Annotated in this window: 116 protein-coding genes, 1 tRNA gene and 1 pseudogene (2 of these 118 running past the window's edge); 54 read left to right on the forward strand and 64 right to left on the reverse strand. The window is 74.5% G+C overall.

Annotation, left to right across the window (positions count from 1 at the left end; translation table 11 throughout):
• The 8 genes from ACGBYP_RS11875 to ACGBYP_RS11910 all read right to left on the reverse strand — a co-directional run.
• On the reverse strand, positions 1-291 hold the start of the coding sequence (locus tag ACGBYP_RS11875; protein ID WP_411584268.1) for an HD domain-containing protein. It extends 759 nt beyond the left edge of the window; the window shows 291 of its 1,050 coding nt (coding positions 1-291); its start codon is at positions 289-291; its stop codon lies off the left edge, out of view.
• Entirely contained in the window at positions 288-1,553 is a 1,266-nt protein-coding gene (gene mshC, locus ACGBYP_RS11880; protein WP_411584270.1) for a cysteine--1-D-myo-inosityl 2-amino-2-deoxy-alpha-D-glucopyranoside ligase, read from the reverse strand. The genes ACGBYP_RS11875 and mshC overlap by 4 nt, the downstream gene beginning before the upstream one ends.
• 71 nt (positions 1,554-1,624) lie before the next feature.
• Positions 1,625-2,011 (reverse strand): VOC family protein, encoded by a 387-nt coding sequence (locus ACGBYP_RS11885; RefSeq protein WP_411584272.1) that lies wholly within the window; start codon positions 2,009-2,011, stop codon positions 1,625-1,627.
• Between the two features lie 4 nt (positions 2,012-2,015).
• A complete protein-coding gene (locus ACGBYP_RS11890; protein ID WP_411584274.1) occupies positions 2,016-2,174 on the reverse strand; it encodes a hypothetical protein in 159 nt (52 codons plus the stop codon).
• A gap of 146 nt (positions 2,175-2,320) precedes the next feature.
• The gene (locus ACGBYP_RS11895) at positions 2,321-3,199 is read right to left on the reverse strand and encodes an SCO1664 family protein (protein WP_411584276.1); all 879 of its coding nucleotides are present in this window, start codon (positions 3,197-3,199) and stop codon (positions 2,321-2,323) included.
• A gap of 25 nt (positions 3,200-3,224) precedes the next feature.
• Positions 3,225-3,776, reverse strand: a complete 552-nt coding sequence (locus tag ACGBYP_RS11900; protein WP_411584278.1) for a DUF3090 family protein — start codon at positions 3,774-3,776, stop codon at positions 3,225-3,227.
• Between the two features lie 10 nt (positions 3,777-3,786).
• Complete coding sequence (locus ACGBYP_RS11905) at positions 3,787-4,485, reverse strand: histidine phosphatase family protein (protein WP_411584280.1); 699 nt, start codon at positions 4,483-4,485, stop codon at positions 3,787-3,789.
• A gap of 135 nt (positions 4,486-4,620) precedes the next feature.
• Positions 4,621-5,448, reverse strand: coding sequence for an undecaprenyl-diphosphate phosphatase (locus ACGBYP_RS11910; protein ID WP_411584282.1), 828 nt, complete (start codon positions 5,446-5,448; stop codon positions 4,621-4,623).
• 163 nt (positions 5,449-5,611) lie between these two features.
• Here ACGBYP_RS11910 and ACGBYP_RS11915 point away from each other — a divergent pair, with 163 nt between their 5' ends.
• From ACGBYP_RS11915 to ACGBYP_RS11925, 3 genes are read left to right on the forward strand one after another with little or no spacing between them, the layout of a single operon-like run.
• The gene (locus ACGBYP_RS11915) at positions 5,612-6,595 is read left to right on the forward strand and encodes an aldo/keto reductase (RefSeq protein ID WP_411584284.1); all 984 of its coding nucleotides are present in this window, start codon (positions 5,612-5,614) and stop codon (positions 6,593-6,595) included.
• Positions 6,592-8,538 carry an AAA family ATPase gene (locus tag ACGBYP_RS11920; RefSeq protein ID WP_411584286.1) on the forward strand — a complete coding sequence of 649 codons (1,947 nt, stop codon included), beginning with the start codon at positions 6,592-6,594 and terminating at the stop codon, positions 8,536-8,538. Before ACGBYP_RS11915 ends, ACGBYP_RS11920 begins: the two co-directional genes overlap by 4 nt.
• 57 nt (positions 8,539-8,595) lie before the next feature.
• A complete protein-coding gene (locus ACGBYP_RS11925) occupies positions 8,596-8,862 on the forward strand; it encodes a GlsB/YeaQ/YmgE family stress response membrane protein (protein ID WP_411584288.1) in 267 nt (88 codons plus the stop codon).
• Positions 8,863-8,910: 48 nt separating this feature from the next.
• Here ACGBYP_RS11925 and ACGBYP_RS11930 read toward each other — a convergent pair whose 3' ends face one another.
• Positions 8,911-9,684: a DUF2470 domain-containing protein gene (locus tag ACGBYP_RS11930; RefSeq protein WP_411584290.1), complete on the reverse strand. Its 774-nt coding sequence runs from the start codon at positions 9,682-9,684 to the stop codon at positions 8,911-8,913.
• Positions 9,685-9,751: 67 nt separating this feature from the next.
• Here ACGBYP_RS11930 and rpsD point away from each other — a divergent pair, with 67 nt between their 5' ends.
• Complete coding sequence (gene rpsD, locus ACGBYP_RS11935; RefSeq protein WP_411584292.1) at positions 9,752-10,357, forward strand: 30S ribosomal protein S4; 606 nt, start codon at positions 9,752-9,754, stop codon at positions 10,355-10,357.
• A gap of 84 nt (positions 10,358-10,441) precedes the next feature.
• Here rpsD and ACGBYP_RS11940 read toward each other — a convergent pair whose 3' ends face one another.
• Complete coding sequence (locus tag ACGBYP_RS11940) at positions 10,442-10,696, reverse strand: hypothetical protein (protein WP_411584294.1); 255 nt, start codon at positions 10,694-10,696, stop codon at positions 10,442-10,444.
• Positions 10,697-10,847: 151 nt separating this feature from the next.
• Here ACGBYP_RS11940 and ACGBYP_RS11945 point away from each other — a divergent pair, with 151 nt between their 5' ends.
• The gene (locus ACGBYP_RS11945; protein WP_411584296.1) at positions 10,848-11,051 is read left to right on the forward strand and encodes a DUF5703 family protein; all 204 of its coding nucleotides are present in this window, start codon (positions 10,848-10,850) and stop codon (positions 11,049-11,051) included.
• 111 nt (positions 11,052-11,162) lie between these two features.
• On the forward strand, positions 11,163-12,245 hold the full coding sequence (locus tag ACGBYP_RS11950) for a PP2C family protein-serine/threonine phosphatase (RefSeq protein WP_411584298.1): 1,083 nt from the start codon (positions 11,163-11,165) through the stop codon (positions 12,243-12,245).
• Between the two features lie 4 nt (positions 12,246-12,249).
• On the opposite strand, the gene ACGBYP_RS11955 is transcribed toward ACGBYP_RS11950, so the two are convergent.
• Positions 12,250-13,578, reverse strand: a complete 1,329-nt coding sequence (locus ACGBYP_RS11955) for a M20/M25/M40 family metallo-hydrolase (protein ID WP_411584300.1) — start codon at positions 13,576-13,578, stop codon at positions 12,250-12,252.
• Positions 13,579-13,665: 87 nt separating this feature from the next.
• Here ACGBYP_RS11955 and ACGBYP_RS11960 point away from each other — a divergent pair.
• A tRNA-Leu gene (locus ACGBYP_RS11960) sits at positions 13,666-13,753 on the forward strand.
• 93 nt (positions 13,754-13,846) lie between these two features.
• Here ACGBYP_RS11960 and ACGBYP_RS11965 read toward each other — a convergent pair.
• The 3 genes from ACGBYP_RS11965 to ACGBYP_RS11975 are packed head-to-tail and all read right to left on the reverse strand — an operon-like array spanning position 13,847 to position 15,821.
• Positions 13,847-14,125 (reverse strand): hypothetical protein, encoded by a 279-nt coding sequence (locus ACGBYP_RS11965; RefSeq protein WP_411584302.1) that lies wholly within the window; start codon positions 14,123-14,125, stop codon positions 13,847-13,849.
• A 2-nt stretch (positions 14,126-14,127) separates the two neighbouring features.
• On the reverse strand, positions 14,128-15,330 hold the full coding sequence (locus tag ACGBYP_RS11970; RefSeq protein ID WP_411584304.1) for a tyrosine-type recombinase/integrase: 1,203 nt from the start codon (positions 15,328-15,330) through the stop codon (positions 14,128-14,130).
• A complete protein-coding gene (locus ACGBYP_RS11975; RefSeq protein ID WP_411584306.1) occupies positions 15,327-15,821 on the reverse strand; it encodes a helix-turn-helix domain-containing protein in 495 nt (164 codons plus the stop codon). Before ACGBYP_RS11975 ends, ACGBYP_RS11970 begins: the two co-directional genes overlap by 4 nt.
• Before the next feature lie 91 nt (positions 15,822-15,912).
• On the opposite strand from ACGBYP_RS11975, the gene ACGBYP_RS11980 reads away from it, so the two are divergent.
• The 6 genes from ACGBYP_RS11980 (at position 15,913) to ACGBYP_RS12005 (ending at position 18,553) form a co-directional block, all read left to right on the forward strand.
• The gene (locus tag ACGBYP_RS11980) at positions 15,913-16,104 is read left to right on the forward strand and encodes a helix-turn-helix domain-containing protein (RefSeq protein WP_411584308.1); all 192 of its coding nucleotides are present in this window, start codon (positions 15,913-15,915) and stop codon (positions 16,102-16,104) included.
• On the forward strand, positions 16,101-16,343 hold the full coding sequence (locus ACGBYP_RS11985) for a helix-turn-helix domain-containing protein (protein ID WP_411584310.1): 243 nt from the start codon (positions 16,101-16,103) through the stop codon (positions 16,341-16,343). The genes ACGBYP_RS11980 and ACGBYP_RS11985 overlap by 4 nt, the downstream gene beginning before the upstream one ends.
• 75 nt (positions 16,344-16,418) lie before the next feature.
• The gene (locus ACGBYP_RS11990) at positions 16,419-16,751 is read left to right on the forward strand and encodes a hypothetical protein (protein ID WP_411584312.1); all 333 of its coding nucleotides are present in this window, start codon (positions 16,419-16,421) and stop codon (positions 16,749-16,751) included.
• On the forward strand, positions 16,748-16,996 hold the full coding sequence (locus tag ACGBYP_RS11995) for a hypothetical protein (protein WP_411584314.1): 249 nt from the start codon (positions 16,748-16,750) through the stop codon (positions 16,994-16,996). Before ACGBYP_RS11990 ends, ACGBYP_RS11995 begins: the two co-directional genes overlap by 4 nt.
• Positions 16,993-18,015, forward strand: coding sequence for an AAA family ATPase (locus tag ACGBYP_RS12000; protein ID WP_411584316.1), 1,023 nt, complete (start codon positions 16,993-16,995; stop codon positions 18,013-18,015). Before ACGBYP_RS11995 ends, ACGBYP_RS12000 begins: the two co-directional genes overlap by 4 nt.
• A gap of 370 nt (positions 18,016-18,385) precedes the next feature.
• Entirely contained in the window at positions 18,386-18,553 is a 168-nt protein-coding gene (locus ACGBYP_RS12005) for a hypothetical protein (RefSeq protein ID WP_411584318.1), read from the forward strand.
• A 184-nt stretch (positions 18,554-18,737) separates the two neighbouring features.
• Here ACGBYP_RS12005 and ACGBYP_RS12010 read toward each other — a convergent pair whose 3' ends face one another.
• On the reverse strand, positions 18,738-19,010 hold the full coding sequence (locus ACGBYP_RS12010; protein ID WP_411584320.1) for a hypothetical protein: 273 nt from the start codon (positions 19,008-19,010) through the stop codon (positions 18,738-18,740).
• Between the two features lie 137 nt (positions 19,011-19,147).
• Here ACGBYP_RS12010 and ACGBYP_RS12015 point away from each other — a divergent pair, with 137 nt between their 5' ends.
• Both ACGBYP_RS12015 and ACGBYP_RS12020 read left to right on the forward strand, forming a co-directional pair.
• Positions 19,148-19,543 (forward strand): hypothetical protein, encoded by a 396-nt coding sequence (locus ACGBYP_RS12015; protein ID WP_411584322.1) that lies wholly within the window; start codon positions 19,148-19,150, stop codon positions 19,541-19,543.
• Position 19,544: 1 nt separating this feature from the next.
• Entirely contained in the window at positions 19,545-20,927 is a 1,383-nt protein-coding gene (locus ACGBYP_RS12020; protein ID WP_411585226.1) for a terminase large subunit domain-containing protein, read from the forward strand.
• A gap of 11 nt (positions 20,928-20,938) precedes the next feature.
• On the opposite strand, the gene ACGBYP_RS12025 is transcribed toward ACGBYP_RS12020, so the two are convergent.
• Positions 20,939-21,217 (reverse strand): hypothetical protein, encoded by a 279-nt coding sequence (locus tag ACGBYP_RS12025; protein WP_411584323.1) that lies wholly within the window; start codon positions 21,215-21,217, stop codon positions 20,939-20,941.
• A 74-nt stretch (positions 21,218-21,291) separates the two neighbouring features.
• Here ACGBYP_RS12025 and ACGBYP_RS12030 point away from each other — a divergent pair, with 74 nt between their 5' ends.
• From ACGBYP_RS12030 to ACGBYP_RS12055, 6 genes are all read left to right on the forward strand, one after another.
• The gene (locus tag ACGBYP_RS12030; RefSeq protein ID WP_411584325.1) at positions 21,292-21,756 is read left to right on the forward strand and encodes a helix-turn-helix domain-containing protein; all 465 of its coding nucleotides are present in this window, start codon (positions 21,292-21,294) and stop codon (positions 21,754-21,756) included.
• Positions 21,756-22,514 (forward strand): hypothetical protein, encoded by a 759-nt coding sequence (locus tag ACGBYP_RS12035; RefSeq protein ID WP_411584327.1) that lies wholly within the window; start codon positions 21,756-21,758, stop codon positions 22,512-22,514. The genes ACGBYP_RS12030 and ACGBYP_RS12035 overlap by 1 nt, the downstream gene beginning before the upstream one ends.
• Before the next feature lie 20 nt (positions 22,515-22,534).
• Positions 22,535-23,110 carry a hypothetical protein gene (locus ACGBYP_RS12040; RefSeq protein WP_411584329.1) on the forward strand — a complete coding sequence of 192 codons (576 nt, stop codon included), beginning with the start codon at positions 22,535-22,537 and terminating at the stop codon, positions 23,108-23,110.
• Between the two features lie 151 nt (positions 23,111-23,261).
• Positions 23,262-23,456: a hypothetical protein gene (locus ACGBYP_RS12045; protein WP_411584331.1), complete on the forward strand. Its 195-nt coding sequence runs from the start codon at positions 23,262-23,264 to the stop codon at positions 23,454-23,456.
• A gap of 63 nt (positions 23,457-23,519) precedes the next feature.
• Positions 23,520-27,797 carry a phage tail tape measure protein gene (locus tag ACGBYP_RS12050; protein ID WP_411584333.1) on the forward strand — a complete coding sequence of 1,426 codons (4,278 nt, stop codon included), beginning with the start codon at positions 23,520-23,522 and terminating at the stop codon, positions 27,795-27,797.
• A gap of 99 nt (positions 27,798-27,896) precedes the next feature.
• Complete coding sequence (locus ACGBYP_RS12055; protein ID WP_411584335.1) at positions 27,897-28,229, forward strand: hypothetical protein; 333 nt, start codon at positions 27,897-27,899, stop codon at positions 28,227-28,229.
• Positions 28,230-28,342: 113 nt separating this feature from the next.
• Here ACGBYP_RS12055 and ACGBYP_RS12060 read toward each other — a convergent pair whose 3' ends face one another.
• The gene (locus ACGBYP_RS12060) at positions 28,343-28,531 is read right to left on the reverse strand and encodes a hypothetical protein (RefSeq protein WP_411584336.1); all 189 of its coding nucleotides are present in this window, start codon (positions 28,529-28,531) and stop codon (positions 28,343-28,345) included.
• 204 nt (positions 28,532-28,735) lie between these two features.
• Between ACGBYP_RS12060 and ACGBYP_RS12065 the strand changes: the two genes are divergently transcribed.
• Positions 28,736-28,984, forward strand: coding sequence for a helix-turn-helix domain-containing protein (locus ACGBYP_RS12065; RefSeq protein ID WP_411584338.1), 249 nt, complete (start codon positions 28,736-28,738; stop codon positions 28,982-28,984).
• Here the strand turns inward: ACGBYP_RS12065 and ACGBYP_RS12070 are convergent.
• The 9 genes from ACGBYP_RS12070 to ACGBYP_RS12110 all read right to left on the reverse strand — a co-directional run bounded on the left by ACGBYP_RS12070 (position 28,965) and on the right by ACGBYP_RS12110 (position 32,971).
• A complete protein-coding gene (locus tag ACGBYP_RS12070; protein WP_411584340.1) occupies positions 28,965-29,219 on the reverse strand; it encodes a hypothetical protein in 255 nt (84 codons plus the stop codon). The genes ACGBYP_RS12065 and ACGBYP_RS12070 overlap by 20 nt on opposite strands.
• Before the next feature lie 58 nt (positions 29,220-29,277).
• Positions 29,278-29,862: a hypothetical protein gene (locus ACGBYP_RS12075; RefSeq protein WP_411584342.1), complete on the reverse strand. Its 585-nt coding sequence runs from the start codon at positions 29,860-29,862 to the stop codon at positions 29,278-29,280.
• Between the two features lie 226 nt (positions 29,863-30,088).
• Complete coding sequence (locus ACGBYP_RS12080; RefSeq protein ID WP_411584344.1) at positions 30,089-30,403, reverse strand: helix-turn-helix domain-containing protein; 315 nt, start codon at positions 30,401-30,403, stop codon at positions 30,089-30,091.
• Positions 30,400-30,663 carry a hypothetical protein gene (locus ACGBYP_RS12085; protein ID WP_411584345.1) on the reverse strand — a complete coding sequence of 88 codons (264 nt, stop codon included), beginning with the start codon at positions 30,661-30,663 and terminating at the stop codon, positions 30,400-30,402. Before ACGBYP_RS12085 ends, ACGBYP_RS12080 begins: the two co-directional genes overlap by 4 nt.
• The gene (locus ACGBYP_RS12090) at positions 30,660-30,974 is read right to left on the reverse strand and encodes a hypothetical protein (RefSeq protein WP_411584347.1); all 315 of its coding nucleotides are present in this window, start codon (positions 30,972-30,974) and stop codon (positions 30,660-30,662) included. Before ACGBYP_RS12090 ends, ACGBYP_RS12085 begins: the two co-directional genes overlap by 4 nt.
• Before the next feature lie 72 nt (positions 30,975-31,046).
• Entirely contained in the window at positions 31,047-31,442 is a 396-nt protein-coding gene (locus tag ACGBYP_RS12095) for a helix-turn-helix domain-containing protein (RefSeq protein ID WP_411584349.1), read from the reverse strand.
• Entirely contained in the window at positions 31,439-31,645 is a 207-nt protein-coding gene (locus ACGBYP_RS12100) for a helix-turn-helix domain-containing protein (RefSeq protein ID WP_411584350.1), read from the reverse strand. The genes ACGBYP_RS12095 and ACGBYP_RS12100 overlap by 4 nt, the downstream gene beginning before the upstream one ends.
• 324 nt (positions 31,646-31,969) lie before the next feature.
• Positions 31,970-32,452: a nitroreductase/quinone reductase family protein gene (locus ACGBYP_RS12105; RefSeq protein ID WP_411584352.1), complete on the reverse strand. Its 483-nt coding sequence runs from the start codon at positions 32,450-32,452 to the stop codon at positions 31,970-31,972.
• Positions 32,453-32,500: 48 nt separating this feature from the next.
• The gene (locus ACGBYP_RS12110) at positions 32,501-32,971 is read right to left on the reverse strand and encodes a CoA-binding protein (protein WP_411584354.1); all 471 of its coding nucleotides are present in this window, start codon (positions 32,969-32,971) and stop codon (positions 32,501-32,503) included.
• Between the two features lie 1,186 nt (positions 32,972-34,157).
• Here ACGBYP_RS12110 and ACGBYP_RS12115 point away from each other — a divergent pair.
• The 3 genes from ACGBYP_RS12115 to ACGBYP_RS12125 are packed head-to-tail and all read left to right on the forward strand — an operon-like array spanning position 34,158 to position 35,951.
• Positions 34,158-34,769, forward strand: a complete 612-nt coding sequence (locus ACGBYP_RS12115; protein ID WP_411584356.1) for an HdeD family acid-resistance protein — start codon at positions 34,158-34,160, stop codon at positions 34,767-34,769.
• A 58-nt stretch (positions 34,770-34,827) separates the two neighbouring features.
• Positions 34,828-35,508: a hypothetical protein gene (locus tag ACGBYP_RS12120; RefSeq protein WP_411584358.1), complete on the forward strand. Its 681-nt coding sequence runs from the start codon at positions 34,828-34,830 to the stop codon at positions 35,506-35,508.
• Positions 35,505-35,951, forward strand: a complete 447-nt coding sequence (locus tag ACGBYP_RS12125; protein WP_411584360.1) for an RDD family protein — start codon at positions 35,505-35,507, stop codon at positions 35,949-35,951. Before ACGBYP_RS12120 ends, ACGBYP_RS12125 begins: the two co-directional genes overlap by 4 nt.
• A gap of 62 nt (positions 35,952-36,013) precedes the next feature.
• Here ACGBYP_RS12125 and ACGBYP_RS12130 read toward each other — a convergent pair whose 3' ends face one another.
• Positions 36,014-36,451 (reverse strand): hypothetical protein, encoded by a 438-nt coding sequence (locus ACGBYP_RS12130; RefSeq protein WP_411584362.1) that lies wholly within the window; start codon positions 36,449-36,451, stop codon positions 36,014-36,016.
• 267 nt (positions 36,452-36,718) lie between these two features.
• Here ACGBYP_RS12130 and ACGBYP_RS12135 point away from each other — a divergent pair, with 267 nt between their 5' ends.
• The 3 genes from ACGBYP_RS12135 to ACGBYP_RS12145 all read left to right on the forward strand — a co-directional run bounded on the left by ACGBYP_RS12135 (position 36,719) and on the right by ACGBYP_RS12145 (position 39,206).
• Positions 36,719-36,865, forward strand: a complete 147-nt coding sequence (locus ACGBYP_RS12135) for a LapA family protein (protein ID WP_411584363.1) — start codon at positions 36,719-36,721, stop codon at positions 36,863-36,865.
• A gap of 168 nt (positions 36,866-37,033) precedes the next feature.
• Complete coding sequence (locus tag ACGBYP_RS12140) at positions 37,034-37,507, forward strand: hypothetical protein (protein ID WP_411584364.1); 474 nt, start codon at positions 37,034-37,036, stop codon at positions 37,505-37,507.
• Between the two features lie 10 nt (positions 37,508-37,517).
• Complete coding sequence (locus tag ACGBYP_RS12145) at positions 37,518-39,206, forward strand: SulP family inorganic anion transporter (RefSeq protein ID WP_411584366.1); 1,689 nt, start codon at positions 37,518-37,520, stop codon at positions 39,204-39,206.
• Positions 39,207-39,246: 40 nt separating this feature from the next.
• On the opposite strand, the gene ACGBYP_RS12150 is transcribed toward ACGBYP_RS12145, so the two are convergent.
• Together ACGBYP_RS12150 and ACGBYP_RS12155 are read right to left on the reverse strand one after the other, a co-directional pair.
• Entirely contained in the window at positions 39,247-39,966 is a 720-nt protein-coding gene (locus ACGBYP_RS12150) for a hypothetical protein (protein ID WP_411584368.1), read from the reverse strand.
• A 40-nt stretch (positions 39,967-40,006) separates the two neighbouring features.
• Positions 40,007-41,968, reverse strand: coding sequence for an alkyl/aryl-sulfatase (locus ACGBYP_RS12155; RefSeq protein WP_411584369.1), 1,962 nt, complete (start codon positions 41,966-41,968; stop codon positions 40,007-40,009).
• A gap of 208 nt (positions 41,969-42,176) precedes the next feature.
• Between ACGBYP_RS12155 and ACGBYP_RS12160 the strand changes: the two genes are divergently transcribed.
• Positions 42,177-42,410, forward strand: coding sequence for a hypothetical protein (locus ACGBYP_RS12160; RefSeq protein ID WP_411584371.1), 234 nt, complete (start codon positions 42,177-42,179; stop codon positions 42,408-42,410).
• Positions 42,407-42,943: a hypothetical protein gene (locus ACGBYP_RS12165; protein WP_411584373.1), complete on the forward strand. Its 537-nt coding sequence runs from the start codon at positions 42,407-42,409 to the stop codon at positions 42,941-42,943. The genes ACGBYP_RS12160 and ACGBYP_RS12165 overlap by 4 nt, the downstream gene beginning before the upstream one ends.
• A 59-nt stretch (positions 42,944-43,002) precedes the next feature.
• On the opposite strand, the gene ACGBYP_RS12170 is transcribed toward ACGBYP_RS12165, so the two are convergent.
• Positions 43,003-43,503 carry a DUF1269 domain-containing protein gene (locus ACGBYP_RS12170; RefSeq protein ID WP_411584375.1) on the reverse strand — a complete coding sequence of 167 codons (501 nt, stop codon included), beginning with the start codon at positions 43,501-43,503 and terminating at the stop codon, positions 43,003-43,005.
• A 310-nt stretch (positions 43,504-43,813) separates the two neighbouring features.
• Here ACGBYP_RS12170 and ACGBYP_RS12175 point away from each other — a divergent pair, with 310 nt between their 5' ends.
• The gene (locus ACGBYP_RS12175; protein WP_411584377.1) at positions 43,814-46,501 is read left to right on the forward strand and encodes a LuxR C-terminal-related transcriptional regulator; all 2,688 of its coding nucleotides are present in this window, start codon (positions 43,814-43,816) and stop codon (positions 46,499-46,501) included.
• A gap of 162 nt (positions 46,502-46,663) precedes the next feature.
• Here ACGBYP_RS12175 and ACGBYP_RS12180 read toward each other — a convergent pair whose 3' ends face one another.
• Positions 46,664-47,278, reverse strand: a complete 615-nt coding sequence (locus tag ACGBYP_RS12180) for a TetR/AcrR family transcriptional regulator (RefSeq protein WP_411584378.1) — start codon at positions 47,276-47,278, stop codon at positions 46,664-46,666.
• A 206-nt stretch (positions 47,279-47,484) separates the two neighbouring features.
• On the opposite strand from ACGBYP_RS12180, the gene ACGBYP_RS12185 reads away from it, so the two are divergent.
• Positions 47,485-48,270, forward strand: coding sequence for a lysostaphin resistance A-like protein (locus tag ACGBYP_RS12185; RefSeq protein WP_411584380.1), 786 nt, complete (start codon positions 47,485-47,487; stop codon positions 48,268-48,270).
• A gap of 223 nt (positions 48,271-48,493) precedes the next feature.
• Positions 48,494-49,309, forward strand: coding sequence for a potassium channel family protein (locus ACGBYP_RS12190; protein ID WP_411584382.1), 816 nt, complete (start codon positions 48,494-48,496; stop codon positions 49,307-49,309).
• Positions 49,310-49,343: 34 nt separating this feature from the next.
• On the opposite strand, the gene ACGBYP_RS12195 is transcribed toward ACGBYP_RS12190, so the two are convergent.
• Positions 49,344-50,126, reverse strand: coding sequence for a hypothetical protein (locus ACGBYP_RS12195; protein WP_411584384.1), 783 nt, complete (start codon positions 50,124-50,126; stop codon positions 49,344-49,346).
• A gap of 289 nt (positions 50,127-50,415) precedes the next feature.
• Here ACGBYP_RS12195 and ACGBYP_RS12200 point away from each other — a divergent pair, with 289 nt between their 5' ends.
• Positions 50,416-52,653 (forward strand): ATP-binding protein, encoded by a 2,238-nt coding sequence (locus tag ACGBYP_RS12200; RefSeq protein WP_411584386.1) that lies wholly within the window; start codon positions 50,416-50,418, stop codon positions 52,651-52,653.
• Here the strand turns inward: ACGBYP_RS12200 and ACGBYP_RS12205 are convergent.
• Positions 52,634-53,293: a hemerythrin domain-containing protein gene (locus ACGBYP_RS12205; protein ID WP_411584388.1), complete on the reverse strand. Its 660-nt coding sequence runs from the start codon at positions 53,291-53,293 to the stop codon at positions 52,634-52,636. The genes ACGBYP_RS12200 and ACGBYP_RS12205 overlap by 20 nt on opposite strands.
• 678 nt (positions 53,294-53,971) lie before the next feature.
• On the opposite strand from ACGBYP_RS12205, the gene ACGBYP_RS12210 reads away from it, so the two are divergent.
• Positions 53,972-54,196, forward strand: a complete 225-nt coding sequence (locus ACGBYP_RS12210) for a hypothetical protein (protein WP_411584390.1) — start codon at positions 53,972-53,974, stop codon at positions 54,194-54,196.
• A 95-nt stretch (positions 54,197-54,291) separates the two neighbouring features.
• On the opposite strand, the gene ACGBYP_RS12215 is transcribed toward ACGBYP_RS12210, so the two are convergent.
• The 4 genes from ACGBYP_RS12215 to ACGBYP_RS12230 form a co-directional block, all read right to left on the reverse strand.
• Positions 54,292-55,269, reverse strand: coding sequence for a pyridoxamine 5'-phosphate oxidase family protein (locus ACGBYP_RS12215; RefSeq protein WP_411584392.1), 978 nt, complete (start codon positions 55,267-55,269; stop codon positions 54,292-54,294).
• Positions 55,266-56,666, reverse strand: coding sequence for an FAD-binding oxidoreductase (locus tag ACGBYP_RS12220; RefSeq protein ID WP_411584393.1), 1,401 nt, complete (start codon positions 56,664-56,666; stop codon positions 55,266-55,268). The genes ACGBYP_RS12215 and ACGBYP_RS12220 overlap by 4 nt, the downstream gene beginning before the upstream one ends.
• Before the next feature lie 117 nt (positions 56,667-56,783).
• Positions 56,784-60,248: a BTAD domain-containing putative transcriptional regulator gene (locus ACGBYP_RS12225; RefSeq protein ID WP_411584395.1), complete on the reverse strand. Its 3,465-nt coding sequence runs from the start codon at positions 60,246-60,248 to the stop codon at positions 56,784-56,786.
• A 146-nt stretch (positions 60,249-60,394) separates the two neighbouring features.
• Positions 60,395-61,036: a hypothetical protein gene (locus ACGBYP_RS12230; RefSeq protein WP_411584397.1), complete on the reverse strand. Its 642-nt coding sequence runs from the start codon at positions 61,034-61,036 to the stop codon at positions 60,395-60,397.
• A 280-nt stretch (positions 61,037-61,316) separates the two neighbouring features.
• Here ACGBYP_RS12230 and ACGBYP_RS12235 point away from each other — a divergent pair, with 280 nt between their 5' ends.
• The 3 genes from ACGBYP_RS12235 to ACGBYP_RS12245 all read left to right on the forward strand — a co-directional run bounded on the left by ACGBYP_RS12235 (position 61,317) and on the right by ACGBYP_RS12245 (position 64,445).
• Positions 61,317-63,446, forward strand: coding sequence for an MMPL family transporter (locus ACGBYP_RS12235; RefSeq protein WP_411584399.1), 2,130 nt, complete (start codon positions 61,317-61,319; stop codon positions 63,444-63,446).
• A 176-nt stretch (positions 63,447-63,622) separates the two neighbouring features.
• Positions 63,623-63,979 (forward strand): hypothetical protein, encoded by a 357-nt coding sequence (locus ACGBYP_RS12240; RefSeq protein ID WP_411584401.1) that lies wholly within the window; start codon positions 63,623-63,625, stop codon positions 63,977-63,979.
• Between the two features lie 31 nt (positions 63,980-64,010).
• Positions 64,011-64,445 (forward strand): hypothetical protein, encoded by a 435-nt coding sequence (locus ACGBYP_RS12245; RefSeq protein ID WP_411584403.1) that lies wholly within the window; start codon positions 64,011-64,013, stop codon positions 64,443-64,445.
• Between the two features lie 49 nt (positions 64,446-64,494).
• Here the strand turns inward: ACGBYP_RS12245 and ACGBYP_RS12250 are convergent, their stop codons facing one another.
• The 8 genes from ACGBYP_RS12250 to ACGBYP_RS12285 form a co-directional block, all read right to left on the reverse strand.
• Positions 64,495-65,889 carry a signal peptidase I gene (locus ACGBYP_RS12250; RefSeq protein ID WP_411584405.1) on the reverse strand — a complete coding sequence of 465 codons (1,395 nt, stop codon included), beginning with the start codon at positions 65,887-65,889 and terminating at the stop codon, positions 64,495-64,497.
• Between the two features lie 26 nt (positions 65,890-65,915).
• On the reverse strand, positions 65,916-66,503 hold the full coding sequence (locus ACGBYP_RS12255) for a hypothetical protein (protein ID WP_411584407.1): 588 nt from the start codon (positions 66,501-66,503) through the stop codon (positions 65,916-65,918).
• 152 nt (positions 66,504-66,655) lie between these two features.
• Positions 66,656-67,243 carry a TetR/AcrR family transcriptional regulator gene (locus ACGBYP_RS12260; RefSeq protein WP_411584409.1) on the reverse strand — a complete coding sequence of 196 codons (588 nt, stop codon included), beginning with the start codon at positions 67,241-67,243 and terminating at the stop codon, positions 66,656-66,658.
• A 53-nt stretch (positions 67,244-67,296) separates the two neighbouring features.
• Positions 67,297-67,734 (reverse strand): hypothetical protein, encoded by a 438-nt coding sequence (locus tag ACGBYP_RS12265; protein ID WP_411584411.1) that lies wholly within the window; start codon positions 67,732-67,734, stop codon positions 67,297-67,299.
• Between the two features lie 230 nt (positions 67,735-67,964).
• Entirely contained in the window at positions 67,965-68,438 is a 474-nt protein-coding gene (locus ACGBYP_RS12270; protein ID WP_411584412.1) for a universal stress protein, read from the reverse strand.
• A gap of 2 nt (positions 68,439-68,440) precedes the next feature.
• Positions 68,441-69,859: an APC family permease gene (locus ACGBYP_RS12275; protein WP_411584414.1), complete on the reverse strand. Its 1,419-nt coding sequence runs from the start codon at positions 69,857-69,859 to the stop codon at positions 68,441-68,443.
• 101 nt (positions 69,860-69,960) lie between these two features.
• Positions 69,961-70,764, reverse strand: coding sequence for an SDR family NAD(P)-dependent oxidoreductase (locus tag ACGBYP_RS12280; protein WP_411584416.1), 804 nt, complete (start codon positions 70,762-70,764; stop codon positions 69,961-69,963).
• A 61-nt stretch (positions 70,765-70,825) separates the two neighbouring features.
• Positions 70,826-71,701, reverse strand: coding sequence for an alpha/beta fold hydrolase (locus tag ACGBYP_RS12285; protein WP_411584418.1), 876 nt, complete (start codon positions 71,699-71,701; stop codon positions 70,826-70,828).
• A gap of 44 nt (positions 71,702-71,745) precedes the next feature.
• Between ACGBYP_RS12285 and ACGBYP_RS12290 the strand changes: the two genes are divergently transcribed.
• The gene (locus tag ACGBYP_RS12290; RefSeq protein WP_411584420.1) at positions 71,746-73,638 is read left to right on the forward strand and encodes a BTAD domain-containing putative transcriptional regulator; all 1,893 of its coding nucleotides are present in this window, start codon (positions 71,746-71,748) and stop codon (positions 73,636-73,638) included.
• A gap of 15 nt (positions 73,639-73,653) precedes the next feature.
• On the opposite strand, the gene ACGBYP_RS12295 is transcribed toward ACGBYP_RS12290, so the two are convergent.
• Both ACGBYP_RS12295 and ACGBYP_RS12300 read right to left on the reverse strand, forming a co-directional pair.
• The gene (locus tag ACGBYP_RS12295; protein ID WP_411584422.1) at positions 73,654-75,987 is read right to left on the reverse strand and encodes a glycoside hydrolase family 65 protein; all 2,334 of its coding nucleotides are present in this window, start codon (positions 75,985-75,987) and stop codon (positions 73,654-73,656) included.
• Between the two features lie 107 nt (positions 75,988-76,094).
• Positions 76,095-78,071, reverse strand: coding sequence for a serine aminopeptidase domain-containing protein (locus ACGBYP_RS12300; protein WP_411584424.1), 1,977 nt, complete (start codon positions 78,069-78,071; stop codon positions 76,095-76,097).
• A 93-nt stretch (positions 78,072-78,164) separates the two neighbouring features.
• Here ACGBYP_RS12300 and ACGBYP_RS12305 point away from each other — a divergent pair, with 93 nt between their 5' ends.
• The 4 genes from ACGBYP_RS12305 to ACGBYP_RS12320 all read left to right on the forward strand — a co-directional run bounded on the left by ACGBYP_RS12305 (position 78,165) and on the right by ACGBYP_RS12320 (position 82,368).
• A complete protein-coding gene (locus ACGBYP_RS12305; RefSeq protein WP_411584425.1) occupies positions 78,165-79,040 on the forward strand; it encodes an ATP-grasp domain-containing protein in 876 nt (291 codons plus the stop codon).
• Positions 79,037-80,392 (forward strand): circularly permuted type 2 ATP-grasp protein, encoded by a 1,356-nt coding sequence (locus tag ACGBYP_RS12310; protein ID WP_411584427.1) that lies wholly within the window; start codon positions 79,037-79,039, stop codon positions 80,390-80,392. The genes ACGBYP_RS12305 and ACGBYP_RS12310 overlap by 4 nt, the downstream gene beginning before the upstream one ends.
• Positions 80,393-80,427: 35 nt before the next feature.
• On the forward strand, positions 80,428-80,826 hold the full coding sequence (locus tag ACGBYP_RS12315) for a hypothetical protein (RefSeq protein ID WP_411584429.1): 399 nt from the start codon (positions 80,428-80,430) through the stop codon (positions 80,824-80,826).
• Positions 80,827-81,000: 174 nt separating this feature from the next.
• A complete protein-coding gene (locus ACGBYP_RS12320; protein ID WP_411585227.1) occupies positions 81,001-82,368 on the forward strand; it encodes a sugar porter family MFS transporter in 1,368 nt (455 codons plus the stop codon).
• 69 nt (positions 82,369-82,437) lie between these two features.
• On the opposite strand, the gene ACGBYP_RS12325 is transcribed toward ACGBYP_RS12320, so the two are convergent.
• Positions 82,438-83,970: an APC family permease gene (locus ACGBYP_RS12325; protein ID WP_411584431.1), complete on the reverse strand. Its 1,533-nt coding sequence runs from the start codon at positions 83,968-83,970 to the stop codon at positions 82,438-82,440.
• A gap of 198 nt (positions 83,971-84,168) precedes the next feature.
• On the opposite strand from ACGBYP_RS12325, the gene ACGBYP_RS12330 reads away from it, so the two are divergent.
• Both ACGBYP_RS12330 and ACGBYP_RS12335 read left to right on the forward strand, forming a co-directional pair.
• Positions 84,169-84,915, forward strand: a complete 747-nt coding sequence (locus tag ACGBYP_RS12330; RefSeq protein ID WP_411584433.1) for a CDP-alcohol phosphatidyltransferase family protein — start codon at positions 84,169-84,171, stop codon at positions 84,913-84,915.
• A gap of 302 nt (positions 84,916-85,217) precedes the next feature.
• On the forward strand, positions 85,218-85,865 hold the full coding sequence (locus ACGBYP_RS12335) for a hypothetical protein (RefSeq protein WP_411584435.1): 648 nt from the start codon (positions 85,218-85,220) through the stop codon (positions 85,863-85,865).
• Positions 85,866-85,940: 75 nt separating this feature from the next.
• Here the strand turns inward: ACGBYP_RS12335 and ACGBYP_RS12340 are convergent, their stop codons facing one another.
• The gene (locus ACGBYP_RS12340) at positions 85,941-86,981 is read right to left on the reverse strand and encodes a site-specific integrase (RefSeq protein ID WP_411584437.1); all 1,041 of its coding nucleotides are present in this window, start codon (positions 86,979-86,981) and stop codon (positions 85,941-85,943) included.
• 117 nt (positions 86,982-87,098) lie between these two features.
• Between ACGBYP_RS12340 and ACGBYP_RS12345 the strand changes: the two genes are divergently transcribed.
• Positions 87,099-88,319 carry a hypothetical protein gene (locus ACGBYP_RS12345; protein ID WP_411584439.1) on the forward strand — a complete coding sequence of 407 codons (1,221 nt, stop codon included), beginning with the start codon at positions 87,099-87,101 and terminating at the stop codon, positions 88,317-88,319.
• Here ACGBYP_RS12345 and ACGBYP_RS12350 read toward each other — a convergent pair.
• A complete protein-coding gene (locus ACGBYP_RS12350) occupies positions 88,280-89,524 on the reverse strand; it encodes a saccharopine dehydrogenase family protein (protein ID WP_411584441.1) in 1,245 nt (414 codons plus the stop codon). The genes ACGBYP_RS12345 and ACGBYP_RS12350 overlap by 40 nt on opposite strands.
• A 136-nt stretch (positions 89,525-89,660) precedes the next feature.
• Between ACGBYP_RS12350 and ACGBYP_RS12355 the strand changes: the two genes are divergently transcribed.
• Positions 89,661-90,278, forward strand: a complete 618-nt coding sequence (locus tag ACGBYP_RS12355; protein ID WP_411584443.1) for a class I SAM-dependent methyltransferase — start codon at positions 89,661-89,663, stop codon at positions 90,276-90,278.
• An 18-nt stretch (positions 90,279-90,296) separates the two neighbouring features.
• On the opposite strand, the gene ACGBYP_RS12360 is transcribed toward ACGBYP_RS12355, so the two are convergent.
• The 14 genes and pseudogenes from ACGBYP_RS12360 to ACGBYP_RS12425 form a co-directional block, all read right to left on the reverse strand.
• Positions 90,297-91,118 carry a sulfite exporter TauE/SafE family protein gene (locus ACGBYP_RS12360; protein ID WP_411584445.1) on the reverse strand — a complete coding sequence of 274 codons (822 nt, stop codon included), beginning with the start codon at positions 91,116-91,118 and terminating at the stop codon, positions 90,297-90,299.
• Positions 91,119-91,150: 32 nt separating this feature from the next.
• Positions 91,151-92,065 carry a hypothetical protein gene (locus ACGBYP_RS12365; protein WP_411584447.1) on the reverse strand — a complete coding sequence of 305 codons (915 nt, stop codon included), beginning with the start codon at positions 92,063-92,065 and terminating at the stop codon, positions 91,151-91,153.
• Between the two features lie 175 nt (positions 92,066-92,240).
• A complete protein-coding gene (locus ACGBYP_RS12370) occupies positions 92,241-94,373 on the reverse strand; it encodes a DEAD/DEAH box helicase (RefSeq protein WP_411584449.1) in 2,133 nt (710 codons plus the stop codon).
• 332 nt (positions 94,374-94,705) lie between these two features.
• Positions 94,706-95,386, reverse strand: coding sequence for a FadR/GntR family transcriptional regulator (locus ACGBYP_RS12375; RefSeq protein WP_411584451.1), 681 nt, complete (start codon positions 95,384-95,386; stop codon positions 94,706-94,708).
• Positions 95,387-95,389: 3 nt separating this feature from the next.
• Entirely contained in the window at positions 95,390-96,598 is a 1,209-nt protein-coding gene (locus ACGBYP_RS12380; protein ID WP_411584453.1) for an MFS transporter, read from the reverse strand.
• A gap of 96 nt (positions 96,599-96,694) precedes the next feature.
• Positions 96,695-97,525: an oxidoreductase gene (locus ACGBYP_RS12385; RefSeq protein ID WP_411584454.1), complete on the reverse strand. Its 831-nt coding sequence runs from the start codon at positions 97,523-97,525 to the stop codon at positions 96,695-96,697.
• 126 nt (positions 97,526-97,651) lie between these two features.
• Positions 97,652-97,864 (reverse strand): hypothetical protein, encoded by a 213-nt coding sequence (locus ACGBYP_RS12390; RefSeq protein WP_411585234.1) that lies wholly within the window; start codon positions 97,862-97,864, stop codon positions 97,652-97,654.
• Between the two features lie 263 nt (positions 97,865-98,127).
• A pseudogene (locus ACGBYP_RS12395) lies at positions 98,128-98,517 on the reverse strand (nuclear transport factor 2 family protein); the annotation flags it as partial.
• A complete protein-coding gene (locus tag ACGBYP_RS12400) occupies positions 98,504-99,265 on the reverse strand; it encodes an IclR family transcriptional regulator (protein WP_411584455.1) in 762 nt (253 codons plus the stop codon). The gene ACGBYP_RS12400 and the pseudogene ACGBYP_RS12395, both read right to left, overlap by 14 nt.
• Before the next feature lie 61 nt (positions 99,266-99,326).
• A complete protein-coding gene (locus ACGBYP_RS12405) occupies positions 99,327-100,403 on the reverse strand; it encodes an extracellular solute-binding protein (RefSeq protein ID WP_411584457.1) in 1,077 nt (358 codons plus the stop codon).
• Positions 100,404-100,680: 277 nt separating this feature from the next.
• Entirely contained in the window at positions 100,681-101,817 is a 1,137-nt protein-coding gene (locus tag ACGBYP_RS12410) for an ABC transporter ATP-binding protein (protein ID WP_411584459.1), read from the reverse strand.
• On the reverse strand, positions 101,817-102,695 hold the full coding sequence (locus ACGBYP_RS12415; protein WP_411584461.1) for an ABC transporter permease: 879 nt from the start codon (positions 102,693-102,695) through the stop codon (positions 101,817-101,819). Before ACGBYP_RS12415 ends, ACGBYP_RS12410 begins: the two co-directional genes overlap by 1 nt.
• On the reverse strand, positions 102,692-103,558 hold the full coding sequence (locus tag ACGBYP_RS12420) for an ABC transporter permease (protein ID WP_411584463.1): 867 nt from the start codon (positions 103,556-103,558) through the stop codon (positions 102,692-102,694). Before ACGBYP_RS12420 ends, ACGBYP_RS12415 begins: the two co-directional genes overlap by 4 nt.
• Positions 103,559-103,576: 18 nt before the next feature.
• Entirely contained in the window at positions 103,577-104,371 is a 795-nt protein-coding gene (locus tag ACGBYP_RS12425; RefSeq protein WP_411584465.1) for an IclR family transcriptional regulator, read from the reverse strand.
• 182 nt (positions 104,372-104,553) lie between these two features.
• On the opposite strand from ACGBYP_RS12425, the gene ACGBYP_RS12430 reads away from it, so the two are divergent.
• The 7 genes in view from ACGBYP_RS12430 to ACGBYP_RS12460 are tightly spaced (each overlapping or abutting the next) and all read left to right on the forward strand, a layout consistent with a single transcriptional unit that may run on beyond the window.
• On the forward strand, positions 104,554-105,477 hold the full coding sequence (locus ACGBYP_RS12430) for a DUF6282 family protein (protein ID WP_411584467.1): 924 nt from the start codon (positions 104,554-104,556) through the stop codon (positions 105,475-105,477).
• The gene (locus ACGBYP_RS12435; protein ID WP_411584469.1) at positions 105,474-106,427 is read left to right on the forward strand and encodes a 3-keto-5-aminohexanoate cleavage protein; all 954 of its coding nucleotides are present in this window, start codon (positions 105,474-105,476) and stop codon (positions 106,425-106,427) included. Before ACGBYP_RS12430 ends, ACGBYP_RS12435 begins: the two co-directional genes overlap by 4 nt.
• A complete protein-coding gene (locus tag ACGBYP_RS12440; RefSeq protein WP_411584471.1) occupies positions 106,424-107,335 on the forward strand; it encodes a hypothetical protein in 912 nt (303 codons plus the stop codon). The genes ACGBYP_RS12435 and ACGBYP_RS12440 overlap by 4 nt, the downstream gene beginning before the upstream one ends.
• Positions 107,332-108,132: an HpcH/HpaI aldolase family protein gene (locus ACGBYP_RS12445; protein WP_411584473.1), complete on the forward strand. Its 801-nt coding sequence runs from the start codon at positions 107,332-107,334 to the stop codon at positions 108,130-108,132. Before ACGBYP_RS12440 ends, ACGBYP_RS12445 begins: the two co-directional genes overlap by 4 nt.
• Positions 108,129-108,884, forward strand: coding sequence for an SDR family NAD(P)-dependent oxidoreductase (locus tag ACGBYP_RS12450; protein ID WP_411584475.1), 756 nt, complete (start codon positions 108,129-108,131; stop codon positions 108,882-108,884). Before ACGBYP_RS12445 ends, ACGBYP_RS12450 begins: the two co-directional genes overlap by 4 nt.
• The gene (locus ACGBYP_RS12455) at positions 108,877-110,115 is read left to right on the forward strand and encodes an iron-containing alcohol dehydrogenase (RefSeq protein WP_411584477.1); all 1,239 of its coding nucleotides are present in this window, start codon (positions 108,877-108,879) and stop codon (positions 110,113-110,115) included. Before ACGBYP_RS12450 ends, ACGBYP_RS12455 begins: the two co-directional genes overlap by 8 nt.
• On the forward strand, positions 110,112-111,152 hold the 5' portion of the coding sequence (locus ACGBYP_RS12460) for an NAD-dependent succinate-semialdehyde dehydrogenase (protein ID WP_411584479.1). It continues 438 nt past the right edge of the window; 1,041 of the gene's 1,479 nt are visible here — the first part of the coding sequence; it begins with the start codon at positions 110,112-110,114; the stop codon falls past the right edge of the window. Before ACGBYP_RS12455 ends, ACGBYP_RS12460 begins: the two co-directional genes overlap by 4 nt.

Here is a 111,152-nt window from a genome sequence, read left to right on the forward strand (position 1 = left end):
CAGCGACCGGGCCACCTGGGTGACCTGCAGCGTGTGGGTGAGGCGGGTGACGAAGTGGTCGCCGTCGGGATTGAGGAACACCTGCGTCTTGTGCTTGAGCCGGCGGAAGGCCTTGGCGTGCAGGATCCGGTCCCGGTCCCGCTCGTAGGCGGTGCGCAGCTCGTCCTCCGGCTCCGGCCGGGCGCGCCCGCGGGTGTGCACCGACCGGGCCGCGCCCGGCGCCAGCAGCTCCTCGGCGGCCTCGCGGGCACGCCGATCGGCCAGCCGGAACGGGGACGCGGGCGTGCTCATGCCGAGAGCACGACCCCGAGGAGGGCGTCGACCAGGTCGCCGACGACCGTGGGTGACTGCTCGTCCCAGTCGTCGGGCACGTCGGTCGACCCGGCGCCGGCCAGGGTGGCCTGCGCCCAGGCGTCGACGGCGGCGATGGCACCGGGGGTGTCCAGGTCGTCGGCCAGCCGCTCGCGCACCGTGATCAGCACCGGCCCGGCCGGGGCGCCCAGCGGCAGGGCCACCGCCCGCTGCCAGGCCGACAGCCGCTTCTCCGCGGCGGTGAGCAGATCGAGGGTCCAGGCGCGGTCGGTGCGGTAGTGCCCGGACAGCAGCGCGAGCCGGATCGCCATCGGGTCCACGCCCTCACCGCGCAGCCGGGAGACGAACACCAGGTTGCCCCGGCTCTTGCTCATCTTCTCGCCGTCCAGGCCGATCATCGCCGCGTGCACGTAGGCCCGGGCGAAGGGCTTGGTGGCCGTGAGCGCCTCGGCGTGGACGGCGGAGTACTCGTGGTGCGGGAAGACCAGGTCGCTGCCACCGCCCTGGACGTCGAAGCCCATGCCGATGGTGTCCAGCGCGATCGCCGCGCACTCGATGTGCCAGCCGGGGCGGCCGGCGACGCCGCGCGGGCCGGGCCAGGACGGCTCGCCCTCGCGGGCCCCGCGCCACAGCAGCGGGTCCAGCCGGTTGCGCTTGCCCGGCCGGTCGGGGTCGCCGCCCCGCTCGGCCGACAGCCGCAGCATGGTGGGCTCGTCGTACCCGGACTCGCTGCCGAATCCCGGCGCCTGCGCGACGTCGTGGTAGAGGTCGCCGGTGCCGTCGTCGAGGGAGTAGGCCAGCCCGGCGTCCCACAGCTCCTCGACCTTGACCACGATCTGCGGGATCGCCTCGACCGCGCCGACGTAGTCGTCGGGCGGGAGGACGCGCAGGGCGGTCATGTCCTCGCGGAACAGCGCGGTCTCGCGCATCCCCAGCACGATCCAGTCCTCGCCGTCGCGGTCGGCCCGCTCGAACAGCGGGTCGTCGACGTCGGTGACGTTCTGCACGTAGTGGACCGCGTGCCGGGCGTCGCGCCAGATCCGGTTCACCAGGTCGAAGGCCAGGTAGGTGGCGGCGTGCCCGAGGTGGGTGGCGTCGTAGGGGGTGATCCCGCAGACGTACATCCGCGCGGTGCGGCCGGGGGTGACCTCGACGACCTCACCGCGGGCGGTGTCGTACAGCCGCAGGGCCGGGCCGGAGCCGGGCAGCATCGGGATCAGTGGGGCGGGCCAGGAGTGCACGTGGCGAGCGTAGAACCGCTGTCCGACACCTCCGCACGGCACCCGGTCGCATCGGCCCAGGTCGGGCGTGCTCAGGGCCAGCGGGTGGCGTACCTGTCGAACTGCTCACCGGTCTGCACGCCGACCACGCAGAACAGCAGGCCCGAGGGGTCCTTCATCTGCCAGAAGCCGCCCATGTCGGCCATCCGCAGGGCACCGAGCGCCTCCAGCCGGGCGACCTCGGCGTGCACGTCGTCGGTCTCGATGTCGACGTGCCAGCGCGGTGCGGTGCCCGGGCCGGTGCGTTGGACCTCCAGGTGGAAGCCGTCGGCGAAGGAGCCCAGCGAGGACCACACGTCGTCGCCGGGCTCGCGCTCGACCGGGTGGCCGGTGGCCGCCGACCAGAAGTGCTGGCCGCGGTCGTGCAGCTCCGGCGGGAGGTCGATGAGCAGGACGGCGAGGCGGCTGCGGTGCGGCACCGGCTCACCCAACCAGCGCGACCCCGCCGGGGGCAACGGCCGGCTGTCCCTCGATGCCCGGCCCCCGCTCCAGGTCGCCCTCCCGCACGGCCACCCAGAGCACGACCGCGATCAGCACGGCCAGGAGCAGCAGCCCGATCAGGACGGCGGGAGGACGGCGCACCGGGTCACCGTGGCACCCCGGGGACCGCCGGGCAACGACGTCCGCACCGGGCGACCCGATGTCCGGGCTCACCGTGCCTGCTCCTGGCTCACCGCCGGAGGTGAGCCAGGAGCAGGCACGATCAGGTCACCTGATCCCGGCGGACCTCAGAAGGGCGGCCAGGGCAGGGCGGGCCAGTCGCCGCTGGGCTGCGGGTGCAGCTGCGTGCGCAGCAGGTCCTCGACCCGCTGCTGCGTGCGCCGGACCTCGCGCCGGGTGAGGTGCTCGTGCAGCTGCTCCCCCAGGTCCCCGCGCAGCTGCTCGGCCAGCCGCTCCAGCACGGCCAGGTGCTCCAGCAGCAGCGGCTTGCCCGCCCAGCGCCACAGCAGCGTGCGCAGCTTGGGGTCGACGGAGAAGCAGATGCCGTGGTCGACGCCGTACACGTGCCCGTCGCGCATCGGGATGATGTGGCCGCCCTTGCGGTCGGCGTTGTTGACCACCGCGTCGAACACCGCCATCCGGCGCAGCCCCGGGTCGTCGGCGCGCACGAACTCGGCCAGGTCGACGGCCGGGTCGGCGTCCATCCACAGCTGCACCATGCCGGTGCCGTAGGGGCCCTCGCGCAGCACGGTGGGCGGGACGACCGCCCACCCGGTCGCCTCCGACACCAGGTGCGCGCCGATCTCGCGACCGGCCAGGGTGCCGTCGGGGAAGTCCCACAGCGGCCGCTCGCCGGCCACCGGCTTGTAGACGCACGTCGCGCCCAGGGTGGCGGTGCGGATGGCGGCGATGAGCGTGACGTTGCTGGCGTCCAGCAGCCGGCCCTCGAGGTCGAGCTCGCCGTCGCGCAGCAGGGTGGCCACCTCCTCCGGCCCGTCGGGGGCCCGGCGGTCGCCGTGGTCGAAGGTGGTCAGGTCCAGCTCGACGACGTCGCCGTCGTCGTCGTACTCGTCCTCGTCGTACTCGGCGACGGGCTCGTCCTCGGCCAACGGGTCCTCCAGCCGGTCGTCGCGTGGGCCGGAGCCCGGGTCGGGTGGGCCCGTCACCGAGCCGCCGGCTGCCGGCCGCGGGTCAGCGGCGGTAGCCGTTCTGCCGCGGGCACACGTGCCCGGCGGGGTCGAGCGGGAGCGAGCACAGCGGGCAGGACGGGCGGCCGGCGGAGATGACCCGCCGGGCGCGCGCGACGAAGGCGCGGGCGGCGGCCGGGGTGATGGTGACCCGCAGCGCGTCGGGGCCCTCGTCGCTGTCGGAGAGGATCACGTCCTCCTCGATCGGCTCCTCGCCGGCGGCGACGGCCTCGACGACGACGGCCGCGGCCTCGCCGTCCCAGGCCAGGCCCATGGCGGCGACCCGGAACTCCTCGTCGACGGGGGCGGTGAGCGGATCGAGGTCGTCGACGTCGGCGTCGGGCGGGACGACGACGGAGGCGCGGGTGGCCACCTCGTCGAGCAGCTCGCTCATCCGGTCGGCCAGCACCTGCACCTGCGACTTCTCCAGCGCCACGCTGATCGTGCGGCCGGCCTCGTCGGAGGCCTGCAGGTAGAAGGTGCGGTCGCCGGGCTGGCCCACCGTGCCGGCGACGAACCGGGTGGGACGGTCGAAGGTGAAGACCTGACGAGGCACGGGTGTCAGGTTACGCGGCGCCGGAGCCCGCGCCGCCGCCGACGACCGCGTCGGAGGACTTCCGCCGCCCGCGCTTCCTCTTCGGCGGGATCAGCGCCGCGACGTCGCCCCCGGTGTCGTTGACCCGGACGACGAAGGGGCGGGTGTCGGTGTAGGTGACCACCGAGATCGAGGCGGGGTCGACGACGATGCGCTGGAAGGAGTCCAGGTGCATGCCGAACGCGTCGGCCAGCACCGCCTTGATCACGTCACCGTGGCTGCAGGCGACCCACACGGCGTCCGGCCCCAGCGTGGCGTTCCACTCGCGGACGGCGGCCACCGCGCGCGCCTGGGTCTGCGCCAGCCCCTCCCCCTCGGGGCCGGGGAACACCGCCGCGGAGGGGTGCTGCTGCACGACCTTCCACAGCGGCTCCTTGGCCAGCTCCTTGATCGGCCGGCCGGTCCAGTCGCCGTAGCGGGCCTCGCCGAGCCGGTCGTCGGTCCGCAGCTCCAGCTCGCGGCCGGCGACGACCGCGCCGGCGGTCTGCCGGCAGCGCTCCAGCGGGCTGCTCACCACCGCCGCCAGCGGTACCGACGACAGCCGCTGGGCGACGGCGGCCACCTGCCCCTGCCCGGTCTCGTCGAGCTGGACGCCGGGGGTCCACCCGGCCAGGACGCCGGCGGTGTTGGCCGTCGTCCGGCCGTGCCTGAGCAGGATGACGGTGGTCACGAACCGACCCTATGCTCCGGCCCCCTCAGGCCCCGTCCAGAGGCTCGTCCCGAGCTCGCGAGGGATGAGGGGGACGGGGTCCTTCCACCGCCGAGAGCGTGCGAGTGGTGGGGCGAGGAGGTCCTTCGGCCTCCCTCAGGCGCCGGAGTCGGGGTCGAGGACGCCGGCGCCGACCAGCACGAGGATGAGCAGGCCCAGCGCGACGCGGTAGACGACGAAGGGGGTGAAGCTGCCCTTGTTCAGGTAGCGCAGCAGCCAGGCGATGACGACGTAGCCCACGGCGAACGAGATGACGGTGGCCAGCAGGGTCGGGCCCCACTCGATGCCGCCGTCGAGGGACTGCTGCACCTGGTAGAGCCCCGAGCCCAGGACGGCGGGGATGGCCAGCAGGAACGAGTAGCGCGCCGCCGCGGCCCGGGAGTAGCCGAGGAACCGGCCGGCGGTGATGGTGCCGCCGGAGCGGGAGACACCGGGGATGAGCGCCAGCGCCTGGGCGAACCCGTAGACGAGACCGTGCCGGGGCGTGAGGTCGGGCAGCTCGAGCTTGCCGCTGCTCATCCGGTCGGCGGCGTAGAGGATCAGCGAGAACAGCACCAGCGCGATCGCGACGATGCGCAGGTCGCGGAACGTGGTCTCGATCTGGTCCTGCAGCAGCAGCCCGAGCACGATGATCGGGATGCTGCCGATGATGATCAGCCAGCCCATCCGGGCGTCGGCGTCGCGGGGCCGGTCGCGGTGCAGCAGCGAGCCCACCCACGACTTGATGATCCGGGCGATGTCCTCGCGGAAGTAGATGAGCACCGCGACCTCGGTGCCGATCTGGATGATCGCGGTGAACGCCGCGCCCGGGTCGTCCCAGCCGAACAGGTCACCGACGATGCGCAGGTGGGCGCTGGAGCTGACCGGGATGAACTCGGTGAGCCCCTGCACCAGACCGAGGAACGCCGCCTCGAACCACCCCACCGGTCAGCCCAGCCGGGCGAGGTCGGGGGCGGACGGGAGGACGGCGAGACGGCATGGCACGGCAGGCACCCTAGGGGTTGCGGCTGTCAGCACCGCGCACGCCGCCCCGGGGACACGCGTCGGCGGGCGGTCCCGTCGGTGGACGACGGTAGGTTGACCGGTCGTGGAACAGCGGGCGCTCGGGCGCAGCGGGCTCGTGGTCTCCCGGCTCGGTCTGGGCACCATGACCTGGGGCCGTGACACCGACGAGGACGAGGCCGCGATGCAGCTCACCGCCTTCGTCGACGCCGGCGGGACGCTGGTCGACACCGCCGACGTGTACGCCGACGGCGAGAGCGAGCGCACCCTCGGGCGGCTGCTGGCCGACGTCGTCCCGCGCTCCGACGTGCTGGTCGCCACCAAGGCCGCCGGGCGCACCGGCCCGGGGCCGATGGGCCGAGGCGCGTCCCGCGGGCACCTGCTCGCCGCGCTCGACGCCTCGCTGGAGCGCCTGGGCCTGGACCACGTCGACCTGTGGCAGCTGCACGCCTGGGACGACGCGACCCCGCTGGAGGAGACGCTGGCCGCCTGCGACCTCGCGGTGTCCTCGGGCCGGGCCCGCTACATCGGGGTGAGCAACTTCTCCGGCTGGCAGACCGCGCAGGCCGCGACCTGGCAGCGCGCCTGGCCCGGTCGCACCCCGGTGGTGAGCACCCAGGTCGAGTACTCGCTGCTGCAGCGCGGCATCGAGCGCGAGGTCGCCCCGGCCGCGGAGGCGCTGGGGCTGGGCGTCCTGCCGTGGTCGCCGCTGGGCCGCGGGCTGCTGACCGGCAAGTACCGGCACGCCACCCCCGAGGACTCCCGGGCGGCGTCCCCGCAGTGGCAGGGCTTCCTCTCCCGGCTGCACTCCCCCACCGCTGACCGCGTGGTGGAGGCGGTGGTGACCGCCGCCGACGGGCTGGGCACCAGCCCGCTGGGGGTGGCCCTGGCCTGGCTGCGCGACCGGCCCGGCGTCGTCGCCCCGATCGTGGGCGCCCGCACCGCCGCGCAGCTGCAGGAGACACTGGACGCCGACGGCGTGCGGCTGCCGCCGGCCATCGTCACCGCGCTGGACGACGTCTCGGCGCCGCACTTCTCCTATCCCGACCAGCGGCCGGATCCCTCATGAGCACCCCCTCCCCGACCGGCGACCCGGTCTTCGCCGCCTTCTGCGCCGCCGGCCTGTGGCCCGGCCTGGGCAAGCGCGCCGCGGCCGAGCTGCCCGCCGCCGGCATCACCAGCCCCGACGACGTCTCGGCCGACACGCTGCTCAAGCTGCCCCGGGTGGGCCGGCAGCGCGCCGAGCGGCTGTTCAGCTCCTTCCTGGCCGCCGGCCCCACCTACGAGGTGGTGGAGCTGCTCGTCGGCGCCGGCCTCAACGCCCGGCTGGCGGTGAGCTCCGCCGACACCCTGGGCCCGGACGCCGCCCGCCGGCTGCGCGACGACCCGTGGGCGCTGCTGAGCCTCAACGGCGTCACGCTCGCCGACGCCGACCGGCTGGCGATCACCGTGCTGTCCGGCGCCGACCGGCAGGACTCCCGCCGCGGCCGCGCGATCGTCTCCCTGACCCTGCGCACCGCCACCCGCGACGGGCACACGGTGCTGCCGGCCGACCTGGTGGTGGCCGCGCTGCAGGCCGAGGGCATCGCCGACCCGGCCGCCGCGGTGCTCGCCGCCGTCGAGTCCGGCGAGGTGCTCGATCACGAGCCGCCGTTCGTCGAGCCCGACGAGGACGACGACGAGTTCCCCGAGCCGGACCCGTCGCTGCGCACGTTGTCGCTGGCCCGGTTCGGGATGGCCGAGGAGGCCGTGGCCGAGAACGTGCACCGGCTGGCGGCCACGAGCCGGCGGATCGCGGACCCCGCGTCGGTGCGCTCGGTGGCCAAGGGGCTGGACCCGGCGCAGCAGGCCGCGGTCGCCCAGGTGCTGGGCGCGGGCATCTCGCTGCTCACCGGCGGGCCGGGCACCGGCAAGAGCCGCACGGTCGCCTCGCTGGTGAAGCTGCTGGAGGCCAAGGGCACCGAGGTGGCGCTGGCCGCCCCGACCGGCCGGGCGGCCAAGCGGCTCGAGGAGCTCACCGACCACCCGGCGGTCACCGTGCACCGGCTGCTCGGCGCCCAGGGCATGACCGGCGGGTTCGCCCGCAACGAGGAGTGGCCGCTGGACGCCGACGTGGTGGTGGTCGACGAGGCCTCGATGCTCGACGTCGAGCTCACCGCGGCGCTGCTGGAGGCCTGCCCCGACGGCACGCACCTGCTGCTGGTCGGTGACCCGGCGCAGCTGCCCTCGATCGGCCCCGGCCACGTGCTCGGCGACCTGATCGACTCCGGTGCGGTGCCGGTCACCGAGCTGACCACGCTGCACCGGCAGGCCGCCGGTGGCGCGATCGCCCGGCTGGCCACCGGCGTCCGCGGCGGGGAGCTGGTGCAGGTCGAGTCCCCCGACCGCGAGGTCGTCATCGTGCCGGCCACCGGCAGTGCGGAGGCGGCCCGGCGGGTGGTGCAGCTGGTCACCGACTCCATCCCGCGCGCGCTGGGCATCGACCCGGCCACGGTGCAGGTGGTCACCCCGGTGCACCGCGGGCCGGCCGGCACGATCGAGCTGAACAAGGCGCTCAAGGCCGCGCTGAACCCCGGCGACGGCACCGTCTTCGGCTTCGACGTCGGCGACCGGGTGGTGGCCACGGCCAACCACCTGGACCTGGAGCCCATCGGGTTCGCCAACGGTGAGGTGGGCGTGGTCACCGGCACCGGCGACGGCTCGCTGAACGTCGACTTCAGCTCCGGCCCGGTCACGGTCAACGGCTCGGCGCTGTCGGACCTGCGGCACGGCTGGGCCATCACGGTCCACCGGGCGCAGGGCTCGGAGTGGCCGGGCGTGGTCGTCGTCCTGCCCCCGGAGGCCGGCGGGATGCTGTCGCGGCCGCTGGTCTACACCGCGCTCACCCGGGCGCAGAAGCACCTGTCGATCGTGCACGCCAGCGGTGCCGCGCTGGCCCGCGCCGTCCGCGAGGTCGACGTCCGGCCGCGGCGCACGCGGCTGGCGACGCTGCTGGCGGAGATGGCCGAGTGACCACCCGATCAGGTGACCGGCGTTTGACCCGTTGATCTTGAGGGAACCATCGCTGCCATGGGCATCATCGGCTTCCTCGTCTTCGGTCTCGTCGTCGGCGCGCTCGCGCGTCTGATCAAGCCCGGCAAGCAGAACCTCAGCATCCTGGCCACCCTGCTGCTGGGTGTCGTCGGCTCGCTGATCGGTGGCTTCGTCGCCAAGTTCTTCGGCACCGGCGGCTACTTCGAGCTGAACATCCTCGGCGCCATCGTGGCGATCGTCGCCGCTGTCCTGCTGATCGGCGTCGCCGAGGGCATGAGCAGCGGCCGCCGCTCGGTGCGCTGACGCACCCCGTCCCCCGCTCCACCCCTGCCCGGGGCGCCGACCTGCTGGTCAGCGTCCCGGGCAGGCGCGTTCCGCGGCGCAGAGCAGCCGCTGCACGGCCACACCCAGGTCCTCGGGACCGGTGACCGGCGCCGGGAACGGCACCCGCACGTCGCGGTGGTGCCCGGCCGGCTGCTCGAAGCGCAGCCGGAAGCCGAACCGGTCGAGCCCCAGCGGGCGCACGGTTCCGCCGCCGGCCCACTCCGCCGGCACCCGCGAGGCCAGCAGGGCCAGCTGCTCGGGGTGCGACGCGTCGAGGTGCTGCAGCATGTCCGCCTCCACCGCCGCGAGCGGGTCGGGGACGGCGGCCAGGTAGTCGTCGGGGTCGACCTCGGTGACCGCGCCGCACTCCCCCAGCACCACCTCCGCCAGGTCCAGCGACAGCAGCGTCGCGGTCGAGCCCACGTCGAGCAGCGCACCGACCGGGGCGACGTCGGCGAAGGCCAGCAGCGCCTCCTGCTGGTCGGCCGGCTCGACCGGGGTCAGCCAGCCCGACAGCCACACCTGCGCGCGGACAGCGTCGTGCAGCGGCACCGGCGCGTGGTCGGTGACCATCAGCAGCGCCGCCAGGTCGCCGTCTGCCGAGGCGCGCACGGCGGTGCACACCTCCCCGTCGGTCGGGACGACGAGCAGCACCTGCCCGTGGGCGGTGATGGTGTGCGCGAGCACCCGGCTGCCGTCGATGCCGGCGGCACAGACGGCGGCGGCCGGGCGGCCGGCGACGGTGCGGGCGCGCTCGGCAGCGCTCGGCCGCAGGGCGGCGGGGCGGATCGATCGTGTCATGCGGCACTCCGGGCTCGGGCCGACTCGTCATCGGGGTAAGGTGAGCCTAACCGAACACGGAGGTCCTGTGAACAGCTCCCGCCCCAAGGTCCGCCGCAGCCGCGCGCTGGGCATCCCGCTCACCCCCAAGGACGTGCGCTACTTCGAGCGCCGCCCCTACCCGCCGGGTGAGCACGGCCGCAAGCGCCGCGTCGCGAGCGACTACTCCACCCGCCTGAAGGAGAAGCAGCGGCTGCGCGCGCAGTACGACATCAGCGAGACGCAGCTGCGCTCGGCCTTCGACCGCGCCAGGCGCAGCGGTGGCAAGACCGGCGAGGAGCTGATCACCCACCAGCTGGAGGCCCGCCTGGACGCCACCGTGCTGCGGGCCGGCTTCGCCCGCACCATCTACCAGGCGCGGCAGGTCGTCAGCCACCAGCACGTGCTGGTCAACGGCGCGCGCGTCGACCGGCCCAGCTACCAGGTGCAGCCCTACGACGTCGTCGAGATCGCCGAGAAGAGCAAGACCAAGCCGCCGTTCCAGGTCGCGGCCTCCGGCGCGCACGCCGCTGCCCCGGGTTACCTGGAGGTGCAGCTGTCGCAGCTGCGCTGCACGGTGCTCCGCCGGCCGCGCCGCGACGAGGTCCCGGTCATCTGCGACGAGCAGCTGGTCGTGGAGCACTACTCCCGCTGACCCGCTGCACCGCCCCGGCCCGTGCGCCCGCAGGCGCACGGGCCGGGGCGTGCCACGGGCAGCTCCCCCGGCCGCCGACGGGGCTCAGCCGCGGAACTCGTCCTCGTCGCCGCCGGCGTCGGCCTGCTGCTCGAGCACGTCGTACTGGTCGGCCTCGGCGTCCCCGCTGCGCACGCCGCTGGTGCCACCCGGGGTGGCGGTCAGCTGCTGCTCGATGCCGTCGGCCTCCGGGACGTCGTCGGCCGGCGGCGCGGCCTCGGCGGCCAGCTCCGGACTGCCCGGGACGGCGTCCTGCAGCTGCTCCTGGCGGTCGGCGTCGGTGGCTTCCGGATCGGTCACGGTGGTCTCCTGGCTGCTCGGTGGGCCCGGCCCGCTGCCGGCGCCCTCGCCGTCCTCCCCTGCCCGGACGGCCGTCGGACGACACCCGGGGCGGCGACCGGGTGGTGAGCACCACGTGACCGGCGGGCGTCCGGCAGGCACAATCGGGCGGGTGTCATCACCCGGCGAGTACGAGTACGCCCCGCTGCGCCTGCCGGCCGGGATCTCCCGGTCGGCCGCGGCCCAGCTGATGAGCATGCAGTCCGACACCGGTGGCTGGGAACTCGCCCGCCTCCAGGCGTTCGCCGACGGCTCGCGCAAGGTGGTCATGCGGCGGCGGATGCGGCTGTCGTACCTGCCCCGCCCGATGATCTGATCCGCTCGCCCTCACGCGCGCTGCCGGGCGCCCACCCGCCCCGGCGATAGGCTGCCGTCCCTCGCCGCTGCCGCCTGGCCGGCCGAGTCGGACGAGAGGTGGGGGCTCGGCGTGGACCGGCGGGTCAGCAGACGGCACCTGCTGCCTTTGGGCGTCCTGGCCTTCTGCGTCGTCCTGGACGTGATCAGCGGACCGGGCCAGGTCGTGATCGGCCTGCTGGCCATGGCCCCGCTGGTCGCGGCGATCCTGATGGGCCGGGCGTCCACCATCGCCTACGGCCTGGCCGCGGTGGCCCTGGCGGTCCTGCTGGGCGTCTACGGCGACCAGTACACCGCAGAGACCGCCTTCGCCCAGTCGCTGCGCATCCTGGGCGTGGTCGTCAGCGGCGTCCTGGCCGTGTTCGCCTGCACGCTGCGGCTGCGGCGGGAGGAGGCCCTGGCCCGGCTCAACACCGAGGCGGCCACCTCGCGCGCCGCCGTCCAGCTCGCGGCCAGCTTGCAGCGCAGCCTGCTCACCGAGCCACCCGTCGTCCCCGGGGTGGAGATGGCCGTGCGCTACCTGCCGGCCATGCAGCACGCGCAGGTGGGCGGCGACTGGTACGACGCGTTCCCGCTGGCCGACGGCACCACGATGCTGGTGATCGGCGACGTGGCCGGGCACGACGTCGCCGCGGCCGCGACCATGGCCCAGGCCCGCGGTGTGCTGCGCGGCATCGCCTCGACCGTCGGCAGTTCCCCTGCCGCGGTGCTGGACGCCATGGACCGCGCCCTGCTGCAACTGCGGGTCGAGACCCTGATGACCGTGACGGCGGCGACCCTGCGCCGCGAGCCGGACGGCGGGTCGACGACCCTGACCTGGTCCAACGCCGGCCACCCCCCGCCGGTGCTGACCGGCGCGGACGGCGCCGTGGCGGTGCTGCGCCGTCCGACCGACCTGCTGCTCGGGATCAGCCCGAAGGTGCCGCGCACCGACCACACGGTGCAGCTGTCCCCCGGCGACACGGTGCTGCTCTACACCGATGGCCTGGTCGAGCGCCGGGGCAGCACGCTGGACGAGGGCACCGCCTGGCTGGTCGAGGCGCTCGCCCCGCTGGCCGGGCGGCCGCTGGAGGAGCTGTGCGACGCCCTGCTGGAGGGGATGGCCGGCGCGGTCCCGGACGACGTCGCGGTGCTCGCCGTCCGGGTGCGCGCCTGAGGCGTCAGACCTGGCGCAGGAACCGGTCCAGCACGCGGATGCCGAAGTGCAGCGAGTCGACGGAGATGCGCTCGTCGATGCCGTGGAACAGCGAGGCGAAGTCCAGCTCGGCGGGCAGCTTGAGCGGGGAGAAGCCGAAGCAGCGCATGCCCAGGGTCTCGAAGCTCTTGGCGTCGGTGCCGCCGCTCATCGTGAACGGGACCGGGCGGGCACCGGCGTCCTCGGCCTTGAGCGCCTCGACCATGAGGTCGACGGTGGGCCCGTCGAAGGTGGTCTCGACCGCCTGGTCGTAGGTGATCCACTCGCGGGTGACGCCCTCGCCGATCAGCTCGTCCAGCTGGGCCTCGAACTGCTCCTCCTGGCCGTAGAGGAACCGGCCGTCGATGGTGGCGCTGGCGGTGCCGGGGATGACGTTGGCCTTGTAGCCGGCGTCGAGCATCGTGGGGTTGGCCGTGTTGCGCAGCGCCGCGCCGATCATCCGGCTGATGCTGCCCAGCCGGGCGAGGGCCTCCTCCGGGGAGTCCGGGTCGATCTCGATGCCGTAGGCGTCGCTGACCGCGTCGAGGAACTCCCGCATCGGCGGGGTGAGCACCGTGGGCAGCCGGGTCGACCCGATCCGGGCGACGGCCTCGGCCAGCCGGGTGACGGCGTTGTCGTCGTGGACGAAGGAGCCGTGCCCGGGCCGGCCGCCGGCGGTGAGCTTCATCCAGGCCAGGCCCTTCTCCGCGGTCTGCACCAGGTACAGGCGCAGGTCGTCGCGGACGGTGATGCTGAAGCCGCCGACCTCGCTGATCGCCTCGGTGCAGCCCTCGAACAGGTCGGCGTGCTCGTCGACCAGGAAGTGGGCACCCTTCTTGCCGCCGGCCTCCTCGTCGGCGACGAAGGCCAGCACGATGTCGCGGTCGGGCTTGACGCCGGTGCGGGCCCAGTCGCGGACGAGCGCGAGGGTCATGGCGTCCATGTCCTTCATGTCGACCGCGCCGCGGCCCCAGACGTAGCCGTCGCGCTCCTCCCCGCCGAAGGGGTGCACGCTCCACTCGCTCGGGTCGGCCGGGACGACGTCGAGGTGACCGTGCACGAGCATGGCCGGGCGGTCGCGGTTCGTGCCCTCGATCCGGGCGACCAGGCTGGCCCGGCCCGGCTCGGACTCGTGGATGACGCTGTCGATGCCGACCTCGTCGAGCTTGGCCGCGACCCACTCCGCTGCCTTGCGCTCCCCCGCGCTGGTGGCGGTGTCCCCGGTGTTGGTGGTGTCGATCCGGATGAGCTCCGACAGCAGCTCGGCGACCTCGGACTGGGCACCGGCGAGCGGGGTGGGGCTGGGCTGCGACATGCCGCCGATCCTGCCACCGGCCCCAGCGCGGAGCCCGGCGGAGCCTCGGTTATGCTCATCCACGGCGCTCTTCGGGGCGCCCACCTTGTCCGGGTGGCGGAATGGCAGACGCGCTAGCTTGAGGTGCTAGTGCCCTTTATCGGGCGTGGGGGTTCAAGTCCCCCCTCGGACACCAGCTGAGCCCCAGGAACCTGCAGGTCAGGAACCTGGGGCGCTGTGATTTCCAGGCCCCGACCAGCCCGGCGATACCGCGCTGATACCTGAGAGGTCACAACGCAGCCTCCGTGTAGGGACCGAGCAGGCGCTCGCGCAGCTCCGCCACGTTCTGGGCGACGGACTCCCATCCTTGGCCGACGCCCTCCTGGTATCGCAGCGGCTCCCACTTCATCCCCAGGCCCTCCAGCGCCTGGAGCTGGGCCAGCAGCTCGTCGCGGTCCTCGCGGCCACGCTGGTCAGCGTGGAAGGTGCGCAGGATGGTCACAAGCCCTTCGAGGTAGTCCAGGGCTGCCTCAAGGTCAGCGGTGCGCACGGTTGCGTCGGCGTTCATGGTCATCCTCCGAGGAGTGCGGCGAAGCGATCGGCGGCCTGGCGTCCCATGCCGGGGTGCACGTGCGCATAGACGGACAGGGTGATCGTCGGACTGGCGTGCCCCAGCCGCTCGCTGACCACCTTGACCGGGACGCCGTCGGCGAGCAGAAGGGTGGCGTGCGTGTGCCTCAAGTCGTGCAGACGGATCGCCGGCAGCTGGTCGGGCCCAAGCGCCTTCCGGGCGTGCGCGACGTAGGCGTTGAACCGACGCGAGAACCGCTCCGGGTGGCGGTGACTGCCGTCCAAGTCCCCGAGCACCAAGGCAGAGTCCCGGACGAGGTCGAGCGCTAGCAGTCCTCTGGTCGCCCGGTAGGCCCGCAGGGCGCTAATCGTTCCCGAGTCGAGATCAATCACCCGCGACCGCCCGGTCTTGGTCGGGCCCTCGATCACCTGCTCCCCTGACCCCTTGGTGTTGACGATCCCGACGCTGCGTCGCACCGCGAGCCGGCCTGCGTCTAGGTCGATGTCACGCCACCGCAGGGCGAGAGCCTCACCGCGACGCATCCCCGTCGCTGCGAGCAGTCGCCAGCCCATGGCGATCTCACGGTCGCGGGCATCAGCCCATCCCAGGAAGCGGCCGAGCTCGGCCGCGGTCCATGCCTGCATCTCAGGCGGCCGCGATTCCTTCGGGCTAGGAGGCGTCGCCCGGTCGGTCGGGTTGACGGTCAGCCTGCCCTCCTTCACCGCGTCGCTCAGCGCCGAACGCAGGATGGTGAAGACGTATCGGGTCGTCCGCGGGGAGAGGCCACCCTTGTTGTCGGCGCGCCCGGACGCCTCCAACTTCCGCATCCACACGTTCACCGAGGCGCCCGTCAGTCGGGACACGACGGTGCTCCCGAGGTAGGGGTTGACGTGCAGCCGAATGTTCTTGGCGTACGACGCGATCGTGGAAGGGCTCAGCCGCAGACCGGCCACCCACTCGGCCAGGTAGGCATCCAGTCGCTGCTTACTGGGCTCGACCCACTGCCCCTTCTCGGCGGAGCTGATCTGCTCTCGGAGCGCTGCGGCGGCCGCCTGGCGGGTCAGGAAGCCGCGCTTCATCGTCTGCTTGCGGGTGCCGTCCGACGTCGTGACCCAGTACTTGATCAAGAACCGTCGGCCGGCCTTCGTGACGTACTCGCTGATGCTGCCCTCCCCGGCCTGCCTGCGGCGGGGCGCGCTCATGACTCAACCTCTTGGTCTCGCTGCCTCTTGAGTCGAGCCAGGACCTTGCGGTCGTCTTCGATCTCCTGCTCAGCCATTGCCGTGCTTTGGATCAGGTGGGCCACGCGGTTCTTCCCCCAACTGATGTGCGCCTCAACCTGCCTGATGCGTTCGTCGAGGCTCCAGACCGGAGGGGAGTCTCCGTAGAGGGCATCCACTTCCACCCGGAAGGCAGCTGCGATTGCCCACAGCTCGACGGCTCGCACGGCACGGGTCCCCTGCTCAATTCGCACGATGGCTTCGTCGCGTAGGTCGACGCCGAGGGTCCTCAGCTCAGTCGCCAGGCGCACTTTGGACCAGCCCAGGTGCTCACGGTGATCGCGGATGGCCCACCGGATCTGTTCCGCGAGCGACTCCGTCGACGACTTGATGCCGGCCAACTCGTCCTCGTCGTAGGGGACGTTCGGGTCTCGCACGGGATGCACAAAGGGTTCCGCCGGTAGTTCCTGCATAAATCGCAGGGTATGCGACTAGCGCAACGCGTGTCAACGCCAGCAGACTCCATGGTGACAGATCCGCAGCTTCTGCGAATGGAGCAACGGCATGACGCCGGAGTACCTGACCACCAACGACTTGGCCGTCCTCACGCGCAGCAACGCAAGCACCGTCCGGAGCTGGCGGTTCCGACGGGTTGGCCCGCCAGGAGTACGCGTCGGCAGGCGCATCCTCTACCGCCGAGCCGACGTGGAGGCCTGGTTCGACGGTCGCCTCGCTCTTGACAGGGAAGCGGCATGAACCTCGACGACCTCTGCAACAGCAAGGCCGCGGCGCTCACCGTCACCGATGTGGCCAGTGTCCTCGGAGTCGACGTCCGAACCGTCAGCCGAGCCTGCGATGAGGGCCAGCTGCCCAGCCTGCGCATCAGCCGACGCCTGCTCATCCCTCGCCTACCGCTGCTCGCCCTCTTGGGCGCCAGCGATGCCGAGACCACCGAGCCGGCCAAGACGCCGCTCAAGTCGGTCGTCGGCCTCTAGCAGGAGCGGTCAGTCCCGGGCCTGGGACCGGCCGCCGCCCACCACCGCCACTCCATCCACCTGGAGCAACTACCCATGAGTGTACTGCCCAGCGACCCCGTCGACCCCCCGGTCGCGGCCGCCACCCGTGATCCCAGCCCTGCCCCCGTCGAGCGACTGAGTCTTCAGCTGCGACGCCGCCGCGCTGGCGCCGCCCGCTGCGAGCCCCTTCCGGACGGCCGTCGAGACCCCTTCGAGCCCGTTCCGGACACCCGCCGGGGATGGAGCGAGCTCGACCGCTGCGCCGCCGCCCTGCTGTACCTGCAGCGCCAGGGGCTGCCCGGCCTGCCGTCGCCCGACGTCGCGCAGGCGCTGGCTCGCTACCCCGAGCGCTACGCGGCGGTCCTCCCCCGGCGGCCCGCCGCATGACCTGGACTCCCACCCTCTTCGAGGAGCCAGCCACCCGCGCCACGGTCTCCATCAAGTGCGGCTCTCGCAGCGCCTGGCTACGCGGGTACGGCCTACGACAGCTCCTCCTGGAGCTCGACTGCGCCTCCATGTGGTGCCCGATCGAGCACTGCCTGACCATCCCCGTCGACCGCGTCGGCGACCTCCTGGCCCTCCTCGAGCACCGGGACCGCCGCGTCGTGGAGCTCACGGCGGTCGACAGGTGACCCTCATCGAGGACCCTTGGACGGCCCCGCCGGCACCATCTACTGACGAGCCCGATGCTGCCGCCCCCGAACGGCTCTACGTCGACGTTGCCGCGCTCCTGGCCGGCGGACTACCCAAGCCCCCCGCGCCGCGGCTGATGCGCCGAGAAGACGGGCACTGCCTCTTCTACGACGGCAAGGTCAACGTCCTCTTCGGCGACCCCGAGTGCGGCAAGACCATGATCGCGATGGCCGCCTGCAGTGAGGCGCTCAACGAGGGCCGGCGGGTCACCATCCTCGACGTCGACCACAACGGCGCCGCCGAGATCGTCAGCCGTCTGATCCTGCTCGGGGCGCACCCGCACCACCTCGCCGACCCCACCCGCTTCCGGCTGCACGAACCTGACGACGCCGAAGAACTCCGGGCGGTCGTCGCCTCCATGCAGCGATGGCGCCCGGCCGTCGCCATCGTCGACAGCCTCGGCGAAGTCATCCCGATGCTCGGCCTGTCGTCCAACTCCCCCGACGACTACAGCACCGCGCACCGCGACGTCCTCACCGCCATGGCTCAAGCCGGCGCGGCCGTCATCGCAATCGACCACATGCCCAAGTCCGAGGACGCCCGTACCCACGGGCAGACGGGCACCGTCGCCAAGCGGCGAGCCGTCAACGGCGCCAACCTCCGCGTCACCCTCACCGACACCTTCGTGCCCGGACAAGGCGGCGCAGCCAGCCTCACCGTCCACAAGGACCGCACGGGTGGGCTGCGCGCGCACTGCCCCAACGTCGGCAAGAACCCGCCTGCGGGCCGCTTCATCCTCACCGCCCACGACGACGGCACCGCCAGCTGGCGCGTCACCTCCCCCGACGCCGCTACCGACGTCCCCACCGGCGGCCGAGCGTCCGTCGATGACATCGCCGAACTCGACTCACTCGACCCCGAACCCACCTCCGTCCGAGACGTCAAGACCCGCCTCGGCTGGGGCTCCGACCGGGCGACCAAGGCCCTCGCAGCATGGAAGGAACAGCGCTCAGCATGAGTACCTCAACAACCCCGGAATCACGGGCAACTGGCAGCGTTCCCCGTTCCCCCTCCTACGTCGGGGGGAACGCGGAACACCGCCCCCATGTCTGTACCTCAGGAACGTTCCTGGCGTTCCCGGAACGACAGGCGATGAGCAGCGACACGACGCGTCACCTGCCCACGGCGGCTGGCTTGGCGATGTGCGGACATGCCGCGCACGTGCACGAGCGGGCCCTGTCGCGCCCGTTCGGAGGCCGCCGGGTATCGCTGCGGGTAGCAATCGCCGCCTGCGCTGTCGCTCAGCAGGCGTCCGTGCAGGTCAGCAAAGTGGTCGGTCCTCGATCAGCGCGGGATGAACAGTCCCCCCTCACCCGGTCGGTGCACGCGTGACCGCCGAGCAGGAGCCGACTCTGGCCCAGGTATGGGCGGCGACAGTTGCCGATGCCCGCCGTCAGCTGGCTGCGGTGGAGCGAGGCAAGATGCGTGCCTCTGGCCGCCAGCTGCGCACCTGGCGCCGGATCATCGCCAACGCCGAGCAGTGGGGGTTGGCGTGAGCGGCGGCTGGCACACGACCGAGCGCCGACAGCGCGAGTGGTGGGAGCAGGCCGTCACCGAGGTGCAGGCCCGCCTGGCACGGATCGACCGCGGCGAGTCCTCGGCGCCGGACCAGATGGTGCGCTGCCTGCGAGTGTTCGCCGGTCTGCCGGCGGTACCCCGATGAGCGCGGCGACGCACGACCTACGCGGGCCCGAACTCCTGCCAGTGGGCGATGTTGAGCGCCTCGTCGATGCTGCCAGCCGGGTTACCCATGCTGTACGGCCCATCCGGCGCCGGCCCCGCGGCCTCGCGGAGCTCCACCATGTACCGCTGGGCTCCTGCGCTTGGGCCGGCGTCCATGACTGTCACCTGGACGGTGCGCTGCCCGCGCTCGACATGGAAGGTCCGCAGCTCGTACCCGTCCTCGGCGCCGGCGGCGCGGAGGACCTGGGCAAGGACGTCGTCGTCAGCCATGCCGGGAGCGTAAGTCGATGACCGGCGAACCGCCCACGGGGCGAGACGAGTGGACTCCCGCCTTCCCGGGCCAGCGCCCCCCGTTCCAGCCCGGGCACGAGCTGTCCACCCGCCACGGTGCCTACTCCCCTCGGAGGGTGGACCCCTTGGCTACCGAACTAGTGGCCCTGGTGGAGGCCGACCCGTCGGTGACGTGGCTGTCTCCCGTGCATCGGCCGGCGCTGTGGGCGTGGGCCCGCGCCGAGGCGCAGGTGCAGCTGCTGACCGAGTACCTCGAGCGGGCCGGCGAGGTGACCGGTGACGGGCTGGGCGACCTGGAGAGCGAGGCCGTGAAGGCGGCGTACCTGCTGCTGCACCGGGCTGAGGCTAGGGCGACGACGCAGCGTGCCCGGCTGGGGCTGGACCCCATGTCCCGGGCCCGTCTGGGCCGCGACGTGGCGTCCGCTGGCGCTGCTGACGCTGTGGCTGAGCTGACCCGACTACGGGAGCAGCACGAGCGTGCGACCGGCGGGCGGGTGATCGACGGTGAGTGAGATGTCCGCGGTACTGGACCCCGGCGCGTTCGCCGAGCAGCTGCTGGGTGAGCCGCTGTGGCCGCACCAGTTGGCGTTCGCCCGGTCCTCCGCCCGCTACCGGGTGGTCTGCGCTGGCCGTCAGGTCGGCAAGTCCCGCGGGCTGGCGGTCATCGCGCTGCACGCGGCAGCGACGCATCGCAACTACAACGTGCTGCTGGTCAGCGCCGGCGAGGTGGCATCCCGGCGGTTGCTCGAGGAGTGCGCCGACCTGGCGACGTCGTCCCCGCTGCTGAAGGGGTCGGTGCTCGACGAGACCAAGGGCGCCCTGGTCCTGTCCAACGGGAGCGTGATCCGGTCGGTGCCGGCGTCCCAGCGGCAGATCCGCGGCGGCAGCATCGACCTCCTCATCGTCGACGAGGCCGGCTTCATCGACCCGGAGGTCTGGCGGGCGGCTGAGCCGTCGATCATCGCCCGGCCCGGGTCGAGGGTGATCCTGGCCAGCACGCCGTGGGGCAAGCCGGACCACTTCTTCCGGCAGCTGTGGCAACGCGGGATGACGTCGCCGGATGAGCGGGTGGAGGCCTGGCACTGGCCGAGCTCGGTCAGTCCGATGGTGGACGCTGACCTGCTGGAACAGATCCGGGGCCAGGAGGCGCCGCACTACTTCGCTCGGGAGTTCCTTGCCGAGTGGACCGACGACGTCGGGGCGTTCTTCACGTCGGTGGAGCTGGCCGAGGCCACGAAGGAGTACGACCTCGTGCCGCCGGAGAGCTACCCGGGCGGCCACGCCAACGTGGTGGGTGGCGTGGACTGGGGCGCCCGGCACGACGCGAACACGCTCGCGGTGATCGGCCGTGCCCCTGCACCAGTCGATGACCGCGGCCGACCTCGCTACCGGGTGCTCTGGCTCGAGGAGCACTTCAGCATGTCCTACGACCGGTGGATCGACCGCCTGGTCGAGGTGGGCTGCCTGTTCCCGTTCGCTGCCCTGGCGGCGGAGACGAACGGGGTGGGCGACTACCCGACGCTGCAGCTGGCACAGCAGCTGGCGCTGCGTGGTCGCCCCTCGGTGGTCCCGGTGCAGACGACGGCGAAGCTGAAGCAGGACGGCTTCGGCCTGGTGCAGCTGCTGATGCAGCAGGACCGGCTTGAGCTGCCGCAACACCCCGCACTTCTGCGGCAGCTGGCGGCGCTGGAGTTCGAGCGCACCGAGTCCGGGCTGATGCGGATTGCGGTGCCGGATCGGGTGGGCCACGACGACCTGGCGATGGCCTTGTGCCTGGCCGTACTGCAGCTGGGCGGCAATGAGTTGCCGCCGGCGCCGACGACGGCGTGGACCGACGACGACGAGGACGACTTCGACGAGTTCATGCGCGAGGTCGGCATCGGCGGCAGCTGGTGAGCGCGCAGACGTTAGATGCCCAGCGAGATGTTCGGGATTTCGCCTATCTCACCAACGCCCTCTTCTGGCACAAGGCGCTTCATCCAGTACCTCGACCGGTTGTCGCTCTCGTCGACACTCACGAGCTCCCAGCCTTCCTCGCCGAGCTGGTCGAAGACGCGCAGCTCCTCCATGCCCTTACCGTCGGGATCGACGGTGCCCAGTTGGTAGTTGGGGGCGTCCGCCACCTTGATCTCAACGCCGGAGTTGGTGACCTCGGAGGTCACGAGCATGTATGCCCACTGAGTCATGGCTGCAGCTTGACGAAGGCGCGCCCTGTCCAGCCGCGTGAACGGGCTCGACACGCCGTGGCGGGTGGTCGCTGATGGACCGCATGGGTCAGTCGGCCGAATTTCCTGCCCGCCGCCCAACTCCGGTGGGCCTGTCCCCGGTCACGGCGTGGGTGTTGGACGTGTATCTGCGGACGCCGATGAAAGCAGACTTCCGCACGTGGGTGTCCGGGCTGCGCCCTAGCCCGATGTTCCCTCCTGAGGCACGCGCGACGGTGCTCAAGGAACTCGACGACCTCGCCTTCACGGGCGGTTGGCACCGGCAGTTCCTCATGTCTGACGTCGGACAGACGGACACGCTGACGTCGGACATCGCGGGATCGTCTGAGCATGACGAAGAGCTATCCACGGCAGAGGCAGCCGCGATGCTGAACGTCCAGTCGCGCACGGTGCTGCGCTGGTTGGAGCAGGGGCTGCTGACCGGCCGTCGGGTGAACCCCCGCTCGGTGCGGGTGTCCCGGGCGTCGGTCGCCGCTTTCCGCGAGACGAGGGCTGCCTGATGACCAGGGACTGGCAGCTGTACGCCCGACAGGTGCAGGCGAGCGAGGCGGCGCAGCGGCAGTTCTGGGCCCCGATTGACGCCAGCATCAAGGCGCGCATCAGTCCTGGCTCTGGGCCTCGGTTCGCCGATGAGCTAGACATCCTGTCCGCGGAGACGTTCGGCCGGATCACCGCCTCCGAGGCGGCGCAGGAACGCGCCAAGCTCGGACAGCGGCTGCAGGAGTCGGCAGGGACGCTTACCGGTGGCCGAGTAATGCTGACCGAGGCAACTGCGGTCAAGCCGACGGCCATGACGGGGCGCCGCATCCGAGTCACCATCGCGACGCCGGGGATGGGCGCAAGTGGGTACTACGCGCCGGCCGTCTTGGAGGCTGCGGCGCGCGAGCGTGTGTTTCCGACGGGCCTGCACATGATGGTCGATCACCCGTCGGCGAGCGAGCAGCGCGACCGGCCAGAAGGGTCCGTGCGTGACCTTGCCGGGGTGCTCGTCACTGACGCACGTTGGACCGGTGGCGCCCTGGTGGCTGAAGCGATGCTGCTGCCCAATCACGCCGATCTCTTGGCGTCTATGGCCGGCGTCATTGGGGTCAGCCTGCGAGCGAGCGGGGACATCGAAATGGGAGAGGTCGGCGGCGAGTACGTCCGCAAGATCACTCGACTCGTCCCGCCCGCTACCTCGGTGGACTTCGTGACGAAGGCCGGCCGTGGTGGGTTCTTCGAGGTGCTCGAGTCGGAGCGACCGCGATGGGGCGGGTGAGCCGGTTCATGAGGTCCCTGATGAAGGCCGAATCCGAGGTCTCCCGCCTGGAGCAGGCAGTGGTCCGCTGGCAGGCCGAGGCGGAGCAGAAGCAGGCCGACTTGGCCGCGCTGGAGGCGTCCGCCGGCGACCGAGTCCTGGCTGATGAGACCGGCACGCTGGCCCGCGCGCTGGCCGTGGACGCGCAGGAGCTGCGATTCCTCATCGACGGCGCCCGTGCGGCTGCTGAGGCGGCGACCCGGCAGCTGCGGACGGCTCGAGCGAACGTGTCCCGGGCGAGAGCCGACGAGGTACGTGACCAGCTGGCCGCCGCGACGCGTAGGGCCGAAGCGCATCAGGCCAAGGTCGACGACCTGCTGCGCCAGCTCAAGGAGCTGGACAACGTCGACTACACGTGGCACGAGCCGTCAGCCGGCCCCGGCGAGCGTCTTGAGTACTCCATCCCCATCCGGAAGGTGCACCGGGTTGAGATCGACGGGCTCGAGCGCCAGTTGGCCCAGCTGGACGCGGATGCCGCAGCTCACGAGCGCGGCGATCAGCCGACCCGTCTCCCCGACAAGGTCGTCTTCGCGGAGCTTCCTTACCGATCCATCTGATCTTGGTGCCGGGGCGTCAAAGCCGCCTGCAGCGGTCTGGCATGGCAGCTGCGGGACCCAAGGTGACAGCAGGACGCCGTTTTCCCTCCTTTCGCGGTGAGGGTCACCTGCGCCCCGGCACCCCTCTCATCTACGTACCGGAAGGACTGGCATGAACCGCTGGGAGTACCGGCACACGTCGGCCTCGTCGCCGCTGCCTGAGCTGAACGCACTCGGCGCGGACGGCTGGGAGGTTGTCGCTCCGATCGAGCTGGTCGAGCAGACGGAGACCAGCCGGACCGAGGAGCACGTCCTGCTCCTCCGCCGCCCCATCCACCCGGCCGCCGCGACGGTGACCGGTGACTGACCGCGTGCAGCACGCGATCGCGACACGACCCGGTCGCCTGCTGCCGGGCCCGGCGGTGAGCTGATGAGCACCAGGGTGCTCGAGACGGTCCTGACGGGCCGCAACCTGCTCAGCCCTGTCCTGGCGCAGGCTGCCCACGACGTCACTGCGTTCAATGCGACCGTCGCTCGGGCCAACGAGTACGCCGCCTCGTCAGCTGCTGCCTCTGCCCGTGCTCAGCAGTCCGCCGCCGGCTTGTCGGCGACCGCCGCGGAGCGCGCCGCCGTCGCCTCCAGCACCGGGTCAGCGCGGCAGGCCGCGGCGGCGGAGAAGATCGCCGCCTCCAACGTCCGGGCCAGCACCTCGGCCACGGCGTCGGCGTCAGCGCAGATGCGCGCTCACACCCAGGCCGCGCAGTCCGCAACCGTGTCCGCGCGCGCCCAGGAGTCCGCGAACCGGGCCCTCAGCGCCGCCAACGGGATGCTGGGCACCTCCCTCACCCCACTCACCGCAAGCCTCGGCCTGGTCGGCGCCGGCCTGGCCTACGCCGGGTACCGCGGTATGGAGTTCGACGCCGCCATGTCGCAGGTGCAGGCCGCCTCCCAGGCCAGCGCCGGCGAACTCGACCAGCTCCGTGACGCAGCGGTCGAGCAGGGCGCCAAGACCAAGTACTCGGCCGAGGAAGCCGCGCAGGGCATCACCGAGATGGCCAAGGCCGGCGTCTCCACAGCCGACGTCCTCAACGGTGGGCTCGCAGGTGCGCTCAACCTAGCCGCCGCCGGGCAGATCGACGTCGCCGAAGCCGCCGAGACCGGGGCCACCGCCCTCAGCGTCTTCCAGCTCAAGGGCGACCAGATGTCCCACGTCGCCGACCTGCTCGCCGCCGGCGCCGGCAAGGCGCAGGGCTCCGTCGGCGACCTGTCCCAGGCGCTCAACCAGTCCGCGCTCGTCGCCTCCCAGACCGGCCTGTCCATCGAGGACACCTCCGGCGCGCTGGCCATGTTCGCCTCCAACGGGCTCATCGGCTCCGACGCCGGCACCAGCTTCAAGACGATGCTGCAGGCCCTCACCCCCAACAGCAAGCAGGCCGCCGAGGCGATGGACGCCATCGGCTTCTCCGCCTACGACGCCCAAGGCAACTTCGTCGGCATGGAGGCCGTCGCCGGCCAGCTCCAGACCGGCCTGGCCGGGCTCACCCAGGAGCAGCGCGACGCGACCCTGGAGACCATCTTCGGATCCGACGCCGTCCGCGCCGCCTCCGTCCTCTACAAGGAGGGCGCCGCCGGGGTCTCCGAGTGGGCGACCAAGGTCGATGACGCCGGCTACGCGCAGAAGCAGGCCGCGCAGCTGTCGGACAACCTCAAGGGCGACCTCGAGCGGCTCGGCGGCGCGTTCGACGCGGCCATGACGAGCATGGGCGGGGCCGCCCAGGAGCCGTTGCGTGAGGTGGTGCAGTTCCTAACCGACGCAGTCGAGGTGGGAGGGGACGTCGTCAGCTTCTTCACCGACCTCCCCACCTCAGCGCAGATCGCGATCGGCGCGTTCGCCGGCTGGCTCGCGGTCGGCGACAAAATCACGGAAAAGTTCAGCGCCCTGCAAGGATCGGGGGACGGGCTGTTCAACACCTTCGTGGGCTCCGTGCAGACCGCGATCATCGAGTCCGACGGGTTCCGCGACTCCATCAACAACATCAGCTCGGCCGGGCGCAGCGCGGCCGTGGGCGGCCTCAGGTCACTGGCCAAGGCAGTCGGCCCTGAGCTCGGCTTCGCCGCCGCCACTTACCTCGTCAGCGAGTTCGTCTCGGGCATCGTGGACAGTGTCAACGCCGGCAAGGACGCCACCCAGCAGATCGAGGACCTCAACGCGGCCATCGCGGCAGCTGAGGGCAACGACGAACGCTTCGAGCTGGTCAACGCCGGCCTGACGGACATGAAGGCTGAGGCCGCCGAGGCTCAGTCGATCATCGACGGCCGGAACAACCAGAACTGGTTCAACAAGAACGTCTGGGTCGGCTTCGACAACGACAGCACGTACACGAACGCCAAGAAGAACATCGAGCTGCTGAACAACGAGATCACCCGGCAGCAGGAGGTCAGTGCCCGCGCCGACGCCTCGGCCAAGACGCTGGGCGAGCGGTACAAGCTGTCCAGCGCAGACGTCCTCAGCTTCGCCGACGCCCACGGCATCGACCTGTCCGGCGCCGTCGACCAGGTGCAGTGGGACTTCCAGCGCCTGCAGTCCGCCCAGGCCGGCGCGAAGGGCACCACCAACGCTTACATCGCCTCCCTGTCTGGCATCACCCCGGTCACCGACACCGCGGTCACCGCCACGCAGCTGCTGGGCGACACCTCGGGCTGGACCGAGGACCAGATCGAATCAGCGACCGACACGATCACCGAGTGGCGGGACACGCTCCAGACCGTCGGTACGTCGTTCGTCGAGCCACTCGAGCTCTACAAGACGCAGCTGGACGACAAGACCGCCAAGGAGCGCGAGGCCGCAGACGCGACGGCTGCGGCCACCGCGGACTCCTCGGACTCATGGGAGGACTACGTCACCAACTCGTCCATCTCGCTGAGCGAGTGGGCGGCTGCACTGAAGCAGCAGACCGCCGACCAGGACGCGTGGCGCGACAACATCGTCAAGATCACCCAGCGTGGAGGGCTCGAGGTGGGCCAGGCCTTCGCTGCGATGGGTGTAGAGGGTGCTGCCCGCACTGCGGAGATGGCGAACGCGACGGACGCGACCTTCAACGAGATGGCGACTGCGCTGGCAGAAGATGCTCGCCGCGGGGGGTCTGACGCGGCAGCCGCACTTGACACAGAGATGCGGGTCATGGACGCCGTCGGCAGGGCCGGCGCGTCAGCCACGGCGCAGAGCATCGCCGACGAGCTGAACATCGGCGTCGGGACGGTCAAGGGCATCGTCAGCAAGTTCGGCGGCACGATCGCCGACGGGGTCAATCCGGTGCTGACTGCTCTCGGCAAGCCGAAGGTCAACTACAGCGGGACCGCCATCCTGGCCAACGGGCGCGTCGCTGGCTACGCCGACGGTGGCCTGATCGCGGGTCCCTACATCGGTGCCACGGCGGACAACGTCCTGATCCGCGCCAATCCGCGTGAGTTCATGCAGCCCGTCGCCTCGGTGGACTACTACGGGCAGGACTTCATGGAGGCCCTGCGCACCCGCAGCATCCCCCGCGAGGAGATTCCTGGCTACGCCAACGGTGGCCTGGTCACCTTCGGCAAGCGCCTGGAGGGGCTGGGTGCCCGCGTCACCGGCCACTCCGCGTTCGGTGGCCGCGAGTACGGCCAGCACGGGGCGACGTCGAAGCACTACACCGACGACGCCCTCGACGTGAACACCCGCCCGGGCACCTCCGCGCTCGAGCAGGCCGAACTCGCCCCGATGATGGCCATGGCCCGCCAGCTAGGCTTCCGCACCATCTTCATGGCCGAGGGGCACTACAACCACGGCCACGTCGACACCGGCGCGGGCGCCAGCATGGGCAGTGGTGGCGCACCGGCGGGCATCAGCCTGCCCAAGCCGCCGTCCACGGCACCGTTCCAGGCCCCGCTGTCCACGACCGCGGACGCGCTCATGCAGCACGCCCACGACGAGGCCACAGCCTGGCTGACCGCCAACACCGTCATGCCCACCGAGGGCGAGGGCGGGGCGTTCACCGGCGGCGGTGGAGTGGAGCAGTGGCGGGGCGCGGTCGTCCAAGCCCTGACCCGCACCGGTCTCCCACTCACCGACGCCAACCGCACCCTGCGCCGCATGAACCAGGAGTCCGGCGGCAACCCGCGGGCGATCAACAACTGGGACGTCAACGCGACCCGCGGCACCCCCTCCAAGGGGCTCATGCAGGTCATCGACCCCACGTTCCGCGCCAACAGGGACCCGGGCCTGTCCGCGGACATCTTCGATCCGCTGGCCAACATCGTCGCCTCGATGAACTACGCAGTCGGCCGTTACGGCAACCTCGCCCGCGCCTACGACCGCGCCGGCGGCTACGCCAACGGCGGCCCCACCCCAGCCCACGAGCCGTTCTGGGTGGGCGAGCAGGGCCCCGAGCTGATGTGGCGGGACCAGCAGCAGTACGTGTCCACCGCCGAGCAGTCCCGGCAGCTCACCGCCAGCCCGGCCTCCCAGCCCGGCTACGGCGCCGCGGGCGGCACGGGCGCCGGTGGACCCGCGGCTGCCCCGCCGGTCAACGTGACTGTCGAGGCTCGCGTCTTCCTCGGAGATCGGGAGATCACAGACATCGTGCGCGTGGAGACCCGCACCGAGGTCGGCAACGCGATCGGCGGACTCCGGTCGGCCATCCAGACCGCCAGCCGCAACCGGACCGGCGCCTGATGGCGCAGGCGATCACCCCCACGGCGGGCGGCTGGTCCACCACACTCAACACAGCGTCGAGATCGGAGAGCCATGATGACTGGGTCCGCTGAGATCAACATGCAGGCCAACCTGTCGCGCCTGACCGGCCGACTGTCGCCAAGCACGCTGGACTACCTGCGCGACCAGGGCGCCGCTGGAGCCGGCCTGATCGCCACCTTGGTCGAGCAGCCGGACGCGAAGCTGGCTGAGTTCGACCGCCTCACTCAGCGCCACTCGAAGCAAGCCACCGACGCGTGGGGCGAGCAGCTGACGCTGGCCGCGCCGGTGCTGCGAGAAGTCCGCCAGAAGGCTGGCCAGGGCGTCGTCGACGAGCTCGCCACGAGGCTGGTCGCGGGCACGACCACCGTCGCCGAGATCGCCGCGCAGTACGGCATCAGGCCGCGACCGTAGCCGAGTGATGCGCAGCCAGCACTGCTGACAACACCGGCCATCGCCACGTCTGAGTCGCGCCTGCTCAACCTCCGAGGAGGCGCGGCTCAGACGTGGATCGAGTTTGGGTCGAACTAGCTGGCGGAGATGTTGTAGCTGCTCCACACCTCAGGTGCATAGCCGGCCACCGTCTCGTAGCGCCCACCCTCAAGCCGGGCCCGCACGCGCAGATGTCCCTCTTCGATCACAGCATCAATACCACGCTCATGCGTGGTCTCGCGGGGTGCCCCATTGGGCGCCTTCCAAACGACCTCGACCGCCATGCGTTGCTCCTCTGATCCACCGCAGCCCGGGTGACTACGGTGCGCCGCGCACCGTAGTAGCGCCCACCGACAAGAACGCCGTCTCAGGCGATCGCCCAGCAGCCCGACAGGAGGCGCGCCGCCCTACGCTGCGGGCTGCCTCCGTCGGGTACCCCCGTGTCCGACGGAGGCCCCCATGTGCTAATCAGCAGCGACCATGACGCGGTGCCCTACCCGCCCCGCCCGCAGCTGCGCCCGCTGCCCGAGTTCGCCGGCACCGCGGTCTCCCGTCCCGACCCGGCGGTGCAGGCCCGGGTCGAGTCGTTCGTCCTCGAGCAGTACGCCGGCGGCCGGTCGCTGCGGGAGATCGCCGAGCTCACCGACCGCTCACACTCCGCGGTGCGCAACATCCTGGACAGGCACGAAGTGCGCCGGCGCGGCTGCGGCGCTGCCGTCACTGCAACGCAGCGATGATTGCGAGCACACCGCCAGCCACCTGAACGACCCCACCCATGACGACGAGCACGGTTGGGCGCCGCTGAGCCTGGATGAAGCGTGGCAACACCTGCGACCGCTGCTGCCCGGGGTAGAGCGGTCCATCGTCGTTGTACTTCTCGTCTGCTGGGTCGATCCCCCAGAGCAGCCACCCACCACCGATCAGGGTGACTACCAACCCGATCAAAGTCAGCACTAGAGCTGCTGTCGCCATGGTCGCATCGGACCATGGCGTGCCCCAGCCCGCCAGCGTCCCTGTGTCGCCTCGCGTGTCAGTCCAGCCCAGTCAGGGTCACCAGGTTCCAGCTCTCGTCGCCGTTGTCGCGTACCGAGCACGTCCAGTCTGTCCGCAGGCTGGCCCCAAAGCTGTTCTCCGCGTCCACGTACCCCTGGACGGTGTACTGGTTGCCGGCTCCAGTTACGACATAGGAGCTGGACGACGGAAAGTCGGCTGAGGAGGGCGACTTGAGCCGGTCTTTCACGAAGTCCTCACACATGATCCCCGCCATGATGTCGTCGCGTCCGCCCCCTGACCCGTCGTCGTCTCCGTCGAACACGGCCACCGAGCAGCCGCCAACGAGCAGCACGAAGACCCCAATGATGATGAGGCCGGCCCGCTTCTCTTGCTTCGACTGTGCCGGAAGAGGCGGCTTCGGCCGCGCCTCGCCACTTTCTAGGAAGTGGAGGCGGTCCTCGACGCGCTGCCGCCACCACGGCAGGCGCGTGTTGTTCGGCTGCTTCTCCATGTGCTCGGTCAGCGTCGTCCGGGCCAGCTCCAGGTCGTAGCGGCTGAGCTCGGCGCCGTTCTTGTCGAAACTCTGCATCAGCTTCTTGACCGTGTCCTGCGGTTCCGCCATGTCCTGCCCCCGTGCTCGTCGTCAATGCGCTCGGAGGTTAGACATCGGTCGGCTCGCCAAGCACGCATCTTGGGTCCCGCGCGAAACGTCTGGGATCACAGGGGCTAGCGGGGCGGGCGACGCATGCATCGTTGCGCGGACCGACCGATAGCTCAGTCTCCCGCCTACATGACCAGTGAGTGGCTCGGCAGCGGCCTGCCCCGCAGTCGCCGGGGCAGGCCGCTGATCAAGCCAGCTCGGCCAACAGCTCGAGGAACCATCCGGGCGGCGCCTGCACCATGTGCCACCCGCGATCGGCGGTGTAGGCGATCGCGGCATCCGCCGGCGGTACGTCGAGCGCCCCCTGGGCTGCCCGTGGAGCATCGGGAACGACGCGCAGGTGCCTCTGTCGAATCGTCACACCAGCACCTTCCAGCAGTCGCCTGACGGTCGTGTGCGCGACGCCCACCCGGGCGGCCACCTGCCGCAGCGACAGCCCGTCCTTGTACAGCTCGCGGACCAGCTGCAGGCGGTCCGCATTGCCAGTCAAGGCCGCGGTCACGACTCGACCTCGTACTGACCCGTGGCGCCGCACAGCATGGCCAGCACCAGCCTCAGACCGCTGCACTCGCCCCGCGCCTCGTCTCCCACCGCCAGGGCCTCCCACCGCTTGGCGTTGGCCTCGGCGCGGCGCAGCTCCTGGTCGACCTGCTCCACGAGGGACCGCAGCGCCCAGGGCTTCAGCCCCTGCGCCGTGTCGACCGGGAACCGGGCCAGGCCAGCGCTGACCGTCTGCTCGGTGACGGGTAGAGCCGCGGTCACGCCGCCACCTCGGGCAGGCCGGCCTCATGATCGGCGATCGCGTTGGAGACTGCGGCGTCGAGGTTCATGACGCCGCGCCAACTCAGGTGCTGGAACAGCTCCTGCAGCGTCTTCATGTCCTCGATGGACAGGTCGACCTGCTTAGCACCCCACTCGAGCACGAACACCGGAGCGGCGTTCTCGTCGCGGCTCAGCCAGCTGCCGCGCAGTTGCTTGCGTCCGCCGTCGACGGCGATGGTGAACAGCCGGCCGATGCGGGCTGCGTTGCGCTGAAGAGTCTGTCGGTGGGTGCCGATAGCGTTCTTCGTCATGGTCCTCAACCTCCTGGGGTTGTGGTCCTAGGGCCCGTCGTCAGCTCCAACTGGCGGCGGGCCCGTCTCATCTCAGCCGGTTGGCGGAGACGTGTCTGTAGGGCCGTCGCCGCGGTCGCGACGGATGCGGGCTTCGATCTCGGCGACCGAAGGGCCGCCGGGCTGGTAGGCGGCGATCGCTGCCTCGTGCGGGTCGCGGGACTCCAGGCGCTCGATCGCATCGACCAGCGCGCGGCCGGCGGCGGCGATGCACTCCTCCTTGGTGCGCCCTCTCTTCCGAGGACGACCCTCCGCTCGAGCCGCGAGGAACTCCTCCAGGTCTTCGCGCCGCACCTTGATCGTGGTCGCGCCGCTCGGGCTCCAGACTTCCCGCGCCGCCAGTGCGCCGGAGTCGATGAGGTCCCATGCGGCAGCGGAGGTCAGGCGTAGGTGGTCTGCTACCTCGTCGATCGTTAGGAGATAGTTCATGCCCGCCGCCGCGGCCGCTCGGTGGTGCGGGCGGCGATGAAATCCTCGACCGCCTTCTCGGTGATGCGGGTGACGGGGCGGGTGCCGGTGACCGAGATGTCCGTGGTGGCCAGCTCGCCGAGCGAGATGAGCTCGTAGACCGAGCTCTTGCCGCAGCGCAGGCGGGCTGCGACCTCGGGGATGGTGAGGAGCGGGGATGTCATGCCGCGATGCTGCGGGCTAGCACCCGTCTGAGGACCGTCTACTGGACCACCCGCGTGGCGTCTACTGCCAGTAGACGCCACGCATCGGTCACTGATACCCGACGTGATACCGCCGCCGACGTACTGGGATGTATCTCGATGTCTCAGGCCAGCCCCTCGGAAACCGCTATCCCGCCAGCTATGGGCGTTTCGGTCCTTTGATGCACCTGGATGCAGCTGTGCCAACGGGAGTTCAAGTCCCCCCTCGGACACCAGCTGGGGCACATCGATCCCGCGTCGGCGTGCTCTCCTCGCAGTTGACCTCGACGGCGACGGAGACGGACCTCACGACCCCAGGCCATCCAGCCCGTCCTGCGGTGCGAGGACGATGACGGCGATCTCGGTCGTGCGTCGTGCCGCGTGGACGTCGTGGCTCGGATCGACGGCGACCCACCGCTGCCACAGCCGGTCGCGCTCCTCCCCCGTCGCCTGCCGGGCGCGCACCGGGCGCGGTCCCTGGTGAGCCAGGCGGACAACGGCGTCCGGGTGTGCCTCGAGGTCGAGCCACCAGGACGGATGCCCCTCCTCGAGACCGTTCATCGCCAGAGTGACGAGATCGGTTCCGTCCTCCAGGTAGCCGACGATCACGCTGCGCTGCCGGCCGGTCCTCCGACCGAGGGTCGTCAGGCGCAGCGCCCCCCAGCCGCGCTTGCTGGCCGGAGTCCACAGGAATCGTCTGACCCGGTACAGGGCGCGGTGCACCCGCCAGGCGGTGTGCACGAACCACGCGGGCGGCATCCTCGGCGATCGGACTGCGGCGTCGCCCACGGCTGGACCACCGACTCCCGTCGTCCTGGGTGTCGGGGATCGACCGCGTCAGATCCGCTTCGGCATGTGCCCGACGCCGAAGAAGTGCATGACCTTGTGCCCGGTGTCGGCTGTGGGGTCGAACATGCAGGGGCAGCCGCCGTCGATGACGGTGACACCGTGCTCGCGGCCGTACCGGGTGGCGGAGTCGGACACGCTGCCGCCGCCGGGGCCGCGATGCATCCACACGCGCGGGATGCCCAGGTCGACCACCTCCCGCATGGTGTCCTCGGCGTGGGCCGGGCTGGTCGCGATGACGACGCCCTCGATGGCGCCGGGCACCGACCTCAGGTCGTGGTAGGCCCTGTCGCCTTCCACCTCGTCGGCGCTCGGGTTGATCGCGAAGGCCGTGTAGCCCCGGTCCTTCAGCCGCTTGTAGACCACGTTGGCGCCGTGGTCCTCGGGTGAGCGGGACACCCCGGTGACGGCGATCCGCTCGTGGGACAGGAACTCGTGCGCGGCCTGCTTGGCGGGGATCACGGTTGGCCTCCCTGAGTCGTCTCCCGGTGGCGTGGCCAGCGTCGCGCCCGGTGAGCAGCGCCGGCCAAGGGCGTCGGACTCCCCTCCGCGGCGTCCTTGGTCCCACCCCACGGGTCCTGGGCGACCACCGCGGCGTGACGCCGGCCACCGTTGGCCGGCCGGAGAAACGGCGCACGAGGCGTCGGTCCGGACGGAACTCGCCACGGCTCTCCGTTGCGCCCGGCACCTCGTCCGCGCCGGATCTCGGGGCAGGAGCCCGTCCTCGGCTCCGGTGCCCCGGCCGGGCACACCCGTCGCATGCACCGTCAGGAGGTGCCCCGGACGGCGCCCTGTCCCCCGGCCGACGTCCTGGCCCGTTCGACGTCCCCGCTCGAGCACGACCAGCATCCGCGCCTGGAAGAACCAGACCACCGGCAGAACGACCCAGGAGAAGACCCGGCGCCCGAGCCATCGCGGGGACATGGCCTGGTACTCGCTGATCACCAGGCGTGTGCGCCCACCGGGCAGTTCGTCGAGGAGGAAGGTCCACAGGCCCTCGGTGTGGGCCCGCGGCCACAGTCGCCCCGGGTCCAGGGCCCGGCCGCGGAGATCGCTCGACGCCCGCAGCGCCAGGAGACGGCCGGGTTCGAGTGCTGCCACCTGCCACGCATCGACGGGGCCTGCAGGCGCGTCCGGTACCGCACGTGGTCGCCGACGGCGGGGTCCTGCCACTCGGGGTGCACCACGCGGGCACTCGGGCGACCGGCGTCGTCGAGGTGGTCCCCGGAGCACCACCCGCCACGATCCCCGCCCAGCTGGACGAGCCACGGCCACACCTGCTCCGGCGGCGCGTCGATCGTGACGGCCATGGTGCCCGATCTCTCCCCACCAGGGACCAGTTCGGCGACCGGACACGGTCGCGCCCCACCGGACGAGACGGGGACGCACCCACCTGCCGTGGACGACGGCGGCCGCCCCGGTCCCGCGACCACACCTCCGAGGGTCATGCGACGAGCGTCGGAGGACGCTCCGGGCACCGGTGGGGCCAACGGCCCGCGTCGTCCGCGGGGCGTCGCGCCGAACGGTCCAGGCCGGCGCGCCGGCCCGGGCCGGGGCTGCGACGGCCTGAACTCATCCGTCGCGGATGACCCCCGTGGGTCCTCGCCGCAGCAGGCTGCACTCGACCGGATCGGCGAGAGGAGCGGACATGACATCGGACCTGAAGCGGGAGCGGGGCACATCGCACCTGGACCGGGACACGGCCACGGAGCTGGAACGACGGCGCACCGGTGTGGACGTGGTGGTGGGCATCCTGATGCTCATCGCCGGCGCCATCCTGCTGGGGAACGTGGTCTTCGCGACCGTCGTCTCCGTGCTGCTGCTCGGCTGGACAGCACTGGTCTCCGGCGTGGTGCTCATCGTGGGGACCCTCCTCCGGCTCCGCTCGGGGGCCTCCTGGACCGTCGCCCTGGGGGGCGTCGTGCTGGCCGTGCTGGGCCTGTTCATCCTCCGCAACCCGGCGATCGGGGCGCTCACGCTGACGCTGCTCGGGGGGTCGATGTTCCTGACCACCGGGCTGGTCCGCGTGTTCGGCGCGTGGGCGGTCCCCGGGGCCCGGGTACCGCTGGTCGTCAGCGGGCTGATCTCCACCGGGCTCGGCCTGTGGGTGCTGCTGAACCTGACCACGGCCACGTTGACCCTGCTGGGCACGCTGCTGGCCCTGCAGACCCTCCTGGAGGGCGCCACCATGCTCGCGGTGGGCCGCCTGCGGCCTGTCGCCGGACCGGTGGCGCCGTCCGGCGCACCCAGCCCCGCCTGAACGCGGGGCAGGTACGGCGATGGAGGGGCGGCCGTCCCCGGTGGCTCAGGTCCCCGTCGTGCGTGGGACGGCCGCACCGTCGCTGGCCCGGGGGCTGCTCGGGTCGACGGTCGGACCGCTCCTGGCCGGGGTCCTCGACCTGGGTCGGCGCGGTCGGGAGGTGCTCGCGGTCCAGGGTCGCACCGTGCGGTCGGCCCTGGACCGGTCCACCGACGACGTCCTCCGGTTCCTCGTGCTGCGGGTCGTCGACGTGCTGGTCAGCACGGTGGACCTGACCGACCTGGTGCGGCAGCACGTCGACCTCGACGCGCTGGCCGCCGAGGTCGACGTCGAGGCACTCGTGCGCCGGGTGGACCTCGCCGCCGTGGTCGCGCGGATCGACCCGGACGAGGTGGTCGCGCGAATCGACCTGGACGCGGTGGTCGCGCGCGTGGACCTGGACGAGGCCGCGACCCGCCTCGACCTCGAGCGGCTGGTGGCACGGGTCGACCCGGACCGGGTCGTCGAGCGGGTCGACCTGGACGCCGCGGTCGCCCGTCTCGACCTGGTCGCCCTCGCCCGGGAGGTCGTCGACGGCATCGACCTGCCCGAGATCATCCGTTCGTCGACGGGGACGCTCGCGACCGACGCCGTCCGGTCGGTCCGGTCGGAGACGAGACGGGCCGACGACGCCGTCGCCGGTCTCGTGGACCGGCTGCTGGGGCGCTCGCCGGTGAGCAGCGCCCCCGTCCTGCCGTGACCAGGTCGCCGACGGACGCCGTCGGGGCCACCGCAGGCGTCGTGACCCGGCTGCTCGCCGCGGTGGTCGACCTCGCCGTCGTCCTCCTCGCCCTGGGTACGCTCGTCCTGGTGGCGGCCGGCGCCCGCTTCCTCTGGTCGCCGGCGTCCTTCCGCTGGCCCGCGCCCCCCTCCGAGCTCTCCCTCCTGATCGGCGTGTCCGGTGCCGTCGGGTACCTGGCCGTCGCATGGAGCGAGACCGGACGCACCTACGGAGGCGCTCTGCTGGGCATCCGGGTGGTGGCCCGCGACGGTGGCCCGCTGAGCCCCGCGCGGGCCGGTCTGCGTGCCGTCCTCTGCCTCGCGTTCCCGGTGGGGCTGCTGTGGGCGGCCGTGAGCGCGTCGAGGTCGTCGGTGCCGGACCTCCTGATCGGCAGCAGCGTCCGGTACGACCGGCGCGGCTGAGCCCTGGGCGGCCGGCTCCCCCACCACCACCGCATCCCGACCGGGCCGGCCCGCGGCGGCGGTCACCGGCGGGCAGCCCGCGCCTCCTCCGGGCCCTCGGCCCGCGAGCGTGGGATCTGCAGCGCACGACGGACGGCGGCACGAGCGACGAGCAGGGTGATGACCAGCGAGGTCACCGGGACGAAGCCCCCCAGGCTCACGCGAGGGCCGAACACGACGTCGACGACCTCCAGGACGACGAACTTGCTCCCGACCAGGACCAGCCACAACAGCCCGGCGGCGGCGATCCGGCCGGCGGGGTCCGACGCGTGCCGCAACCGCCGTTCGACCCGGTGCTCGACGGCGACCACGACCTCGAGGACGACCTTCAGGACGACGGCGGTGAGCACCGACAGCGTGAAGGTCTCACTGAGGACGCTGGGCAGGTGCTCGATGAACAGGTTGAGGACGACGACGTAGACGAAGAGGTCCACCACGGCGGCCGTCAGGCGCGGTCTCATCCAGGGTCCCCTCGGTCGACGGTGCGGGAGCGGGGTCGTCGGCGGGTGATGGGGATCGTCGGTCCGCCAGGCCCCCTCCACCTCATCCCCCGGAGGTGAGGCGGGTGCGTCCTGCGCCGGCTCACCATGGGCGCGGCACAGAGCGTCTGGGCCACCCCGAGGGAGGCGACCGCCATGACCGGCACACCGGCCCGCCCGACCACGAGCGGCGAGACGGCCAGGAAGCCCGTACGACCAGCGTGGGCAGCCGCAGCCGTCCTCGCGGCCATGGCCGTCGTGTTCATCGCACAGAACCGCGACCGGGTGTCGATCCAGCTGTTCACCGCGACCGCCTCGGCACCCGTCTGGCTCCTGCTGACGATCGCGGTGCTGGTGGGCGCGGTCATCGGCGCGCTCCTCCGCACCCGGCGGTGAGCCCCCGCCCGGTCGGTGGTGGCTGCCGGCGCCCGGCACGACCGCCGTCCGGTGCGCCCGGCCGTGACGGGTTCACCCGGTGAGGGGGAGGCACCACACCGGCCGCACGGGCACGGTCGACGAATCGCGGTGGTCGCGCGCCACCCACCCCGATGACGGAGGCCCGCCGTGCTCATCGCCCTGCTCGTCGCCCTCGGCGTCGACCTGATCGTGGTCGTCGCGGTCGGCGCGCTCGTGTCCGGGCGCAGGCGCTGGGTGCGGCGCCGACCCGGTGCCTTCCGCGGCGCCGTCCGGGCCGCCGACGGCCCCGTCGACGGTCTGGGCCCCCGGTGGCGCCGCGGCTACGGACGCTGGGTCCGCGACGTGCTGGTCTGGACCCGAGCCCCCTTCCTGTTCCGTACCGAGGTCCTGCCCGTCGACGGCCTGGACGGGCCGCGCCCGGCGCGCCCGGGGGAGGTCGGGCGGCTCGGTCCCGACCCGCTCGTGCTCACCTTCGGCTCCGGGGGCAGCCACATCGCCGTCGCGGTGCGCGCCGAGGACCGGGAACGGGCGCTCGCACCCTTCCCCGCTGCCGGACCCGCCCCGAGCGTCGTGCCGGCCCCGCGGCCTGCCGTCGGGCACCGCACGTCACCCGACGTCTGAGCGCAGCCTCGTGAGCCGGCCCGGTCTGTCCCGCCGCCGGAGGACGCTGCGGCAGGACACCGTCGCCGGCGTCGTCCTCGGGGTGGAGAGCGTGCCCGACGGGCTGGCCGCCGGGCTCCTCGCCGGCGTGAACCCGCTGGCCGGTCTGTACGCCTACCTGTTCGGCACCGTGGGTGGCGCGCTGTGCACGAGCTCGGCGTTCATGGCGGTGCAGGCCACCGGGGCGATGGCCCTCATCACCGCGGACGTGCCGGCGGTGCACGCGGGCAGCGACCAAGCGGCCGCCCTGTTCACGCTCTCGGTACTCACCGGCGTGGTGATGCTCGCCGCCGGCTTCCTGCGGCTGGGGGCGCTGCTGCGCTTCGTGCCGAACGCGGTCATGGTCGGCTTCATCGGCGCCGTCGGGGTGAACATCGTCCTCGGGCAGCTGGCCGACCTGACCGGCTACCGGGCGGAGGGGGCCAACCGGGTCGTCCGCGCCGTCACCACGGTGCTGCACCCCGGTCAGCTGCACCCGGCCTCCCTGGCCGTGGGGATCGGCACGCTGGTGCTCATCGTGCTGCTGGAGAGGACGAGACTGGGTCCGCTGGGCCTCGTGGTCGCCGTCGTCCTCACCTCGGCCGCCACGGCGGTGGTCGGCTGGCGCAGCGTCGCCACCGTCGGCGACCTGGGCGCCGTACCGCGCTCGCTGCCGACGCCCCAGCTGCCGCTGCCGGGGCTCGTCCCGTCGCTGCTGGTACCGGCGCTGTCCCTGGCCTTCGTGGGGCTGGTGCAGGGGGCCGCCGTCTCGGCCGGCTTCCCGAACCCCGACGGCCGGCACCCCGACGCGTCCCGGGACTTCATCGGGCAGGGTGCCGGCAACGTGCTCGCCGGCGTCTTCCAGGGGATGCCCGTGGGCGGGTCGATGTCGGCCTCGTCGCTGAACCGGGCGGCCGGCGCAAGGTCGCGTCTGGCCCTGCTGATCGCCGGCCTGGTGATGGCGGTGGTGATCCTGGCCTTCGCCGGGCTGGTGGGCCACGTCGCCATGCCCGCGCTCGCTGCCCTGCTCGTCCTGATCGGCCTCCGGACCGTCAAGCCCGCCGAGCTCTCGTCGGTGTGGCGGACCGGTGCGGTGCAGAAGGTGGTGCTGGCGACCACGTTCGTCCTCACGATGGTCGTCCCGTCGCAGTACGCGGTGCTGGTTGGGGTGGGGCTGGCGGTCGTCCTGCACGTGGTGCGCCAGGCCGACCGGGTCACGGTCAGGCGGTGGCGGCTCGACCGGGACGGCGACCTTGTCGAAGGCGACCTGCCGGCCGGTCTGCCGGCGGAGGAGGTGGTGGTCCTGCAGCCGTACGGGAGCCTGTTCTTCGCCGCCGCTCCGGTGCTCGAGGCCTGCCTGCCCGCCCCGACCGGGGACACGCGCCACGCGGTGGTGGTCCTGCGACTGCGCGGGCGCACCGACCTGGGCAGCGGTGTGCTGGACGTGCTTCGCCGTTACGCGCTGACCCTCCGGGCCGCCCGGTCCAAGCTGGTCGTCGTCTCGGCCGGGGCACGCGTCCGGCACCAGCTGCAGGTGGGCGGCGTGACCGACGTGATCGGGGCGGAGAACGTCTACGCCGGCGACGAGCGGGTGGGCGCGGCCCTGCGGCGCGCCTGTGCCGACGCCGAACGCTGGATCGCCGGCCAGGCGGCCGGGGACGACACCGGGGACGACGCCTGACCGTCGCGGTCCATGGCGCCCGGCCCCGGGGCCGACCGGCTCAGCGCAACCCGGCCGCGCGCTGGTGCGTCGTCGACGCCGCGGTGTCCGGACCTCCGGCGGTCCCCTCCGGCTCGCTCCGGAGGATGTCGATGCTGAGCAGCAGCACCCACGCGGGGAACAGCAGCTCCACCCACGGCGTCAGCCCCACGGCCACCAGCAGGACGGCGGCGACGGCGACACCGAGCAGTCCGATCCACCGCGAGGCCACCCGCGTCCGCAGCGCGATCGTCGCGGTGCTCATCGTGAACACCGCGGCCATCCGCATCGCGTAGTCCTGCATCAGGAGGCCGACGACCCGCCGGCCCAGGGCGAGGACGGTCGGTCCCGGCTCCGCCCCCGAGCGCAGGGACTCATCGGCCACCAGCGCCCCGGCGACGGCGGCAGCGGCGAACAGCATCGCCACGAACAGCAGGCCGCTGCCGAGGAAGACCGAGGCGAAGAACCGGTCCTCCCGCTCCCCGATCCGGTCCCGCACCACGCCGATGAACCACAGGAAGGCGATGCCGGCGAACGGCACCAGGGTCAGCGCGACGCCGAGCGCGGTGCGTCGCGGCGACTCGGTCAACCACGACCCCACGGTGGCCGGGTGGTCGGGTGAGGCCAGTGCGATGAGCGTCAGGGCCGTGCCCAGCAGCAGGGAGAAGAGGATGCCCGCCACCGCTGCGGCGCGCGGAGTGCGCAGTCGCGCGCCGGTGAGCGGGTCGCGCACGGCGGGCATCCCGCTGCTCCTCTCGCCGGGCCGGCCGAGGCGGGCCGGCTCAGGGGGTGACGATGGCGAAGTCCGGGTCGGGGGCGTCCAGGGCGGCCGTCAACCGACCCAGTGCCGCCGGGTCGCCCTCGACCGTGATGCCCGCGGCCGCGGCGCCGGCCGGGTCCGCCGCCCCCGCGGCCACGGTGGGCAGCGCCGCGGCCGGGAGGTGCAGGACGGCGTCCGCGTCGGTCTCCTGTGCGGCGGCCGTGTGGCTGAGCACCCCGTTGCGCAGGCTCAGCCGGTACCGGGTGCCCACGTCGGTCAGGTGCACGTCCAGCGTGAGGTGCTCGTCCCAGCACCGCGGGCCGTCGATCCGGATGGCCAGGGCATCGAAGAGCTGCTCGGGGGTGAGCTGCGCCAGCACGTCCGGGGACACCGGGGTCACCGGTGTCCCGAAGCCGCCCGAGCGCAGCTCGGTCGCGCCGGAGAGGTAGGCGCAGCGCCAGGTGCCGTTCTCCGCGCCGTAGCCGAGCTGCTCGTAGGTGTCGGCGAGCAGCTCGCGGGCCGCGTCGTGGTCCGGCTGGGCGAACACGACGTGGTCGAGCACCTCGGCGACCCACCGGAAGTCCCCGGCGTCGAAGGACTCCCGCGCCTTGGCGACGACCGCGTCCGCGCCGCCCATGAACTCCACGTACCGGCGCCCGGCCGCCTCCGGCGGGTGCGGCCACAGGTGGGCGGGGTTGCCGTCGTACCAGCCCATGTAGCGCTGGTAGATCGCCTTCACGTTGTGGCTGACCGAGCCGTAGTAGCCGCGGGCGTGCCAGGCGCCCTCCAGCGCCGGTGGCAGCACGATCGCCTCGGCGATCTCCGCGCCGGTCATCCCCTGGTTGAGCATGCGCACCGTCTGGTCGTGCAGGTAGGCGTAGAGGTCCCGTTGCAGCGCGAGGAACTCCACCGACCGCCGGCGGCCCCAGGTCGGCCAGTGGTGGGAGGCGAACACCAGGTCCAGCTCGTTGCCGAACAGGTCGATGGCCTCGGTGAGGTGGCCCGCCCAGGCGTGCGCGTCGCGCACCTGCGCGCCACGGATCGTGAGGACGTTGTGCAGCACGTGCGTGGCGTTCTCCGCCATGCAGAGCGCGCGCCGCTCCGGGAAGAACACGTGCATCTCGGCCGGGGCCTCGGTCCCCGGCGCCATCTGGAAGACCATGCGGACGCCGTCGACCGTCTCCTCCTGCCCGGTCGTCGTCACGTCGAGGGTCGGCGGGAGGAGGCCGAAGGTGCCGGTCGACGTCGTCTGGCCCAGCCCCGCCCCCACCTGTCCCCGCGGCCCGCGGGGAAGCGCGGCCCCGTACATGTACCCGGCTCGCCGCGCCATCGCCGTCCCGGCGTAGACGTTCTCGCTGATCGCCTCCGTCACGAAGCCCTGCGGGGCGAGGATCGGCACGCGGCCCGCGTCCACGTCCTCCTGCGACACCACGCCGCGGGCGCCGCCGAAGTGGTCGGCGTGGCTGTGCGTGTAGATCACGCCGGTCACGGGCCGGTCCCCCCGGTGCCGCCGGTAGAGCCCGAGCGCGGCCTCGGCGGTCTCGGCGGAGATCAGCGGGTCCAGGACCAGGACGCCGCGGTCCCCTTCGATGAAGGACACGTTCGACAGGTCCAGGCCGCGGACCTGGTAGATCCCGGGCGTCACCTCGAACAGGCCCTGGATCGCGTTGAGTCCCGACTGGCGCCACAGGCTCGGGTTGACCGTCTCGGGGGCGTCTCCGGTCAGGAACCCGTAGGCGTCGTTGTCCCACACCACGCGGTCGCCGGAACGGACGATGCCCGGTTCCAGGGCGCCGAGGAAGCCACGCTTGGCGTCCTCGAGGTCCTGCACGTCGGAGAACGGCAGCGACGCCAGCAACCGGCGGTGCTGCGCGGCCACCGCCGCCGTCGCCGGCCTCGGCTCTGTCGCCGGCGTGCCGTTCGCGGCGCGACGGGGTGCCGGGACGGCATCGGTGGGTGTGTCGGTCCTGAGGGTCTCGGTCATGGCTGCCTGTCCTCCGGTCGTGGGGTCCTCGCGCGTGCGGTCCCCGGTCGGGGCCGATGGGAGCGGTCACCGGCCCCGGAGGACCGACCCGCCCGTGGCAGTGAGGCTCGACCGCCCGGCCGACCGGGACATCACCCGGACGGGATGAGGTGCCGGCGACGGCCTGGCCTCCAGGCTCTGACCGGCGGTGGGAGGAAGGAGGGACCTCATGCGGTCCGACGGAGGATCCCGGGCAGTCGAGGAGGAGAGCTCGCTGCGGCTGGTCGTGCGGGCAGGTGCAGCCATCGTCGTCGTGACGGTGGCCTGCCTGCCCTACGTGGTCGCGGTGGCGACCGAGGCGGCCAGGGCCGCCGGGCAGCGCCTCCGGCATCCGCTGGAGGAGGCCGACGCCCAGCCGGACGTCCGCCTGTCCGTCCTCGACGGGCGGGGACGGCTGCGGTGACAGGGGCGCCGCGGACGGAGCCCCGGCGACCGGACCGGCTGCGCGAGCGGGTCCGGGCCACCCGCAGCGACCCGTCGCTGCGGCGCGAGGCCGACATGACGGCCTTCTACCTCGGCCTGACGCTGCTCGTCGCGCTGAACGTCGCCCCCGACGACGTCCCACCGCCGCTGCCGGAGCTGCTGCTCGTCATCTGGGGGTCGACGGTCGGTCTGGCCGTGGCGCACTGGTTCGCCCTCACCCTGGCCGGTCTCCTCGTGCGGGACGCGAGCCTGCACCGCACGCCCGGGGAGCTGTTGTTCAGCCAGGTCGTCATGGCCGTCGTGCTGGCGTCCGTGGCGTCGGCCGTCGTCGTGCTCTCCCCCGATCCGGCGGAGGTGCCGACCGCCCGCATGTCGGTCGCGGTGTTCATCGGCGCGCTCGTCACGGTCGAGGCACGGACGAGCGGCGAGCCCCTGTGGCGGGCCGTCTCGGTGGGCTGCGCGGCGCTCGGCGTCGCCCTGGCCCTGGCGACCGTCAAGCTGGCGCTCACCTAGCCGGTCGCCGGCCTCACCCGGCGAGGGCGGGGCCGGCGACCGAGCCCGGGTCCGGGACCTCAGCGCACGAGCGCCTCGTCGGTGAAGGCCTCGCGGAGCTGGGTCTCCTGCTCGGCGGACAGGTTGGTGAACAGCAGGTCCGCCTGCTGCCCGGCGAAGGCCTGCTGGACCCGGTCGAGCACCGCGTCCTGCGAGAAGACGAAGAGCGCGGAGGTGCCGGGGGTGATCTCCTCCTTGGCGCGCCGCACGAAGTCGTCGCTGATGCCGACGTCGGTCAGCCTCCCGGCGAGTGCGCCGGCCGCCGCGCCGATGGCGGCCCCCAGCAGCGGGACCAGGAACAGCAGACCGAACAGCATGCCCCAGAAGGCCCCGCCGAGAGCGCCGCTCCCGGTCAGGTCGTGGAGCTGACGGGTCCGGGGCTTCTTCGCGTCGGCCGGCCACGAGACGGTCGCCGCGTCCAGCACGGTGATCAACCGTTGTTGCTCCAGGCTCCGGAGCGTGGCGACGGCGTCCTCGGCGCCGTCGGGCGTGGCGAAGCGCCACACGCTGAGGGTGGACATCGGGCCTCCTTCCGCGAGCGTCGGGCGACGCTCGTCCACCACGACCGTGCCCGGGTCCCCCGGTGGACGCATCGTCCGTCCCGGATGAGGACGACGGGGCGGGGTCCGGGCCCGCGCCAGTCGAGGGCACTCTGACCCCCGCCATCGGGGGGCGGCACGGCCACCCGGTCTCCCTGCGGGCCGATGGTCCCGGTCGCAGGGGCCCTGGGGACCGGGGGGTGGGTGCGGGCCGTCGACCATCCTGGGGTGGCGGGGGACGACGGTGGGCACCGTCGTCGTCCGTCCTCCTGCGGAATGGGTGAAACCGGCGATGAGCACTGCTCCGGACATCGCAGGAGGCGACCGCTCCCGCGGCGGTCCCCTCCTCACGACGAAGACCGCGGCTCCCCGGATCCGCACACCGGTCGTCGACCGGCCCCGCCTGCTGCAGCTGGTCTCCCGCGGCGTCGAGGGCCTGCTGACCGTGGTCAGCGGTGCGGCCGGGTCCGGCAAGACCCTCCTGCTGGCGTCCTGGTGCGCCAGGACCACCCCACCGGGCCCGGTGGCCTGGCTGACGCTCGAGCCGGAGGACGACGTTCCCGGCGAGTTCTGGACCTACGTCCTCGCCAGCCTGCGGCGGGCCGGGGCCGGGCTCCCGGACGACGTCGGCGTGCCCTTCCTGGCAGGCAGCGTCCCGCATGACCTCCTGGCCCGCCTCGCCGACGCCCTGGCCACCGGCGCGACCCCGGTGGTGCTCGTGCTCGACCGGTTCGAGGTCGTGAGGGACCCGCAGGTCCACCGCGGGCTCGACTTCGTCCTCCGTCATGCCGACGGCAACCTGCGGCTGGTCCTCCTCACCCGGGACGACGGGGCGCGATGGCTGCGCGGCTACGAGCTGCGTGGGGAAGTTGCCCGGGTCCGCAACGGCGACCTGGCGTTCACCGGTGCGGAGGCCGGCGACCTCCTCCGGCGACACGGCATCGGACTGCCACCGGAGACCCTGACCGCACTCACGGAGCGGACCCACGGCTGGGCAGCGGGACTGCGGCTCTCCGCGCTGGCCATGCAGCAGCGCCGCGAGCCCGCCGCCCTCGTGGCGGCCCTGCCGGGGGCGGACCCCACGCTGACCGGGTACGTGGTGGCCGAGGTGCTCGAGGCCCAGCCGCCCGACGTGCGTGACTTCCTGCTGAGCACCTGCGTGGTGGACCGGGTGTGCCCGGCCCTGGCCGACGCGTTGACCGGCCGGGCGGGCGGGGAGATGGTCCTGGCCCGCCTGCAGTCGGCGAACGTGCTCACGACCGCGGTGGAGCAGGCCCCCGGGTGGTACGAGTACCACCCCCTGCTGGTCCACGTCCTGAGGGGTGAACTCGGCCGGGAGCGCCCCGGGTCGGTCGAGGAGCTCCACCGGCGGGCGTCGACCTGGTTCGACGGCGCGGGCTGCCTCGTCGAAGCCGTGCAGCACGCGGCGGCGGCGGCGGACTGGCCGTTGGCGGCGGCCCTGCTCGTCCGGCGCCTGGGCATCGGGCGGCTCCTCGCGGGCCGGGAGGCGCCCCAGCTCGACGCTGCGCTGCGCGGGCTCCCGGCGACGGGGGGCGGGGCGATGCTCGCCGCCGTCCGTGCCGCCCGCGCCCTGACGGCGTGCGACCTGGACGTCTGCCGGGAGCAGGTGGGCCTCGCCGAGGACCGCGCACCGGAGGAGGCGGAGTCCGACCGCCCGCTGCTGCTGGCGTCCACCGCGGTCATCCGTGCCCTGCTGGCGCGGATCGACGGTGACCTGCCGGCCGCCGAGGCCGCGCTCGCCTCGGGCGAGGCGCAGCTGTCCCGGACGCGGGAGGCGGGGCAGCACCACGACCTGCTCGCCCTGCTGCTGTCCAGCGTGGCCGCCGTCGCGTTCTGGGCCGGGCGGTTCGACGAGGCCGACCGGGTCCTCCGCCACGGGCTGGTCGTGTCCTCCGGCCCGGAGTGCCGGTACCCGCGGCTGGACGTCCTGGGCCGGCTGGCCGTCCTGGAGGCCCTGCGTGGGCGCCTGGGGCAGGCTGCCGAACTCGGACGCGCGGCGATCACGCTCGCCGACGACCTGCGTCTGCCCCTCGCCCACCGAACGGGGACCGGCGACCTGGCCCTCGCGCTGGTCGCCGTCGAGCAGGGCGACCAGACGGCCGCCCGCCGGCACGTGGACCACGCGTCCCGGAGCGCGGAGGCCCGTCACGACCCCCTCGTCGCCAGCCTGGTGCCCCTGGTCAAGGCGGTCGGGTACGCCGATCACCGGGACGTCCGGCGCGCGCTCTCGTCCCTGGCCACCGTGCCCGCCGTCGTGGGCGGCCGGCCCTTGCCGCCGTGGCTCGCGGACCGGCTCGCGCTGACCTCGGCCCTGGTCCACACCGATCGGCGGGACGCGGCTGCCGCGACCGCCGCACTGGACAGCGTGGGCTCACCGAGCGCCCAGCTGACCGTGCGGCGGGCCGCACTGGCCCTCGCCACCGGCGATCGGGGCCGCACGGCCGCGTTGCTCTCCCCGGTCCTGGCCGGCGACGTGGTCGACGGCGCCGGCAGCCGGATCGAGGCCTGGCTGCTCGCAGCCCAGCTGCACCTGGTCGAGGGCTCCCGGCCGCTCGCACGCGCGGCACTGGACCGGGCCCTGACGCTGGCCAGGCCGGAGGGTCGACGGCGGCTCCTCCTGCGGCCCGGCCCCTCGGGCAGGGGCCTGCTGTCCGCGTTCCCCGACGTCACGGGCGCGCACGCCTGGCTCGGGCTGGCCACCCCGGCCGGGTCCGGCACCCCGGGGCGGACGGAGGGGCCAGGCACCGAACAGCCTCGGATGCCGGTCGAGCACCTGACCGAGCGGGAGGCGACGGTGCTCGCCCGCATGGCCCAGGCCATGTCCGCCGAGGACATCGCCAACGACCTCGTCGTGTCGGTCAATACCGTCAAGACCCACCAGCGCGGCATCTACCGGAAGCTCGCCGTCTCCCGGCGCAACGACGCCGTGCGGCGGGCACGGAGCCTCGGGCTCGTCTGAGCCGACGCTCCTCGTCCGCTCGCACTGGTCCTCGGAGCGCACGTCACGACCACCGAGGTCGCGCACCGCGCGGCTGCGGCGGAGCCGGCGGCGGCGACGGGCTCCGCGAGCAGGTCGGCGCACGTGTGGGTGGACGCCGTCACGGGCTTGGCGCCTGACTCCTCAGGCGTCCGGTTCGTGGTGCGGGCGGGTGACCGACTCGATGTAGTGCTCCATCGCGGCGTCGACGCGGCGCGTGTCCCCCGAGACGGCCAGGTCCATCTGCAGGCCGCGGACCTGGGCGAGGAACCCGGTGGCCGTCCTGCGCGCGTCGCGCCGGGACATCCCGTGGGTCTCGAGAGCCGCCTGGATGGGGCCGAGGAAGTCGGTGACGAGCAGGGTGGCCAGGGAACCGAGACGGCCGGGCTCGCGCACCTCCAGCGCCACCAGCTCGAACAGGAGCACGAACTGCCGGCGCTCGGCCGGTCGGCACAGCTGGCGCCAGGCGGCCCGCATGGCGTCGGCCGGCGAGTCCGGTGCCCGTTCTGCTGCGGAACGGACCAGGTCGTCGAGCAGTGCTCCACGGATGGTGGTGACCACCTCGACCACGAGCTCCTCCTTGGTCCCGAAGTGGCGCAGGAGGGTCCCGTGGGTGACGCCGAGCGCCTTGGCCATGGGACGCAGTGACAGCTCCGTGATGCCGTGGTCGAGGACGTACTCCACCGCGGCGGCGAGGAGCTCAGGACGGCGGTGCTCGAAACGTCTCGCCCGTCCGTCCACCCGGACCTCCGCACTCACCGACTCACCCTAGAAGACCCTCCTGGAGGCGGTCTCCCGCCGATCCGGTACCCCCGACATGTCCTGACCGAGTGGTTTACCAAACCACGTGGTCCGCGTAGTCTGAAACGGGTCGGACCGGTGCCTCGGCCCTCCCGGACGTCGACGTCCCGGCCCGACCCGTCTCCTGACTGCTGACTCGAGTCGACCGTCCTGCGAGGTGCCTCATGCGCGTCGAACCCCGCCCCCTCGTGACCGTCGGCCTCGCGGTCGGCTACGTCGGCATCGTGGCGACCACCTGGGCCGTCGTCGGCCTCGACTACGACTCGGTGGGTGACTCGACCTCGACCGTCCTCCGGGGCATCGTCCTGCCGGTGGCGATCGCGTCGGCCTTCACGGCCGCCGTGACGAGCTACCTGGGGTGGTGGGGACCGGCGATCCGCGAGGAGCTGGGGGCGCCGCGCTGGCTGTGGGTAGTGCCGGTCCTGATGGTGCTGCCGGGGCTGGGTTCCCTGCTCGGAGGTTCCGGTCCGGCGGACCGCGCGCCGGGTTACCTGCTGGCGCTGGGCGCCGGCACGCTGCTGGTCGGGTTCGGCGAGGAGATGCTGACGCGGGGCACCGGTCTCGTCGGTCTGCGCGGTGGGTTCCGTGAGCCGATGGCCTGGTTCGCCAGCTGCCTGCTCTTCGGGCTGGTCCACGCCCTGAACGTCTTCTTCGGCCAGTCGTTGGGGTCCACGGTCCAGCAGATCGCCCTCGCGTTCGTCGCCGGCTCCGTCTTCTACCTCACCCGGCGACTCGCCGGCACGCTGGTCGTCTGCATGGTCCTGCACGCGTGGATCGACTTCACGACCCTCGGGTTCTCCGACGCCGCGCGGGACGCGGAGTCGACCTCCACCGTCCTCGGCCTGACCCAGTACCTCGCGTTCGTCCTCGCGATCGTGGGTGTGGTGATCGTGCTGCGTCGCGGCAGTGGTGAGCGTGAGCGCACGCCGGCCGCCCAGCCGGCCGGCTGAGCCGGAGGACGGCCGCGCCGGTGACCACTCCCACCAGCTCACGGACCAGGGCGCGGACATCAGCGTCCGACCCGCGGTCGCCGTCGGTACGACCGACGCCGTCGTCTGCTCGCTCGGCGCGTCGAGGACCCGGCAGCTCCCGGGCGTCGGGTGCGGCGGGCTCCCCCCGGCGCCTCGTGCGCCGGGGACCCCGGTCCTGCCTCCTCGACCCGCCCCGCCGCTGATGGAGGTCCCGGGCTCGCCCGCGTCCGGCCCGTGGAGACGAGGCCGGGCCGGGGAGCAGGAGAACTCGCGCAGGCGCCGGGTCCGGCCGTTCGACGACGCCTCGCCGGCACTCGACCGGTTCGGCGCGGTGCTGGCGCTGACCGTCGTGTCGATCGTCACGCTGTCCCTGATCGGCGTCGGCCCGGACGGGACCGGCTCCGCCGGCGCTGCGTCCACCGTGGTCGTGACCGTCCTGGTGGGCGCCACGCTGATCCTGGCGCTGCGCGCGTCCGGTCTGGCACGACGCTGGGTCCACGTCGCTGACGGCCTGGTCACCCTCAGCACCCTGGCCGCGATCTCCGCCATCGTCGTCGACGCGCTGACGCCCGGCCGCCTCGAGAGCACCGACGGCGTGGGACCGGTCGTCTGGATGGTCCTGTCCGGACTCACCCCGGCGGCGGTCGTCCGGCGGCTGCTCCGCCACCGGGAGGTGGGACTGCGCACCGTGACGGGAGCGATCGCGGTCTACCTGCTCCTGCCCATCACCTTCTTCTTCCTGTTCCTGGGCGTCGAGGCGACCCAGGGCGACTTCTTCGGCCGCCCCGAGGGGACGACGACGTTCATGTACTTCAGCTTGGCGACGATCACGACCACCGGCTACGGCGACCTGACCCCGGTCACGCCCCTGGGCAGGCTGCTGGCCAGCGCCGAGGCGTTGACCGGCCAGCTGTTCCTGGTCACCTTCGTCGCCCTCCTCGTCGGGCTGTTCGGGCAGCGGTGGCGGGCCGGGCCGACGGCCTCGGGGGGATCCCGCGGCGAAGCGCCGGAGAAGTGAGACGCGGGCCCTCGACGCGCACGTCCCGGCGGTGCTAGCCGGTCCCGCTGCCGCCCCGGTCCGAGCCGGTGTCGGGTCTCCCGCCGACGAGGTCGCGCAGGCGGTCCCACCGCGCCCGGTAACGCTCGCCGAACCGTTCCTGCGCTCGATCGAGCTCGGCGCCGGTGTACCGGCGTCGCGCCCAGACCGAGGTCGGCTTGGCCAACCGGAGGGCGCCGACGGACGCCACGACCGGCACGACCACGCCGATCAGACCGGTGGCGATCTTCCCCTTCCCGATGCACACGGCGGCCGTCGCCAGGTGGAGGAGCACCAGCACCGGGTAGAGCCAGCTCCCGAGCACCTCGCGGTCCGCGGCCGGACCGACCGGCGTCGCCTGGAGCAGCAGGACGAGTCCGAGCACGGCTGCGACCAGGACCGCGTCGATGGACTTCCGTCCGTCCTCACCCCAGTAGACGTCGTCCAGGTGGAACCACAGCGCGAACTCGTCGAGGGCCAGTGCGGCGCCCGCCCCGAACGACGCCGCCAGGACGTCCGTCCACGGCGGTCCGGGGTCGAAGCGGAACTCCAGCAGACCCGTGAGGAGGACCAGCAGGATCCCCCACACCTGGTGGTGGACGTGCACGCCGGCGATGTAGACGTCCCGGAGGCGCCCGGCCTGGGCGGGCCGCTCGCTGGTCGGCGCGGCGTGGCCCTGCCTGGCACGGATCCGTCGTGTGACGCCTCGCGTGACCGCGAAGGCCCCCAGGAAGCCGATCAGGGCCCAGAGCGCAGCCGACCGGCCGGTGTCGACGAGCACTCGCTGGTACCAGTCCACGGCGGCTCTCCCATCTGGAGCGACGGGACGGCCAGTCTGCCAGGGACGGCGCGCACCTGGCCGTGGTCAGGCCGCGGTGCCTCCTCATCCGCAACGGGTCAGGCCGGACACCAGCGCCCCACCTGTGGTGCACCCGACAGGCTGACGTCCCGCTCGGTGGTGCGCGCCGCTCCCCGTCGTGACCTCCCACCGCGGGCGAACCGGCGGCGAGCGGCGCGCGGTGTCCCGCCGAGAGCCCGGGGTGCGCAGCCTCCCCACCCGTCGGCTGCGCGCTGTACCTTCCCGGCCGATGACCGAGGGGCCGGGTGAGTTCGCGGAGCGGCTGCGCCGGTTCCGCGAGCGGGCCGCGCTCACCCAGGAGGAGCTCGCCGAGCGGGCCGCGCTCACCGCCAAGGCGGTCAGCGCGCTGGAGCGGGGCGAGCGCCGCCGTCCGTACCCGCACACCGTCCGCGCGCTGGCCGGGGCCCTGGGCCTGGACGACGCCGAGCGCGACGCGCTCGCGGCCGCCGCGAAGCCCAGGACCGTCGAGCGCCCACCGGTGCCGGCGCCGGCCGTCCCGCTGCTGGGCCGCGACTGCGAGCGCGCCGAGCTGGTGCGGCTGCTGCACGGCGGGCGGCTGATAACGATCACCGGACCGGGCGGGGTCGGCAAGACCAGCCTCGCCCTCGACGTCGCCCGCGCGGTCGGGCGCCCGGCCGCCGTCGTGGAACTGGCACCGGTGACCAGCGCGCGGCTGGTGGTGCCCACGCTGGCCGGCGCCCTGGGCCTGCGTCAGTCGGGCACGCCGCTGCTCGACGCGGTGGTCGCGCACCTCGCCGGCCGGCAGCTGCTGGTCGTCCTGGACAACCTCGAACACCTGCTGGACGCGGCCGGTGACGTGGCGGAGCTGCTCGCCCGGGCCCCGGGCCTGACCGTGCTGGCGACCAGCCGTGCGCCGCTGCGCGTCCGCGCCGAGCACGAGTACCCGCTGCGTCCGCTGCCCCTGCCGGGCAGCGGCCACCCGGACGACGTCGGCCGCTCCCCCGCCGCGCAGGTGTTCCTCGACCGTGCCCGGGCCGCCGGCGGCAGCGTCGTCCTCACGGACGGCACCGCCGCCGACGTCGCCGCCATCTGCCGACGCCTCGACGGGCTGCCCCTCGCGCTCGAGCTGGCGGCCGCCCACTGCCGCTTCCTCGCCCCCGATGCGCTGCTGCACCGGCTCGACCAGGCCGTCAGCTCGCCCCGCAGCCGGGACCTCCCGGAGCGACAGCGCACCATCCGGGCCACGCTCGACTGGAGCCACGACCTGCTCACCTCCACCGAGCAGTTGCTGCTGCGGCGACTGTCGGTCTTCGCCGGCGGGTTCTCCCTGGCCGCGGCCGAGCACCTGCAGCCCGACGCGCTGCCCGCGCTCGAGGGGCTGGTCGAGCAGTCGCTGGTGGTCGCCGATGAGGGCCGGTACCGGATGCTGGAGCCGGTCCGGCAGTACGCCGCCGTGCGGCTGACCGGGGCGGGCGAGACGGCGGTGGTCGCCGACCGGGCGGCGGACTTCTTCCTCGACCTGGCCGCCGGCGCCCGCCCGGGGCTGCAGGACGCCGGCCAGCGGCGCGCGCTCGACCGGCTCGCCGCCGAGCACGGGAACCTCGGGGCCACCTTCGCCCGCCTGCTCCACGCCCGCCGGCACGGCGACGCGGCGGTGCTCGCCGCGCACAGCTGGATCTACTGGGCGCTGCGCGGCTACGCCGTCGAGGGGCTGGGCTGGGTCACCCGGATCCCCGCGGAGGGCCTGGGCGACGTCGAGCGCGCCGCCCGCGGGACCGCGCTCGCCGGGCTGCGCTACGCCACCGGCGACCTCGCCGGCATGGTGGCACCGGCCGACGCAGCTGTCGCGGCCGCCCGCGCGGCCGGGGACGACCCGCTGCTGGCCGAGGCGCTGATGCTGCGGGCGTCCGCGGCGCTGTTCCTCGACGACCCCGCGACCGCCGCACCGCACGTGGACCGGGCGCGCCGGGTCGCGCACGACTCGGGCAACGCCTGGGCCGAGGCGCACGCCACGCAGGTCGAGGGACGGCGGTTGCTGCGCCTCGGTGACCTGACGGCCGCGGCGGCGGTGCTGGCCGACGCCGAGCGGCTCGCCCGGGCCGCCGGCGCCCCGTTCACCGTCGCGACGGCGCTCAACGCCCGGGCCACCCTCGCCAGGCTCAGGGGCGAGGACGATGCGGCGCTCGACCTGCTGATGGAGGTCGTGCAGCTCGCTGCCGAGGTGCCCACGACGTGGAACCTGGCCTACGCGCTGCCCGACCTCGGGGCCCTGGCCGCCGAGCGGGGGCAGCCGGAGCTCGCCGCGGAGCTGTTCGGTGCCGGTGCTGCGGCGGCCGCGCTGACCGTCGCCGTCCCGCCCGATCCGGAGCTGGCCGGCCGCTGGCTCAACGCCGCCCGCGACGCGCTGGGCGAGGCCGCGTTCAGGGCGCTGTGGGAACGCGGCCGTCACCTGCGGCCGGCCGACGTCCCCGATCTCGCCGCCCGGGTCAGCCGCGGACGCGGCTGACGTACCTCCGGTACCGCCACGCGAAGACGGTCCTCAGCAGCAGGCGCACCGGGAGCGGGACGTTGGCGTACATGTCCGCCGCCTCCTCCGGGGTCGCCTCCTCCACGACCATCCAGAACATCAGCGGCAGCTCCGACCTCGCCATCTGCCCGAAGCCGTGCTCGGCGAGCTGGGCCCACTCCTGCTGGCTCACGTGCCGGGCGGCCAGCGGCAGGATGTGCTCCTCCTCGTCGCCGAGGTGCTCCAGGAGAGCGGCGTGCAGGGCCTCGAAGGTGCCCGCCACCTCCTCGGTGACCGCCGGGCGCGCCTCGGCCTCCCAGCGCGGCAGCGTGGCCTGCAGCCGCTCGACGAGCTCGTGCAGGCCCTGGTGCTGGGCCTCCATGCGCTCGATCAGCTCGGCGTCGGGCGGGCAGCGGTCGAGCAGCTTGGGCCAGAGCAGCTCGTCCTCCCCGCTGTGGTGGTAGTGCAGGCCGGTGAGCACACGCCGGCCGTGGTCGGCGAGGACCGCGGCGCGGGCGGTGTCCCCGGCGGCCACGGAGCGGGCGAGGCGGGGCATGAGCCCGAACTCGCGGCGGAACGCGCGGTGCACGGTGACCATGTCCGACACGTCGGTGAGCTGGGTGTTCGCGGTGTGCGTCATGCCCAGGAGCCTGGCGGTCGGCGGACGGACACCCCACCCACAGCGCCCCCACACCGACCCCCACACCTGCGCGTTGTCGTCGCTGCGGTCGGTGGACGACCGCTCGATGTCGGCGCATCGGGTGAGTCGGCACCTCGATCCACCGCGACGGCACGCGGTGGACCCGGGCCGCGAGGGGTGCGGTCGTCCCTCGAGCACCGTGCGCCGGGACCCTCGCGGGTGACCCGCCGACAGCACCCGGCCGTCGGGTCGACCTCCTGGCGGGTGCCCGGCGATCAGGCAGCCGTCGACCCCGTGCTGGCCGCCGACCAGCCGATCCCCTGAGTGCCTGCCGGCGTCGCACTCACCTCGCCGGGCAGGAATCCTCCGGGCCACGCCACACCGACCACACGAGGGCGAGGGTGCTCGTGGTCAGAGCAGCCGTACGGAGCAGGTCCGCCCGCAAGAGGCTGTCGATGATGGCAGAGGACCGGCCGACCCGGTCCAGCCGGTCGTGCATGGGGATCGCCCAGAGCACGGTCGACGCCACGGACACGACTCCGGCGACGCTGACGAGCGCGGCGACAGGCCGGGGCACCCCGGCGGGCCTGGTCCATTGACATCGCCACGGTCTGGGCGTGGCTCGCCCACCGGCCCGAGCTGCTGACCCCCGCGGCCCGGCCCCGGGTGCGCGCCGCGGTGCGCCGCTCGCTGGTCGGTCCGGCCGTCTACGCGGCCAGCACCGCCACCGCGCTGGTCAGCGCCTCGGTGGCCTTCGCCCTCTTCGCGGCGGCCCTGTTCTTCGCCGTCTCCGGACGCCGCGGCTCCGCCGCCGACGACGCGACCGCGGACGACGACGGGGAGGACCGGGCCGGCGGCGGGCTGCGCCGCCCGACGGCGCCCTCCCCGCCGGCCGGCCCGTAGCAGCGCCAGGGTCGACGAGGGCCGGCCGGCGGACCGTCGAGCGGCGACCGCGGACGTGCCCGCCCGGCTGAGCGGGCCTGCTGCCGGGCGGGCGGCTACCGGCCCCCCTCGCCGCCGACGGTGTGGCAGGCGCGCAGCCCGGCCCAGTCGACCTCGGGACGCGGCAGGCCCCGGGCGGCGAGGTAGCGCCCGGCGGTGGCCCGGCACCGGCGCAGGAACGCCACGGCCGTGACCGGGTTCGTGCTCGCGCCCGGCACGTACCGCTCCACGGTCAGCGACCAGCCGGCCTCCTCGCGAGTCAGCCGGCCCACGGCCGAGAAGCTGCGCAGCCTGCCCAGGCGCTCGTCGTGCGCGTGGCACAGGATGCTCGCCGGCCCCTCGCGGAGCAGCTCGTCCGGTCCCGTGCCCAGCAGCAGCGCGCCCGACGAGGTGAGGTCGTGCACCACCACCCGCGTCGAGCGGGGCACCCCGCGCTCGTCGGGCCAGGACAGCACCGCCGACGGGTAGCGGCGCAGCTCCCGGTGCACCTGCCGGGCCGGCGCCGGCGCGCCGGGGCGGTCCGGCAGCGCCATCGGCGGGGACACGGTCCGCGGTGCGGTCTCCCGCACCTCGACCGAGGTCGGGACCACCGTGATCACGAGGCGGAAGTAGTACCAGTCCAGCCAGCGGCGCACCGGTGCCGGCGCGGCGTACATCCGGCTGCCGGGCTGCCGCTCCGCCAGCCGCCGCCACAGCGGGGCGATGGGCTCGGCGTCGGTGATGATCTCCTCGGGACAGCTGGCCGTCCCTTGCACCAGGACCTGCGGCGGTGCGTCCATCCCGCTGCCGGTCGGATCGGAGAACAGCAGGCTCACCCGACCGTCCCGGCGGATGTTGAGCGCCTTCTGCGGCAGGCCGATCGACGTCGTCAGCCACGCGGTGCCCGCCTCGGCGTCCCAGATCGGGACGACGGGCCAGGCCAGCGGCGCGCCGCTGCGGCTGAGGGTGGCCAGCTCGCAGCTGCGGTAGGCGTCGACGACGGCGAGGAGGTCGGCCGGCAGCGGCCCGGCGCCCAGGTGCTGCACGGTGGTCATCGGGCGCTCTCCGCGGTGGACGCGGTCGGCACCTGGTGGTTGGCGTGCAGGACCCCGCGCGGGTCCAGCTCGTCCCGCAGCCGGCGCAGCGTCTCCCACACCTGCGCGGAGTAGCCCACCGACGCGTCGCAGGGCCGCTCCACGAAGTTCAGGTACTGCTGCCCGGTCGCCCAGGGCGCCATCGCCTCCGCCAGCCGCGCGGTCCCGGCGAGCCCGGCGGCGGTCACCTCGGGGTCGATCGGGACGAAGCCGCCGAAGACCACGAAGGCGCCGTCCAGGTGCGTCAGCGCCGCCGTCGGGGAGGGCACCGACAGCTGCCCGCCGAGCTGGCGCAGCTCGGCCACCATCAGCCCGGTGCCGGGAGGGGCCGCGGCCAGGAACGCAGCGCTCCCCTCCGGCGGCAGGTCGCCGACCATCACCGTCTCCGACAGCGCCGGCGTCGGACCCTCGGGGTCCATGTGCAGGTGCGTCAGAGCAGCGGGGGGCAGGTCGGCGAAGGTGTCGAGCTCCGGGCCGAGGGCCCGCAGCGGCGCGAGGACGCCCGCCGCGGTGGCCGGGTCGGCGAGCACCGCCCCGTCGACCATGACGATGTCCCGGCCGCGCAGCGGCGCGGGGACCTCCGGCAGGGGCGGCACGCTGAGGAGCCGGAAGGACGTCGTCACCTCCGGAGGGGCCTCCCGCGCCCAGTCCACCCAGGCCGGCAGGACCTCCGCGGCACGCGTCGCGTCCCAGACCAGCACCCCGGCGTGCGCGGTGGTGAGCTCGAAGGCCTCGATGGTCAGCTCGGTGACCACGCCCAGGTTGCCGCCTCCCCCGCGCAGTGCCCAGAGCAGGTCCGGGCGGTGCTCGGCGTCGACCCGCACCACGGAGCCGTCGGCCAGCACGAGCTCGGCGGCGACGATGGAGTGCGCGGCCAGGCCGCGGGCCCGGGCGTACCACCCCATCCCACCGCCGAGGCAGTAGCCGACGACGCCGACGTCGGGCGAGGAACCGTGCAGCACGGCCAACCCGTGCGCGGCCGCGGCCTCGACCGCCTCCAGCCACAGGGTGCCCGCGCGCACGGTCACCCGCCGGGCGTCCGGGTCCACCACCACCCCGGTCATCGCCGCGGTGCGCAGCAGCACCGTGCCGGAGAGGTCGCCGAGCGGCCCGGCGTTGTGGCCGGTGCCCTGGGGCGCCACGCGGAGGTTGAGCGCACCGGCGGCGCGCAGCACGTCGGCGACCTCGCTGGTGCTGGCCGGATAGGCGACGGCGGCGGGGCGCTGGTCGACGGCGAGGTTCCAAGGCCGGCGGGCGTCGTCGTAGCCGGGGTCACCGGGCAGGTGGACGGCGCCGCCGCACAGGCGGCGCAGCGCCGCCAGGTCGGTAACGGAACGGGGTCGGTCGAGAGTGGTCACGGTCGGTCCTCCAAGGGGGGGGTGGTGCCGCCACCGTGGCCCGGGCCCCTTGCAGCCCACTTGCAGCCCACTTGAGCCGGGTCCGGGAGGGGGTGTGGCCGCCGACCCGGCCCGCGGTCAGCTGCCCGGTACCACGGAGCGGGAGGCGCACCGCCGGGACAGCTCCGCCGACAGCTCGGCCTGCAGGCCGGCCGCCCCGGACAGCCGCGCGGCCCGCTCCGCCGCCTCGAGCAGCGCCACGGCCTCCGCGCGCGGCGCCAGGCGGGCGAGCGCCGCCTGGGCCCGCGCCAGCTCCAGCCGGGACCGGGTGCCGGCCAGCAGGGACACGGACTCGCGCAGCGCCTCCTCCCCACCCGCGCCGCTCACCTCGCCCAGGACCCGCAACGAGCGCCCGAGGACCCGGGGCGCCCCCCACGCCCGGGCCAGCCGCACCTCCTCCTCGGCCGTCTCGACCGCTTCCTGGTGGCGGCCGAGCGCGCCGAGGGCCGCCGCCCGCAGCGACCGCCAAGGTGCCCAGACCGGGTTGTCCCCGGCCGCCAGGAGGGTGGCGTCGCTGTCGAGCCGGTCCAGCGCCTCCCGCGGGCGCCCTTCCGACAGCAACAGCACCACCTCGGCCTCCGCCCACAACCGTGCGCCGTCACCCAGGCGGCTGCGCCAGCCGTGCGCGTCGAAGAACGCCCGGGCGCCGGCGGTGTCGCCACGGTCGAGCCGGACGCCGACGACGAAGGCCTCCCCGTAGCTGATCCCGACCGCCGGCGCCGCCCACCGCTGGCTCTGGTCGATCGCCGTCATCAGGGACGCCTCGGCGGCCGGCAGGTCCCCCGCCCACCACGACGCGTGCCCGTGCCACAGATGGGTGGACAGTGCCGCGAAGAGCGATCCCCGCCGGTGGGCGAAGTCCCGCGCGGTGTCCCAGAACGGCTCGACGTCCTCGCCGACGATGTCGAGGACGAAGGCAGCCACCACCCAGAACAGCCCCGGGTCGTCCGCCAGCAACCGGCCGTCGGTCAGCGCCCGGCGGGCGAGCTCGGCGCAGCGGGAGCGGTCCCTGTTGGTCACGACCAGCTCCCAGGCCGTGGCGGCGGCCAGCATGCGGGCACCCGGGCCGTCCCCGGTCGGTGGCGGGAGGTCCTCGGCCCCCGGCCCCGACGGTGGGACGGCGTGCATGTGGCCGCCCACGCGCGCCAGGGCGAGCAGGGCCTGCCGGACGTCGTGCAGCTCCGGTCCGGCGTCGTCCGGCACCTCCGCGGCGGCGCGCTCGGCGAACCGGACGACCTCTCCGCGGGGGCCCGCGAAGACCAGGGTGAACGCCAGCCGCACGGCCGTCCGGGCACGGTCGGCCGGGTCGGTGGACGACCGGTGCGCCTCGCGCAGGTGGCCCAGCGCGGCCGCGCCGTCGGTCAGCGCCTCGAGCCCACCCAGTTCGGACAGCACCGCCACGCGCTCGGCACCGGGCCGCAGCTCGTCCAGGAGCCGGCGCAGGTACCGGGCCGCGCTCTCGACCGCCCCCCGTTCCGCCGCGATGCGCGCCGCCTCGCGCAGCACCTGGGCCACCGCGGGGTCGCCGCGCGGCGGGACGAGGAGCACGTGCGCGGCCAGCTGCTCGGGGCTGGCCCCGGCCGCACCGAGCACCCGCACGGCGCGTTCGTGGGCGAGCTCGCGCTCCCCGGGCAGCAGCGAGCGGTGGACGGCCTCCCGCACCAGCGGGTGCACGAAGGACAGGGGGGGCCTCCTGCTGATGATCTCCGCCGCCGCCAGCGCAGCCAGCGCGCTGCCCGCCTCGGCCTCGGACATCGCGGCCAGCGACGCGACCTCGGGGAGCGCCGTGCCGTCGCCCAGCACCGCCACCGCGCGGGCGACCGCGCCGGCCTGCTCGGGCAGGCGGCCCAGCCGCAGCAGCACGATGCCGGAGACCGCTCGGGACCCGATGGCCGTGACCGTGTCGGCGTGCGACGCGTCCGGTGGCACGCCGTCGCTCTGCAGCGCACGCACCAGCTGCTGCAGCAGGAGTGGGTTGCCGCGCGTCGTCCGGTGACAGGCCGCGAGGAACGCGGGCGCCGGGGCGCGGCCCAGCCGGGCGCCGACCAGGTCGGCCACCCCGGAGGCGCTGAGCGGAGCAGGCCGCACCGACTGGACGGCGGGGTCGCCCGCCAGCTCGGTCACGAGCGCACGGTCGGCCGGGAACTCCCCGGTCCGCAGCGAGGCGGCCAGCAGGACCGGCAGCCCCTCCAGCCTCGGCACGAGGTAGGCGAGGAAGCGCAGCGAGTCGGTGTCGCACCACTGCACGTCGTCGACGACGAGGACCACCGGTCGCGCGTCGCTGAGCCGGCCGACGATCCGGTAGAGCGCGTGCAGCACGGCGAAGACGCCGTCGCGGCGCGGTCCCTCCTCGCCCACGGATCCGGGCGAGGCGCTGAAGACGCCGGCCGCGGGCGCACCCACCCCCTCCAGCAGCTCCACCGGCGCGCCCGGGTCGGTGACGAGCGGCTCCAGCAGCTGGCGGACGACCCCGAACCCGAAGTCCTGCTCGAGCACGGTGCCCCGGGCGGTGACCACCCGCGCGCCGCGGGCGGCCGCCATCCGCCGTACCTCGGCGAGCAGCCGGCTCTTGCCGATGCCGGCGGGCCCCTCGACGAGGACGGTGCTCCCCACCCCGCCGAGCGCGGCGTCCAGCGCACCCTGCAGCGCGACCAGCTCCCCGTCGCGCTCGACCATGCCCGTCTCCGGAACGGGCGATGGCGAGGCCGGCGCCGGGTCGGGCACCGCCCCCCGGCCGGTCCGGGCGCCGTCCAACGCGGGCGCCTGGGCCAGCACCTGCTGCTCCAGCTCCCGCAGCGCCGGCCCCGGCTCGATGCCGAGCTCGTCGGAGAGCACCCGCCGGGCGCGGCGCAACGCGGCGAGTGCGTCGCTCTGCCGCGAGGCGCGGTACAGGGCGAGAGCCAGCAGCCGCCACCGCTCCTCGCGCAACGGCTCCGCTGCGGTCAGCACCTCCAGCTCGGGCACCAGGACGGCGGCCGGCTCCCCCGCCTCGAGCCGGGCGTCCAGCAGGTGCTCGACGGCCACCTCCCGCAGCTCCGCCAGGCGCGCGCACTCGGCGTCGGCCCAGGGCTGCCCGGCCCACTCCTGGAAGGGGTCACCGCGGTAGAGGGCCAGGGCGGCGGTGAGCAGGTCGACCGCGTCCGAGGGCCCGGCCGTGACCCCCTCGGCCACGAGGCGCTCGAACCGGCGGACGTCGACGGCGTCGGCGGGCAGGTGGCAGGAGTAGCCGGCCGGTCGCCAGGTCAGCAGCCCGCGTTCCCGCGCGGGCCGGTCCGGCTCCAGCACGCGCCGCAGGTGGGACACGTAGCTCTGCAGCGCCGCCCCCGGCTGGGCCGGAGGGCACCCCGCCCACACACCCTCGACCATCCGGTCGACGGTGACCGGGGCACCCCGCGCGACGAGCAGCAAGGCGAGCACCGCGCGCTGGCGCACGCCGCCGAGGTCGAGCGACACGCCGTCGCGGTGGGCCGTCAGATCGCCGAAGACGGAGACCGACAGACCGGTGCGCTCTGCCTCGTCGCGGTGACGCCGGTCAGGCTGCACGCGGGCATGGTGCTCGCCGCCGGACCCGGACGGCAAGGACCTGCGGGACGGCGCGGACCGGGCGCCGCCCGCCCGCGGGTCGCCCTCGCGCTCGGGCACGTGGCCGTCCCGCGCGGACGCCGCCGGGACGGGTGGCTCCGCCCCTGTCAGGGGAGCCCGGCGCCGGTCGCCCGGGCCGCGACCGCTCGCTCGGTGGCGCGCATGACGTGCCCGACGAACGGCTCGACGAGGCGCCAGTAGCGGGCGAACTGCCGCCGCGACGCGGGATCGGGCACGGCGGTGCGGGCCTCGTAGCTGAGCAGCGTCCGGCCCCGCCCGTAGGGGCGCAGGGAGAAGCCGACCGCGATCCGGCCCCAGCCGGGCTCGGCGAACGCGGTGAACTCGGCGGGGCCCCCGACGTCCCGCCAGGTGATGTCCGGCTGCCAGAACCGGCCGACCGCGCCGAGGGCGAGTTCGCGGTGCTCGCGGCGCCCCAGGCTCAGCCAGCCCTCCAGCGGGACGTCGCCGCCCAACGGCAGCGCGGCCGGGGCGGGACGGCCCCGGTCACCGCGCATCCGGGCCGGCAGCCCGCGCACCCAGAACGCGGCATCCAGCAGCGGGGTGTGCACGGTCATGAGATCGGTCGCCAGCAGGGCGTCCCAGGTGGTGACCAGGTCGGCGTCGACGACGAGGTGCTCGGCGCGGGTGACGTCGAAGGCCGGCAGCGCGTCGTCGATGAGCATGGGGTCGGCGTCCGGCGCGGGCGTCGTCCGGGGGGTCGCGGTGTCCGACCGCGCGGTGCTGTCCATGCGCCGAGCCTGCGGGGGCGGGGACCGTGGAGCCAGGGACGAACGACCCGGCCGGTGACGGCTGGACGTCCGCTCCCAGCGGTCGATCCGATACGGCCGGGTCCGGTCTCGTGACGTCGCGCAAGCGGGCGGTGACGTCCCGACCGCGCACGCCGGGGGTCGTGGGAGCGCTCTTGCGGGGTGCGGAAAGGCGGTGACGAGACCGCGCGGTCTCGCTAGCGTGCGCGTCGCACCCGTCGTCGCCGGGTCCGCCGCCCGGCACTCTCCCAGGGGAGCTCCCATGGGCCGGTCGTTCGCGTCCCGCGTCAGCCATCCGCGCCTCAAGTGGGTGGTGCTCGTGTTCTGGCTGCTGCTGGCCGCCGTCTCCGCGCCGCTGGCCGGTGCGCTCACCGACGAGCAGCAGAACGACGTAGCGGCGTGGCTGCCCTCCGACGCGGAGTCGACCCGGGCCCTGCAGCTGCAAACCGAGCTCGGCTCCGACCCCGACCTGATCCCCGCGGTCGTGGTCTACGAGCGGAGCACCGGGCTGACCGCCGAGGACACCGCCGCGGTCGAGGCCGACGTCGCGGCCTTCGGGCAACTGGAGGCCCTGGACGGCGCCGTGGTCGGGCCGCTGCCCGCCGAGGACGGCCAGGCGCTCCAGCTCATCGTGCCGCTCAACGTGGGCGCCGACGGCTGGGAGCAGATCGCCCCGGTCGTCGACGACATCCGGGCCGAGGCCTCCGACGGCCCCGACGGCCTGGCCGCCTACGTGACCGGGCCGGCCGGCAGCGCCGCCGACTCCGCGGAGGCCTTCGAGGGCATCGACGGCACCCTGCTGTTCGCCGCGCTCGGCGTCGTGATCCTGATCCTGCTGTTCACCTACCGCAGCCCGGTGCTCTGGGTCCTGCCGATCTTCTCCGCCGTCATCGCGCTGTTCGTGTCGCAGGCGGTCATCACCCTGCTGGCCCGGCACGCCGACCTCACCGTCAACGCGCAGAGCGCCAGCATCCTCACCGTCCTGGTGGTCGGCGCCGGCACCGACTACGCGCTGCTGCTGGTCGCGCGCTACCGGGAGGAGCTGCGGCTGCACACCGACCGGCACGAGGCCATGACCGAGGCCGTGCACCGGGCCGGGCCTGCCGTGCTCGCCAGCGGCGGCACCGTCGTCCTGGGCATGCTGTGCCTGGTCGTGGCGGACATGAACTCCACCGCGGGGCTCGGGCCGGTCGCCGCGATCGGCGTCGCCGTGACCCTCTGCGTGCTGATGACGCTGCTGCCCGCGCTGCTGGTGATCTGCGGGCGCTGGGTGTTCTGGCCGGTGCGGCCGACCTTCGGCAGCGCCGAGCCGAGCGCCACCGGGCTGTGGGCGCGGGTGGGCGCCCGCATCGCGCCCCGGCCACGCACCACCTGGGTGGTCACCGGCGCGCTGCTGCTGGCGGCCTGCGCGGGGACGCTGCTGCTGCAGCCCAGCGGCCTCACCCAGGCGGAGAGCTTCCGCGGCACCCCGCAGTCGATCGAGGGTGACGCGGTGGCCGCCCGGCACTTCCCGGCCGCCGCGGGCAACCCGGTGTACGTGGTGACCACGGCCGACTCCGCCGAGGAGGTCGCGGCGGCCACCGGGGCCACCGAGGGCATCGCGAGCACCCGACCGCCGCAGGTGGTCGGCGAGCGCGCACTCGTCGAGGCCTCGCTCACCGACCGCTTCGACAGCGAGGCCGCCTACGCCACCATCGAACGGCTGCGCGCGGCGCTGGACGACGCCGGCGACGGCGCGGCGCTGGTCGGCGGCAACACCGCCCTCAACCTCGACGTCCAGGACGCCTCCCAGCGCGACAACGTGGTCGTCATCCCGCTGATCATGCTGGTCGTGCTGGTCGTCCTGGGCCTGCTGCTGCGGGCGCTGGTCGCGCCGGTCATCCTGATCGCCACGGTGGTGCTGTCCTACGGCGCCGCACTGGGGCTCAGCGCGCTGGTCTTCGACTGGACGCTCGGGGTGACCGCGACCGACAGCTCGTTCCCGCTGTTCGTCTTCGTCTTCCTCGTCGCCCTGGGCATCGACTACAACATCTTCCTGATGACCCGTGTGCGGGAGGAGGCCGTCGACCACGGCACCCGCCGGGCCGCCCTCATCGGGCTCGCGGCCACCGGCGGGGTGATCACCTCGGCCGGCCTGGTGCTGGCCGCGACCTTCGCGGTGCTGGGCACGCTGCCGCTGACCTTCCTGACCCAGCTGGGTATCGCCGTGGCCCTGGGGGTGCTGCTCGACACGATCGTCGTGCGCTCGGTGCTGGTCACCGCGCTGACCCTGGACGTCGGCCCGCGCATGTGGTGGCCCAGCCGGCTGGCCCGTCGCCCGGACGAGGAGGTCGGCGCGGCCCGGGACGACGTGCCGGTGCGCAGCCGGTCGGGTGCCTCCGCCCGGTCCTGACCCGCCGCACCCCGACCACGGTCCCGCTCCGCGCCGGGACGTGCACCGACCACCCGGCGCGGTCGGACGTCGAGTCGTTCGTCCCCGCCGGCGGGGTCGTCGGGCCGTGTCGTGCCGCCCGCCGGCGGACCAGACTCGGCCCTCTCCCGAACCCGACGAGCAGTCGAGGAGCAACCGTGGACGTGCAGGAGCTGTTGACCGGAGCCCGGGACGCGATCACCGTCCGGCGGGTCTTCGCCGACCCGTACGAGAAGGACGGCGTCACGGTCATCGCCGCGGCCACCGTGGCCGGCGGTGGTGGCGGCGGTGGCGGGCACGATGCGGAGGGCGAGGAGGGGGAAGGCGCCGGCTTCGGTGTCGGTGCCCGCCCGGCCGGCGTGTACGTGATCAAGGGCGGGGACGTGCTGTGGCGCCCGGCGGTCGACCTGGACCGCGTGGTCACCGTGGTCGGGGCCGTGCTGATCACCTTCCTGCTGACCCGGGCACGCGTGGCGCGGGCCCGGCTGGACGCCCGGCCGCGCCGCCGCAGGTGAGCCGGCAGACCTGCGACGGGTGAGGGACGGCGTGGCACCCGGGGCGGTGGGACGGCCGTTCGAGCAGTTCTCGGCAGCCGCGGACGCGGTCGCCCGGGCACGCCCCGAGGTGGACCTGGCGACGGCGCGCGCGGTGTTCCCCGAGGCGGCGCCCCTGCTGTACGACGGCCTGGTCCTCGACGACCTGGACGGGGTCGTTCCGCCGACGCCGGCCGGTGCCGGGCGCCCGGCGCTCGGGGAACGCCTCGTCGTGCTCGTCCCGCGCCCGTGCGGCGGCGAGCACCTGCTCGCGCCCGGCGCGGCACGCCTCAGCCCGAGGAGTCGTGACGCGGCCCTCCCCGCAGAGCCGGTCCGTCCCAGCCGCGTGGGACTGGTGGACACCCACGACGAGGAAGCCGCCCTGCCGGGCCGACGCCCGACCCGGACCTCGGGCCCGGTGGAGGCGGACCACTCCTCCGAGTCCTGAGTCGGCCTCGGTCACCGGGACGCGTCCGTCTGCGGCCGCCGGCTGCCCGTCACCGGGCCACCACCGCCGACTGCTGGGCGATCTGGGTGTCGGTCAGCACCGTCGGGAAGATCGCGGCATGCGCCAGCCGACCCGACAGGTGGCCGTCCAGCGGCGCGGCCGGCCATCCCCACAGCCAGGCGTCACCGAACTGCCAGGACCCGGACCCCGACGCGATGCCGGTCATGGTGGGGTCCTGGCCGACCAGGGCACCGTCGACGTACAGCCGGGCGCCGGAGGGTCCCAGCGAGGCGCCCACCAGGTGCCAGGTGCCGTCGGCGACGACGGCCGCCCCGGTGAGGCCGCGCCGGACCCCGTCGTCGATCCCGAGGACGAGCCGGCCTGCGGTGTCCACGTACAGCGCCAGCCGGTCGGCGAAGGCGACCAGTGAGCCGTCGCCGGTGGTGCGGAGCCAGACCTGGACCGTCGTGGTCGTCGGGGAGGCCTGGCCACCGGGCGTCGTCAGCACGTGGGTGGGCAGCACCCCCGAGACCAGGTCGACGTTGAACGCCGCCGCCCGGGTGTCGGTGCCGCCGCACGCGGGGCCGGGCTGCCCCAGGACCTGCCCGATGGCGTAGGTGCCGTTGGCCGCCGCCCCGAGGGTGCCTCGGTTGGTCGCGGTCTGCGGGAACAGGAACGAGGTGGGTTCCTGCATCGGGTAGTAACGGGTGGCGCCGACCGCTCGGACGGCGGTGTCACAGCTGGACCAGGTCGCCGCCCACGCCGCCGTGGCGGTCGTCCGGCCCGTGAAGGCCGCGTGCGCCGACGTCGGCGGGGCGATCGCGGTGGCCGCGGCCAGCACCAGGACCGCCGACCCGGTGACCACCTGGACGTGGCTCGGCCGACCACGGCCGCCGGGCGGGTGGGGCAGGACGGGGACGACGGCGGCCTCGTCCGGGCGGTACAGCAGACCGAGGCCGCCCGAGGCCACCACGGCGGCCAGGACGACGGTCAGCGGCAGGAGGTCGCCTCCGCGCGCCCAGACGACCAGCAGGCCGACGGCCGGCACCCGGAGCGTCGCCTTGCCCACCAGGTCCCCGGTCGGGACCGCGGAGGAGTCGACGGTGGGATTGGCGTCCCCCTTGAGGTGCAGGCCCGCTTCGTCGAGGGCGACCAACCGGTGCAGGCGGTGCGCGCCGGGGCGGTCCGGGTCGGCCACGACCACGACGTCCCCGGGCGCCAGCTCCACGGCCGGGACCGGCCGCGACAGCACCACGTCGCCGATGTGCACCCGGGGCTCCATGGAGCCGGAGAGCACGACGTCGGCGCTCCAGCCGATCGCCGTCGGCGCCACGGTCCAGGCCAGCAGGGCCACCCCGGAGGCGAGCAGCGACCAGGCCGCGGTGCTGGCCAGCCACGCCGTCCACCCCGCGCGCCAGTGCCGCCCCACTCCCCCGCGCTCCATCGTCGACCCCCGCCCCGCTGCCGTCCTCAGACTGCCTGCGCCTCCCACGTGAAGGTGCCCGCCGCGGTCCCGCCCTGGACGGTCTCCGGCGCCGTGGTCGACAGCGTCCAGCTGATCCGGTACACCCGGACCTCGCCGGGCGTCCCGCTGGTGGCCCAGGACCCCAGGCCGGTGGCCCAGGTCGTGGCCGGGAAGGCCGAGAGCGCACCGGACCACAGCACCCCCTGCTGGGTGAACCCGGCACAGTTGCCGAAGGACCCACCCGTCCCCCAGCTGACGCTCGCGTTCAGGTGCGCGGACAACCCGTTGGTCGCGGTCAGACCCGTGACGTACAGCCGTACGGTCGCCGGCAGCGTGCCGGTGGCGGTGACCGCGACGCACTGCGCACCGGAGGACCCCGGCTTCAGGCCGGCGGCCGAGAACAGGGCGGCCCCACTGTCGTCGTCGGCCAGGGACACCGTGCCGGCGGCCCAGCTGTCCCCGGCATCGGCGGTGGTGGCCGACCACGTCGCGTACGAGCCGTGCCAGACCACGGCCATCGACGCGACCACTGCGACGAACGCGGCGACCAGGACGCCGAGCGCACGCGAGGGACGCGGGCCGGCGGTCGGCATCGGGACAGCCAGGACGAGGTCATGCGGGACTGCGGGCACGTCTCCACTCCGGGTAACAGGTCAGCCACTGTGGATGACGATCTGCACCTTACGAGACAATCTGCTCAACTCAGGACATCTCGGCCGCGGATCACCCGGGCGGGTGGTCCCGATCAGCCGGCGAGCCGGCGGACCGCGTCGCGGACGACCATGTCGACGACGTCGTCGCCGAGCGGGCTGTGGGCGACGAAGGCCAGGTGGACCACCGGACCGACGACCAGCGCGAACTGGGCCGCGCTCACCGAGCACCCCCAGGGCGCGAGCTGGTCGTTCAGCGCGACCCGGCGCTGCTCGATGACGTCCCGGAGCACGGCCGCCACGTCCTCGTCGGTGGCGGCGGTCGCGATGAGCATGGCGTAGGCGCCGTGGACCGACCGGTCGGTGAACGCGGCAGCCAGCGAGCGCACGTAGTCCCGGACCACGGCCTCGACGTCCGCCGCCGGCTCCTCCGGGACGGTGGCCACCCGGCGGCGGACCATGTCCGCGACCAGGTTCTCGGGGGTGGGCCAGTAGCGGTACAACGTCTGCCGGCTGACCCTGGCCCGGGCGGAGAGCGCGGTGTGGGTGAGCGCTGCCGGACCGCCCTCCGCGAGCAGGGCGCGCGCGGTCTGCAGGACGTGCTGCCGGGTCCGCTGGACGCGGGGGTCCTCGTCGTCGGCGCCGTGGTCCTGGTCGGACCACCGGCTGAACGGATCGGGCACGGGGACTCCAGGACTCGGCGGAGCCCCGACTCTACGGAGGTGCCCCTCCCTGGTCAGCCGGCCGGCACCGTGTCGTCCAGCGGCTGCTCCGACCACGGGACGGCGTCGAGCATCTCCGGGTCCAGCACGGCCGGGACGACGCCCGGGGCGACGGCCTGGTGCCGGTAGCCGACGAACCGACCGCCGTCGGCCCACAGCAGGACCTGGCCCACCGGCACGCCGGCCTCGTCGACGAGGAAGCCGCGGACCGGCAGCGGGACCAGCTCCGCCCGGTGCCGGCGCGTGAGCACCGAGCGGGTCGGCAGGCCGTCCACCTGCCCCACCAGGTCCCGCACCCGTGCGCCGGCGAGCTGTGCGGCCAGTCCGGTGCCGCCGCCGGGCAGGACGGCGAGCATCCGGTGGACCACGGCCCGCTCGACCCCGCTGAGCGCACGCTCCCCCGACCCGGCCGGGATGCCGTCCTCGACCGGGTGCTGCGTGGTCTGCTGCACGCCGACCCCCCTCCGCCGCCCGCGGCGTCCTGGCCGGGGCATCCGGCGCTCGGGACCAGGATCGGACACGACCGGCGCGATGTGGAGAGGAACGGGTGAAGTCGGGACCAAGGTCCCGGGACGGCTGGTGCCCGTGCGCCGCGGGTCGGGCCCTCCGCCCGGACCCGACGTCCCTCCGGCAACGGGCGCGGGCCGGGGCGGGCCGGAGGGCGACGTCGGCCGGCGCCGGGTCAGCCCGGGCGCGCGGTGCCGGCCGCGTCGGCGGGGGTGGGCCGGCAGACCAGCACCGGGCAGGGCGCCGAGTGCTGCACCCGCGCGGCGGTGGTGCCCAGCAGGATGGTGGCGGTCAGCCCGCGGCCGCCCGAGGCCAGCGAGATGAGGCCGGCGCCGACCTCCTCCGCGGCCCGGATGATCTCCGCGGCCGGTGAGCCGCTGCGCACCTGCCGGTGGACCGTCGGGCCCCAGCCGTCGAACACCGCGGCGACGACGTCGACCGCCGCCGCGGCGTCGGCCTGGAAGCTGATGTCGGTCGGCTCCGTGGTGCGGCGCCCGGGCAGCTCGTTGGCGAAGGGCACCGCCGCGTACGGGCTCACCACGGCGACCACGGTGACCTCGGTGACCTCGCGGCCGTCGGCGATCCGCTGGAACTGCCCGGCCGCGGCCAGCGAGGCCTGCGACCCGTCGGTGGCCACGATGACGTGCACGCTCACACCCTCCCGTCGGTCCCGGCGGCGACCGGCGGTGGCCGGCGCCCCTTGCTCACGTGCTCGGCGAGGTACAGGACCACGCCGAGGGCCAGCAGCCCGGCCACCCACAGCAGCGCCCCGGGGTCGTCGTAGACGGTGTAGACCAGCACGACCACGTTGCCGACGATGCCCAGGACCAGCAGCGGGGTGTTCGCCCGGTAGGTGTCCGGGGTCTCGTCGCGCCCCCGCAGCCGGAGGCAGGCGACGATGACCAGCGCGTAGATGAACAGCAGGAACACCACGGTGATCGTGGCCAGCCGGTCGACGACGTCGAGCTCGGAGCCGGTGAGCTGGATGACCGCGCCGATCAGCAGCAGCGAGCCGACCACCGCGGCGCCGAACAGCAGCGCCACGTGCGGGCTGCGGCGGGTGGGGTGGACCCTGGCGAAGACCCCGGGGACGACGTCCTCCCGGGCCATGCCGTAGAGGATCCGGGACTGGGCGACGACGGTCACGAGCGCGGTGTTGCTGATCGCGACCATGGCGATGAGGCCGAAGAGGACCAGCATCACGCTCACCGGGACCGGCAGCAGGTCGGCCCGGATCACCTCCAGCAGCGTGTTGTCCGCCAGCGTCTCCATCGGGACCGCCAGCGCCGCGGCGATCGACACCAGCACGTACACCGTGCCCGCGGTGACCATGCCGCCGATCAGCGCCCGCGGGAAGGCCCGCGACGGGTCGATCGTCTCCTCGGCCACGTTGGCCGCGTTCTCGAACCCGGTCATGGCGAAGAAGGCCAGCGAGACGCCGGACACCACGGCGATCGCCTTGCTGCCCTCGCCGCTGAACTCGACGAGCACCGCGGGGTCGGAGACGCCCTGGACCAGCGCGATGACGCCGATGACCATGATGATCACCAGGCCGCTGAGCTCGATGAACGTCAGGACGACGTTGAGCCCGACCGACTCGCTGATCCCGATCAGGTTGATCGTCGTGATCACGGCGATGAAGGCCAGCCCGATCAGCAGGGTCGGCACCACGGCGTCCTCGGACATCCCCACGACGCCGGCGAAGTAGCGGACGAAGCCCGAGGCCAGCGACCCGACGGCGGCCATGTTGGCCGACAGCATGCAGATCGTGACGAAGAAGGTGAGGACCGGACGCCGGAACGCCTTGTTGACGTACAGCGAGGCGCCGGCGGCCTGCGGGTACTTGGTCACCAGCTCGGCGTAGGCCAGCCCCGTGACGGCGGCGACCGCGACCCCGGCCAGGAACGCCATCCAGAACGCCCCGCCGACGGCCGCGGCCACCAGGCCGATCAGGACGTAGATGCCCGAGCCGAGGACGTCGCCGACCACGTAGAAGTACAGCTGCCTGCCCGTGATCGAGCGCTTGAGCTCCTGGCGCTCGGCGCTCCCCGGTGCGGCGGACGTCGTCATGCCGGCCGACGCTACGGCCAGGCGGTGACGAGCACGTGTCGATCACGCGCGCGATATCGCACGGCCGGGCACCGGGTCGTCCCGGTGCCCGGCCGCTGCGGTCAGTTGCTGGCGTCGCCGTAGTGGAAGGTGGTCGTGCACCCGCCGTCGACCGGCACGATCGAGCCGGTCATGAACGAGGACGCGTCGGAGGCGAGGAACAGCGCCACCGCGGCGACCTCCGCCGGCTGCGCCTGGCGCCCCAGCGGCTGCCGGGCGGCGGCCCGCTCGCGCACCGCCGTCGCCGCGGCGAACTGCTCCTCGCTCAGCGTCGGCCCCCGGCGGCCCAGGCCGGTGTCGATGTAGCCCGGGCAGATGGCGTTGACCCGGATCCCGTCGGGTCCGTAGTCGACGGCGAGCTGGCGGGTGAGGTTGACGATCGCGCCCTTGGACGCGCAGTAGGCCGGGGCCTTCGGTGCGCCGACCAGGCCGTAGGTCGAGGCGATGTTGACGATCCGCCCGTCGCCGGCGGCCAGGAAGTGCGGGAGGGCGTACTTGGTGCACAGGAACGTCCCGCCCAGGTTGACCGCGACCACGCGGTCGAAGTCCGCGGGCTCCACCTCGTGCAGCCGCAGCTGCGCACCGCCCCCGCCGGCGTTGTTGACCAGGACGTCGAGCCCGCCGAAACGGTCGACGGCGGCGGCGATGAGTGCGGCGGCCTGCTCGGGCACCGCGACGTCCGCGGCCACGAACACCGCCGACCCGCCGGCCTCGGTGATCTCGGCGACGGTGCGCTCCCCGTCCTCGACGAGCACGTCGGAGACGACCACGTGCGCGCCGGCCGCCGCCAGGGCCGAGGCGATCGCCCGGCCGATCCCGTTGCCCGAGCCGGTGACCACGGCGGTCTTCCCATCGAGGCGTGTCATGTGCGGGTGCTCCAGTCGGACGAGGGTCGGTTGGTGCCCGCATCCAACACGGCCCCGCCGGTCACCGGGTCAGCAGCTCCCGGACGTTCCGGATCACCAGGTCGGGGTCCTGCTCGGCCATGAAGTGACCGGCCGCCGCGGTCCGGTGCACCAGGTCCGGCGCCCACGCGCGCCACAGCGCGGCGGCGTCGAAGCCCAGGGCGCTCCCCCAGTCCTGCTGCAGCACCGCCACCGGCATGGCCAGCCGCCGTCCGGCGTCCCGGTCGGCGCGGTCGTGCTCGACGTCGATGCCGGCGCTGGCCCGGTAGTCGGCCACGATCGAGGGCACCCGCTCCCGGCTGGCCCGCAGGTACTCCGCGCGCACGTCGGCGGGGAACAGGTCCTCGCTCCCCCAGGCGTCGAGGAACGAGCCGAAGAACTGGTCCGCGGTGGCGGCGATCATGGCCTCGGGCAGGCCCGGCGGCTGGGCCATCAGGTACAGGTGCCAGGCGACCGCGGCCGGCAGCCCGTGCAGGATGTCCCAGGAGTCCAGGGTGGGCAGCACGTCGAGGGAGCCGAGGTGGGTGACGACGTCGGGGTGGTCCAGCCCCGCGCGGACGGCGACCAGCGCGCCCCGGTCGTGCCCGACGAGGGCGAACCGCTCGTGCCCGAGCTCCCGGGCCAGGGCGACGACGTCGGCGGCCATCGTGCGGGCGCTGTAGGTGTCCGGACCGTCGGCGGGCGGGGCGTCGCTGTCGCCGTAGCCGCGCAGGTCGGGGCAGATGACGGTGCGCCCGGTGGCCAGCGCCGGGGCGACGTGCCGCCACATGAGGTGCGTCTGCGGGAAGCCGTGCAGCAGGACGAGCGCGGGCCCGCTGCCGAGCACCGCCGCGGAGAGGTGGACGCCGCCGGCGACGGGGACGCGCCGGGTGGTGGAGCCGGGGATCTGGGGTGTCATGCCGCCACCCTGCGGCGGCCCGATGAGCGATCGATGAGCACGCCGTGAGCCCGACCGTGGGCGTGCTGGGCCCGGTCACCGCCTGGGCCGACGGCGCGCCGGTGGCCCTGGGTGGCCCCCGGCACCGCGAGCTGCTCGCCCGGCTGGCGGTGGCGCAGGGCCGCGTCGTCCCCGTCGGCCTGCTCGTCGACGCCCTCTGGGAGCGGCCTCCGGACGGCGCGGTGGCCGCCGTCCGCACGTTCGTGGCGGCGCTGCGCCGCGCGCTGGAACCCGACCGCCTCCCGCGGACCCCCGCCCGGGTGCTGGTCACCGAGGGGCCGGGGTACGCGCTGCGGGCGGCCACCGACGCCGCGGCGTTCACCGCCGCCGTCGAGCGGGCCGCCGGGCTGCCCCCGGCCGCGGCCCTGCCGCTGCTCGAGGACGCCCTCACCGGCTGGCGCGGTCCGGCGTACGCCGACGTCGCCGACCGGCCGTGGGCGCGACCGGAGCGCGCCCGGCTGGCCGAGCTGCACGGCACCGCCGTCGAGCGCGCCGCCGCCGCCCGGCTGGAGCTGGGGCGGGCCGCCGAGGCCGTGCCCGACCTGGACGCCCACGTCACCGCGCACCCCTGGCGCGAGGAGGGCTGGCGACTGCTGGCGCTGGCCCTCTACCGGTCGGGACGGCGACCCGATGCGCTGGCCGTGCTGCGCCGGGCCCGCGCCCGGCTGGCCGGCGAGCTCGGCCTGGACCCGGGCCCGCAGCTGGCCGCGCTGGAGCGCGACGTGCTGCGGCAGGCACCGGCGCTCGAGCCGGCCGACGACCCGCTGACCCGGGCCACCGCCTCCTGGGGGCGCGCGGCCGGCCCGCGCGCCCGGCTGGAGGCCACCGTCGGCCTGCTGCGCGGCCTGTCGCGCACCGGCGCCGAGGGGCTGGCCGCGGCCCGCGAGCAGCGGCTGGCCACCATCGCGGCCGCCGAGGAGCTCGGGGACCCGCTGCTGACCGCCCGCGTGGTCGGCGACCTCGACGTCCCCGGTGTGTGGACCACCTCCGACGACCCGGAGCAGGCCGCCGCGGTGGTCGCCGCCGCCGAGCGGGCGCTGCCGGCGACCGGCCCCGACGCCGTCCGGGTGCGGCTGCTGACCACCGTGGCGGTCGAGTGGCGCGGGCTGCCCGGCCCGCGCGGCGCCGCGGCGGCCCGGGAGGCCGAGGAGCTGGCCCGGGAGCTCGGCGACCCGGCGCTGCTGGCCGGGGCGCTGGGCGCCCGTACGCTGCAGGTGTTCGACCGCTGCGGCCGTGCGCCCGACCGCGACGCGCTGGGCGCCGAGCTGGTGAAGCTGGCCGGCCGGCACGGCCTGACCGACGCCCTGGTGCTCGGCCACCTGGTGCGGATGCAGGCCCGCAGCGCCCTGGGCGACCTCGCCGGGGCCGGGCGGCACGCCGACCTGGTCGACGGGCTGGCCCAGGCGCACGACCGGCCGCTGGTCGGCGTCTTCACCGGCGGCTGGCGGGCGCTGCGCGCCGCGGTCGAGGACCGGCCCGACGCCGAGGAGCAGCTCCGGACGGCGGCCCGGCTGCGGCAGGACTCGGGGATGCCCGGGGTGACCGACGGGCTGCTGCCGCTGACCCTGGCCTGCCGGGCGGTCGCGCGCGGCGAGCCGGTGACCCCCACGGGGCCGGCCGGGCCGTACGCGCCCTGGCTGGAGCCGCACCACCGGCTGGCCGCCGGGGAGCCCGCGGCGGTGTCCGCGCTGCCGGACCCGCCGCCCGGCCTGCTCCTGGAGGCGCTGTGGGTCCTGGCCGGTACCGCCGCGCGGGCCGTGGGCGACACCGCGGTGCTCGCCCGGGCCCGCGAGGCGCTGGCCCCCGCGGCCGGTGAGCTCGCCGGTGCGGGCAGCGGCATGCTCACCGCCGGCCCGGTCGCCGACCACCTCGCCGCGTGGGGGGCACCGCCCCGGTGACGACCGGCGGCGCGCTCAGGTGCGCGGCGCGCGGCCGGCCGGCTGGGTCGGCTCGGGCAGCAGCGGGTCGGGGTCCCGCAGCGGCACCCGTAGGGGCCCGTCGGCCGTCACCGACCGCCGCTCGCCGTCCACGACGACCGTCACCGGCCCGTCGCCGCGCACCAGCGTGACCGTGCTGCCCGCGCGCGTGGTCTCGACGCGCAGCAGCGCGCCGCGCCAGGTGACCGACCAGGCGGTGCGGGTGAGCGCGGCCGGGAGCAGCGGGGCGATCTCCAGCTCCTCGTGGTCCTCGCGGAGCCCGCCGAGGCCGGCGACGAAGGCCAGCCACGCGCCGGCCACCGAGGCCAGGTGCAGGCCCTCGTGGGTGTCGCCCCGCACGTCGCGCAGGTCGACCAGCGCGCACTCGCGCAGGTAGCGCAACGCCAGGTCGGGGTGCTGGGCCTGGGCGCACACCACCGCCTGCACGGCGGCCGACAGCGAGGAGTCCCGGACGGTGCGCGCCTCGTAGTAGTCGAGGTCGCGCGCCACCTCCTCGGCGGTGAACTCGTCCCGGCACCACCACAGCGCCTGTACGAGGTCGGCCTGCTTGAGCACCTGCCGCCGGTAGAACCGGGCGTAGTGGTGGTGGGCCTGGATCGGGTAGTCGTCGCCCTCGTCCTCGAACGGCCAGTCCGCGTAGGCGGTGAAGTTGTCGTTCATCGGGTGCACGCGCAGGCCCTCGTCCCACGGGACGCAGACCGCGTCGGCCGCGGCCTCCCAGGCGGCCGTCTCGGCAGCCTCCACCCCCAGGTCCCGCGCCTGGGGCTCCTGCCGCCGGCAGGCGTCCGCCGCGCGCCGGAGGTTGGCCCGGGCCATCAGGTTGGTGAAGACGTTGTCGTCGACGACGCCGGTGTACTCGTCGGGGCCCGTCACGCCGAACAGGTGCCAGGCACCGGCCGCGTCGTAGTGGCCGAGCGAGGTCCACGCCCGCGCGGTCTCCACCAGCACCTCCAGGCCCCCGACCGACGCCGGGTCCGCGCCGGTGGCGTTCTCGTACAGCCAGAACGCGCGGGCGATGTCGGCGTTGACGTGCAGCGCGGCCGTGCTCGCCGGCCAGTACGCGGAGACCTCGGGCCCGCTGATGGTCCGCCAGGCGAACACCGCCCCGTCCACGCCGAGCGTCCCGGCGCGGTCCCGGGCCGAGGGCAGCGTCCCCGCCCGCCACCGCAGCAGCCGCGCCGCCGCGTCCGGGTACAGCAACGTGAGCGTCGGCAGCACGAACCCCTCGACGTCCCAGAACGTGTGGCCGCTGTAGCCCATGCCGGTCAGCCCCTTGGCGCCGACGGGGGCACCGGAGATGCAGACGGCCGAGCAGAACACCTGGAAGACGTCGTAGCGGAGCGCCTGCTGCAGCTCCCGGTCGCCGTCGACCTCGACGTCCGCCGTGGCCCACAGCTCGTCGAGCACCCGGCGCTGGGCGGCGAGCAGGCCCTCCCAGCCGAGGTCGGCCGCGGAGACCACGGCCGCCGACGCCTCGCCGGCGACGGAGTCCGCGCCGGCGTCGTACGACCAGCTGTACCCGACGAACTTGACCACCCCCAGGCTCTCCCCGGCGGCCAGGTCGGCGGCCACCGTGGTGACGACCCGGTGCGGGTCGACGTGCACGGTCACCCGCCCGTGCTCGACCTGGTGGTCCACCGCGGCGGCGAGGGTGATGCCCGAGCGCCGCGTGCGGGACCCGAGCGAGCCCCCGGTGGCGGTGCGGGTGGACAGCAGCGGTTCGAAGGCCCGGTCCAGGGCGTCGGCGACCCGCGGGTCGTCGTTCTCCACGCCCGTCGGCGTGGCCTCCCCACCGGCGAGCTCGGACCGCACGACGACGTGCGCCTCCCCGTCGACGGCGCGGACCTCGTACCGCACGGCGCAGATCGAGCGCTCGGCCAGGGAGACCAGCCGCCGCGAGGTCACCTCCATCGTGGTGCCCGACGGCGTCCGCCAGCGCACCCGGCGGTCGAGGGTCCCGGCCCGCAGGTCCAGCGTGCGCTCGTGGACCTCCGGGGCGACCTCGCGCACGTCGAGCGGGACCCCGTCGACCAGCAGGCGCAACGGCGTGCCGTCGTGGACGGTGACCAGCGCCTGCCCCTCATCGGGGTGCCCGAAGCCGCCCTCGGGGTAGGACAGCGGGTGGGTCTCGTGGACCCCGGACAGGTAGGTGCCCCGCATGCCGAAGGGCTCCACCTCGTCCAGCGTCCCGCGGATCCCGAGGTAGCCGTTCGAGAGGGTGAAGACGGACTCGCTCACGGGCAGCGCCCGGAGGTCGACGCGCGGCTCGCGGACGAGCCAGGGGTCGACGTCCAGTGTCGGGGCGGTCACGGCGGTCCTCCGCGTCGTCGGCCGGACCGGGGGTGTCCCGGTCCGCCGTCCGTCCTACCGGGCGGCACGCCCGGACGCGATCCGGGACGACGGCCCCGGGACCCGGGTCACCGCGCCGCACGGGACGGACCGTGCTCCTCGAGCCAGTCCAGCACCGCCGACCGGGTGGCCGCGGAGAGCCGGTGCCAGTCGGCCAGCGGCATACGCGGCACCCCGGCGGCGCGGCAGGCGGCGGCCAGCGCCCCGGCCGGCGTCTCGGGGTCCCAGGCCGGGTCGAACACGACCGCCGGGCGACCGGCCACCGTGGCGAGCAGGTCGGCCACCGTGTAGCCGGGGCGGGTCCGCAGCAGCGGCTCGCCGCAGCTGGGGGCGACCAGCGCCGCGCCGGCCACCGGCACCTCGCCGGGCCCCGCGCCCCGGGCGAGCAGGTGCAGCGCCACCAGCGCCCCGGTGCCGTAGGCCGCGAGCCACACCCGGTCGTGCCCGGTCACCGCCGCCGCGACGGTGGCGACGGCGGCCGCGTCGGCGGTCATCCGGCCCAGCGGCGAGCACCCCGGCCCGGGCCGCTCCCCGTACCGTGCACCGCTGCCCACCGGGTCGGCGCAGGCGACCGCCCAGCCCGCCGCGGCCAGCTGCGCGGGCAGCGGCTCGGCCTGCTCGTAGCCGGCCTGCCACCCGGTCGCCGCGCACGGCGGGCCCAGCCACAGCACCAGCCCCCGGCCGTCCCCGCCGCCGGGCGGGCGCAGCACGGTGACCGGCACGCCGTCCGCCGTCCGCAGCTCCTGGTCCGCCGCGCGGGGCGCCGGCACCACGGAGCGCCGGGCGCGACCGAGGGCGACCCGGACCGCGGCGCGCAGCTCCGCGCCGCGGACCGGCCGCGGGCCGGGGCGCACCCGGTCGGCCGGCCAGGGCACCGGGACCGTCACCGGGGGCCGGGACGACGGGCGGCGGGGCGGGCCGCCGAGCACCGACTGCGCCCAGTCCAGCTGGGCGGCCACCGCCGCCTCGTCGGCCCGGTGCCCACCCGGCCGCAGCGCCAGCTCGAGCGCGTCGGCCCGGCCCAGCAGGGCGAAGGCCTCCCGTGCGGCGTCGACCGCGGCGCGGGCGGCCGGGACGCGCTCGACCGGGTCGGCCACGGCCACCGACACGAACACCGGCCGGGGCGCGGCGAGCGCGAGCAGCTCGTGGGCGTCGGTGGGCAGCCGGTGCTCGCGCCCGGCGAACCAGCGCAGCCGCGGGTGGTACCAGCCCGGGTAGTGCCGGGTGAGCAGCTCGACCCCCTCGCCGAAGTGCCGGTCGGTGCACAGCCGGGCCGGGATCGCGCCGAGCACGCCGCTGGAGCTGGACACCACCGCCGCGAACCGGTCGTCGGTGGCGGCGGCCAGCAGGGCGGTCTTGCCGTTGCGGCTGTGCCCGCCGACCAGCACCCGGCGGGTGTCCACCCCGGGCTGGTCGGCCAGCGCGTCGAGCACCCGGGACAGCGCCCACGCCCGCCAGGCCAGCCGCCCGGCGACCACCGCGGGGAACGCCCGGTCCACGGCCTCGGTGTCGTCGTCGCCGTCGGCGGCCGACACCAGGCAGGCGCCCCACCCGCGGGCCAGCGCCGCCTCGGCCCAGGGTCCGTGGCTGGACTGCAGCAGGTACACCGGCACGTCCCGCCGCACCCCTGCCGCGGGCACCGGCAGCAGCAGCCGCGCCCGCACCGACCAGCCGTCCCCGACCACGAGCTCCCGCACCTCGACGCCACCGGCCGACGTCCCCGCGGCGACCCGGACCGGCGTGCGGCGCGGAACCGGCGGGGTCGTCCCGGTCAGCCACCGGCGCCAGCGGGCGCGCAGCACCGCCCGCCGCGCCGGCCACGCCGCGACCCCGGCCGCCCCCGTCGGCAGGCCCTCCACCGGGGACCACAGACCGGTGCGCGCCGGCAGCCGGGCGAAGTCCGGCGCCAGCCCGCCGTCGGCGGCCCGCCACGCCTCGAACGGCCCGCAGGGCGGCAGCGCCCCGGACAGCTCCGCGGTGTAGCGGCGCCGGCGGGCCGCGGCCGAGCGCCCGTCGAGCCGGCTGCCCGGCAGCGTCTGCGTCATGCACCGGCACGGTAGGACGGCCGGTGCGCGCGTGGGTGTCACCCGTGTTGCGTCCGTGCTGCGCGGGGCCGGGCGGGCGGGCACAGTGGCGAGGTGCGCGTGCTGCTGGTGATGACCGACGTGGACTGGTACGAGGACGCCGGCTACGCGGACGCGTGGGTGCGGGCCCTGGAGGCCGAGGGCGCCGAGGTCGAGCGGCTGGCCCGGGTGCCCGCGGACTGGCCCGTCACCGGCCCTCCCCCGGGCCGCTACGACCTGGCCATCGCGCACGTGCTGGTCGAGGAGGTCGTCGCCTACGCGCCGACCTTCGCCCTGGCGGTCCTGCTCGAGGCCGCCGGCGTCCCGCTGCTCAACCCGGTCACCTCGCTGGTCGCCTCGGCCGACAAGCTCGTCACCCACGCGGTGTGGGCCGCCGCCGGGGTGCCGCAACCGGCCGCCTGGGACCTGGCGGAGCTGACGGCGTGGCCCGCGCCCGGCAGCCGGCTGGTGCTCAAGCCCGCCCTGGGCGACGGGGCGCGGTACATCGAGCTGGTCGGCGACCTGGACGCCGCGCGCCGGGTCGAGGCGGGCTGGCGGGACGACGAGGCGGCCGGCGGGCACCGGCGGGGCGCCTCGCTGCTGCAGGAGTGGGTGCGCGAGCCTGCCTGCGCGCGCGTCTTCGCCACCCCCACCACCACCTCGCTGGTGTACGAGAAGGACCGGGAGGCCGGTGCCCTGGTCACCCACGGGACCGTCTACCCCCGCGTGTACGAGGCGTCGCCGGAGCTGGCGGCGCTGGCGAGCCGGATGGTCGCCACGCTGGGCGGCGGGCTGATGGGCGTCGACGTGCTGATCGAGCCGGGTGGCCGGCTGCTCGCCCTGGAGGCCAACGCGCCCTTCGGCTTCGACGTCACCGACCCCCAGCAGGGCCGCTGGGTCGCCCGCGCCGCCCTGGCCGCGGCCCGGCGTGCCGCCGCGGTGGCGGCGTGAGCGGCACGTCCCTCGACGAGGCGCTGCTGCCCGGCGGCGGCGACCGCCCGCACGCGGCCGCGACGCTGCAGGCGGTCCGCGCCTCCGGGCCCGCCGCGCTGGCCGCCGACGTCGCCCGGGCCGCGGCCGACCTCGGCCTGGAGCACGGCCCGGCCGGCGAGGCCCACCCCTTCACCGTCGACCCGGTGCCGCGGGTGCTCGAGCACCGCGAGTGGTCCGGGATCGCCGCCGGCGTCGACCAGCGGCTGCGGGCGCTGGAGGCGTTCGTCGCCGACGTCCACGGACCGCGCGAGGCGGTCCGCGCCGGCGTCGTCCCGGCCGCGGTGGTCGACACCAACCGCTACGTCCACCCCGGTCTCCCCACCCCGCGGCGCTGGATCGGGATGGCCGGGCCCGACCTGGTCCGCGGCGCCGACGGGGAGTTCGTCGTCCTGGAGGACAACGTCCGGACGCCGTCGCTGCTGGCCTACGCGCTGGCCGCCCGCGACCTGGTGGCACCGCGGCTGGGCGTGCAGCCCGGCCCCGCCCCGGTGCGCGAGGCCGCCGCCGCGGCGATGCGCCGGATGCTCGCCGACGCCACCGACGTCGCCGACCCGGTGGTGGCCGTGCTCGGCGACGGGCCGCGCAGCGCGGTGTCCTGGGAGATCGACCGGTTCGGCGAGCTGGTCGGGGCCCCGGTCGTGCTGCCCGCGCAGCTCACCCCCCGCGGCGCGGACCTGCTGCTGCCCGACGGCCGGCGGGTCGACCTGCTGTGGCGGCGTACCAGCGAGGAGCGGCTGACCGACGACGACGGCCGGCCCAACGACCTGGGCGAGCTGCTGCTGCCGGCCCTGCGCGCGGGCACGGTCACCGTGGTCAACGCCTTCGGCACCGGCGTGGCCGACGACAAGCGCACCTTCCCCTACGTCGAGGACCTGGTGCGCCACTTCCTGGGCGAGGAGCCGCTGCTGCGGTCCCAGCCCGCCTACGACCTCGGTGACCCCGACGCCCTCCGGGCGGTGCTCGACCGGCTGGCCGAGCTGGTGCTCAAGCCGCGGTCGGGCTCGGGCGGCTGGGGCGTCCTGATCGGCCCGCGCGCCACCGCCGAGCAGCTCGACCGCGCCCGCACCGCCGTCCTGGCCGCCCCCGGGGAGTGGATCGCCCAGGAGCCGGTCGCGCTGTCGACCCACCCCACCGTCGTCGGCGGCGCGCTCGCGCCGCGGCACGTCGACTACCGGCCCTACGCCTTCTGCACCGACGCCGGGACCGTCGTCCTGCCCGGTGGCCTCACCCGGTTCTCCCTCGCCGCGGGCGACCTGGTGGTCAACGCCTCCCAGGGCGGCGGCGCCAAGGACACCTGGGTCCCGGGCTGAGGACGCCGGCGCCGGCGATGGCGGAGGATGGGCCCGTGCTCTCCGTTGCGACAGCCCGCGCCCTGCACGAGGCGGGGCTGCCGTGGACCCCGGCCCGCGGTGACAGCTTCGTGGTCGTCGACCGGGACATGGACGACGAGGTGTTCGTGCTGTCGGACATGACCGTCGAGGTGCACGAGTTCCCCGGCGGCCCGGTCATCGGCTTCAACGGCACCACCGAGTGGGCGCTGGACTCGGTCGAGAAGTCCGACACGCTGTGGGTCCCCGCCGAGCACCAGCTGCGCGAGCTGCTCGGCGAGGCGTTCGCCGGGCTCGCGCCGACCGGCGACGGCTACCGGGTCACGTTGCGGGTCGCCGGCGTGACCACCGGGTTCAACGGCCCCGAGCCGGCCGAGGCCTACGCCGCGGCGCTGCTGCACCTGCTGCGCGGCTGAGCGATGCCCGCCCACGGGGACGGCGGACAGGCGGGGGGCCGGTCGCGGCCGTAGCGTGACCAGCGCCACGCTCACACGCACCACGGGGAGAGTCCGATTACCGCGTCCGAGGGCCGAGCGCCCACTGCGTATCGCACGTCCACCGGCGACGGGGGGCGCGACGACGGCGGTGGACTGACCGGCTCCGTCGTCGTCGTCGCCCTGGTGTCGGCCATCTCCGGCCTGCTCTACGGCTACGACACCGGGATCATCTCCGGCGCGCTGCTGCAGATCAGCGAGGAGTTCCAGATCGGCAGCGGCTGGGAGCAGGTGATCGCCGCCTCGATCCTGGCCGGCGCGGTCATCGGCGCCCTGGTGTGCAGCCGGCTCAGCCAGCGGTTCGGCCGGAAGAGGACGCTGCTCATCGTCGGTGTCGTCTTCGTGCTCGGCTCGCTCGGCGCCTCGCTGGCACCCGACCCGGAGCTGCTGTCCGCGGCCCGCGTCGTCCTCGGGTTCGCCGTGGGCGGGGCCACCCAGACCGCGCCGACCTACGTGGCCGAGCTGGCCCCGAGCCGCTACCGCGGCCGGCTGGTGCTGTTCTTCCAGATCGCCATCGGCGTCGGCATCCTCATCGCCACCATCATCGGGGCGACCGAGGGCGTCGACTGGCGGGTGTCGATCGGTGCGGCCGTCGTGCCCAGCGCGCTGATGTTCGCCCTCATGCTGCGGCTGCCCGACAGCCCGCGCTGGCTGCTCAAGGCCGGCCGCGAGGACGACGCCCGGCAGGCGCTCGAGCGGGTCCGCCCGCAGGGCCACGACGTGTCCGGGGAGCTGCACGAGGTCCAGCAGCTGGTGCAGGCCGAGTCCAGCGCGCGCACCAGCGGCTGGCGGGGGCTGCGGGAGGGCTGGGTGCGCCCGGCGCTGGTCGTCGGGTGCGGCCTGGCGGTGTTCACCCAGCTGTCCGGGATCGAGATGATCGTCTACTACTCGCCGACGATCCTCACCGACAACGGCTTCTCCGACAGCGCGGCGCTGCGCGTCTCGGTCGCCCTGGGCGCCACCTACCTGGTCACCCAGCTGATCGGGCTGGCGATCATCGACCGGGTGGGCCGCCGGCGGCTGACCCTGCTCACCCTGCCCGGCGCCGCGCTGGCACTGATCGTGCTGGGCACCTTCTTCGTGACCGGCAACAGCGGCGAGGCGCAGGTGCCCTACATCATCGCCACGCTGATCGCGTTCATGGCCTTCACCGCCGGCGGCATCCAGCTCATGGGCTGGCTCACCGGCTCGGAGATCTACCCGCTGGCCACCCGCGAGGCCGGCGCCGCGGCGCAGTCGGCGTCGCTGTGGGGCACCAACCTGCTGATCACGCTGACGCTGCTGAGCATCATCGACACGATCGGCACCGGGCAGACCTTCTGGCTGTACGCGGCGTTCAACATCGCCGGGTTCGTCTTCCTCTACCGGCGGATGCCCGAGCTCACCGGCCGCAGCCTGGAGCAGATCGAGCAGAAGCTGTCCGACGGGCAGTTCCGGCCCGCCGACTTCGCCGGGTCCCGCTAGGCACCGCCCCGTACGAGCGCCCCCGCTCCGGACGTCGTCCGGGCGGGGGCGCTCGTGCGTGCCGGGCCCTCAGGCCGCGTGCTCGGCCAGCACGCCGGTGCGGTGGCGCTGCCGCAGCAGGTAGTAGGCCAGGCCCGTCCCGGCGATCGCGCCGATGAACACGAACGCGGCCCACTGCAGGTACCAGTGGTGCGGCTCGGTGGCGTTGTAGACCTCGCGCCGCGGCCAGGCCAGGTTCAGCGCCATCCCGCCGCCCCACAGCACGGCCAGCACGTTGACCGGCAGGCCCCAGCGGCCCAGCGAGAACCGCCGGGCGCCGTCCGGCCCGTCCGACCCGTCCGGCAGCGGCCACCGGCCGCGCAGCCGGCTGACCAGCATGGGCACCGTGACCAGCAGGTAGGCCACGTAGATCATCACCACCGCGATGCTGGTGACCGCGGTGAACACCTGCGGCTGCCGCACGTTGAGCACCAGGATCGCGATCGACAGCACCCCGATGAGGACGGCGGGCACCACCGGCGTGCGGCGCCTCGGGTCGACCCGGGCCAGCCGCGCCGCGAAGGGCAGGTTGTTGTCCCGCGCCATCGCGAACATCATCCGGATCGTGGCGGTGTGCACCGCCAGGCAGCACACGGTGATGGCCACGACGATGCAGACCAGGAACGCCTTGCCCAGCCCGCCCCCGGCCGCCGACAGCAGCACGTACTGCAGCCCGCCGGTGGACGAGGACAGCTGCGGGTCGCCGAGGTCCTCGACCGACATCAGGCCGAACAGCAGGATGAGCCCGCCCAGCAGGAACGAGGCGGTGATCGCCCGGATGATCGCCCGCGGCGCGGTGCGGCGGGCGTCGATCGTCTCCTCGCCCATGGAGCTGGCGGTGTCGAAGCCGTACATGACGTAGCCCGAGGCCAGCGCGGCGACCAGGAAGGCCCCCAGGTAGCCCAGCTGCTGTCCCTCGCCGCGGCCGGCGGTCTCGGTGAGCACCTCGGCGGGCCCGCGGGTGGCGTGCACCGCCAGGATCACGATGATCAGCACGGCCGCGACCAGCTCGATGAAGACGCCGACGCTGTTGATCCGCGCCATCAGCCTCACGCCGAAGGCGTTGACCAGGGTGGTGAAGAGGATCAGCACGCTGCCCAGCACGATGGCGTTGACCGCGACGTCGTAGGTGCCGGTGCCGTCGCCCACCACCTGGAAGCCCGACCACAACTGCGGCAGCGTGATCTGATAGGCCAGCACCGTCGCCGAGAGCGTGACGATCGAGGCAGTGAGCATCATCCAGCCGGCCATCCAGGCCGTCGTCCGGCTGCCCAGCCGCTTGGTCCAGTTGTAGAGCGAGCCGGCGATCGGGTAGCGCGCGGCCAGCTCGGCGAAGCAGAGCGCCACCATCAGCTGGCCGGCGAACACGATCGGCCAGGACCAGGCGTAGGCCGGGCCGCCGGCGCCGAACCCGAAGTAGAAGAGCTGGAAGGTGCCGGTCAGGATCGAGATGTAGCTGACCCCGGCGGCGAAGCTGGCGAACCGGCCGATCCGGCGGTCGAGCTGCTGGGTGTAGCCGAAGTCGGTGAGCGAGGCGTCGCCGTGCTGGGTCGTGGTGTCCACGGGCGCTCCCCGTCTCGGAGGTCGATCGGTCGCGTCACTCTGCCCCGTCCGGGGCACGGTTGCCACTCGCACCGGTCCCGCCGCCGCGGCGCGACACGGCGGGACGGACGTCGTGCGGCCGGGCAGCCGCGGACGTGGAAAGGTCATGCAGCGACGGCGCCCAGTGGGCTGCCGTCCTCCCACTCCCCGACTCCAGAGGTGTTCTCCTTGGGCCGACGCCTGGCAGGCTGGGCGGTGCACGTCTACACCGCGAGCGGTTCCGTGCTCGCGCTGCTCATCGTGCTCGCCGCCATCGACGGCGAGGTGGTCACGGCGCTGTGGATCGGCCTGGTGGCCCTGGTCGTCGACGGCACCGACGGGATGCTCGCCCGCGCCGCCCGCGTGAAGGAGACGATCACCTGGTTCGACGGTGCCCGCCTCGACGACATCGTCGACTACCTCACCTACGTCTTCGCCCCGGTGGTCCTGCTCTGGACGACGGGGGCGCTCCCCGACGGCCTGCCCGGGTACGCGCTGGCCGCCCTGCCGCTGATGGCCTCCTGCTACCAGTTCTGCCGGGCGGACGCCAAGACCGAGGACCACGCGTTCCTGGGCTTCCCCAGCTACTGGAACGTGGTCGCGTTCTACGTCGTCGTGCTGGACCTCGGCCGCGGCACCGTCGCCGCCGTCCTGGTGGTGTGCTCGGTGCTGGTGTTCGTGCCGGTGCACTACCTGTACCCGTCGCGGACCAAGACGCTGCGCGCGGTGAGCCTGGCGCTCACCGCGGTGTGGATCGGCACGTACGCGGTGCTGCTCGTGCAGTACCCGGACGTGAACGCGCTGGTGGTCGCGGTGTCGCTCGGCTACGTCGTCTACTACGTCGCGGTCAGCCTGCGGTTGACCGCGATGGCCCGGCACCGCCGCCGTGCGGCCGGGACGGGCACGCCGGTCGACGCCACCCCCTGACCCGGGCGTGACCGGGGCCCTCCACCGGGGCGCGCGACCCCGGGCTGCGCCGGGATGGACGAGGACGTCCTCCCGCGTCCTCGTCCCGGTGCAGGCCTGGCGCGGCGGGCAGCTCGTGCCCTGCCGGACGGCGCGTCACCGGGCGGTGCTGGGCGCCCTGCTGGTCGCCGCCGGTCAGGACGACGTCGCGCCCGCCCGGTCGACCGTCGTCGATGTGTTGTGGCCGTGCCGCCGCCCATCCGGGCGCGGGAACCGGGGCACGACGGCGGGACGTTCCTCTCCCGAGCCCGCAGGAGGTCGACGTGTCCCGCTCCCCCGGCGCCGGTCCCGGCCCGCGCCCCCGCCCGACCGGCCGGACCGCGCGCGCCCTGGTGTGGCCGCTGGCGGTGGCCTGGCTGGGGCTGCAGTGGCTCGGCCGCGCCGGCCTCTGGCTGCTCGCCACCGTCGACGCCGGCACGGCGGCCCTGGCCCGCGGGGCCGGGCACGCGCTCCGGGCGACGCTGCGGGCGCTGGGGCCGCTGGGCCGGGGACTGCGGTGGCTGCTGGACCCGCCGCTGCGCGGGCTGCGCCGGGTCTGGACCTGGCTCGGCCGGCGGGTGCTCCTGGCCATGGCCCGCGGGCTGGGGCGGGTGGGTCGCTGGCTGGTGCGGCGCACCCGGCCGGTGGTGACGGCGGCCCGGGAGCGGGCCCGCCGGGTGGCGGTCCGGCTCGCGCCGGCGGTGCGCCGGCTGCGGGTGGCGTCCGCGGTGGTCGAGCGGGCCGCCGCCCGGCTGGGGCGGGCGCTGACCCGCGCGCTGGCACCGCTCCGCCGCCGGGTCCGGTCGGCCGGGGCCTCGATCGCCGCCCGGCTGCGCGCCCTCGGGATCACCGGGGAGCCGCCGGGAGGACAGCAGGAGGACGCCCCGGGCGCCGTCCCGGAGCCCTCCGTCCTCGGCGGCGCCCGGCGGTGACGGCCGCAGCCCGTCGACCCCCAGCAGGGTGCCGGTCCGCCGCCGGGCACAGCCGGACGCCGCCGGCTGCCGGACTCACAGACCGAGGCGGGCGGACGCCGGGGCGGCCCAGCGACTGCTGGCGTCGTAGCCGCGCAGCGTGGTCACCGACGCCCACCGGCCGGTGCGGGCCAGCTCCCGCTCGCTGACACCGGCCTTGTAGCCCTCGGTGGCGAAGGACCGGCGCAGGCTGTGCGGGCTCAGCCCCTCCAGCGGGACGCCGGCGCGCTCGGCGGCCCGGTGCAGGACCAGCCGCACCGAGGACCGCGCCATCCGCGTCGCGCCGATCCGGGGCGCCGCTCCCCGGCCGACGCTGCGGAACAGCGGCCCGGACTCCAGCCCGGCCGCCGCCACCCAGGCCTGCAGGGCGCGCACCGGGCAGGTCTGCGCCCGCACGCCGGGGGCCAGCGCCAGCACCTCGCCGGCGCCCTCCTGGTCGGTCTTGGAGAACCGGACGGTGACGTCGAGGCCGCCGTGCCCGGCCGGGGCGAGGTCGGCGACGTCGAGCCCGCAGGCGTCCGAGGCGCGCAACCCGAGCGCGAAGGAGACCAGGATCAGCGCCCGGTCGCGCGCCCCGGCGACCCCCTCGGGCAGGTCCTCGACGAGCGGGCGGATGGTCGGGGTGTCCAGCGCCCGGGCCTTCTTCGGACGCCGCCCGCCGCGGGCCGCCGCCCGGCGGATGCCGCGCAGCACCTCCCGGGTGCCGGGGTGCTCCGAGGGGCTGGGGTGCCCGGCCTCCCGGTGGGCGTGGCCGATGCCCGACAGCCGGCGGGCGACGGTGCGCGGGCTCGCGCCGGCGTCGCTCAGCGCGGCCAGGTAGGCGGCCACCGCCGCGTCGGCGGCCGGCAGCGGCGAGAAGCCCCGCTGCGTCGCCCACGTCGACCAGGACCGGAAGTCCGCCTCGTAGGCCCGCCGCGTCGACTCGGCCTTGGCCGCGTCGAGGTAGCGACCCACGGACTCGACATCGCCGGGCAGCACGAGCCCCCCGTCGCGGGGCTGGGCGCCCACCGGGGTCGCCGGGACGACGTCCCGGACGCTCCCGCTCGCTGTCTGCGCGCCCGATGAGGAGGACTCCATAACAGTTGATTATGGAGTGTTGCCTGCTACTGCGCGGGCCGGGTCCGTCGACCGTGTCGCCGTCCGTTCGTTCGTGCAAACGAGCACCAACGCACGAACGGTGGCAGCCTTGGCGGGATGACGGCGACTGAGGCGATCTGCGCGTTCCCCGACTGCTCCCTGCCGGTGGCGCCACCGCCGCCCACCGGGGGCCGGTCGTCCTACTGCGCGCGCCCGGACCACAACCGCACGACCGCCTTCGCCGCCCGCCGCGCTGCGGCCGCAGCCCGGGCCGTGACCCGAGGGGAGCCGGCGACCGTCTCGCCGGCCGGCCGCACGGTCGACACGCTCACCGAGGTCGCCGACCGGCTGCGCGACACCCTGGCCGGGATCGCCGAGCAGGTCGACCGCGCCCGCGAGGCGCTCACCCACGCGGCGGACGCCGAGCTCCTGGAGGTCGAGCGGGCGGCCGTGCGCTCGGACGCCCGCCGCGAGATCGCCGAGGCCGAGCAGCGCGCCACCCTCGCCGACCGGGTGCGGGTGGTCGCCGAACGGGCGACCCGGGACGCCCTCGAGGCCGCCGCACGCGCCGACGCCGAGGCGGCCACCGCCCGCGCGGAGGCGACCACCGCCCGCGCCCAGGCCGACGCCGCCCGGGAGGCCACCGCCGTCGCGCAGGAGGCAGCCCGCGAGGCACGCGCCGAGGCCGACACCGCCCGCACCGCCGCCGCCGAGGCCGACACCGCCCGCCAGGACGCCGGGCACGCCCGGGACGCCGCCCTGGCCGACGCCACCGCAGCCCGGGCGGAGACGGCCCGGGCGGCCGAGGCGCGGGACCGCGCGCTCACCGACGCCGCGACCGCGCAGGACCGGACGACGGCGGCGGAGGCCGACCGCGACCGCGCCCAGGCGACCGAGCGCGCGGCGCGCGCGCAGGCCGACGCGGCCCGGGCCGACGCCGACGCGGCCCGGGCCGAGGCCGCGCAGGCGGCGGGCCGCGCCGAGCTGGCGGAGACGAGCGCGCGACTGCAGGTCACCGCCGCCGAAGGCCGGGTCGAGTCAGCGGTCTCCCGGGCCGACGCCGCCGTCGCGCGGGCCGCCGCCGCAGCGGAGGCGCTGCGGGCGCAGGAGGTCCGCGCCGAGCGGGCCGAGCGCAGCGCCGAGGAGAGCCGGCAGGACCGCCTACGGGCGGAGGAGTCCCGCGACCGGTCGCTCGCCGAGGCGGAGGCCGCCCGCGCCGCCCTGGCCGACGCGACCCGCGCACCCGACCGCGGCGCGGCGTCACCCGCCGGGGACGACCCGCACCGACCTGAGGGCGGTCAGCCGGGCCGCCGCTCCCCCACCTCGACCACGTCGTAGGTGTGCCCGGCCGCCCGCAGCCGCTCGACCAGCACCCCGCCCAGCGCCGTGGCCGGGGTGAGCGACCCGGCCCGGTCGGGCAGCCGGTCGCCGTCCAGGACGAGCGCGAGCGCGCTCTGCCCGAGCATCACGGCGGTGGCCGCGTACCCCGGGTCGCCCCGGCCGGCGACGGTCGCCCGATAGGCGCGGCCGCTCTCGGTGCCGGCGTCCACGGTCATCCGCCACCAGCCCCTCTCCCGGGTCGCCGCGCTCGGGCCGGTGCCCGGGGCCGGCAGCAGGCGGTCGAGCACCCCGCGGGCCGGTGCGAAGGACAGCGCACCGAACGCCCCGGCCAGCGCCGCGGTCGCGCCGAGGGCGACCGCGGCGCCGGCCGGCCCGCGGCCGGTGCCCATGACCTCGCCGTAGCTGAACCCGCGCCCGTACCGCCAGCCCTGCAACGCGTTGCTGCGCCGCACGATGCGGCTGTTGAACGACGCCATCACGAACGGGGCGGTCCACCGGCCGTCGGCGGTGCGGGCCGGCGGGGCGGCGTCCCGGGGCTGGGGCGTGTCCGGCTCGGCGGCCCGGTCGGGGCTCAGCGCGAACGGGTCGGCGAGCAGCCGGCGCAGCGACCGGTCGCGCCCGGCGGCCTCGAGCTGGGTCCGCGCGGAGTCGATCGTGCCGCCGCTGAACCCGCCGCGGGCCGTGGCCACCAGCCGGACGTCGCGCAGCGCCCCGGCACCGTCGGCGGCCGCGCGCTCGGCCAGCAGCAGCGTGCCGAGGTCGGAGGGGATCGAGTCGTACCCGCAGGCGTGCACGATCCGGGCGCCGGTCTCCCGGGCGACGGCGTCCACGCGGTCGACGGCCTGCCGGACGAACAGCACCTCACCGGTGAGGTCGGCGTAGTGCGTCCCGGCGCGGGCGCAGGCCTCGACCAGCGGGAGTCCGTGGCGCAGGTACGGGCCGACCGTGCTGACCAGCACCCGGGTCGACCCGGCGAGGGCGGCCAGCGTGGCGGCGTCGCCGGAGTCGGCCTCCAGCACCGGCCAGTCCCGCGCCGGGCCGGGCAGCTCGCGCCGCACCGCCTCGAGCCGGTCCCGGGACCGCCCGGCCAGCGCGATCCGGGTGCCCGGGGGCGCCGCCTCGGCCAGGGAAGCGGCCAGCAGCCGGCCGACGAAGCCGGTGGCGCCGTAGAGGACCAGGTCGTGCGGGCGGGCGTCGGTCATCCGGTCATCCTGCCGCCGCTGCCGCTCCCCCGCGGCCCGAGCCGGTGCTGCCCGTGCCGGTCCGGCAAGGATGCTCGCGCGTGGGCCCGGCGCCGGGTCATCGTCGGAGCTCATCCGCGGACAGGGAGCAGCACCGATGACGCACGGCTTCGACAGCGACTACTGGGACCAGCACTGGCAGGACCGGGCCGGCGGCCCCGGGTCGATGGCCGGGGCGCCGCCCCACCCCTACCTGGCCCGCGAGCTCGCCGGCCTCGTGCCCGGCACGGCCCTGGACGCCGGCTGCGGCGCGGGTGCGGAGGCGCTGTGGCTGGCCGAGCACGGCTGGCAGGTGACGGCCGCCGACATCTCGGCCGCCGCGCTGGCCCGGGCCGCCGTGCGCGCCGCCGCGAGCGCGGCCGGCGACCGCGTGCGCTGGGTCGAGGCCGACCTCGGCGTCTGGGAGCCGGACACCGCCTTCGACCTGGTCACCACCCACTACGCCCACCCGGCCGGTCCGCAGCTGGCCTTCTACGACCGCCTCGCCTCCTGGGTCGCGCCCGGCGGCACCCTGCTCGTCGTCGGCCACCGGCACACCCACGGACACGGGGACGGGCCGCCCGCCGAGGCGTCGGTCACCGCCGCCGCCGTCACTGCCCGGCTGGACGACGCCGGGTGGAGGGTCGTGACCGCCGAGGAGCCGCAGCGCACCCTCCCCGGCGGGCACGGCCGCCGTCTGGACGACGTGGTCGTCCGCGCCACCCGGCGCAGCTGACCGGTGGCGCAGCCGCGCTCAGAGCCGGGGACGCAGCTCCTCGGTCCACACGTCCCAGCCCAGCCGGGCGATCAGGACGGTGACCACCACCAGGAAGAAGACGCGGATGAAGCGGCTCCCCCGGGTGGTCGCCGTCCGGGCGCCGACGTAGCCGCCGACCATGTTGGCCGCGCCGAGCATCAGCCCCAGGCCCCAGAACACCGAGCCGTGCGGGATGAAGAACAGCAGGGCACCCAGGTTGGTCGCGCAGTTGACGATCTTGGCCTTGGCGCTGGCGGCGAGGAAGTCGTAGCCCAGCAGGGAGACCATCGCGAACACCAGGAACGACCCCGTGCCCGGGCCGAGGACGCCGTCGTAGAAGCCGATGACCAGGCCCACGGCGGCGGCCACGCCGTGGTGCCGGCGGCCGGCGTGCCGCAGCGCGGTCACCTCACCCAGCGCCGGGCGGAACACCGTGAACGCCCCGATCCCCACCAGCGCCACCACGATGACCGGCTTGAAGACGGCGGTCGGCAGCAGTGCGGCGACCGACGCGCCGGCGGCACTGGCCACCAGCGCGACCCCCGCCATCGGCAGCGCGGTGCGCAGGTCGGGGCGCACCCGCCGGTAGAAGGTGACCGCGCTGGTCGTCGTCCCGAGGATGGCGCCGAGCTTGTTGGTGGCCAGCGCCTGCACGGGGCTGAGCCCGGGTACGAGCAGCATCACCGGCAGCTGGACCAGCCCGCCGCCGCCCACCACGGCGTCGACGAAGCCGGCGGTCAGGCCGGCCAGCAGCACGAGGAGCAGGACCGTGGGCGTGAGCCCCTCGGGCAGCAGGTCCACCGCGAGGACGTCGGTCACCCGGGGAGGCTAGCCAACCCCGGAGCGCCGGCTCAGCGGTAGTTGACGTGCACGTGGTCGAAGTGGTTCTCCGTCACCCCGCCGCGGTCCTCCATCTGCTTCCAGGACCCGTTCGGCGAGCTGAGCATCCGCTGCTCCCAGATGACGTAGGCGACGCCGAGCTCGGCCCAGTGCTCGATGTGGTAGCGGGTGATCGCGTCGCCGAGGGCGGCGTCGGTGAGCACCATGTAGTCCAGCGCGAGACCGGAGGGGTGGCCGCCGGGGTCGGTGGCGCTGGCCCGGGTGCCGCCCAGCGTGATGCCGCCGGCGCCGGGGACCGCCGACACGACCTGGTCGGCCGCCGCCTGGACCTGCGGCTTCACCGCGCCGGTGCGGTTGCTGATCCGGGCGACCGCGCTGGTGACCGCCTCGGCCGCGGCCGCGACCGGCGCCTTGCGGGCCGGCGCGGCGGCCACGACGGGGGTCTCCTCGTCGGCGGCGTCCTCCGCCTCCGCTGCCTCCGCGACGGCCGCAGCAGCCTCGGCAGCGGCCGCCTCGGCAGCGGCCGCCTCGGCAGCGGCCGCCTCGGCAGCGGCCTTCTCGGCAGCCTCCGCCTCCGCGGCGGCCTCCGCGGCGGCCTCCTCCTCGACCCGCCGGCGCTCGAGCTCGGCGGAGTCGGCGGCGGCCTGTGCCTGCTGGGCCGCGGTCTGCGCGGCCTCGCGGCTGCTGCGGCTGGCGGCCAGCTCCGCCAGCGGCCCGAGGTCGGTGGCCGGACCGGAGGCCGTGGGGGCACCGGCCAGGCCGAGCTGCTCGGCCACGCTCACCGGCTGCGGCTCGGCCACCACCGGGACGGCCGCGCCCATGCCGGCGATCCCGGTGCTGGCGAGGACGGCGACCGCCACCGCTCCCGCGACGGCGGTGCCGAGGAGGGCGCCGGCGGGCGGGCGGCGGTACGTGCGGGGGCGCATGGGCGGTGGTGCTCCAGGGGTGCGGGCGCAGCGACGAGGACCCGGGTGCGGGGTGCGCTGCGGCGGGTGTGCGGGCTCCCCTGCGGGGCGTGCCGACCGGCCGGACTCGGGCCACCGTAGCCACCGTTGCCGTTCCGTGACAACGCCGTCGGCGCGTCGCGCCCCGCGCGCCGCCTCAGACCCGGGCGGCCAGGGCGTCGGTGAGGAGCGCGACCAGCGCCTCGTGCTGCACGTCGGCGGAGGACCCGACCTCCTCGTCGGAGCCGTCCAGGGCGCGGGCGGCCAGGCCCGCCTTGCTATCGATCAGCTCGGCGATCCGGGCGTCGATGGTCTGCGCGGCGATGATCCGCCACGCGGTGACCGGCTCGGTCTGCCCGATCCGGTGCGCCCGGTCGATGGCCTGTGTCTGCTCGGCGTCGGTCCAGGACAGCTCGGCGAGCACCAGGTTCGAGGCCACCTGCAGGTTCAGCCCCACCCCGGCCGAGGTCAGCGAGCACACCGCGATCGCGACGTCCGGGTCGTTGACGAAGGCGTCGATGTTGCGCTGCCGGGCGCCGGGCGTCTGGTCGCCGCGGATGGAGGAGTAGCGAACGCCCTGCCGGGTGAAGGTCTCCTCCGCGGTGTCCATGACGTCGATGTGCTTGGCGAAGAACACCACCTTGCCGGCGCTGCGGGCCAGCTGCGCGGCGTAGTCGGCGGCCAGGCCCGCCTTGGCCTCACCGATCCGCCGCATCATCGAGAACACGTTCTCGCCGGCCTTGGTCGACGTGGCGTCCTTGAGCTCCCAGCGGGCCACCTGGCGCACCAGGTTCTCGTCGATGCCCTCGACCTCGGTGGCGGTCTCCCGCGCCGCGATCGCGGAGTCGTAGCGCTTGACCAGCCGGCGGGCCAGCTCCCGCTCGGCCGCGCGGATGGACCGGCCCTCGGCCCCGTCGAGCTCGACGGGCAGGTCGGCGATCCGGCGGGCCGGGATGTCGGCGGCCACGTCGACCTTGCGCCGCCGGACGATGCCCTGCTCGACCACGCAGCGGCGGGCGGACGGGTAGAAGCCGTGGTCGGCCGGCGTCAGGCCGGTGTCCTCCAGCGCGTCCATGAGCCCGTCGAGCGGCTTGCCGTCGTCGATCCAGCCGAGGAACTGCCAGATGGCCCGGAAGTCGTCGATGTCGTTGATCAGCGGTGTGCCGGTCAGCGCCATCAGCAGCGGCCGGGGGCTGCGGGCGCGGACCCGCTCGGAGATCTCCAGCACGTGCTGCGAGCGCTGCGAGGAGCGGTTCTTGATGAAGTGCGCCTCGTCGACGACCATGCCGCGGAAGCCGAAGTCGCCCAGCCAGCCCACGTGCCGGTCGAGCACCTCGTAGTTGACGACCACGATGTCGGCGAAGCCGTCGAGGGTGTCGCCGTTGCCGTTGATGACCGTGGCCCGGCGGTGCGGGGTCCACAGCGCCGCCTCGCGCGCCCAGTTGGTCTTGACCACGTTCGGCACGACCACCAGCAGCGGGTAGGCCCCGGCCGCCTCGGCCGCCAGCAGCGACTGCGCCGTCTTGCCCAGACCGGGCTCGTCGGCGAGCAGGAAGGTGCGGTGGCCCGCGGCGGCCGCGGCCACCAGCTGCCCCTGGTGCGGCATGAGCTCCATGCCCGTCGGGGTGAACCGGGACGTGGGGAACGGCAGGGACATGCAGGCCGCGTCGCCGGCGCCGGCGCGCTCGAAGGAGCTCAGCAGCGGGCCGATCAGCTCCCAGCCGACCAGCCGGCGCGGCCGCGCGGGGGCCTGCGGGACGGCGGAGAAGTCCGGGGCGAGGAAGGGGTTGGCCAGCTGCCGGGAGATGACCGACTGCGGCACGACCCGCTCGGGGGCGGCGGTGGGCGCCGCGGCGGCGACCGGAGCGGGGGCCTCGGGCTCGTCGGCGACCTCGATGCCGGCGTCGCGCAGCATCTCGCGCTTGAGCCGGCGGGTGGTGTCGGAGACGGCCGCGTCCTCGGACAGCAGGGCGTAGAGCGCGGAGTCGCGCACCGCCGTGCGGGCCAGGATGGTGGCGATCCCGTCCAGGCGCTTGAGCTGCTCGGCGCGGCGGGCCTCGGACAGGTCGGGCGCGGCCTTGACCCGGGCGTGCTCCTCGCGCACCAGCAGGGCCACGACCTGGAACTTCGCGCGCGCCCCCGGGGTCACCGGGCCGCGCTGGGCCGCGGCCTCGACCTCGCGGACGGCGCGGGCGAGCACGGACAGGACGTCGCCGGGCTCACGGTTGCGCCGCTGGTCGCGTGCGGGCCCCCGGCGGTTGCCGGACTGGCGCTGGCCTGTTCGAGCCACGGACTCCTCCTCTGTCGTGCCGAGCACGCCCCCGGACGCGGGCGACGCGCCGCCGCCTGCGGCCGGCACGCCGTCCGGGCACGACCGCGCCGGCCGCTCCGGGGAGCGACGTGGCGACCGGACCCGGGACGGCCGCGACCCGGGAGGCCGCCGTCGACGGCGGACCGGGGTCCCGGTCGGGGACGGGGCAGCGACCACGCCGGGGTGTCCGTCATCGGGCGGGTGCCGCGTGGTCTGCGCTCTCACGATGCTAGCGCGCGCCGGTCGGCGCGGGACGCCGGACGCCGGGCCGGACGCCCCGCACGGGTGGTGTACGGGCCGCGGCAGCGGGGTCAGGCCGGCCCGAGGTCGTCGATCATCGGCTGCAGCAGCGCCGCCATCGTGGCCGCGGCCCGCTCCGGGTCGCGGTCGGTGACGGCTGCGACCAGCTCCTCGTGCAGCTGCGCCAGGTCGTCGGTGACGCCGCGCACGTCGTCGTCGAGCACCACCTCGAACACCGTGAGCAGCCCCTCGTAGACCTCCGCGAGCAGCTCGTTGCCGGTGGCCGCGACGACGGCACGGTGCAGTGCGGTGTCGGTCCGGGCCCGGTCGGCGGGGCCACCGCCGGACCAGGCGTCCCGGCGGGCGGCCAGCAGCTCCGCCAGCCGGCGGGCGTCGTCGTCGGTCCGGCGGACGGCGGCGATCCGGGCGGCGGCGGCGTCCAGGGCCAGCCGCAGCTCCAGGCTGTCCCGCCGCGACGTCGCGGCCACCCGCCGGCCGAGGGAGGCCCGGACGTCGGAGCTGCTGAGCACGAAGGTGCCGCGGCCCTGCTCGCGGCGGAGGATGCCGGCCTCGACCAGCGAGCCGATCGCCTCGCGCACGGTGTTGCGGCCGGCCCCGCTCCACGCGACCAGCTCGGTCTCGGTCGGGATCCGCCCGCCGACCGGCCAGCGCCCGCTGCTCACCTGCTCCCGGAACAGCTGCGCGACCTGCGTCCCCAGCGCGGCCCGCCGCAGCGTCGGTTCCCCGGCCACGGGTCAGCCCCGCCGCGCGGGGACGGACGGGGGCCGGCAGGCCCACCAGCCGGCGGCCAGGGTGATCACGAGGGTGGCCGCCAGCACCAGGTACGTCGACCGCCAGCTGCCGGTGGCCTGGTCGAGGGCGCCGAGGGCCAGCGGGCCGATGCAGCCGATCCCGTAGCCGATGCCCTGCACCAGGCCCGACAGCGCCGACGCCGCCGCGGGGTCGGCGGTGCGCAGGCCGATGAGGGTCAGGCACAGCGGGAAGGTGCTCACGCCCAGGCCGAAGGCGGTGGCCCAGGCCAGGGCCCCCGTCTGCGGAGCGGTGAGCATGCCGAGGTAGCCGACGGCCATCAACGCGGCGCACACGACGACCACCGGGTAGGGGTTCGCCAGCCGGCCGGCCAGCGGCGGGACGACGAAGGCGGCGACCAGCCCCAGCCCGGCGAACCACGACAGCAGGAACGCAGCCGACGTCTCCCCCACCCCGGCGTCGGTGTACATCGTGGGCAGCCAGGTGATGAGCGTGTAGACGTGCAGCGTCGTCATCGCCATCAGGCCGATCAGGCCCAGCGCCAGCGGGGTGCGCTGGTGCACGCCGCGGCCGGCCGGGCGCGGTCCCGCGGGCGCTCCCGGTGCGCGGTCCCGGGCGGCGCGGTCCCGGGCGGCGCGGATCCACAGCACCGCGGCGACCGCGGTGAACAGCGCCCACACCCCCGACGCCGTCCGCCAGCCGGCGACCGTGGCCAGGGCCAGCGCGACCAGCGGCGCGACGAGCTGCCCGACCTGCAGCAGCACCATGTAGACGGTGCTGAGGGTGCGCACCCGGGTCGGGAAGTGCGTCTTGACGATCGGGATCAGGACGACGTTGGAGGCGCCGACGCCGGCGAACAGCAGCACCGAGGCGCCGAGCAGCGCCGCCGGCGACCAGGCCAGCGCGCGCAGCACGATGCCCACCGTGGTCGCGGTCAGCGCCAGCGCGGCGGTGCGCTCGAGCCCCAGCCGGCGCACCAGGGCCGGGGCGGCGAAGGCGGCCACCGCGAAGCAGGCGGTGACGATCGTCCCGATGGCGCCGGCCACCAGCTGGCCGAAGCGCAGCGCGTCCCCCGCCGTCCCGAGCAGCACGCTGAACCCGGTCACCGCGGTGCGCAGGTTCAGGGCGGTGAGGACGACGGCGGTGAGGACGCCTCGCTGCTGCCGGGTGTCGGGGTCCGTGGCGACGGTCACCACGGGAGTAGACCACGCAGTGGTGGGATCATGGGATGAATGGTTCCGACCGTGCTGCACCGGGCGCGGACGGCCCGGTGCAGCAGCGCGGTCCGCTCAGCCGTCGATGTCGGTGCTGGTGATCAGGTGCTCCCAGGCGTCGACCTCGGCGCGCCGGGCGTCGAGCACCCCGCGGTAGGCGGAGAGGGCGTCGTCGCCCAGCAGCAGCAGCGCCGGCGGCGCGTCCGACTCGACGGCGGCGATGATCGCCCGGCCGGCCTTCGCCGGGTCGCCGGGCTGGGTGCCGTGGGTGGTGTCGACCTCCTTGCGGCGCTTGCCGGCGGTGTCGGCGTAGTCGGCGATCGGGGTGCTCGACTGGGTCAGCGACCGGCCGGAGAAGTCGGTGCGGAACGCGCCGGGCTCCACGACGGTGACCGAGATGCCCAGCGGCGCGAGCTCCCCGCGCAGCGACCCGGACATGCCCTCCAGCGCGGCCTTGGCCGCGGCGTAGTAGCCCGAGCCGGCCGGGGTGATGGTGGCGCCGATCGAGGAGACGTTGACGATCGCGCCCGAGCGGCGGGCCCGCATGCCCGGCAGCACCGCCTTGACCATCGCCACGGCGCCGAAGAAGTTGGCCTCGAACAGCCCCCGGACGTCGGCGTCCTCGCCCTCCTCGACCGCGGCCCGGTAGCCGTAGCCGGCGTTGTTGACCAGCACGTCCACGCCGCCGAAGCGCTGCTGCGCGCGCTGCACCACCTGGGGGACCTGCGCGGGGACGGTGACGTCGAGCGCGGCGGTGAGCACGCGGTCGGGTGCGGCGTCGGCGAGGTCGGCGACCGCCTGCTCGTCGCGGGCGGTCGCGACGACCTGGTGGCCGGCGGCCAGGACGGCCTCGGCGAGCGCGCGGCCGAGGCCGGTCGAGCATCCGGTGATGAGCCAGGTGGACATGGGCTTCCTCTCGCAGGGGTGCACGGGGACGGTGGCGCCCGCCTCCCGGCCGGCACCGCGTGCCCCCACCCTGCCCGCCCCCGCGCCGGCGAACCCCCGGGGCCCGGAGCACCCCGCGGCGGACCGCTACCGGCCGGCGAGCGCGAGGACCGCGAGCCCGACGACGGCGACCAGCAGCCCCACCAGCCGGACGGTCCAGACCAGCACCGGGGCGGCCCGCCCGGGCAGTGGCTCACCGGCTCCGGCCAGCGCTCCCCCGGCGGCCTCGCCCCCGCGGGCGAGCGGGGCGGCGAGCGCGATGACGAGGAGGCCGAGCAGCGCGGGCCATCCGGTGGCCACGTCTACCTCGGGTCGTCGATCGGTCCCCGCCCGGCCAGCCACGCGTCCTCGTGCCCGTGGAAGGCCACCAGCTCCGCCCAGCGGTCGTCGCCGAGCAGGTCGGGGTCGAGCTGCACACCCCGCTGGGTCTGCACGTAGCCGAGGTACCGGTAGGAGGGGCGCAGGCCGGCCAGCAGTTCGTGGTCCAGGTCGGGCACCTGGCCGGGGACGGCCGGCCGCAGCTCGTCCCACTCGAACAGCACGTGGAAGGTCAGCAGCCGCCACCTCCCGTCCTGCCGCACCGCCCGGGAGTGGAAGCGGCAGTGGGCGTGCACGTCGGCCTCGACGCCACCGACCTCCTGGCGCAGGAAGATCTCCGCCGGGCTCTCGACGATCGCGCGGTCGCCCCGGACGTCGGCGACGGCGGGGAACACCCAGTGCTTGCCGGTGTAGACGCCGGCCGGTGCGTCGCCCATCAGGTCGCGGGTCGCGGCGACGTAGGCCGACCCGCCCACGCCGTCGTACCAGGTGGTGCGGACCCAGGCGTTGCGGTGGAAGCAGTCGGCCATCTCGGTGAACCGGCGCTGGTCGCGGGCGAACCGCTCCCGGCGCACCAGGTCGAACAGCTCCTGCCGGTCGGCGGCCGGGCCGGCGGCGGCCTCAGGTGGCGGCATCGGCGGCCACCTCCCCGGTGTGACCCAGCTCGGCACTGAGCGCCCGGGCGGTGGCCAGCAGCTGCTCCAGCGTCGAGGCGAGGTCGAGCTCGCCGGCGCCCAGCAGGGCCACCGTGGCCACCAGCCCCTTGTCGTCGAACACCGGCGCGGCCACCGCGACGGTGCTGCCGTTCCACACGACGCTGTAGCCCTGCCGCCGCGCGGAGTAGACGTCGGTCTCCAGCCGGGCCCGCTGGGCCGCCGGCATCCCGGCCAGCGCTGCCTCCATCGCCGCCGCGTCGCCGTAGGCGAGCATCAGCTGCGACTGCGCCGCGGTGGGCTCGAGCCGGGTGCCCGGGTGCACGGTCATCACCACGACCCGGCTGGTGTCCTCCTCCGCCAGCGCCACCACCGGCCCGGTGGCGCCGCGGATGCCCAGTACCGCGGTCATCCGGACGGCGCTGCGCAGCCGCTGCAGGTGCGGGCCGGCGATCTCGACCACGCGGCGGCGGCCCAGCGCTTGGATCCCCAGTTCCAGCATCAGCCCGCCGAGGGCGAACGTGCCCCGGCGGGAGCCGCGCTCGAGGATGCCGGCGGCGGCCATCGACGCGCAGTACCGGTAGGCCGTCGTCCGGTTGAGGCCGGTGGCGTCGGCGATGTCGGCCGCCGAGAGCTCGACGGCCTGGGACCCGAACAGGGCGCAGATCTGCCCGACCCGCGCCACGGCCCGGATGTCGGCGGTCGACGTCGCGTCGTCAGAGTTCACCATGCGCGAAGCGTAGTTCAGCAGGAGCACACCCTGACGACTCTGCGCGCCGACCGCCGACACGTCAGCCCGCCAGCCAGTTGGTGAGCTTCGTGGTGACCTCGTTGTAGTTCTCGGCGTACCAGTCGACGTCCTGCAGGACGGTCTCGCCGGTGTTGACCGGCCCGTAGACCTCCAGCTTCTTCTGGTTCTCCGACAGCTGGAGCTCGGCCTTGGTGTTGGTCGGCGCGGTGCCCAGGTCCGCGGAGATCGCGGCCACGGCCGCCGGGTCGGTGAGCGAGGAGACGAACTTCGACGCGGCCGCGCCGTTGGGGGCGCCCTTCGGGACGGCGAAGGCGCTGAGCGTGGTCACCGTCTTGTCCCAGACGATGGTGGCGTCCAGCCCCTGCTCCAGCAGCGGCAGCAGGCGGGAGTCCGAGAGCATGAACATGTCGACCTGCCCCGAGCCCACCGCCTGCTGCAGCGCGCCGACGTTGGGCGCGAAGGTCGTCACGTCGCGGATGGTGTCCAGTTTGGCCAGCGCCCGGTCCACGTCGAGCGGGTACATCGCGTCCGGCGCGACGCCGTCGGCCAGCAGCGGGTACTCGAGGATGCCGTTCTGGACGTTGGTCAGGATGCCGCGCTGCCCGGGGAACGCCTGGACGTCGAAGAAGTCCTCGATCGTCTTCGGCGCCGTCGCCGGGTCCGGGAACGCCTCGGTGCGGTAGGCGAAGGGCGTGGAGTTGATGAAGCCGCCGACGTAGCACTCGCCCACCGCGCCCTCGACCAGGTCGGTCTCCGGGACGCCGGTGTACTCGACCGGCTGGAAGAGCGTCCCGCAGTTCTGCTGGGCGGCTGCCGGGGCGACCGCCACGACGTCCCAGGAGACCGCGCCGGCCTCGACCTGGGCCTTGACCTGGGCCACGTCCGGCGGCGAGGTGTTGACGAAGGTGATGCCCGGGTTGGCTGCGGTGAACGGCTCCTGCCAGTCCTCGATCATGGCGTCCTGGCCGTCGCCGCCGTAGCCGACGAAGGTCAGCTCGGCCTCGGTGGCCGAGCCGCCGTCGGCCGCGGCCGCGTCGTCACTGCCGCCGCAGGCGGCCAGCGGGGCGAGCAGGAGGACTGCACCGAGGGTCCCGAGCGCGCGCGTGGATCGTGGCATCGTTGTCACTTCCCTGGAGAGCGGGCTCGTGAGGCCCATCGAATGTTCGGCATGTGATGTACGACATCGTCATGTGAACGCTAGACCCGGTCGGCGAGCCGCCGCAAGCATCGCCGCGCTCGCATCTGAGAAAGTCCGCCACCTCTGGGACGGCTCCGTGCACATCGTGAACGCGCAGGTGAGAGCCCCGTGCCGGGCCGGCGGCCGGACCGGCCCGGCACGCGCGGGGACGCCGCGCGGCAGCTCGCCGCGCGGCGTCCCGGTCCGCCGGAGCAGGTCAGCGAGCGACCACCCGCTGGCGGTCCACGCGCCACCAGGCGACCACGGGCTGCCCGACCGCCACCCCCGTGCCGGAGGCGTCGACCCGGGCGCGGCCGACCACGTCACCGGCGCCGTAGGAGAGCACCACGGTGCGGTAGGACCCCAGGTACTGCACGTCGGTCACCGTGGCGGGGACGGCGTTGGCGCCCGGCGGGACGACGTCGCCGGGCTCGGCGACGTGCACGTCCTCCGGCCGCACCACGAGCGCGGCCCGACCGGTCGCCCGGGCGCGCTCGGCGACCGTCCGCGGGTCGAGGTCCCACCGCTGGCCGCCCCAGCCGGCGGTGGCGCCGGGGGCGTCGGCGAGCTCGAAGACGTTGGAGTCGCCGAGGAAGCGCGCGGTGAACAGCGTCTCCGGCGCCCGGTACAGCGTCTCGGGTGAGCCGACCTGCTCGATCCGGCCGTTGTTGAACAGCGCGATCCGGTCCGAGAGGCTCATCGCCTCCTCCTGGTCGTGGGTGACGAAGACGAACGTCGAGCCCACCTCCCGGTGGATGCGCTGGATCTCCGCCTGCAGCGCGCCGCGCAGGTTGCGGTCCAGCGCCCCCAGCGGCTCGTCCAGCAGCAGCGCCTTGGGCCCGAACACGATCGCCCGGGCCAGCGCCACGCGCTGCTGCTGCCCGCCGGACAGCTGGGAGGGGACGTTGTCGTCGCGCCCGGTCAGCTGGACCAGCTCGAGCACCTCGGCCACCCGGCGGGCGATCTCGGGCTTGGGCACCTTCCGCTCCCGCAGCGGGTAGGCGACGTTCTGCGCGACCGTCATGTGCGGGAACAGCGCGTAGTTCTGGAACAGCATCCCCAGGTCGCGCTTGTGCGGCGGGAGCGTGCTGACGTCCTCGCCGTTGAACGCGATCGTCCCCGAGGTGAGCGTCTCGAAGCCGGCGATGAGGTTCAGCGTCGTGGTCTTGCCCGAGCCGCTGGGGCCGAGCAGGGTCATGAACTCCCCCGGCTCGATGGTCAGCGAGACCCCGGCGACGGCGGGCACGGCCAGGCCGTAGTCCTTCACGACGTCGGTCAGCCGGATCTGCGTCCCGGCGCGGGCCGGCGCCCCGGTGGACCCGGCGGCGACGGCGGTGGAGGTGGTGGCGGACATCAGGACTCCTGTCGGTTCTTGCGCCGGCTGCCCAGCAGCAGCGGGACGAGGCACAGCACGGTGACCGCGGTGACCACCAGGCTGGAGGACGCGGCGATGGTCGGGTCGACCTCGAAGGTGACGCTGTTGAACATCTGCACGGGCAGCGTCTGGAACTTGGGCGAGCGCAGGAAGAGCGCGATGACCACCTCGTCGAAGGAGGTCACGAAGGCGAACACGGCCCCCGTGATCACGCCCCGGCTGATCAGCGGCAGCGTGACGTACCGGAACGTGCGCAGCGGCGGGGCGCCCAGCGACGCCGAGGCCCGCAGCAGCTTGGAGTCGAAACTGCTCAGCGCGCTGGTGACCGACACCAGCACGAACGGCATGCCGATCGCGGCGTGCGCGAGCACGTACCCGGTGAAGCTGCCCACCAGGTGCCACTTGAGGAACGAGATGTAGACGACGACGGCGATGACGATGCCGGGCGTGACGATCGAGATCATCAGCACCGTGCGGGCCAGCCGGGCCAGCCGGCCGGTGAGGTTGTGCAGCCCGACCGCCGCCGCGGTGCCGACCAGGGTCGCCAGCGTGGCCGCGACCACCGCGACCAGGAACGAGTTGCGCAGCGAGTCCAGCCACACCGGGTCGGTGAAGAAGTTGCGGTACAGCTGCAGGGAGAAGCCCTCGGGCGGGAAGCTGAACGTCGTCGCCGAGCTGAAGCTCATCGGGATGACGAAGAGCGTGGGCAGCACGAAGAACAGCGCCACCGCCGCCACCACCAGCCGCAGCCACCACGGGACGGCGTCCACCGCGCGCTGGCGGCGGCGGGCCGGCGGCGGGTCGGCGGGCGCCGGCGCCTCGGGCGCCGGGACCTCGAGCTGGGCCGAGGTGGTCATCGCTGCTCCTTGGGGGCGGTGGTGGCGACGACGCCGATGGCCGAGACCGTGCCGCCGACGCGGTTGGTCCAGGCCACCAGCACCAGGGTGACGACGAGCACGAGCGTGCCGAGCGCACCGGCGCCGGCGAAGTCCAGCAGCTGGGTGGTGCGCTGTGCGAGCAGCTGGGCGATCAGCGACTCCTGCGGGGTACCGAGCAGGGCGGGCGTGACGTAGAAGCCCAGGCTGAGGGTGAAGACCAGGATGAGGCCCGCGGTGACCCCGGACCGCGACAGCGGCCAGTAGATCCTCCAGAAGGCCACCAGCGGCGAGGAGCCGAGCCCGCGGGCGGCCAGCAGCAGGCGGCGGTCGATGCCCGACAGCGCGCTGAACAGCGGCAGCACCATGAACGGCAGCAGCACCTGGCTCATCGCGATCGCGACGCCGGAGACCTTGCCGTAGAGCACCACGTCCAGCCCGAAGAGCCCGAAGAACTCGTCGACCGGCCCGCCGCGCTGCAGGATCAGGATCCAGGCGAAGTTGCGGGCCATCACCGACGTCCAGAACGGCACCAGCACGACGACCAGCAGCACCGCCCGCATCCGCGGCCCGACCCGGGTCATCACGTAGGCGTAGGGGTAGCCGAGGGCGAAGGCGATCACGGTGACCAGCAGGGCCGTCTGCGCGGTGCGCAGCAGCACCCGCAGGGTCACCCCGTCGGTGAACAGCGCCGACCAGTGCTCGCCGGTCAGCTCGGGGGCGCCCACGCTGCGCAGGAAGCTCTGCACGAGGGGCACCAGCAGGACGGCGGCCAGCAACGCCAGCGCCGGCAACAGCAGCAACCAGTGCGGTCGCGGCACCCTGCGCCGTACGGGGAGTGTCACGAGGGGTCCACCTTTCGACTAGCCGGCGAGCACGGAGCCGAGGCCGGCGGCCGCGTCCTGCAACGCCTGGACCCGCTCCGCCGACGTCTGGTCGGAGCGGTTGAGCATGGTGGTGGTGCCGATGAGGGCCATGGCGGCCTGCACGTCGTACGTGGCGAAGACCGGCACCGCGACCGAGGCGAGCCCGGCCCGGTGCAGGTCGGCCCAGGCGACCCGGTGCTGGCGGACCCGCTGCAGGGCGGCGCGCTCCTCGGCGGCCTCGGCCGCCGACAGCCCGGCGTGGGCGCGGGTGACCACCGCCGGGTCGGAGCGGAAGGCCAGCAGCACCCGGGTCTGCGCTGCTTTGGTCTCCAGCACCGTGCCGACGCGGACGGTCAGCAGGATGGTGCCCTGCTGCGGCTCCTCCACCAGCGTCACGACGGCGCCGGTGCGGCCCAGGAAGCTGAGCACGGTGGTCAACCCGGTCGAGTCGCTGAGCTGGCGCATGACCGCCGGGGCCAGCGTGAGCACCTGCTGGCGCACCGACACCAGCGCCGACAACTGGTCCAACAGCGGTCCCGGGCCCGCCGTGGAGCTGAGGAAGCCGGCCCGCTGCAGCGCCTGCAGGTAGCGGTGCGCCGTCGTGCGGTTGAGCCCGAGCCGCTCGGCCACCAGGGACGCGGTGAGCGTGCGGGTGTCCTGGTCCAGCAGGGACAGGACGTTGGCCGCCCGCTCGATCGCCTGGATCGGGGTGCGGTCGGCCTCGGGCTCCACAGGCCCGCGCCGCGGTCCCGCGGTCGCCGGGGGACGCCGGCCGATCGGTGCGACGGACATGCCCCACCCCCTCATCGGAGCGCGTCGGTGCGCTCTGCGGTGGGAGTCAAGCAGGTCACAGTTCACGATGCAATCACCGACTTCACATCACGAACAACACGCAGGCACGGGGGTGGACAGCCCTCATACGCTGTGCGTAGCGTGAACATCCGATACGCATCCCGAACACAGGAGGTCCCCGGATGGTCACCACGGACGCCGGACCCGCACCGAGCCCTGCTCTGCTGAAGGTCCTCGACGGCACCGTCGACCTGCACTGCCACTCCGGCCCGAGCCCGTTCCCGCGGCGCCTGGACCACGTCGAGGCCTCCTACGAGGGGGCCCGGATCGGCATGCGGGCGGCCCTGGTGAAGTCCCACCACCACAACACCGTCATGGACCTGCTGGCCATGGGCCCGCAGCTGCGCGACGCGCCGACACCCATGTACGGCGGGGTCGCGATGAACTCCGAGGTCGGCGGCATCAACCCGTCCGCGGTCGCCGTGGCGATCAACATGGGCGGGAGGTGCGTCTGGGGCCCCACGGTCTCGGCCGGCCAGCACATCGAGGCGCACCGCCACGACGACGGCTTCCCGCACAACACCGGCAACCTCTACGAGCAGGAGGTGTCGGTCTTCGACGCCTCCGGCGACGTGTCCGCCGAGACCGACCTGGTCACCCGGCTGGTCGCCGACGCCGGCATCCTGCTCACCGGCGGCCACCTGGACGGCGAGTCGATGGTGGCCTGGTTCGAGACCGCGCAGCGCAACGGGGTGACGCGGATGCTGGTCCACCACCCCGACTACATCATCAAGGCCTCCGAGCAGGCGATCGAGAAGATGCTGGGGCTGGGCGCCTTCGTCGAGCACGAGCTGTCGATGTACGACCCGCGCGTGACCGCACCCGACTGGCCGATCGAGCAGCTCGTCGACTGGATCCGCCGGATCGGCCCCGAACGCACGGTCATCAACTCCGACCTCGGCCAGGTCGGCAACCCGCTGCCGGTCGACGCCTACCTGCTGGTCGTCGAGCAACTGCTCGACCACGGCATCCCGGCCGACGACATCCGGCAGATGATCTGCCGGAACACCGCCTTCCTCCTCGGGCTCGAGGAGAGCAACCGGTGAGGCGGGCCGACAAGGTCGTCATCACGACCGCGGTCACCGGCTCGGTCAACGTCCCCTCGCAGAGCCCCTACCTGCCGCTGACCACCGACCAGGTGGTCGAGGCGGCGCTGGGCGCGGTCGAGGCCGGCTCGGCCGTCGTGCACCTGCACGCCCGGCACCCCGACGGCCGCCCGGCCTGGGAGCCGGAGGTGTTCGCCGAGATCGTCCCGCGCATCACCGAGGCCACCGACGCGGTCGTCAACATCACCACCGGCGGCTCGTCGCAGATGTCCATGCAGCAGCGGCTGGCCGGGGCGACGGAGTTCGCCCCGGAGCTCGCCTCGATGAACATGGGCTCGATGAACTTCGTGTACTCGGGGATCGCCGACCGGGTCACCGAGTGGCGGTACGACTGGGAGGAGCCGTACGTGCGGGCCACGTACAGCCACCCCTTCGTCAACAGCTTCGCCCAGATCGAGCACACGATGCGCACCCTGGGCGCGGCCGGGACCCGGTTCGAGTTCGAGTGCTACGACATCGGCCACCTGTACTCCCTGGCGTACTTCGTCGACAAGGGACTGGTCGAGGCCCCCCTGCTGGTCCAGGGCGTGTTCGGGATCCTCGGCGGGATCGGGGCCGACCACGAGAACCTCGAGCACATGGTGCGGATCGCCGACAAGCTCTTCGGCGACGACTACTCCTTCTCCGCCTTCGCCGCGGGGAAGGACCAGATGCAGTTCGCCACCCACAGCGCCTGGCTCGGCGGGCACGTCCGCGTCGGGCTCGAGGACAACGTGTGGCTCGGCAAGGGCCGCCTCGCCGAGACGAACGCCCAGCAGGTCACCAAGATCCGCGCCGTCGTCGAGGACCTCGGCAAGCAGATCGCCACCCCGGACGACGCCCGCGCGCTGCTCGCGCTGCGCGGCCGCTCCACCCCCACCGACTCCCCGAAGGGCAGGGCCCTGGCATGACCACCTACGCCGCCGACGACATCCGCTCGACCCTGACGACCGCCGCCCCGCAGCAGGCCGTCGACCCCGCCACCCCGATCCGGCCCGCGCAGTGGATCGAGTTCCTGGCCCTGCCGCCGTCGGAGACGCACGCCCACGGCAGCCGCACCTGGGTCGCCCGCGCCGCCAACCTGGTGGTCGCCTACACCGACGCGAAGGCCGGCGACGTGTTCCCCCGCAGCGGCCAGCCCGACGAGTACACGGTGCTCATGTACTCCGGCAGCGCCGCGATCACGGTCACCGCCGGCCACCGCACCGAGTCCGTCGCCGAGGAGGCGCTCGTCGTCGTCCCGCCGGGCGACAGCGAGGTGCGCGTCGACACCGACGGCGTGCTCATCCGGCTGTTCTCCGTGGTGGCCGGCGACCTCACCGCCGCCGCGCTCAACGCCGACGTCTACGTCGAGCCCGACCCGCGCGCCGCCCCGCTGGTGCCCTGGCCGGACCCGGTGGGCGGCTTCGCGCTGCGGGTCTACCGGCTCGCCGACACCCCCATCGCCGAGGGCCGGTTCGGACGGATCTTCCGCACCACCAACCTGATGGTGAACTTCCTCGCCGAGGAGCCCGCGCCGCGCAACGCGCAGAAGCTGTCGCCGCACACCCACGACGACTTCGAGCAGGTCTCCCTCGCCGTGCAGGGCCGGTTCGAGCACCACATCCGCTACCCGTGGGGCCCGGACCGTGCCCAGTGGCGGCCCGACGAGAACCGCGAGATCGCCACCCCCTCGATCTGCGTCATCCCCCCGCCGACCGTGCACACCACCCAGGGCGTGGGCGACCACCAGCAGCTCATCGACCTGTTCTCCCCGCCGCGGGTCGACTTCTCCGAGTCCGGCTGGGTGCTCAACGCCGACGACTACCCGGCGCGGTGAGCGCGCGCACCAGCCTGTTCCGCGCCGCCCTCGCCCAGCGCCGGGGCCCGGCGCTGGGCACCTGGGTGAAGATCCCGGCGACCGAGGTGGTGGAGCTGGTCGCGCTGGCCGGCTTCGACTTCGTCGTCATCGACCTGGAGCACTCCCCCATCGACCTGGAGTCGGCGTTCCGGCTGATCGGCACCGCCCTGCACACCGGGGTCTCGCCGATCGTGCGGGTCGCCGACCCGCATCCCGGCCTGGTGCAGCGGGTCCTCGACGCCGGTGCCGAGGGCGTGATGTTCCCGCACGTCGACACGGTCGAGCAGGCGCAGGCGGCGGTGGCCGCGGTGCGCTTCCCGCCCCGGGGCACCCGTGGTGTCGGCGCGACCAGCCGGGCCGGCGCCTGGGGGGCCACCCCGCTGGCCGAGTACCTGCGCTACGGCCGGGAGGAGGTCGTGCTCATCGCCCAGGTCGAGAGCGCGACCGGCGTCCGGAACGCCCGGGAGATCGCCTCGGTCGACGGCGTGGACGCCCTGCTCGTCGGGGCCGCCGACCTCGCGGTCAGCGAGGGCCGCGCCCCGGACGACCCGGCCGTCACCACCCTGATCGCCGCCGCGGTCCAGGCCGGCCGGGCCGCCGGGGTGCCGGTGGGCAACGCCGGCGGCGCGACCGCCGCCTCGGTGCGCGCGGCCGTCGAGACCGGCTTCACCTTCACCCTGCTCAGCAACGACGCCACCCTGCTCGGCACCGCCGCCAGGGCCGCGGTCGATGCGGGTCGCACGGTCCCCTTCCCCATGCACGAGGAGAGCAGATGAGTGAGCCGCTGAGCGGCCGGGTCGTACTCGTGGTCGGCGCCAGCGCCGGCATCGGCGCCGACACCGCCCGCGTGCTGGCCGCCGACGGCGCCAGTCTGATGCTGGTCGCCCGCACCGCCGGCCCACTGCAGGCGCTGACCGACGAGCTCGCCGCCGCCGGTCACGACGTCGCCTGCACCACCGGAGACGTCGCGGTCGCCGCCGATGTGGCCCGCTTCGTCGACGCGACCGTCGAGCGCTTCGGCCGGCTCGACGGGGCGTTCAACAACGCCGCGATGACCCAGGCCGGCCGGCTGGACCAGGTGAGCGAGGCCGACTTCGACCGGCTGCTCGCGGTCAACGTCAAGGGCACCTGGCTGTGCCTGCGGGAGGAGATCCGGGTGATGGAGGCCCAGGGCGCGGGCTCGATCGTCAACGTCAGCAGCATCGGCGGGCTGCGCGGCAGCCCGGGCATGGGCGGCTACCAGGCCAGCAAGCACGCCGTCATCGGGCTGACGCGCACCGCGGCGCACGACGTCGGCCCGCTGGGCATCCGGGTCAACGTGGTCGCCCCCGGCCCCACCGAGACGCCGATGCTGGAGAAGACCCGGCAGGCGATCCCCGGCGGGGTCGAGGCGCGCATCGCCGCCACCCCGCTGCGCAAGGCCGGCACCGGCGCCGAGGTCGGCAACGTCGTGTCGTTCCTGCTCAGCGAGCGCGCCAGCCACCTGTCCGGCGTGATCCTGCCCGTGGACGGTGGGTTCGTTGCCTGAGGACGCCAGCACGCAGATCGGCACGCTGCGGCTCCCCGCCCGGGTGCACTTCGGGTACGGCGCCCGCGCCCAACTGCCCGAGGTCGTCGCCGTGCACGGCCGGCGGGTGCTCGCCGTCGTCGACCCGTTCCTCGTGGGCACCTCGGTGCTCACCGAGGTCGTCGACTCCCTCACCGCGGCCGGCCTGCAGGTGCGGGTCTACTCCGACATCACCCCCGAGCTGCCGGTTCCCACCCTGACCGCGGCCGCGGAGGTGGCCCGGGAGCACGGCGCCGACGTCGTCCTGGCCATCGGCGGGGGCAGCGCCCTGGACGCCGCGAAGGTCGTGGCGCTGCTGTCCCGCTTGGACGGACCGCTGCCGCGCTACTACGGCGAGAACCAGGTGCCCGGCCCGGTCGTGCCGATCGTGGCGGTGCCCACGACGGCCGGCACCGGCTCGGAGGTCACCCCGGTCGCGGTGGTGTCCGACCCCGAGCGCGAGCTCAAGGTGGGCATCTCCTCCCCCTTCCTGGTGCCCGCCGCCGCGGTCGTCGACCCCGAGCTCACCCTCGGGGCACCCGCGAGCGTCACCGCCTTCTCCGGCATCGACGCCCTCGTGCACGCGGTGGAGTCCTACACGGCCCGGCCGCTGGAGCTGGACTGGTCGGCACCCCTGCCGGTGTTCACCGGGCGCAACGCCCTCGCGGAGCCGATCGCGCTGCAGGCGGCCGCGCACCTGGGGCCGTGGCTGCCGGTCGCGGTGGCCGAGCCCGGCAACCGGCAGGCCCGCGGCGAGGTGGCCCGCGGCGCGCTGCTCGGCGGGGTCGCCTTCGGCTCGACCGGCACGCACCTGTGCCACGCCCTGCAGTACCCGATCGGCGGGCTCACCAAGACGCCGCACGGCCTCGGCACCGGGCTGCTGCTGCCCTACGTGCTCGACCTGCTGCGGCAGGACCCGGCCGTCGCCGAGCGGATCGCCGCGCTCGGCGCCGCCCTGGAGGGCATCCCGGTCACCGAGGCCTCGGCCGAACGCACCGTCGCCCGGGTCGTGGCGATCAACGCGGCGATCGGCGTCCCCGCGGACCTGGCTGCGATCGGCATCGACCGCGACCAGCTGCCGCACGTCGCCGACCTGGGGCTCCGCTCGGCCCGGCTGCTCGCCATCGCGCCGGTCGACCCCACCCGAGAACTGCTGCTCGAGCTCCTCGAGCACGCCCACGCCGGACTCCTGACCGATCGGAGCGTCGCATGACCACCCCCGACATCACCGTCGCGGACCCCACGACCGAGACTCCGGCCGCACCCCTGCGGTGCGACCTGTTCATCGACGGGGAGTGGCGGTCCGGGTCCGGGGGCCGCCGGTTCGACGTCGTCGACCCCAGCGACGGCTCGGTGATCGCCGGCTTCGCGGTCGCCACCGACGCCGACTGCCAGGCCGCGGTCGACGCCGCGGTCGCCGCACAGGAGGGCTGGGCGGCGACCGCCCCGCGGGCGCGCAGCGAGCTGCTGCGCGCCGCCTACGACGTGCTCACCGCCGAGGTCGAGCACTTCGCCGAGCTGATGGTGCGCGAGAACGGCAAGTCCTGGTCGGACGCGATCGGCGAGGCGACCTACGCGAAGGAGTTCTTCCGCTGGTTCGCCGAGGAGGCCGTGCGCGTGCCCGGCGACTACCGGCTCTCCCCCGCCGGCGACAAGCGGATCGTGGTCGACCGACAGCCGATCGGCGTCTCGCTGCTGATCACGCCGTGGAACTTCCCGGCCGCCATGGCCACCCGCAAGCTCGCCCCGGCGCTGGCCGCCGGGTGCACCACGATCCTCAAGCCCGCCCGGGAGACCCCGCTGACCGCGGCCTACGTCGTCGACGTGCTGCACCGGGTCGGCGTCCCGCGCGGCGTGGTCAACCTGGTGACCCCGGTGCCCACCGGCCCGCTGGTCAAGGCGATGCTGGACCGGCCGGAGGTGCGCAAGCTGTCGTTCACCGGCTCGACCGAGGTCGGCCGCGAGCTGCTGCACGCCTGCGCCGACAGCGTGGTCAGCGCCGCGATGGAGCTGGGCGGCAACGCCCCGTTGATCGTGTTGCCCGGCGCCGACCTGGACGTCGCCGTCGAGGGGGCGCTGCTGGCGAAGATGCGCAACGGCGGCTCGGCGTGCACCGCGGCCAACCGCTTCTACGTGCACGGCTCGCTGCACGACGAGTTCGTCGCCCGGATGGGCGACGCGCTGGGCCGGGTGCGGGTCGGACCGGGACTGGACCGCGGCAACGGCCTGGGGGCGCTGGTGTCGGTGTGG

Origin of the sequence: Modestobacter sp. SSW1-42 (genome assembly GCF_046635825.1) — a bacterium.
GTDB lineage: Bacteria > Actinomycetota > Actinomycetes > Mycobacteriales > Geodermatophilaceae > Modestobacter.

Bases quoted from the DNA above. Each gene is read 5' to 3' on its own strand.
- ACGBYP_RS12430 (WP_411584467.1), top strand. From the start codon at position 104,554: ATGGTCACCACGGACGCCGGACCCGCACCGAGCCCTGCTCTGCTGAAG.
- ACGBYP_RS12185 (WP_411584380.1), top strand. From the start codon at position 47,485: ATGCGCGTCGAACCCCGCCCCCTCGTGACCGTCGGCCTCGCGGTCGGC.
- ACGBYP_RS12275 (WP_411584414.1), bottom strand. From the start codon at position 69,859: ATGACGACGTCCGCCGCACCGGGGAGCGCCGAGCGCCAGGAGCTCAAG.
- ACGBYP_RS12235 (WP_411584399.1), top strand. From the start codon at position 61,317: ATGGGCCGGTCGTTCGCGTCCCGCGTCAGCCATCCGCGCCTCAAGTGG.
- ACGBYP_RS12350 (WP_411584441.1), bottom strand. From the start codon at position 89,524: ATGACCGACGCCCGCCCGCACGACCTGGTCCTCTACGGCGCCACCGGC.
- ACGBYP_RS12115 (WP_411584356.1), top strand. From the start codon at position 34,158: ATGACATCGGACCTGAAGCGGGAGCGGGGCACATCGCACCTGGACCGG.
- ACGBYP_RS12205 (WP_411584388.1), bottom strand. From the start codon at position 53,293: ATGACGCACACCGCGAACACCCAGCTCACCGACGTGTCGGACATGGTC.
- ACGBYP_RS11965 (WP_411584302.1), bottom strand. From the start codon at position 14,125: ATGAACGCCGACGCAACCGTGCGCACCGCTGACCTTGAGGCAGCCCTG.
- ACGBYP_RS12060 (WP_411584336.1), bottom strand. From the start codon at position 28,531: ATGGCGGTCGAGGTCGTTTGGAAGGCGCCCAATGGGGCACCCCGCGAG.
- ACGBYP_RS12410 (WP_411584459.1), bottom strand. From the start codon at position 101,817: ATGTCCGCCACCACCTCCACCGCCGTCGCCGCCGGGTCCACCGGGGCG.
- ACGBYP_RS12425 (WP_411584465.1), bottom strand. From the start codon at position 104,371: ATGTCCGTCGCACCGATCGGCCGGCGTCCCCCGGCGACCGCGGGACCG.
- ACGBYP_RS12025 (WP_411584323.1), bottom strand. From the start codon at position 21,217: ATGACTCAGTGGGCATACATGCTCGTGACCTCCGAGGTCACCAACTCC.
- ACGBYP_RS12340 (WP_411584437.1), bottom strand. From the start codon at position 86,981: ATGGAGTCCTCCTCATCGGGCGCGCAGACAGCGAGCGGGAGCGTCCGG.
- ACGBYP_RS12255 (WP_411584407.1), bottom strand. From the start codon at position 66,503: ATGCCGACCGCCGGCCCGCGTCCCTCGCGTGCGCTCGGCGTCCTGGTC.
- ACGBYP_RS12285 (WP_411584418.1), bottom strand. From the start codon at position 71,701: ATGACACCCCAGATCCCCGGCTCCACCACCCGGCGCGTCCCCGTCGCC.
- ACGBYP_RS12020 (WP_411585226.1), top strand. From the start codon at position 19,545: ATGTCCGCGGTACTGGACCCCGGCGCGTTCGCCGAGCAGCTGCTGGGT.
- ACGBYP_RS12155 (WP_411584369.1), bottom strand. From the start codon at position 41,968: ATGACCGAGACCCTCAGGACCGACACACCCACCGATGCCGTCCCGGCA.
- ACGBYP_RS11975 (WP_411584306.1), bottom strand. From the start codon at position 15,821: ATGCAGGAACTACCGGCGGAACCCTTTGTGCATCCCGTGCGAGACCCG.
- ACGBYP_RS12040 (WP_411584329.1), top strand. From the start codon at position 22,535: ATGAAGGCCGAATCCGAGGTCTCCCGCCTGGAGCAGGCAGTGGTCCGC.
- ACGBYP_RS12385 (WP_411584454.1), bottom strand. From the start codon at position 97,525: ATGTCCACCTGGCTCATCACCGGATGCTCGACCGGCCTCGGCCGCGCG.
- ACGBYP_RS12200 (WP_411584386.1), top strand. From the start codon at position 50,416: ATGACCGAGGGGCCGGGTGAGTTCGCGGAGCGGCTGCGCCGGTTCCGC.
- ACGBYP_RS11985 (WP_411584310.1), top strand. From the start codon at position 16,101: ATGAACCTCGACGACCTCTGCAACAGCAAGGCCGCGGCGCTCACCGTC.
- ACGBYP_RS12135 (WP_411584363.1), top strand. From the start codon at position 36,719: ATGGCCGTCGTGTTCATCGCACAGAACCGCGACCGGGTGTCGATCCAG.
- ACGBYP_RS12230 (WP_411584397.1), bottom strand. From the start codon at position 61,036: ATGGACAGCACCGCGCGGTCGGACACCGCGACCCCCCGGACGACGCCC.
- ACGBYP_RS12250 (WP_411584405.1), bottom strand. From the start codon at position 65,889: ATGGAGCGCGGGGGAGTGGGGCGGCACTGGCGCGCGGGGTGGACGGCG.
- ACGBYP_RS12415 (WP_411584461.1), bottom strand. From the start codon at position 102,695: ATGACCACCTCGGCCCAGCTCGAGGTCCCGGCGCCCGAGGCGCCGGCG.
- ACGBYP_RS12090 (WP_411584347.1), bottom strand. From the start codon at position 30,974: ATGACGAAGAACGCTATCGGCACCCACCGACAGACTCTTCAGCGCAAC.
- ACGBYP_RS12190 (WP_411584382.1), top strand. From the start codon at position 48,494: ATGGAGGTCCCGGGCTCGCCCGCGTCCGGCCCGTGGAGACGAGGCCGG.
- ACGBYP_RS12175 (WP_411584377.1), top strand. From the start codon at position 43,814: ATGAGCACTGCTCCGGACATCGCAGGAGGCGACCGCTCCCGCGGCGGT.
- ACGBYP_RS11990 (WP_411584312.1), top strand. From the start codon at position 16,419: ATGAGTGTACTGCCCAGCGACCCCGTCGACCCCCCGGTCGCGGCCGCC.
- ACGBYP_RS11980 (WP_411584308.1), top strand. From the start codon at position 15,913: ATGACGCCGGAGTACCTGACCACCAACGACTTGGCCGTCCTCACGCGC.
- ACGBYP_RS12035 (WP_411584327.1), top strand. From the start codon at position 21,756: ATGACCAGGGACTGGCAGCTGTACGCCCGACAGGTGCAGGCGAGCGAG.
- ACGBYP_RS12150 (WP_411584368.1), bottom strand. From the start codon at position 39,966: ATGCCCGCCGTGCGCGACCCGCTCACCGGCGCGCGACTGCGCACTCCG.
- ACGBYP_RS12345 (WP_411584439.1), top strand. From the start codon at position 87,099: ATGACGGCGACTGAGGCGATCTGCGCGTTCCCCGACTGCTCCCTGCCG.
- ACGBYP_RS12055 (WP_411584335.1), top strand. From the start codon at position 27,897: ATGCAGGCCAACCTGTCGCGCCTGACCGGCCGACTGTCGCCAAGCACG.
- ACGBYP_RS12070 (WP_411584340.1), bottom strand. From the start codon at position 29,219: ATGGCGACAGCAGCTCTAGTGCTGACTTTGATCGGGTTGGTAGTCACC.
- ACGBYP_RS12095 (WP_411584349.1), bottom strand. From the start codon at position 31,442: ATGAACTATCTCCTAACGATCGACGAGGTAGCAGACCACCTACGCCTG.
- ACGBYP_RS12280 (WP_411584416.1), bottom strand. From the start codon at position 70,764: ATGACACGCCTCGATGGGAAGACCGCCGTGGTCACCGGCTCGGGCAAC.
- ACGBYP_RS12050 (WP_411584333.1), top strand. From the start codon at position 23,520: ATGAGCACCAGGGTGCTCGAGACGGTCCTGACGGGCCGCAACCTGCTC.
- ACGBYP_RS11955 (WP_411584300.1), bottom strand. From the start codon at position 13,578: ATGTCGCAGCCCAGCCCCACCCCGCTCGCCGGTGCCCAGTCCGAGGTC.
- ACGBYP_RS12010 (WP_411584320.1), bottom strand. From the start codon at position 19,010: ATGGCTGACGACGACGTCCTTGCCCAGGTCCTCCGCGCCGCCGGCGCC.
- ACGBYP_RS11925 (WP_411584288.1), top strand. From the start codon at position 8,596: ATGGGCATCATCGGCTTCCTCGTCTTCGGTCTCGTCGTCGGCGCGCTC.
- ACGBYP_RS12100 (WP_411584350.1), bottom strand. From the start codon at position 31,645: ATGACATCCCCGCTCCTCACCATCCCCGAGGTCGCAGCCCGCCTGCGC.
- ACGBYP_RS11995 (WP_411584314.1), top strand. From the start codon at position 16,748: ATGACCTGGACTCCCACCCTCTTCGAGGAGCCAGCCACCCGCGCCACG.
- ACGBYP_RS12030 (WP_411584325.1), top strand. From the start codon at position 21,292: ATGGACCGCATGGGTCAGTCGGCCGAATTTCCTGCCCGCCGCCCAACT.
- ACGBYP_RS12075 (WP_411584342.1), bottom strand. From the start codon at position 29,862: ATGGCGGAACCGCAGGACACGGTCAAGAAGCTGATGCAGAGTTTCGAC.
- ACGBYP_RS12450 (WP_411584475.1), top strand. From the start codon at position 108,129: ATGAGTGAGCCGCTGAGCGGCCGGGTCGTACTCGTGGTCGGCGCCAGC.
- ACGBYP_RS11970 (WP_411584304.1), bottom strand. From the start codon at position 15,330: ATGAGCGCGCCCCGCCGCAGGCAGGCCGGGGAGGGCAGCATCAGCGAG.
- ACGBYP_RS12355 (WP_411584443.1), top strand. From the start codon at position 89,661: ATGACGCACGGCTTCGACAGCGACTACTGGGACCAGCACTGGCAGGAC.
- ACGBYP_RS11930 (WP_411584290.1), bottom strand. From the start codon at position 9,684: ATGACACGATCGATCCGCCCCGCCGCCCTGCGGCCGAGCGCTGCCGAG.
- ACGBYP_RS12365 (WP_411584447.1), bottom strand. From the start codon at position 92,065: ATGCGCCCCCGCACGTACCGCCGCCCGCCCGCCGGCGCCCTCCTCGGC.
- ACGBYP_RS12400 (WP_411584455.1), bottom strand. From the start codon at position 99,265: ATGGTGAACTCTGACGACGCGACGTCGACCGCCGACATCCGGGCCGTG.
- ACGBYP_RS12440 (WP_411584471.1), top strand. From the start codon at position 106,424: ATGACCACCTACGCCGCCGACGACATCCGCTCGACCCTGACGACCGCC.
- ACGBYP_RS12215 (WP_411584392.1), bottom strand. From the start codon at position 55,269: ATGACCACCGTGCAGCACCTGGGCGCCGGGCCGCTGCCGGCCGACCTC.
- ACGBYP_RS12045 (WP_411584331.1), top strand. From the start codon at position 23,262: ATGAACCGCTGGGAGTACCGGCACACGTCGGCCTCGTCGCCGCTGCCT.
- ACGBYP_RS12160 (WP_411584371.1), top strand. From the start codon at position 42,177: ATGCGGTCCGACGGAGGATCCCGGGCAGTCGAGGAGGAGAGCTCGCTG.
- ACGBYP_RS12170 (WP_411584375.1), bottom strand. From the start codon at position 43,503: ATGTCCACCCTCAGCGTGTGGCGCTTCGCCACGCCCGACGGCGCCGAG.
- ACGBYP_RS12130 (WP_411584362.1), bottom strand. From the start codon at position 36,451: ATGAGACCGCGCCTGACGGCCGCCGTGGTGGACCTCTTCGTCTACGTC.
- ACGBYP_RS12300 (WP_411584424.1), bottom strand. From the start codon at position 78,071: ATGACGCAGACGCTGCCGGGCAGCCGGCTCGACGGGCGCTCGGCCGCG.
- ACGBYP_RS12405 (WP_411584457.1), bottom strand. From the start codon at position 100,403: ATGCCACGATCCACGCGCGCGCTCGGGACCCTCGGTGCAGTCCTCCTG.
- ACGBYP_RS11920 (WP_411584286.1), top strand. From the start codon at position 6,592: ATGAGCACCCCCTCCCCGACCGGCGACCCGGTCTTCGCCGCCTTCTGC.